This is a genomic window from Paenibacillus sp. UNC217MF (genome assembly GCF_000686865.1).
Taxonomy (GTDB): Bacteria; Bacillota; Bacilli; order Paenibacillales; family Paenibacillaceae; genus Paenibacillus_B; species Paenibacillus_B suaedae.
In genome coordinates this window covers 1-115,343 of the sequence record NZ_KK366027.1, presented here as the reverse complement: position 1 = coordinate 115,343, position 115,343 = coordinate 1, and the positions used below count along the sequence as shown (strand labels likewise).

Below are 115,343 nucleotides of genomic sequence, written 5' to 3'. Positions count from 1 at the left end.
GAATTCCAGTGCCAGCAAGGCCAGCATTTGGCGCCAAGTCCAAGGATCACTTTTCTTCCACATTTCGGTTGTCTTCAATCTTCATCCCTCAATCCCCTGTGTTATAATCCAACTATATTAGGTGACCTTACGTAACCTGCAAGCACTTTTTTCAGGAGGACTGACATGAATCGCTGGACAACAGGACAAGTATCGAAGATGAGAAATGTATCCGTACGAACATTGCGTTATTATGATCAGATTGGCCTGCTTACGCCGAGTCATAAGGCAGACAACGGTCGACGCTATTATTCGGAAGCAGATTTATTTACACTTGAGAAGATCACGCTCATGAAGTCATTGTCGCTCCCACTGGAGGATATTCAGAAATTGATAGACAAGCTGTCTTACCGTCACATCCTAACTGCCCATTATAATCAGCTTCAGGAGCAGTTAACATCGCTGCAGACGAGTATTTCCAATACAGCTACACTTATACATATGATTGATATAGAGGGAAATCTCTCTTGGGAGAAGGTATCGAGTCTTGTGCAGAACGCACCGGAGAATCCGAAGCAGTGGATGGATTACTTCGGAGAAGAAGAAAGCGAGTTTTTGCGCCAGACTCTTCCGAATCTAGGCAATAGCGACCCAATCACTCAACAGTATGTGTCCTTACTGCGGCGGATTGAATGGTGTATCCAGCAGTCTATCCCGCCAGAATCGGTTGAAGGCTGCAAAATTGCAATTGAGCTGAATGAGCTGTCGATGATCACATTTAAGGGTGATGAGGAGCTAATCGAGAAGTTCTGGGAAGTAAGAAAACGTCCTGCCAGTGAGACGGGGTTATTTCCGATATCAGATGAGGTATTGGAGTTCTTAGAAAGAAGCACGACCTATGCCTTGGAACAAGAAAAAGCAGGGGTAAAATAAATACGGTATTCGATAGCAGACCAGCTTGCTTGCCACTTATGGAGGAAGCTGGTTTTTTAGTTTTGTTGTCGGATAAATCCTCTGATAGATGGGTACTTCCAATATGAATTACATGATTCCCATTCCTTTCTTGTAATCTAGTTTTGTAAATAAGCGAAAATCCGATTATCGTCTCACAAGACCATTTGGTTCGATCGGCTTACTTAACCAATGTTCATCGGTTTGAACATGATTGCGGCGGACAAACTTAGCTGCACTTTCCTTGAATGCATCATAATGAAATGCTGACGCGAGACGAACAACATAGCCCTCCTGTTCCCCACCGCAGCGGGATTGCATCGTATAGCACTTCTTGATGGCTTCCTCATCCCATATTCCCCGATACAGCACTGGAACAACAGTAAGCTGAAGCTGTTCAGCCCATTCGAGGGTATCGTCCCAAGATAGGCATATGTTCTGCTCATTCCATACCGAGAACAGCATGAAATAACTCGGCAAGTCCGTATAAGATAGCGAATGCTTCGCATATACATTTTCACCGCATAATCGATAGCCTTCAGGGATCATGTATTGAATGCCGCCATGCTGCATTTTGACGATGTGCCGAGAAGGGTGATCCTTGCTGTCCAGGGAACGAGCGTGGATGCCATTGTTATACATCGTTGTATTCTCCCCGTCCATTTTTTCTGTAACAACAACCTCGCGGCCGATGAAATGATCCGTATTCCGCAAGATTTTATCGTCATTCGTATAGCTTCTGGACCAGGGAAGGTGCATCGTTTTCGGATATTTGATTTTCATGTCGTTTCACCTCCTTATTTCGCGAAAGTGTCGGCTTCCGCAAAAAAATACAATTGGGCCAACATCTCATCGCCTAACAAATGATAAATATGAGATGCTCCAGCATCCCCGCCGTGCAGGATGTCCATATGGAAGCTAACTAGATTGACAACCTGCAGGACAAATTCCTCGTCGTACCCCATTTGCTTCAGAACATGGCAGGCGATCGCTGCGGATACATGTTCATGACCATAATAGGAGTAATATCCCCGGCTTTGCTTCCACACCTTGCAGAATGGCTTGCCTGCATCATGAAACAGTGCAGCGAACTGCATTGCCAGCATGTTATCCCCTTCGTAGAATGCACGTACATATTCCAGCACCGCATAGGTATGCTCGGACAACGTTCTCGAATGATGCGGATTCTGTTGATCATATCCTACCATTACCCGAAAATGCGGAGAGCTGGACAAATAGTTGAACAATTCGTCGTGATCCGGATTATCCGCAAGCAGCTCTTCCAGCTCCGGGCGCGAAAGCATAGCATCAGCTGGAGCATGCACGATATGAAGTTGTTGAAAGCCTTCACCAAGGACCGGAAACTCAAAGTGCTTAGCAAACTTGGACATTACACTCTCGTCGATCCTACGCTTTCTAGATTGAGCCCGCTGCATGGCGATATCATAGGGCGTGCTGCACACATGACATTCCACCGGAACCTCCCTGAACCGCTTCAAGAACTTCAATCTTCGTTCTCGGCTGACATTGGTTGCGTCAAATACTACATTGCGCCCAGAAGCCAATGCTTGCTCAATCTGAGAGAACGCTTCATCAAATACGATATACGTATTCTTTTGCTTCGCCTCATCTCCGAACAGTTTCTGACGTATGGAGTCGGTTGCTACATGAACAGCCCTGTGCTGCTTGCACAACTCCTTCGCGTAATGGCTCTTCCCGCTACCCGGTATGCCGGCCAGCATGTGAATGGAACTCATCGATTTCTCACCTCCTTTCAAATCTCTTTTCATAATCGAAACCTCTATTCATACATAAATAGACATCTATCCAAAAACTAAGATCGAATTGTTTGATGTGACGTATGGCAGAGGCAGTCCAGCGTATGATCATTCACCATGCCAACCGCCTGCATGAAGGAATAGCAAATCGTGCTGCCTACGAATGAGAACCCGTCTTTCTTAAGTTGCTTGCTCATTCGATCACTAATATCGGTTGTAACGGGAACTTCCTTGATGGTCACCCAATGGTTTACAATGGGTTGGTTATCGACGAAGCTCCATATGTACGTGGAGAAGGAGCCGTGCACTTTCTGGAGCCGCAAAAAAGCGTGTGCGTTTTTAACGACACTGTGAATTTTCAATTTGTTGCGAACGATCCCTGCATCATCGAGCAAGGATTCCAGCTTCTCTTCCGTGTACTTCACGATTTTCTCTGCCTCGAATTGATCGAAGGCTTCACGGTAATGTTCTCTCTTCTGCAAGATTGTCCACCAACTGAGCCCCGCCTGCGCACCTTCCAAGCACAGCATTTCAAATAACTTTCGATCATCATATACGGGAACTCCCCACTCTTTGTCATGGTAGTCCACATATAAAGGCTCATTTTCTTTTACCCAAGCGCATCGTTTACACATCGTTGTAGACCAGTCCTTCTTCAATAAATCTTTCTTCAATAAGAGATTTTACATCATGATTTTATAGTGTGATGCTGACAACTTACAAACTCAGAAACTCACTCTGCGCAGATCATCAATATTATATTCTTATCTGGTTAGCAGGTTCGATCAGTAGAGCGTTTTATGCCATACTTCTTCCGTACTTCTACCTTACTTCAACTACCAACGCAGCGGTTCCTCATCTCGCCATAGAATCCAGCGGTCAATCTCTATGATATTCGCAGTACCGATGCTGTACTCACTCTTGACACCGCTCTGTAAATCAATGAGATGCAGCATTCCTCCATATGTGCCTACCGCTAATCGTGATTCATCTGGTGATGCGACAATACCGGATAAGGTGCTGCCGACAAAATATCGCCATATCTCATTACCTTCACTGTCTATTTTGCGCAAATATCCATAGGCATCACCCAATATATGACCATCTATCAATGCAGCAGCGGCGTATACACGCATCTCATCATTCATGATCGGCCACTCGTGTTCTGTCCCAGCATCAAGCTGCCCCAAGTCTGCAAGCGGGACTTGAATCGTTGCCCCATTATAGAAATGGCATGCATTATACCACACTTCGCTACTGTCCTTGGCGAACAGCGCATAATGCGGATAACTGGATTGCGGCTCGATCGTATACACCTTCCCACTCGCCGCATCTCGCAATAGATGTTCACTGCACTGGCTGCCATACGCAAGCCAGCGTCCATCTGGAGACACAGCGCCGTGCACCATATCGATGTGAGTATCCTTGTAATCATATTGCTGCATCTCCGTCAGTTCAGGATGAAGCAGCTCGACTTGGTCTTGGCTAAGCAAATAGATGCCGCAATCGGTTACGAGAAGAAGACGTGAGCCATTGTCGAATGGAATAGCCTCCTCAATATGGCTAGCCGGATGTTCTGAATCGGCAAGTGATTCACAATCATTCAAGATTGCCTTAATACGTTGCTGTATAACTTGCCAGGACCAAGCGGAAATCTCTTCGCCCTCCCCCAAGCTTGTAACGATTCCTCGTATTATACGTATTCCTTGTTCATTACTAAGCGCGAAATAGTTTCCGTCCGAGGAGCATCCAATATGATAGAAGTCAGGAAGCTCAGTAATTCGATCCTGTTGAATGAGATAGATGCTGCCGCCATAAGTACGAACAAGAACAGTACCATCATTCAGACAGACAATTGGTTTAATCGCTTGCTGCTTCTCCTCATAATCGGGTGTAATTGGCCAGGATGCTGGCGGAATCTCCTGTCGCAGCCGTTCGGTATCACCTGCTTGATTGGCAGCCCGTATCATGTCAACGATGTCTGCGGCCATGCCCGAACGCTGATCATCCCCTGGCTCTTGTTGTGCCTGTTCCCAGTTGCTTTCCATCCCGACGCGCACATATTCATTAATTTCCGAGGCATACCGCTTTCCTTCTGTGCGCCACTTCATCGCAATTTCTTCTCTTAGCCAGCTCATGACAACTCCTCCTCATACCCATTCATGTCTCTCGTGTCAGCCTTATCCAATAACCTCGACGACGTTGCCTTCTTGATCCTTAATTTCTGTTATCTCAATCTGAAAGACGATGCTCTGTGTAGACGCAAGTTCGATCATGCCCGCCTTCGGCTCCAGCCTCGTGCTTAGTTCAGCAACCGTACGATCATCTACGAACAACTGAATCGCATTTTCCGTCGTTTCGTGAGAAGTACGATCGCCCGATTTTATTACGATTGTAACCTCTGGGCCAACCAGTGTAAGTTCTTTGCGCTTCAAGATCCGCCCCTGCAGCAGCTTCCCTATTAAGGCCGCCTGCTTTGCACCGATGAGGAGTTTAGCCGGCTTTTTGCCTAACCATCCATTTTTGCCAGATTCCCATCCTAATTGCTGAACGAATAAGATACCGGTGTTCGAACCGTCATTCTGCATTCCTCGCTCTGCAGCTTCGGCCACTTCTGGCATGCGAAGAAGCGACTCCCGCTCCAGATCGGTAATGTAATAAGGCAGGTGCGTTTCGGATGCATTCAAAAGGCCTAATGTATTCCAAGTTTGCATCGCTTCAAGCTCATCATTCGTAATCCCTACCATCTGAATGAACTCTACCTTGCCATTCGGTGTATCGATTGCACGCAAATCGGGATCTTCAGCGAAGGCGAGCGCTGTTAATTGGGTATCTGCATCCAAGCATATCGGCCCGTTCGCATCCAGATAATCTCCCGATCGAAATACATTGCCGGAGTTGAATACGTATCTCCCCATATTTTGCAGCAGGTTAAGCGCCCACGCGGGAGGTTCCTCATCCTCAGCCTGCCTAACCAGTCTGAATGTAAGTTCAAACCCGTATCCGCTACATTCTTCATCGTCTAATTCTTTATCATAAAGTTCTGAAAAACCATAGGTTACAAAATGCCAATGCGGGTATGGAAAATCCGCCTTGTATGCACTTAATCCATCCAAGGGGTCATGTCCACCCAAAGCATATGAAATGATCGTGCCGTAATGCTTAGGCTCCTGCTCGCCATAAATTGCTGTGACTGCTTGATCAATCGCATCCCATCCGGCGGTGCTTGCTTCTTGGTTCATGTAGCGTTTCCTCCCCAAAGGCTCAATCTATGTAAATTGGTAATACGAACAAACAGCTTACAGCGGACACGCTCTGTTGCTGTAATTCTATCAATCTCCTATCTTGGTAATTATATCAATGATAGAAGCAAAAATGAAATCTTGAAACTATTTTTGATTTAATCGTATTAATAATTGATTGCATTTAGCTTCTTGTAATAAAATTAGTAAGCTTAGGCAACAATTTCAGTTATCTTATTCATCATTTAGGAGGAAGCAATGGATCCCGAATCGGAACGAGAAACGGTATTACAGTTAATTAAGAAAGGAAATAAGTCCTCTGCAATTGCAATGATAGGAAATGCCATTATTGCAGCTGCAAAAGGCGCAGGTGCTGCAATGAGCGGCAGTGGAGCGATGTTCGCATCTTCCATGCATTCTCTGGCGGACAGCGTGAATCAAGGCTTTGTATTCGTCGGCAGTATACTTGCGGAGAAGAAGCCCACTCGCCAATTCCCTACTGGATTCGGTCGAGTCATCAACCTCTTTTGTATGGTGGCTGTTATCGTTGTAACGATTATGGCCTACGAGACGATACGTGAGGGCCTGCATTTACTTCAGCACCCCGTACAAGCGAGCAGTGGGGCGTTCTGGATAAATATCGCGGCATTAGTATTCAATTTAGTTGTTGATGGAGCTATTTTGCTCAAAGCGATGAAGGAAATTACGAAGGAAGCAAGAGTTGAAACAAAAGGTATTGCATTCATCCCCGCTTCATTTAAGCATGTTAGTCGTTCTGCACCACCTACTCGCTTGGTATTCTATGAAGACCTGGTTGCTGTTACGGGTGCCTTATTGGCCATGAGCGCAGTTGTCGTCACTTCCTTGACAGCATTTAAGGCTTTGGATGGAATTGCGACGCTTCTAATCGGGATATTAATGATTGGCGTTGCTTTTCGAGTCGGGTATGACAATATGGTTGGACTTATCGGGGTCGCAGCTCCTCGCGATGTTGCGGAGAAGGTAGCTTTCCTTATTCTTGCTGACTCGGACGTTACGGATATTAATGATTTGCGAATTACGCAGGAAGGGCGCTATTATCACGTCGATGCGATGATCGAACTGCGCAAGGGCTTAACCTTAGCCGACGCTGATGATATTATTTTCCGCGTTCAAGACAAGCTGATGGCCGATCCAGATATTACAGACGTTATTTTGGGTGTTTTAGAGGATAACGGGGTTACGGACTGGACGCCTGAAGCGTTGAACGAATTCTCATAATCCATATACAAGAGCGGTACGATTCAAGAAGATTCTTGATCCGACCGCTCTTTTTTATACACAAGTGTATGAAGCATCATTCAACTATAAATAAGAGGTTATCAGAACGATAAACGATATCATATACATGCAGATCTTCCCTAGCGTGCAAGGTTAACTTGATTCAGTTTTACTTTCGGTACGCACAGCTTCTTCGATAATCTTTTCGAACGACATGCGTTGAATAAACGTAGCGTATTTCTCCTTCTTCTTGCCATTCGCTTGAAAGAAATCGATCATTCGGGTGACGCAAGGGATTAACTGCTCCGCTGTTACTCCGGAAATCGCCAATTGGCCGAGGGTTGGCTTGATTGTTTTCGGCTCTCCGCCAATGTATATATCGAATACATCCTTCATTTTCACAATCCCAATATCCTTCAGCAACGGTTCTCCTGTTCCGAGTGCACATCCAGAGTAGCCTACCCTGAGCGGGTACGGAACCTCGATTCCAGCTATCGCTTTATTCAGCTGCTTGGCAAGCTCCATATTCGTGTCTTCTGCTCCTCTGCAGAAATTACATGTAATCAAGCTCTTGGTGTAGAAGCCCGCTGGATAGATCTCTAACCCTACTTCCTTCAACCGCTGCTGTACCTCATCCATTCGTTCTTCTTCCATTTCGACATACAGCTGCTTGAAGGTAGTCAACTCGATCTTTGCCTGATTGCCTACGATAGAACCAAGCAGTGACAACTGTTTAGGCGTAAAAAGACTTCCTCCTTCTTCAAAACCCGGAGTTACTGCAAACTTCGCGAGATGCGTCATCCGATCCCTCCTCTATATACTTAGGGGGTATGTTCGTGTTTTGTTACTTATATAGTATACCCCCCTATAGTATATAGTCAATGGGTTACTCCCTGTACAGCCAATAAAAAAAGCGAGCATGCTTTGCCCGCTTTTTACTCATTATTTTATGGTATTCCTTGAAATGTATGGGCCAAGATCTTGCCATCTATCGCGTCACAATAGGCAATCCCTCTTCTTGCCACCTGACGATGCCGCCCTGCAGGTTGAAGACATTCGTAACGCCGTGCGCCTGAAGAATGCTGACTGCAATGGCGGAACGCATTCCGGTTCGGCATTGGACGAGCACGGGCATTTCAGTCGGAACCTCCCGAACGCGTTCCGGAAGCTTGCCAAGCAGTATATGTTTGGCATGTTGAATGTGGCCTTCCTCCCATTCTGCACTTGAGCGCACATCCACAACTGCGATCTCGCCGCCAACTACCTGGTCTGCGATGCTCGCAGGAGTAACGTCAGGATAAGATTCCAGCAATTCTTTGGAAGATGAACGGAGGGCGCTATCCACCCACATCTTCGTCGCTTCGATCAGGCCTTCAATTCGATCAATGCCGATGGATCGCAAATCTCGGGCAATATGGGGCAATTGCTCTTCTTCCCCCATCACATACAGCGGGTGCTCGTCATTCAGAAGCCATCCGGCCCATGAAGTAAAGGAACGGTTGTATGGCACATTAATCGTCCCCTTTACATGCGCGGCTCCAAATGCAGCACATGGGCGAGTATCCACGACGATTGCTCCTGCTTGAACGAAACTCGCGACTTCTTCCACACTCCCTTCGATCTGCTCTGGAGCAACAAGCTGGCCGAGTAATGCAGGGCCTATCCGGTTCATGTGCTTCATTCTCGGAAAATAAGTTGGCGGTTCGGGTTGCCCAGCCAGTAACGAGTTAACGAACTCATTTTCGTTCGTGAAGGACAGGGCCCAATTGAAGCGCTTCTCATAGCCTACCGTCGATGAAGGAACTGCGCCCAGCGCCTTGCCGCATGCGCTTCCCGCACCATGGGCAGGCCACACCTGCACGTATTCGGGAAGCTCCTTGAAGCGCTGTAAGGAGCGGAACATTTGCCTTGCTCCCTCCTCTGCCGTGCCTGCCAGCCCTACTGCCTTCTCCAGCAGATCAGGGCGTCCCACATCACCGACGAACACGAAGTCGCCCGTAAAAATGCCGATCGGAGAATCGGCCCCTCCGCCCCGATCCGTTAGCAGGAACGAAATACTCTCAGGCGTATGGCCAGGGGTATGAAGCACTTCGAATTCGAGATTGCCGATGTAGAATCGGTCTCCATCCTGCACAAGGCGATGATTGACCTCGTTCCCGCTCTCATCGCTCACATACGAATATATCCAATCCGGGCCGCCTTCGCCCGATAAGTAAAGTGTTGCTTCTTGCTCCACTCCGAATTCGCGCATTCCGGACACGAAATCAGCGTGGATATGGGTTTCGGCAGCAGCGATAATGTTCAAGCCTTCGGATTTAGCCGTTGTGATATATGGCGTTACATCGCGAGCCGGATCGATCACGATCGCTTCCCCCGTAGCTTGGCAGCCGACCAGGTAGGAAGCATGAGCTAACTTGTCATCATAAAAATAACGCAGCAGCATTAGGCAATACTCTCCCCTTTCTAAATAAAACAACCACGGGTACTTGATTAACTTCACACCCTGAAATTTTCGTAGACTTCCCTTACATTCGACCCTTCAGCATGCCGTGCCAGTACATTTTAGGCAGCAGATTTTTTTTCAGCATATACATGCTGTACCGTTCCTTCGACTGATCAAATGGGAATGTTTCCTGCGGGGACAGATCATAATCGAACTCCGCCAGAATAAGCCGATTATAGCCGGTAACGAGCGGACATGATGTATAGCCGTCATAACGTGCGGCAAGCGGTTGTCCAGCCAGCAAGCTGATGATATTTTGTACGGCGACGGGAGCCTGCTTGCGGATGGCTGCTCCCGTCTTGGAAGTCGGGAGATTGCTGCAATCTCCGAGCGTGAACACGTTCTTGAACCGGACATGCTGCAGCGTATGTTTGTCGACTTCGGCCCATCCTGCGGCTCCTGCAAGCGGGCTATTTCGAATGAAGTCGGGAGACGACATGGGCGGCACGACATGAATCATGTCGTATCGGAGTGTCTCCCGATCCTTCGTAACCACGTGCTCGAACACGGCTTCCTTCCTCACCGAATCAATCGAGATCAGATCAAGCTGATATTTGGTCGCAATGTCTTTTCGTTCGATCACCCGATTAAGTGCCGCAGCATATTTCGGAACGGCAAAGATAGACGCATTTCCCGAAGCGAAGATAATGTTCGTCTTATTTCTAATCCCTGCTTGACGGAATGCATCGTCGGCCAAATACATAATTTTCTGAGGCGCTCCCCCGCATTTGATTGGCGAGTTCGGCTGCGTGAAGATCGCATTGCCGCCACGGAACTGGCGAATGGACTTCCACGTGCTATCGACGTATCGATAATCATAGTTGCTGCACACCCCATCCCGTCCGATACACTCCTTCAGTCCCTTGATCCGCTCCCAGTCCACCTGAATTCCCGCCGCTACGACGAGGATCTCATACTGGATGATGGTGCCCGCCTTGGTAACGAATCGGTTGACCTCCGGATTGAATTCCTCAACCGCCTCCTGAATCCAGTCGGCTCCCTTCGGGATCAGCGATTGCTGGCTGCGTTCGGTCGTCTCCTTGCTGACGACGCCTCCGCCGACAAGCGTCCACAAGGGCTGATAATAATGTTTGGTTTGCGGATCAAGTAGCACGACTGAGCCGTGAAGCGCTTTCGATTCGCGTAGCAAGCGGGCCGCGACCGACAATCCAGCGCTGCCTGCCCCGACAATTGCAATGGTATAGTGAAGCTTTTTTGGCATTCAATGTCCTCCCCCGCTTACACGTGCTGCTAGCTGGTGCACATGGGTATTTTCGCGCATTCTTGCTTGCCCTCATTTCCAAAGGAGTTATTGTGGGATAGTGAATCCACTTAATGTACCGATGGTCAAAATATATGGCTGGAATCCTCATTCTATGATTGCATAACAAAAAAGCAATTCCGCTTCCATCTTGCGAGGCAGGAATTGCTTTTCATTCGATAAATTTTATTATCTTAGCTTTGCATGTGCTCTAGTAATAACGCTATGAATGGTTTTTGCTAATCGCTTCTGAAGCATGGATTTGGCTCGTTTGTTTGCTCGTCAACAAGAACAAATTCAGGCGCTTTGATCCGAATACGAGCAGCAGCATCGTTACCATCACCCCGAAGAAAAGCCACATGACGGCTTGAACCGGCCATATGTCCATCATTCTACCGACTGCAATCGGCAGAAGCGAACCACCTAGTCCATTTGCCGCCAGCAAAATACTCGTTGTCCGCTCAGTCATGCCGGGAAGGGCACTATTCGCATAAATCAGCATGATCGCGAACATGCCTGCCATTCCAAGCCCGAGGAGAAAACTAATGACGTACCCTCCCCAAGCCTGTGAAATGAAAGGCAGAATGAGCAATACAAGGACACTGAGCACTGTCGTGATCCATAAAAATCGATAGTACGTTATCTTTTCTGCAAGTACACCGCATAGCGCACGGCCGATAACCATCGCCGTCCAATATACCGTAACCGTCAATGTTGCATCAGAGGTCGCGACGCCCCATCTCTCGATAAACAGGGATGGGAAGAAGTGCACAACAGACACTTCGCTTCCTCCATAGAGCATGAAGAAGAAGGCGCATAGGACAAGGAAAGGAATGGACTTCGCTGAGTAAGATTCACGCCTGGCTTCGGAGCCATTACCTACTGTGCGCGTCAACATGGCATCGACATGACCGAATGACATCCGCTGCCAGGCGATTGCCGTGAGAAGTGCGCTTATGCCGAGCAGCAGGAAAGAGTATGTCCATATCCCACGTGCGATTAAGAAGCTTGCCACGAATGGTATCATCAAGGCGCCGAGGCCAAAAGTAACCTCCAGCTTGCTCATCGCGATGGCTTGCTTCTCTTTGACAGCGACAAGAATAATGGTACCGATCCCTGACTCCACAAGCCCCGCTCCTGCCCCCGCAAATCCGGCTATCAAAATAACGACTGGCCATGGCGGGAGGAAAAACAGCAGCAGCTCGGCGCTAATCATCAGCAATCCGATCATAACTCCTCGTTTCCGACTGAACCTTCGAGAAATAGCAGGCATACTGAGAACGCCGAGCAGCATGCCGACGAATTGAACGAAGACAAGTATTCCACCGTCCGTATAATTCAAGTCATAGTTCAGAAGCAGTTCAGGGAGCACTGCACCCATAATGACAAGTGTTACCCCAGTTACAATGTAGGATAGACAACCCATCCAAATTAGTCTGTTAATCATGGTGCACCTCTCTGTCAGCAATGATGATCTCAACGCCTATTTCATTTACATAACGCTGCCACTCCGCATCTGGCTCACGATCTGTGACGATAAAGTCTATATCTTCTAAGCCTGCAACACGATGGAACATCGTCTTGCCGAACTTGGAGTGGTCAGCAAGGACAATGACTTGGTCTGCGCTGCGAATCACCTGACGGATGAGATATGTCTCTTCTTCAAAGTCGGTCGTCAGTCCATTCATGGATAATCCACAAGTCCCGAGGAAGGCCTTGTCAAAATGATAGTCGCTTAGCATCTCAATCGCCCGCGATCCATAAATCATGCGTTGATCATTGTTTAATAGGCCGCCAAGCAGCTGAATGCGAGCTTCATTCCTTGCCGCCATCATACCAGCCATGTCGATGGAATTCGTAACGATGACATTCCCCTTGGTCTTCATATGTTCTCCCACACACCGTACCGTCGTGGATGAGTCCATGTATAAGTAATCTTCGTCGTGAAGGAGAGCAGCGGCAACCTGACCGATCATCTGCTTGGACGTCGTCTCCTTCTGTAACCGTTGGCCGTAATTGGGCATTTCCTTCGATATGGTAGGCAGGACGGCTCCACCTCGTGTGCGGACGATACATCCTTGTTCCTCAAGCTTGATAATGTCCCTGCGTGCCGTATCTCGTGATATAGACAGCAGGTCGCATACTTCTTCCACTTCAATGCGCTTGTTTCTCTTCAGGTGCTCTAATATAGCTGCCAAGCGTTCCTCTTGAAACATGGATTCTCCCCTGTTCTGTTAAGTAAAGTTAAGTGTTAATAAGTAAATCTAAGTATTAATCATGATTATAAGCCATAAATGGGAAGTGTCAATAGGAGAAGCGACACAGTTTACCTACATGAAAAAAGGAGTTCTGATCGATTCAGAACTCCCCTACTTCCGTTCTATTAGGATTTGAGCTGCCACAGAGCTGGAACGTTAGACGGTTCCCAACCGAGCAATGAAGTATGAGCTTGCCGGCATACATAAGTCTTTTCGCCATAAGTGACTTCGTCGTTTGCCTTATAGCTGACATTTGGAGCCCATGGCTGAGCCCCGCCTTGTGCATCTGTCGTTACTTGAACAATGGTTCCAGTGGAAACATTCCTTGCTGCATCCTTAGCAGTTACGGTAAATACGTAGTTTGTATTTGGCGTTAATTCTGTAATAGTTGCGGTTGTGTCCGACACATTGACAGCATTCGTTCCATAAGACACGGTATAGCCAGTCACACCGACATTGTCCGTCGAGGCCGACCAGCTGAGTATTACTGAAGTTGCGGATTTTCCTGTTACCTGTAAATTACCTGGGGCGGTTGGGGGTGTTGTATCTCCACCTGATCCCGCTGGAGCTGTCTTCACCGTTAGCGGTGCGCTTGCAGCGGATTGGTTCCCCTTCGCATCCTTTCCAGTAATCGTGAAGGTATAATCCGTATCTGGCGTCAATCCCGAGATGACAGCATTCGGATTCGAAACGCTCACAGATTGAGTCCCATAGGAGACGGTATATCCGGTAACCCCAACATTATCTGTGGAGGCCGTCCAGCTGAGGCTCACACTGGTGGATGTCTTAGCTGTAACGATTACGTTTGTTGGTACGGAAGGAGGTTCCGTATCGGGAATAGGCGGAGTTAATGCATCCAGATAAGCACGATGACTGTTTGAGAATTCAAAGTTATTGAACTTATCCCAGTTCACTGACCATGTCATCAACCCACGGAAGTTCGGATATCCAGTCAAACTGCCTCGTGTCTTGTAGCTGGACAACTGTACGCCTTTCATGAGCGCATCAAGTGCTTTATGCACTTCTGCGACCGTAGTGAACCCGCCCCCCGCATTCGCATTTGCAGGCAATCCGAGCATAACTTGATCCTGACGCAGTGCCGGGAAGAAGTTGTTTTGATTTTTGGCAACAGGGAATCCGGTCAAGAGCATGTCGGCCATTGCCACATGGAAGTCAGCATTCCCCATCGTGTGATACTGATCATCCAGTCCTGTAATCGGGCCTGAGTTGTAGTTCTGCACTTGTAGCCAATCCAGAATATCGCGGGTTGCATGGATGACGGGCAAATAAGCTCCTGCGCGGTTGTCGCAGCTAATACAGCTGCCGCCATAGAAGGTATAGCCTAATTGAACGAAGAAGGTTTCAGGAGCCATGGTCAGGTAGAAGTTATCGGTTCCAAAGTGGTTATTAATCGTACGGAGTGCTGCAATGAGGTTGACGATAACTGGAGTGGTGGGATTTTTGAAATCACTGTCGCCAGCGTTCAAATAGAGGGAATGTCCTTCGAAGTCCACATCAAGTCCGTTGAAGCCATATTTTTCAATGATCGCAATGACTGAATTGACGAAATTATCTCGGGCTCCGGCATCCGGCAGTTGCACCTGCCCATTCTGGCCCCCGATCGAGATGATGACTTTCTTGCCTTGGCTCTGTAAGTAAGCGACATCAGTCTTGAAGTCGGCATCCGTATAATTGTAAGGCGTGAAGCCGATTGTACCATTCGTGACGCCAGAGGTTGGTTCTGCGAAGGAGACGTTAATGACATCGAACTTAGGAGATACGTCACGGAGCTTGATGAACCCGGAGCCATTATCGAAGTTGTGCCAGTACCCTACAATCGTCTTACTGGATACGGCAGCTTGAGCTTGCGGCACCCAGAGTACCAGACCTTGTAGGAGCATCAATGCTAGAGCTGCATGTAAGACAACCATCCATTTGTGGCGGGATGTATTCCCTGTACGTAACATACGTAATCATCCTCCTTTAATCCATAATGATAGCGCTTGCGAAATGTTGATAACAGAATTGGTTATCCCTCCTACTTCATGACCAGACATATGAGACAACACCTGCATGAGCATCTGCACTGGCGTTCCGTGCAGCTCAGCCTTACACCATCATTATCAAGAAAAGAAGGACTGATCATAAGGGATAAATTCCAATAAAAGGGGGAGAAATACCTCTCTATATAAAAATGAGACAGGGCCAACTTCTTCCCCATGATTTCATGGTTCGCAGAGTCGGCCCTGACTATTTATTATTTGAATTGCGGAATTTCGATCGTCATCTCAAGGTTTTTCCAGTATGTTCGATCTCCAAAAACGTTCTTATTGGTTCGTTTCATTTCAAAGTTCTTGTTGCTAATTGTATAGTTGTAAGGCTTGATTGTGATGGATTTCGATTTCATCCCTACTGGCGCATACCAATCGTTGAGGTGATACTCGGTTGTTGGCAGAACAGGTGTATAGATAAGTTTGGATGGTCTTAGTACACGTCCCTGATCATCCACAATCTCATAGTACATTCTACTTGCATGATAATCCCCCGTTTGTTCCGCAGAGGCCGGAACTGGACCCTTGCTGTCCAATACGATACGAGTGGAAACAGGTGAGATATCAAGCTGCTTAACTGTATACGAGAACTTGCCGTCCGACTTGGTTGCATTCGGTTTCAAAATCATGGCTCTGTTCTCAACCTTCACAGGAATTTTTAATTCATACGTTTCCTTAACCTGTGTCACTTTTGTCCGCACAGTCAGTTCAAATTCATCCGGTAAGGTTGCGACATGTCTAAATTCCAGCATATACATCGGCTTATCATCCATCATATAGCTGCTGAGTTGGCCAGAGGATTTGATAGGCTCACCGTTGATTAGAACTTCCGGGCTTCGAATATACCCTCTCTCCTGTTTCTCATCAGGAGTGCCGAAGGATTCCGCCATACTTTTGTTTGTCTCGTAGAATTTATTATAGAGCGCAACTCTTTCCTCATTCGAATAGCCTTCTACATATGGAGAAGCCAGATACTGAGGCAAATCTTTGCCCTCACGTTCTATGCGGAATGACAAGCGAGTACCGTCAAATAATACTTCAGTTACCTTTAACGTAATTCCATCATGCGTATCGCTAACGTTTGGCGTGGATATAATCCCGCGCTCAATCGCCTTCTGAACTGCGTCTTCGCTCGCCTCATAGAATAGCAGTCCGATTACCGGCACTTTCTTCAAAGCTTCCGCCATCGTTGGGGATACATATCCAACTCCGACCATTCCTACTCCGAGAATGACTGCGGCAGAAGCAGCGAATAAGGTTCTTTTTAGTATACTCGGCTTACGATGGAATGGTAATGAGCTTGTCCATTCCATTTGTTCGATTCGATCCATGATTTTATCGGTTCGAATGGGAGGCGGTGAGGATTGACGAATCATTTGTTCGATCCCGTCCATCTCAGCGTATTCCGTGCGCTGCATATGTCCCATGGGCCTTCTCTCCTTTTTCACTAATTCGATCCATTAATTTTGCACGTAATCTTTCATACTTCTTGCGCAGCGTTGCTGATTTCAGGCCCATAATTTCACTAATCTCTTCAAATGTATACTGCTCCACAGCCTTCAAGAGCAAAATATGCCTCTCTTCTGCAGTAAGATAGGTTAGGAGATCGCTTACTACCGTTTCATGCTGGGAAAAGGCAATCTCTTGTTGTTCTGTCTCCTTCTCCACCTGCTTAATCAAATTAAGCCAACGGCTCTTCTTCTTCTTCAAATTTATCAGATGATGATAGGCGACTTTATATAACCATGCAGAGAAAGAAACCTGCCTATTATATTGATGTAAATTCTCGTAGGCACGGATAAATATTTCCTGAACAGCATCTTCCGTTTCCGCATGATTTTTTAAAATATAGTAGCAGTATGTATACATTTGGCGTTCGAAATTGTGTAGGATCGTTCGGTAAGCTTGTTTATCACCAGCTTGTACTCGCGTAACGATTTCTTCAACATTAATAGGCTGCACTACTGACTCCCCGGGGCTGGTAGATTGCAAGTGCTCAACTCCTTTCTTGTTGTCTTATTATATATAACAATCTGAACCGTTCATTTTGTGACACGTTCAATGAAATTTTTTATTCTATGCTCTGTAAAATAAGCGACCGTTTTATGTTAGCATAATACTACTGTGCATAGTAGATACAAATTCGAAGATGTGCGTAATAATCGCCTCAGACGACGACTTGTTACCGCATGGAAAAAGGGCAGCCCAGCCATGCCTACATGGTTCTGGAGCAACCCTTGTGTTGTATCTATTATCGATTGATCGGAATCGTAACTTGCAAATCCTTCAGATAGGTTCTCTTTCCTTCACTGCCCTTTTTCGCTCCGAAGATGCTCCAATCCTTGCTGTTTACCGTGTATGTATACGGCTTGATCGTAATAGATGTCGTCTTGTCGTCAATCGGATAGTAGAATTGATCAACATGGTATTTGGTTTCCGGTTTTTTATTAAAGAATCCGATCTCTTCTTGATTTATTTCCTTCCCTTTGTTATCCATAAGCTCATAGTAGACCTTGCTTGCATGGTATTTCCCAGATTGCTCGGCAGAAGCAGGCACTGGACCTTGACTGTCTAGAATGAGTCGGGTCGAGAATGGCGTCAGTTCGAGTTGCTTGACGGTATAGCTGAATTTCCCAGACGTTTTGGATGCTTCTGGCTTGATAACGAGCGGTTTGCTTTTCAACTCGATCGGAACCTTGAGCTCAAATGGTTCACTAACTTTTGTAACTTCAGCCCTAATGGTAAGCTCGAATTTCTCGGGCGCTTTGACTCCTTTTGCGACATAATAAAAATTATTCTGAGGACCAGAGAAACTGGCACTGTTCAATTTTATCGGCTCTCCATCAACTAATACCTTCGGGCTTAGAATGTAACCCTTTAGCTGATCCTGCTCAGGGACGGCATTTTTTTTGATAAATTCATTGTTCGGATTTTCTTTTAGATCCTCCATGCTGAAATATGGGGATACCGTACCGTCCAGATTTGCTCCTTCTCGCTTGACTAAGATGGATAATGTAGAACCGTCGTACTCCACTTCTTCCAGCTTCAAGGTAATCCCGTCATGCTTCACACTCAAATTAGGCTTGTACAGGTACCCCTGCTCGATAGCCGTCTTTTCATTGATGCCGTCTAGTTTCGGCGCTGCTGCTGCGGGCAAATTCGAACCGAGTGCCCCCGTCCCAAGCAGTGCTGCCACAGATATTGCGATTGCCGTTTTTTTGATTGACTTCATTTGTATCTGTCATCCCTTCTGTTGGAAATCATTTTTGTGTTATCGCTTGATTGGAATCGTGAGCTCCAAGCCTTTCAAATACGTTTTCTTATGAGTCATTTTCCCGTTGCTCCCCTTCTCCTCGAGGATAGCCCAGTTTTTGCTATTAATGGTATACGTATATGGCTTAATCGTGATGGAGGTCGCCTTGTCGTCCGTTGGATAGTAGAATTTATCAACATGGTACTTGGTTTCCGGCATTTTATGAAAGAATCCAATCATTTCAGGCCCTATCTCGTTGCCGTTGTTGTCGAATAACTCATAATAAACTGGACTTGCATGGTACTTCCCGGATTGCTCGGCTGAAGCAGGGGGCAAACCTTCGCTGTCCAGGATGAGCCGTGTAGAGAACGGCGATAGAATAATCTGCTTAACGGTATAGCTGAATTTTCCGGAAGTTTTGGATGCATTATTTGGCTTCACAACGAGCGGTTTGCTTTTCAACTTCACCGGCACTTTGAAATCATAAGTTTCCTTCACTTTCGTCACTCCGGCCTTAATCGAGAGCTCGAATTCGTCAGGGAGCTTCACCCCTTTTGCATAGTATTGATAGCTCTTATTTTCTCCAAAGGTCTCAGAGCTGCTTATGGTGATGGGTTTGCCATCGGCAAGCACCTCACACTCTGACTTGATGTAACCTTTGAGTTTCTCTTTCTCCGGGTTGATGGTAAAGGGAAAATCAAGATTCGCTCCTTCCGGACGCAATGCGAAGGATAATATCGTTCCATCGTAGCGAACATCGGTCAAAGTTAGGGTAATTCCATCATGCTTGACACTCAAATTAGGCTTGTATAGGTACCCCTGCTTGATAGCCGTCTTTTCATTGAAGCCATCTATCCTCAGTGCTGCTGTAGCTGGCATGCTGGAACTGAATGCTCCAATGCCAAGCAGTGCTGCAGTGGAAGTGACAATGATGGTTTTTTTGATCAAGCTGAACTTGTTTTTCGAATTAGGATTGCTCTCTACATGATTCATACGAATTCACCATTCCAATCTCTCTTGTTCTACTCTATATAACAATTTAAGTTGGCTCTTTTGTGACAGAAGGCATGATTATTTATAAGAACTGTGAAATCTGGCAACAAAAAAACGAGCCAGTTAGCTCGTTCTTTGTCCATATTCCTCTCTTAATAACCCGTAGAATGCCAAATCGTAATGCTGACCGAATCGATACACATGTTGTTTCAGTGTTCCCTCATAAGCGAGACCGATCTTCTCCATGATTCTCCACGATCCAGGATTAGAGGTGTATGCTTCAGCGAATATTTTATGAAGCCCTAGTTCTTCGAACCCATAAGATAGAATCGCTTGAGCTGCTTCGGTGCCATACCCTTTGCCCCAATAAGGCTTCCCAATCCAGTATGCTAATTCTCCTCGGTTATGCATTGCTGAGATGCTGATATTCATAATGCCGATTAAGTCTTCAGATGATTTCTCGCAGATTGCGAAAATAACCACCCTATCATTCTTCTCAGCTTCCAGCATGCTGTTGATAAATGGCTCGGCTGCACCGCTCGGATATGGATACGGAATATTCAACGTCGTCTTGGCGACGTCATAATCTCCAGCTAATTGTTCAATTCTCGCAGCATCGCTCAAATTCAGAGGTCTTAATGATAATCTATTCGTTTCAAGTTGTGGCATACTGATGTCCCCCATGTTCCTTCATGATTCATGATTTTAATAACAAGAAATTGTTCGAATTCTACCATATTGAACCGGAATATACTAGTCTCCACAAAAAAAACCATGGGGATATGAGTATCCTCATGGCAAATTGCATGGTCTGTGCTGCAAATAAACAGCGTTAGACAGCTCTACTAATTTCATTCCAATTAGACATGCTGAACAGCAAGTTTCTCTGCTTATATGAAAATAAGGATGTCGTCTCCCGGATCGCACTAGCTAAGGAGGTGGAAGTTGATTCGCTAAAGCGGGCACTCTCGCCCGCTTCCGTCATTACTTATGATAATGTGGTTCATTTGACAGCAATTGAAGGGAATAACGTTGTCCCAACTCTTTCCGCACCTCGATAGCCGAATCGAAAAATTCGCTCAGATGAGCCGAGGTCAGCTGAGCGGCTGTATTGCCTGATGAAAATACAGATCCCTGTTTAATAAGCAGCGTTTTGTTGAAGCAGGGCATGATCTCTTCAACATGATGCGTAACATAGATGAGTGTTGGCGCTTCAGGCTCGCGTGCAATTGCTTGAATCATGTGGAGCAGTTGATCACGCGCGAAGATATCGAGTCCCGTGCACGGTTCATCGAGGATCAGAAGCTTCGGGGAAGCCATTAACGCACGCCCGATGAGCACACGCTGCCGCTCGCCCTGGGATAATGTATCATAAGTGCGGCCTAGCAGTCGCTCGCAGCCGAGCAGCTTAATTAAGGTTAATGCCTTGTCCTCATCAGACTCTTCGATGTTATCGTATAGTCCGATTGAAGCGAACTTTCCGCTAAGAACGATCTTCTGAACTGTTTCGTGTCCATGGAGTCTCTGCTGCAGCGAGGTGCTTACCCAACCGATCTGCTTCCGCAATTCGCGAAGATCGAATGTGCCGAATTTCTTTCCGAGGACGGATACGCTGCCTGACGTCGGCCAGATATAGCCGTTAATCATATTCAGCAAGGTTGTCTTCCCCGAGCCATTAAGCCCGAGCAAGCACCAATGCTCTCCCTGCTTCACCTCCCAAGAGACCTGTTCCAGAATCATCTTGTTATCCCTATTCCAAGTTACATCGCGAACATCAATAACCATAACGTCTCTCCTCTCCCTTGTGTGTTCGGCAGTTATTTGCTGTTTCTGCGGCCGCCTTGCGGCTCCAGATTGGCAAGCGGCAAGCGAACGGCGGTATCGGCGTCTCTATTCGCAATCGCCTGCAGCAGCTGAGCATGCAGCTCCGACCGGTCTTCATAATGCTGCGTGTCGACGATGAGGTGGCTTAGTTCACCGCGAAGCGCGCTGCAGAAAGCACGGTACAGATCAATCAGCACAGGATTGTGGCTCGCCTCTGCAATCGAACAGTGGAATTCCACATCATAATCTACATAGGCAGCGTAATTGCCAACCTCCAGTGCCTTTTTTCGTTCTTCAAGAAGCTGCTTCATTCGCTCAAGATCCGTATCCGTGCGGCGCTCTGATGCCAAGCGTGCTGCCTGAGCATCCATCATGCTTCTCACTTCGGTAATGTGCACGGTCTCCGCTCTAAGCAGCCGCTGTTCCAACGAATCTGAATCAGAGGGGCGTGAACGAACATACGTCCCGTCCCCCTGTCGCACTTCCAGCACACCAGCATGCACCAGAATCTTGACTGCTTCGCGGATCGTCGAACGTCCTACGCCGAACATCTCCATCAGCTCCGGCTCAGTCGGCATACGATCGCCAGGACGATAGTGGTGGTTAAGCGCATCATGGAGTTGTTCTAGCACTTGATCCACCAGCTTGCGGCGAGGGACAGCAGTGAATTTAGGTGTATTCAAATTCATCAGATCATCTCCTGTTATAAAGGAGTATATTCCTTTTTTTACAAATGTCAATCCAATAGTTAGGTGTAACTCGAATCCTGCGTATGAGAAGCAAAAAACCGTGCATCGCACGGTTTTAGATAGTAAATTCGAATTTATGCATTCATATCCTGCATCGCAGGAATATTGATTTCTTTGACACAGGCTGCTTTGGATAGTCCGATTACGCATGTGACGAGTGATAAGATATCTTGCACTGGGATGCGGGTACTGTCATAGGCAGAGAGCGCCTTTTCTGCTCCCTCTTCATAAGGAATTTCAGCGGCGAGCTCGCCTGGATTAATGCAGGTAACGGCTATCTGATCTTGGCGAACATGCTCACGCAGCGCATTCGTTATTCCCCGCAGCCCGAACTTAGATGCAACGAACGAAACTTGTGAATTGTTCGTATGATCTAGCCCAGCCGTCGAACCAATGAAGATGATCTTGCCTGCTTCTGACTTGCGAATATTCGGAAGCAGCGACTGGATACACATTATTGTTGATGTAATGTTGACATGAATGATTCTAGCAATTTCCGCAGGATCATCATTGTCGAAACTGTAATCGTCTTCAAAACCGTCCTGTTCCCAAATGCCCACGTTGTATATGATTACATCAATCACATCCTCTGCAACTGCATTCGCTATACGAGAGGAAGCCTCATGCTGCGACAGATCAGCCTGAATCCAGATTCGCTTGACCCCATCTTTCAGATCTATGCTGGTTGGACGATTACGGGAGACAACCCACACTTGATCTCCTTGCTTGGGCAGACCTTTTACGAACGCATCACCTAGTCCCTTACTTGCACCGAAAATAATGTATTTTTTCATTATTCCATTCCCCTTTCAGGATTCGGATTATTTCGGATTAACCATCGGTTGTGAATCGGTTATTGCTACTCGCTGGGCGATTTGCGCTAACTGCTGAATTCCCTCTCGTATTTGGATCTCGTTCATAAGTGAGTAGCTTAGACGAATCCATGATTGCATGTCGTTCTGCGGATCACATATATGACCGGGGACAAAGGAAATGGATTGCTGGAAGCAGTTGTGTAAGAGTGCGCCACAGGAAATGTCGCTTGGCAGACGAAGCCATATGTTCAATCCGCCTTGCGGCGTTGTCCATCTCCAATCAATGGGGGCTGCCGATAGTTCCTCTTCCATTACGTCCCGTCTAATTTGCAGCGCGATCCGCAACTTCTCTAGGTGCTGCTGCATCCGTTCAGATTGATAATAATGAAGAAATATTTTTTGCGTGACGAGTGGTGTTCCGTTATCTGCAAGCGATTTGGCTGTAATCAGCGGATCGATCATCGATTTGCGAGCGAACACCGCGCATATGCGCAAACCAGGAGCAACGTACTTGCTGAAGCTTCGCAGATAGACAACCCATCCATAGGTATCGTACATGAATAAAGGCTGCGGCGGCCCCTCATCGAAATAAATATCATGAAATGCATCATCTTCCACAAGCATGCAACGATACCGCTCAGCCAATTCTACAAGCTGCTTGCGCTGGGACGGAGGAAGCGTATAACCCGTCGGATTATGGAACGTTGGGTTCATATAGAACATTCGTGGACGATGCTGCTTCATCAGCTTCTCTATCGCTTCCAAATCGTACCCCTCCGGCGTGAACTCCACCGGTATCAATCGGGCGCCATGCCCTCGGAAGATGTCAATCGCAGCGCTGTATGTTGGCCGCTCTACGAGAATGGCATCGAGCGGTCTAATTAGGATTCTGGCTAGGAGATCAATCGCCTGCTGTGCACCCGTTGTGATCAGAATTTCGTCAATAGTCAGATCGACTCGATATTGCCGCATGAAATATTGACACAGCACATCACGCAGTTCCTCATCCCCTTGCGGTGTGGAATAGCTTCCCATGAGCTTGGGGTACTTATCGAATACTTTCTTTACGTATTCGGACAGGAACAGATTAGGCAGTAAATTCGGATCGATTATAGCTTGAGAAAATTGATAGTTAGCCGCAACTCGGTGAATATCGGACAGATTGCTTGTTAACTGTATGGCTGTTGAGCTGTTCTTACTATTGAAATAATCCAGTTCAACTGCTGACTTCGATGGGCTTACGTAGTAGCCGGATTTCTCCTTGACATAGGCCACACCGTGCTGCTTCAACAATTTGTAGACTTTGAATACGGTCAATCGATTCACGCCGAGTTCAGCGGCAAGGGATCGCACCGAAGGGAGCTTATCATGAGCCCCCCACTCTCCTCGTTCAATATTCGTCAATATGTAATCGTATATTTGCTTGGATCGCATCGGCACGCCTCCTCTCCCATCTGAACTTATATTGTACTACACCCATCTTCAATCTGTTCTATTTGGAGCAATCTGTTCTAGTTAAGCACATGTACGACCATACCATAGGGAGTTACAGCAATCGTGATCCAGCCAGTAATGAACCAGGCATCTCAGACATGAATCCTAAAAACCTTCAATAATTATTCCGAACCAATACCTAGTCATTCTACCTCAAATCTGGTGCAGTTCATGCCGTGAAGTTGATGCGATTAATCCGCATTCACTTGGGTTGTAGCCATAGGTTTTCCGGAAGAGAGAAGCAAAATGGCTGACATTATGATACCCAACCATCATTGCCGTCTGGCTTACATTGGCTTCCCCTCGTTCCAGCACTCGTCTTGCTTCATTCATGCGCAGTTCCCGTACGTAACCAAATACAGTAGTCCCGAATAATGTCTTGAAACCTAGCTTCAACTTATAATCATTAAGTCCTGTTAAGCGCGCAAGCCCAAGCAGGCTGGGCGGCTGCTTCCACGTTCTTGTCAAGATATCCTTCGCTTCATACAGACATTGAATGTCTTCGGCAGTCAGCTTGGAAGTGGTCTGTTGCACTGGCTCCTCTTCTTCCAAGGCAGCTAAATGAAGCGCCAGCAGCTCAAGCGCCTTTCCTTCCAAATATAGCTTTTGGAGCGTGCCTTGGTAAGGGCACTGCTTCATCTGTTCTACAAGCAATGAGATCTGGGCTGAGCCAGCCGTTTGCTTACAGAAGACGGAGCTGCGAGTCAATCGTTCAAGCTCAGGAAGATCGTTGTCGAAATACCTGAGATCAATCCGGAGCTCCATATGCTGCATCCGTTCATTAGGGTGCAGCTGCGCAATCATGTTGGCCTCTTTGACATAGATGAGCGAGGACATCCCCGGGATCATTGCATATTCTTGCGATGACGCTGACCAGCTGCCGCTGCCTGAAGTCGTATATGAAATTTCAAGATGAGGATAATGGATATCGACGTCCATCGTTACCGGACGATGAAATTCTGCGTTGAAGAAGTTGATTTCTAGCCCTTTTCTTAAGAGAAACCGCTGTAGTTGCCCTGTTCCGCTAGGTGTAGGAATGGAATAGATGCGCTTCTGGTCATTTGGCCGAAGTGAAGGAGTGATATCTATGAAATCTCTGAATGTATCACTTAAGTCGCGGGAATCGATGTGCAGTTTCAAGACCTTCTCCTCCACTCCATGTCTATATAAGTTTCTGTATGGTACTGTATGGTACATGAACAAAGCAATCCTGTGTCGGTATATTCCCATGAAACCTAGCAGGCTTAGTTGTGACGCTCCTGTTGTGCCGTCCCCCAATGTTAGTCCAAATCGAGCATATCCATGTATTTATCTCCATATTAAAGCAAATGATTATCATTATCAATGAATGAAAATAAAAAACTCTTTTTAACATTTCACTTATCTTCTTGCTGTTCTTGTTATTTTTAGATGCTTATTAGTCTACGGTTAGAGTCTTATTTTATTTCTCGATAGCTGAATTGCTAATGGTCGGCTTATTCAGTACAGCAACCATAGTAATGCTCAATATAAGAACGAGTACACCCATGATTGCAAATGGAACATGCTTATCCAGCCGATACAGCATCGTGCTTAGAATAGGTGCAATTACCGCAGAAATTCCTTGTACGGCCGCAATAAGTCCTGCAACCCCTCCCTGTTGTTCACTGGATACCGCAAGCGATGCGCCTGTCATGAAGCCGGGCATCAACAATCCAGCCCCTACTCCGAACAGGGAGAATGCGATATAGTAGCTGAGCAAGCTATTTATAAACAGGAACAGTGCGATACTGCATAGAAGGAGCAGCGATCCGACGAGCAGCAGCTGCTTGGGATGCAGCTTCGATGATTTCATTTGAATGCCCTGCGTCAAAATCATTGCGATTCCTGTCAGCATTAATCCCATGGATACCATGCGGGCTGTTTCTTGCGTAGTGAGTGCAAGCTGGTCTTGAAAATAGAAGCCGCCAACTACCTGCAGCGTAATGATACTGAGCATGGTAATCATCCCGGCTAGTAAGTTAAGGGGAATCCCTCTCTGGAACGGACTCACTTTGGGCGGCTTGGTGTGATTCAACTGCTTATGAGTAGGAATTAACATGAGCACGACAAAGAATGCGATAATCGGTAGTAATGCCCCAATGTACAGCGGCCATATCAGCCCAATAAATGCGAATACAGCAGCTATTGCAGGGCCGAGCACAAGGCCAAGCCCATTTGCTGCCCCTATAAGGGCCATGCCTGAAGAACGCCCCTTCTCATCGGTTACATCAGCCATATACGCCTGTGCGGATGAAGGTACAGCTGGAATGAACATGCCAACCATAGCTCGTGCAGCGATTAGAAGTCCAAGGAGCAGCCCCCCTTCTATTGCTCCATATAATCCGGCATACATCGTTGCAGTGAAAATGACATAACTGACGAACATTCCGATGAAGCCCATTAAGATAACCGGCTTTCTCCCTTTGAGATCACTGAGTCGTCCCCATACAGGAGCCATAACGGCCATGGCGACAGAGCCTAATGAAATGATGATGCCTGAATGCACCTCACTTAATCCCAATTCACGAATGAGCGGCGGCATGACCGGCGCAATGATCATTAACGCAACCATCGAGACAAATACACTGAAAAATACGCTAAATCGAATTCTAGCCATCTTAAATGGCCCTCCTCTCCCATACCTCTTCTTCGGATGATTCCCTCTAAATGGTATAAGAAAAAGGATTGATCCTGCTACCGCAAAACGGATTGATTATGCCGGTAAACGGATTTTCCTTGATCCAGAGAGAGAAATAGTTGCGGTTGAGGAAGCCAACAATATTTTTTGTTGCTCCTGATCAATATGTAGGTTCAGAACGAATTAACACAATTCGATATTGAATTGCTGATAGATTCTGACATGTTACTTAATTTAGTAGAGTAGGCAGCTTACCTTTACAAGAATATAGCAGAAGAAATGTGAACCATTGATCGAACTTGAAATCGATTCATATGAACAAAGCAAAGAATCGGCAGCTTCCACACCTTTACATGAAAAGTGTATTGCTGCCGATTCAATCGTGATGTTAATTATTTCTTCCTAATGATCGTGATTACGTAATTGCTACACCAGCACTTGCATATCCTGCAACCGTAGTACCCAGTGTCAAACCTGTTGTTGTAACCGAGAAGACCATTAACAAGCGAGTCTCTGTTGTTACAGGTATAGCTAGTCCAGTCGTTACTCCATGGGAGATTGCACCAATTGCTAGTATTCCAGTAAGAGCTGGTGCTAATGTAACGATAGCTCCTGGAATTGGAGTGAATGTGTTGTTCGGCGTAGTCGATTGCCACAATTGGGCCTGTATCGTTGCAGTTGCTCCAATTAGGCTAAGGGCTATTGTCGTACTAAAGTAAGCAGAAATAGACGTAATTATGCCATTACGTGGCATCGAGAATGCCATGTTCAGAAGCAAACCTGCCGCTCCTGTCAGATCAATTGTTGCACCTAATGCACTTACGGTCGGCGCAGAGTTACCAAATCCAATTAGTCCGCCTGTTCCTACCAATCCGCCTGCGAGCGTGGTCAATAGTACAGGTACACCGGAAGCAAATGGGATAATGGCTCCTGTACCAGGAGCTCCAGTTACGCCAGTTACGCCAGTAGCACCTGTAGCTCCAGTAGCGCCGATAGCACCTGTTGCACCTGTAACACCAGCAGCTCCAGTAGCGCCTGTTGCACCTGTAACACCAGCGGCTCCAGTAGCGCCTGTTGCACCTGTAACACCAGCAGCTCCAGTAGCGCCTGTTGCACCTGTAGTACCAGTAACGCCAGTACTAGGGCCGGTAGGGCCTGTCGGCCCTGTTGGACCTACAGATATCGGTGTAGACAAGATGCTATCTAGTTTATTCTGCAGAAGAAATTCTTTTTTGGTTAAGTCTTGAATTGTATTTCTTACACTTTGGTTTACAAGCAAAATGTCACTAATTGTAGCAGGTGGAGAAGTAACACCTGGTAAAGTACCTAAAGCAAACTGAATTTTTTCACCTTCAGCATTAATAATGTGGCTTAATCCGAGCTCTTCCAAAGCAATAGAAGATAACAATAAATTGATTGCATCGTCTCTAGTTACAGAAATAATAGGAGTAATGTTGGGGATATTAGATTGTGACAAATGAACCCCTCCCGCAAGTTGTATTTTCAATTACCCTATAATTATATGAACATATGAAAGAAATGATTGGGTAAAAAACGCAAGGTAAAGACATAAAGTATGTTCCGTTTCTACGCGTCATAACAAATGTGTACTCCTATGATGACGAGGGGAAACCAACATCGTGTTTGCATCCAATGAAACAACAAGAAGCTGGATACTACTCATTAATACACTTGCTTTCATCGTATGGACATGTATACAACTCTTTCTTCTTCCCATTGTTAACCGTGCCGAAGTAATCTGTTCTATTTGTAGTAATCTGTCCTATCCCATAGCGTGTATGATCAATCCAAAAGGAGGAGAAACCATGGTTATCTTCAATTATGTGCTCGTTTGTCTCATCTTCAGCACAACCTTCCTGGCGGTGAAAATTGGTGTGGACGCCTCTGCCCCGCCTTTCCTGTCAGGGGGGCTTCGATTTTTCATTGCTGGAATCCTATTGTTCAGTTGGATGCTATGGAGGAAGAAAGCAAGCCTGTCCTTGTTATTGCACAAAGATTCGCTCCTTACAGGGATAGGTCTTACATTCGGAACTTTTGCTGCTCTATATTGGGGAGAACAATTTGTTGCTTCGGGGATCGCAGCGATTCTGTCAGCTACAGCGCCTATTCTAGTACTTGTGCTGCAGATGATCTTCATGCGCCACAAACCCACCATTCACGCTTTACTAGGTTGTGTCATAGGATTCCTAGGAGTTGTTCTTATGCTAGTACCTGGGATCTCAGTATCGGCAAGTATATGGGTTATTGTCGGCAGCATCGTTATAATCTTAGGTCAATTGTTCTATGCAGGGGGTGCAATTTACTCCAAACGGGTTGCGAAGCGCTTTGCAACTACGTCACCATTTGCACTTAATGCGGTTCAGATGATATATGGAGGAGCTCTACTGCTTACTCTATCCGCCTTTACGGAGGATTGGAACTTTGGGAGTATACTAACTGAACGCGCACTTGGCTCATTGCTTTATTTAATTGTGATTGGTTCGATGATTGGGCATAGTCTGTTCTATTGGCTTGTCGCCAAGACGACGCCAATATTTGCTTCTACTTGGCTGTACGTATCTCCGATGCTCGCGCTTGTAGTTGGCGTACTGTTCTATGGGGAGAGGATCACATGGGTATCGGCTGTTGGCGCAGTAATCATTATTGTCGGTACAGCCTTTATCAATTACGACAGCTTGAAACAATTGTTCCAGCGGCCTAAGAAAAGCCATACTGATCTCCAAGGAGTACAGTCTGGGTGAATCACAGCAATAAAATAAGCTCTCCCGAATGTGTTGCATCGAGAGAGCTCTTTCTCCATTTTCGTTCATATTCTCCAAAGAAAATGATACATTTTCGCAGAAAGCAAAGATCTATCATGTTATTTCGCCAAAACTTCCACAACAAACGTCTTCACAGCAATGAAATGACAAGCAGATTATACAGCACGAGTGGCATCCAAATGATTCGCTCCATACAGAGCTTATTTCTTGACCCAGGAATCCTTCAACAGTACGATCCGATGAAATTCGAGATGTGTGCCCTCCCTACCTTGCTCCCTGGCAAAATAACCATGTCTGATAAACTGGAATCGCTGTTCTGTTAGAGCTTGTGCTGCCCAAGGCTCCAACATAACGTTAGAGATACGAGTATGTGAGTCTCGGCAGATTCGGTCAGTCCAGATGATGTCGTTATCCTTCGGTACAGACTCTTCTAGCAAGAGGTTCTCGTACAAATGTACGACGGCCTCCACCGCATGAGCTGCTGACACCCAGTGAATGGTTCCCTTCACTTTCCTTCCAGTAAAGCCTGTGCCGCTCTTCGTGACCGGATCATAAGTGCATCGAAGTTCTGTAATTTCGTCGGTTGCTGGATCTTTGATAACTTCATCACACCGGATAAAATAAGCACCCTTCAATCGAACCTCGCCATTGGGACGTAGTCGGTGGAACTGGCCTGGTGGCTGCTCCAGAAAATCATCCCGCTCGATATAAATGGTTCTCGAAAAGGGAACATCCCGTTGGCCCAGCGGCTCATTATGAGGATTGTTCTCCAAGTGCAGCCATTCTACCTTATCCTCTGGATAGTTTGTTATGACAACCTTTAACGGGTGCAGTACTGCCATGATGCCGCATGTTCGGTCTTGAAGATCTTGTCTTGCGCAATGATCCAGCAGCGAGATATTCGCGGTGCTCTCGATCCGAATGCTGCCGATCTCTTCGATGAATGCGCGTATACTCTCTGACGTGTACCCTCTTCTACGAAGGCCCCGAATCGTTGGCAATCTTGGATCGTCCCAGCCCTCAACGAGTCTCTCCTCGACTAACTGACGCAAGTAACGCTTGCTTGTTACGACACCCGTAAGATTCAATCGTCCGAATTCGCGCTGCCTTGGAGGCTCTGGAACTTCGAGTTCGCGAAGAACCCACTCGTACAATGGACGATGGTCTTTGAATTCAATCGAGCATAACGAGTACGTGATGCCTTCGATGGAGTCTTGAATCGGATGTGCAAAATCATACATCGGGTATATACACCAGTTATCCTTTGTTCGATAGTGCGCAGCATGAATAATTCGATATAAAATCGGATCCCGCAAATTCATGTTCGGCGAGCTCATATCGATCTTGGCGCGAAGCACTTTAGATGCGGTAGGAAAGACTCCTTGTCTCATGTTGGTAAATAGCTCCAAGTTCTCTTGTATCGTGCGGCTGCGATAAGGGCTGTTTCGGCCAGGCTCTGTCAACGTCCCCCGATATTTCGCTACTTCGTCTGGCGTAAGATCGCAAACATAGGCCTTCCCTTTCTTAATCAAGGTCACAGCTGCTTGGTAAATTTGCTCCGAATAGTCCGATCCATAATAAATATAATCGGGGTCATATCCAAGCCATTTCATATCCTCAATGATGGAGTGAACGTAATGGATGTCCTCCTTCAGAGGATTCGTGTCGTCGAATCGCAGATGAAATGAGCCTCCATACTGCTTCGCAAGCATATAGCTTGTGTGAATGGCATAGGCGCTCCCAATGTGAAGATAGCCATTCGGCTCTGGGGGGAACCGCGTGCACATGCTTCGACTGAACGGCGAAGCTTCCTGTTCCTCATGTATGAGTCTGTATAAATAATGGTCAGTTGAATAGGCAGTATCTTGATTCATGGTGACGCCTCCTCATGAACTTGTGGGGTGAATCGAGTGTTAACACATATCTAAAAAACGCAATAAAAAAAACCTCACCTCCAAGACGTTAAGTCTTGGGGACGAAGTTATCGTGGTACCACCCCGGGTTCATTAATATGTCGCCATATTAATCTCATCAAGTACGGCATAAGAAGCATGCTTATACTCTAGCTCTGTAACGGGAGCTCCCGTCATGCCATCCCACGGTTGAACGGATCCGGCATGCTGCTCAGAGGCTTGGTTCGGGAAATGGCTCATTGCTCCTTCTCAGCTGCAGGAGCTCTCTGTATATGGGCATATTTCCTTACTCTTCTCATCATCGCGTTTCTATTATTGGGATAGATAATAACAAATCATTCCACCAATGTAAAGTCGGATGTTAGACAGGCTTCTTCTCCTTCACCGATGGATTGTACAATTCGTAGTTTCATATCAGAAAATGGATGCGAATACATAATGGGAACGGCGCATGACATAACATGACCGTTTTGCCTATTCCTTACTCCCCTCTTGTTGACATGATTCCTGTCTCGATTGTGCCCGCTTGTGTCGAATAGAAACAGCGAGCAGCAGAAGCGGGACTAAGATTCCGAACGTAGCAACGAACGGAATCCAGGTTGTCTTGTTATAATCGCTGTAGTGCACCGAGCTCGGATGAACAATTATGGAGAAGATGACTAATAGAAGACCTAACGGATATACAAGTATTCGGTAATCGTGCAGTCGCAATGTCTGTGACAGACCTACACACGAGACGTAAAAATACATCGACATTTTGAAGTAAATGGTAATGAACCACATGACAGCTACAACTACTTCGACATGCTGAAAAAAAGTCCCCACCATAATTCTTTTAGCCAGCGCATAGCTCGGATATAATTGCCGTGAAGTTGTCTCTGCTCCGAGAACCAGGATCGTACAGGCGATAATGATTGTCAACACAATACCGGCCAGAAGCACTCCGATATAGAACGCTTTTGTTGCTTTGCTCACTTCTGGAGTGGATGACGGATAGATCATTAAGAAGACGACAGCTGGAAACAAGTATATACTGCTGAACAATAATGTCGCACGGATCATCGGTTTCATACTCGACTCGAAGATAGGCTGAATCTTATGTATATCGATCTGTGGTGCAATGCATAACAGAAGAATGAGGAGCAAGAGTATGAAGTATGGAAATAGAATCTCTGCAGATCTTGCCAGCACCTCTAAGCCTAAGCGCACACCCATAACAACGATGAATGCGAATATGATATTCGTAGCGATCATAGGAGTATTGGGCAATATCTGAGTTGTCATGAAGAAGCCCATATAGTTTAGCAGCTCCGATGAAGTGATTAATGCAAAGAAAACGAAGAACCACGAAATAGCTGTTCCAAGCCATTTGCCTAAGCGCTTCTCAATCATTTCAACGAGTGTCATTCTCGGATGATGCTGTGCGACGATGCTATACAGCTTCACAAGAAGCATGCTTATTCCAATGCTAATAATTGAAGCAATCCATGCATCCTGCTTCACTTCTTCTGCCAAGCTTGAAGGGATAACTAAGATCGCCGTTCCAACGGAATATAAGAAGACGAGAATTGTAAACTGACGAACGCTGATATTATTCTGTTCCCCTTTTCCCATCATGATTGCTCCTCTCGTTCATCCCTTCAAGAATGTTGAAATCAGGCTTGTAATTGGTTTATAGATGGCTGCAACCATGTCAAGCGGACTTGGTACTTTAACATGAAATGCCAGAGCGATGCCAAGTACTGTGCCGAGTGTAAGCAGTGTACCGAATGCGACAGCTTCTTGTTTACTTCCGCTCTTCGACAATGCTGGGTATTCCATGATAATAATGGTGACTGCAATAATGAGGATCCCTAAACTAGCTAAAATATGTCGTAATCCTCCATTTCCTATATTGTGGATATTTGTGATCAATCTATTTCAATTATCGTCGTTGAGCATTTTTTTAAACGAATTGGGAAAAATTTTTCAATGCAAGGAGCTCATCATCATTGTAAGGAGCTCTTGTGCAATGTACGAAGCTGATCGCTCCTTAATATGTCCTTAACAGGCGGAACGGGCGGTGCAATGCCGAATGAGACTGCATCCGAATTTACGATGTATCCCGGCAACCGCTTGTTCATTATGATTTCGACAGGCTTACCGCAATTGCTGTACGGAGAATTAGGTTTTAAGCGCGTCTTACTTCGGATTAGAATTGACTATGCGGATGAAATGAAATAAAATACATCTATATTAAGTTGAATAGGCGATGGAGTTCGCCATAACCGCCGTCTAGGCTAATGACTCCTACCAGAGAATAACTTCCCTGGTAGGAGTCTGTTTTTTTGTCCAGAATGGTAATGACAGAAAGGATGATGAGATGTTGTGAAGAAATGGAGAGGGTTGCTCATACCTGTCTTACAGAAATCTACATACGCCGCTATTATGGCTTCTTTATTGAAGTGGATTGTACTTGGGAGTATCGTCGGGCTATTGACTGGTTCTGCCTCTGCGATATTTCTCATCAGCTTGGACTATGTTACGGGGACGAGAATCGAGCATCCTTGGTTGTTGTACCTGTTACCGCTGGGCGGTGCTGTGGTCAGTTACATGTATTTGAAATTCGGTAAGAACAGCGCGAAAGGCAATAATCTTATTATTGAACAGATTCATGATGGCAAAGAAGTGATTCCACTGCGTATGGCGCCCCTAGTCTTATTCGGTACGCTCGTTACGCATCTGTTCGGAGGCTCCGCAGGCCGCGAAGGTACGGCAGTCCAGATGGGCGGCAGCTTATCCGAATGGCTTGGCAAAATGCTGCGAGTCGATCAAACTGATCGTAGAATTCTTCTCATTTGCGGCATTAGCGGTGGGTTCGGTTCCATATTCGGCACCCCGCTTGCGGGTACAGTATTTGGACTTGAAGTGCTGGCCATCGGACTCATCCGTCACGAGGCCCTGGTTCCTGCATTCGTAGCGAGTTTTGTGGGGAATATTGTCACCTCGTCAGTATGGGGAGTATCACATGTCCATTACGTCGTCAATGAATTTCCTGAGTTATCGCTGCTTGTACTGGGAAAGGTTGTGCTGGCCTCCATCTTGTTCGGACTCACGAGCCGGCTGTTCAGTCAACTGACCCACTATTTGAAAAAAGGGTATGCCAAGCTATTCGCAAATCCGATGCTTAAAAGTGCGGTAGGCGGGCTAGTTATAATCGTATTCGTGTATTTTGTTGGATCACGCGATTATCTTGGCTTAGGTATTCCGCTTATTCAGAGCTCATTTACGGAGGACGTATCTCCATTTGCCTTTCTTGGGAAGCTCATTTTCACTTCCTTTACGTTGGGTGCAGGCTTTCAGGGCGGTGAGGTCACGCCGTTATTTGCCATCGGAGCCACATTAGGCAATGCATTGTCGGGCATTTTGCAGTTGTATGCCCCCTTCTTGGCTGCACTAGGATTTATTGCCGTATTTTGTGGAGCAACGAATACACCGATCGCCTGCTTCCTGATGGGAATTGAGTTGTTCGGTTCTGAGGGAGCGATTTATATGTTTATTGCCTGCTTGATCAGCTATTTATTTTCAGGTCATACCGGTATCTATACTTCACAACAAATTGGAGTATCTAAGGCGAAATTGATACGGATTGCAGCAGGAAGTACGATTGGCGCAGTCAAAACGGAGCAGCGGCAACAGGATCGTACTGAGTAATATGACGATAACCACGGAATGAGGCTGTCCAATTCGTTAGCTTACCTTCTGCGGGATCCTATCTAATAAGAGAAAGGTCGAGTTCAGGGTAATAAGGCGCCCTGCTCTCGACCTTTTTTCACTATCCGATTTAATTGTGGATTGCGTCACATTCAATGGAAAATAGGAGGACTTTCCCATCTTACTTGTGATGACTCAGGCTATCTCATTCCTACTTATTCGGATGAAGATACGGATATAGTCGAAGCAGCATCGGTCTCTGTTACGCTTAGACGGTTAGACTGGAACTCGGCCATGATGCATATCCGTGCTTGTGTAATTCAAGCAATGCTTCGAGACGGGCCTTATATCGATTGACGAGCACCTGAATATTGGATTGCTCATAGTCCCGTGTGTTGTACACGAACCGAACGACAAGCTGCCCTGCTACAATCATGGCAACCGCCTCTAATTGATACATTCGTCCATTGTCCAGTCCTATCGTATCACCTGGCGGCATCGCTGAGAACGTAAATTTTTCATTAGTCAGCTCGTTACCGAATTGACCCATATAATTGAAATTTATCTTTGCCTTCCTCTCCAAAATTGCTGTACCGCTTGCTGACTCATGCTTGGTCAAATACTTCAGTACCCCGTAATTCATTCCCTTGTTCGGAATGCTGCGCAGCATTTGCCGAGTCTGTTCGACAGCTGCGGGAAGGGAATCGGCTCGTGACATATCGAGAATGATTGGATACATCGTCATGAACCAGCCGATCGTACGCGACACCTCTATCTCTTCCCCGATTGCTTCTCTTCCATGGCCTTCAACATCCAAGCGAAATGTGCGTCCGCCACTCCAATCCGCAAGCGCCATTCCGAACGCAGTTAGCATGAGGTCATATGCTTCCGGGCTTGCTGACGTATTATTGCTCCGAAGCAGTGTGTCGGTTGCTTCCGAAGAGAATTCAATCGTAATCATGCCATTATCGCTCCATACACCAAGATCGGCAGCTTGCACATCGCTGCGTAATCCGAGTGGCAATGGATCCCCTGAATATTGTTCAAGCGCAAGCCAATAAGGAAGTTCCTGAATAACCTCATCCTGCTGAGCATAGGTGAGTAATCTCTCTGCCCACTGCTTCAGAGAAGTTGACTTTGGCCTAACTCGCAGTGGATGTCCGTTCACAAGCTGATCGTATCCATCAGCAAAATCTTCGAGGAGCACACGCCAAGCATATCCGTCTACAATCAGATGATGAATCGTGAGCAGCAGGTGATCCCCACCCTTCGTACGGAATAGACCAAGCTTGACAATTGGACCCTTGTAGAGATTCATACTCTGCTGCAGTTGAGTTGCAATCTGTTCCATTTCTCGCTCAGGATGGTCAGCATCTTCTAGATCGTATGATACGAAATGATAGAAGGGCCCTTCATCCGGCTGGCGGATGGTTTGAACGATCAACTTCCCTTCTGGGCGATAGGTCATTCGCAATGCATCATGGTGAAGAACAAGATGGTCAAATACATGTTCGATGTGCTCTTGCACAAATCTCGTCTTACTGAATAGGACGAATGACTGGTTCCAATGATGCGGGTTCGCGAACCGCTGCTCCCAGAACCACTGTTGAATAGGTGTAAATGGAACGACTCCAGTGATGATCTCGTTCTGGGGGCGCTTGTCTGTAAATCTCATGCGGGCGGCTGCCTCACCCAACGTTGGATATGAATGAAGTTCCTTTACTGTCAAGGTATACCCGAACTGATGCAATCGCCCCATAAATTGAAGCGCTTCGATGGAATCACCGCCGAGTTCCCAGAAGCTGTGGTGTAACCCGATTGGGTGCCTATTTAGCGTCTCTGCCCACAGCTCCGCTAGCAGCTGCTCACGTTCGGTAGCAGGCGCAATATACGGTTGATTGCCAGAAGACAGTTCGGTCATGTGAAGCAGTGCCTTACGGTCAATCTTGCCATTGTGTGTTAGCGGCATGCTGTTAATCTTCATGAAGTGTGCAGGAACCATATAGATAGGAAGCTGATTCAGCAGCTGAGTACGAATGTCTGAGATCACGAGTCCTTGATCCGATACAATATAGGCAGATAGCGTCGAGTCGGAAGCACCTTGCTTGATCATAAGCACGGCAGCTTCTTGAATGCCTGGCAAGCGCTGCAGCTGCGATTCAATTTCACCAATTTCAATTCGATAACCACGAATTTTCACTTGGTCGTCTGTACGACCAATGAATTCGAGTTCCCCGTTAGGAAGCCATCTGGCATAATCACCGGTCAAGTACATTCGCTTCCATCCATCCGAGTCGAAGAAGGGGTTCGCTATGAAGCGCTGCTCTGATTGCTCCGGTAGATTGAGATATCCGCGAGCAAGTCCTACTCCGGTGATACATAGCTGTCCTTGTGCCCCAATTGGCTGCAGCTGAAGATGCTCATTCACGATATATACGAAGCTATTCGCTAACGGTCTGCCAATGCTATAGGCTCCTCCCGCTTGCGCGTCTTTCTTGATTGACGTGACAACGCTGTTCTCGGAAGGGCCGTATTCAATTACAATTTCAGTGTCGGACTGAAGCTGCTTGCTTCTCTCTATCACCGCATCACTGACCCGCTCGCCTGCTAAGGTAACAATCCGAAGACTCGACATATCTTCTGTTGATAATCCTGTGAGTAAAGACCCATATAGGCTTGGTGTGGAAATAATATGATAGACCTTCTCTTGTATAATCAAGTTACGTAGGGCATAGAAGTCTTTCATCGCCTCCTCAACTGCCAGCACAACTGTCGCTCCCGTAATAAGCGGTGACCAGCACGTCGCCACAAAACCATCGAACGCGAAGGAAATCAACGGGAGCACGGTGTCTCCTACCCTTGTCTTGTATTCTTGGTTCCGATAATGCAGAGTGCTGCCGAATGATTGATGCTCGATCATCACCCCCTTCGGATTGCCGGTCGACCCGGAGGTATAGATGATATATGCAAGGCTGTTTGGAGCAGGGTGAGTGACTTGAATGTCATCTTTTGAAATGTCATTTAATAGCTGGCTTTCTTGCCTACTTTCTTGCTTGTCGCTGTCTGCGGTGCATTTATCTAGATCCAACCATTCATATGCTCTATCGATATGGAAACGCCTTTCTAGGCCTCGATGCGTAACGATGACTTTGACACTGCTGTCTGTAAGCATAAATGAGATTCGTTCATGAGGGAGTGCAGGGTCTAGCGGAATGTAGGCCGCTCCAGCTCTCCATATCCCGAGCATGCTGACAATGGTATCGATAGATCGCTCCATCAGGATGCCTACGACATCGTCCTGCCCGATACCTTTATTCCTTAGATGCGCACTCAATCGGTCAGCTCTGGTACTTAATTCTCGATAAGTGATGGATTTCTGGTCGCATCGAATGGCTATAGCTTCAGGGGTTCGTTCGCACTGCTCATTGAACGCTTGGACGACTAAGAGAGTGGGATTGGACTCTTGTGTTTTCGCTGCCTGAAAGGAAGTCATCAGCTCTGCACGCTGCTCAGGCGTGCAAATTTCGGTTGAGTCGATAGAGCGTTCAGGCTGTGCAAGCACTTCTTCGATTACATATACATACTGTTCAATCTGCCGCTGAATTTCTTCTGAACTGAACTTAGCTATCTGATAATCAAAGTGCAGGGACAATTCATTCGTCGCTGCGACTCGCTGTACCCGGAGCAGGAAGTCATTTTCCTCATAGCCACAATGGATGTGCTCCCATTCATATTGAACGTGCTCATTGCTGTTTACATTCGACGTATCCGTCTCTCGATATTCAATGGATGCGTGAAAGAGAGGCGAGCTGTCGCCTGTCTTAGAGCGAATGTCCTGTACAAGCTGATTGAATGGATATTTCTGATGCCTTGCCGCTGAGAATTGCTTTTTGTTCACTTGCTTAATGAAGGAGATCCTGTCTTGTTCCCCTTCTATCTGGAGACGGAGTGGCACGGTGCTGACGAACATACCTAACATGTTTTTCTCTGCTCTATTCGTTCGATTGCTTAATGTCGTGCCGATGACTTGATTTTGGTTACTATTCCACTTGTATAAATAAATGGCGAGTAGTGCGGTGAATAACGTAAATAGACTTACTTGATGCTTCTCGCAGAATTGATATACGTGCTGCTGCATGGATGCAGACAACGGATAAGATATACGATTGGATTTACAGGTAGGATCATGCAGTTGGAGTGGCGAGATTGTATGTACGCTGTCAGAGCGATGTGCTTCAAATTCCTGCAGCCAATATTGTCGGTCTTTCTCCCGGCGCTCAGATTGCTCGTATTCCAGCTCACTAGCGATGAACTGCAAGTAGGAAGGTCGATGTGACTCAGGCAAGGCTGCGCCTTGTACAAGGCAACTGTAATAGGCAAGAATATCATCAATGATAAGCTGCTGGGAGATTCCATCGTGAATGAAATGATGAAAACGCTGGTATAATACACAATCCGTAGCATTTATCCGCAACAGAATGAACTTAAATAGATCGGCATCCTTCCACGGCATTGGCATCTGAGCTCTCGCCTTCTCCCATGATTGTACGTCAATACCGACAGCATCAATGACTGGAACCTCATAGTTTTGATACTTGCTGATGTATTGTCTTGGTCCCTGTCCGTCCCTCTCTACGATACGAAGACGCAGAACTTCATTTCGTCTTAAGAGCTCATTTACAGCTTGCTGCAGGAAAGGAATCTCCAGATTGCCTTGTTTCGACTTCAGCCGCAACGATACTGAAATAATGCCTAAGCTTGTATTCGGCTGCATATTCTCCACGTACCAAATTCTAAGTTGAGGATGTGTAAGTGACCAATCATTCATCAGCCTCGCCCTTCCCTGTCAAATTCATCTACTAGCACATTGAAACATGTCATTGGAAAGAGGGTCAATCAAATATTTTCTAAAGAGAATTGTTCATTTGATAATTTCTTGTAAATACCAAGAATGCAGCTATAATTGTATAAATTTCGCAATAACGGAGAAACTATCCCCAGCGTAGTGTAAAACCTTATGGAGAAATAAATCGATGAATTTACATGCTTATGTACTTTTATGTCGGCTGTTGCTGTTAAGTATATCCATTCCATTTGTAATGGTCGCCCTTGTTCCAGATATGGTTGAAGCAAAACCTTTGAATACCGTTGAATCGAAGCGAGATGACTACTCGATCATCATCTTCCCCCACCTTCACCGCCTTGTTGTGCAACAGCATAACAAGACAATCAAGTCTTATCATATCGCAGTTGGTGATCCCGCTACCCCAACTCCCACGGGTGAATTCCGTATCATATTTAAGGGGGAGAACTGGGGTCCATCATTCGGACCTCGTTGGCTCGGCTTGAATGTCACATGGGGGAATTATGGTATCCATGGTACAAATAAGCCCTATTCCATTGGACGTCATGCGAGTCATGGTTGTATTCGTATGCGCAATAAAGATGTTATTGAATTGTATGAGATGATTCCGATCGGCACGAAAGTAACGATTATGGGACATGCACTGGGTGATTTGAGGCATAATCCACGCGATTTAGCGGAAGGTGATGTTGGCGGAGATGTGCAATTGATTCAGTCGAGGCTGCAAAGTGCAGGATATTACACAGGAAGGTGTGACGGCAAGTTCAGATCAAGCACGACGCAGGCCCTCAAGCGTTATCAACGCGATCACCATCTAGAGCCAAATGGCGTTGTTTCCTTCCCTATTTATGTACATCTTGGATTGGTAGAATGACCGTGGGTCTGCACTCTTCACATTAGCTGTTTTAGGATGCTTCCAAGATACTGCTTATGCACCCTGTCGTCATTCTGAGACGATAGGGTGCATGCTGTTTCTTTAACATGTCGGCGAATATCCGAATGTGCGGTTGCGAAATGCTTCTAAGTGAGTGAATCCCAAAAAAACAAGGGAAACTGTTCAATCAGCCTCCCTTAGTTCGTAGTCATAACCTTTGTTCGGATTTGAAAGATTGTATTTTGCTTCAAATCCTACAAGACAACTCTCCAATTATGACTGTACTCGGCTGTAATGGTTCCCCGCTTCCTAATATAATCCACGATTAATTCAGCCATATCTGTCGGCAGATCAAGCACAATTGGCTTATTGGCGAACATGACATAATTCCCCCCGCCCCCCGCTCGATAATTGTTCATGGCCACATCATATTCAGCGTTCATCTCAATTGACGCGCCACCAACGTTTAGCGTAGTAACGCGCTGTCCTATCGGTCGTGAGACTTGAATCTCATATTCAATGCCTGACCACATATCATAATTATAATGCTGGGGCTTCGGATATAAGAACGCTTCACTAACCTGTATCTGATTCCCTTGTTCCGATAATGCAAAATAAGAGGCAGATTGCTCCAAGGCGTCCTTAATATCTTGACCCGAGACGCGAATGACTCTTAGCGTATTCGGATACATATAGTTGGCCAGCACCTGTCGCATCGTAATCTCTCCAGAGAATCCTGGCGCACTATCATCGAAGAGAGCGGTATTCGATATTTCGGCACATCCGTATTCCATTTGAACCCGATTAATGAATGCGATCAACGGATGGTCTGCAAGCCGGACTTGCGACGGATCATCGACCAACATATTGCCTTCCATAGTACCAATCGGTTGATCCAGCCAGTGTTGAACCTTCTGTTCGATGTCATGGATCGCTTCCAAGATACGTTCGTCCGGGACTGTTCCCTCTACAGAAATGAACTGAGATTGACATTGTTCTAGTGCCCATTTCCCCTCAAGCTTGGTCATACCGATCTCCATGAATCCGATTCCTTGCCCATGGGAGCTCGGTTGCGCGATCCATACCCCGTTCACCTGCTCATCTACAATCATTCGGTGCTGATGACCGGTTAACAAGATGTCGATTCCGGGAACGTCCATGCAAATTCGATAGCCTTGATTTTCCCCTGTATCTGCCTCTGTCAATTCGCCAGTACGCATGTCCCGCTCGAATCCGCCGTGATAGGATACGACAACGAGATCAACCTGCTCTTCATTTCGAAGAATGTTCACCCAGCGCTTCGCCTCATCAACCGCGTCTTCGAAGCAAATTCCTGCAATATGCTGCGGCAATTCCCAGTTCGGAATATACGGGGTTGTTAAGCCCAGTATGCCGATCTTAAGTCCATTCGCATACTCCTTTACAATATAGGGCTTGCCAAAGTAAGGCTCTCCGTCTTCTTCCCGAAGTAGATTTGCGCTGAGCCATGGGAACTGAGACTCCTTAATCGCCTGCTTCAAATAGGGAAGCCCGTAGTTAAATTCATGGTTCCCGATGACGGCAGCATCCGCCTTGATCTGGTTCATGCAGGCGACCATTGGATTAGGCAGCTCTGATTGTATGCGAGCATGATAATAGGTTAGCGGTGTGCCTTGAAGCAGATCGCCATTGTCGATCAGTACAGATTCCTTATACTGATGGCGCAGAGTGTCAATAGCGGTCGCCATTCTGGCTAACCCTGCTCCAATATGCTGCTGATCCGCATAACGATAAGGCATAACGGTTCCGTGAATGTCACTTGTATGTATGATGGCTACTGTGCAGGAATCACTGTTTTCGTGAAGAGGTGCTGCTGTTTCATTGCTCATATGGATTCTCCTCATCTGTGTTGGAAGCATCTATCTTATCTTGGCTGGTGTCTTTCGAAAGAAAGGATAGAGAAGCCCTGGCAACCCCGCCGGGACTTCTCTATACGATCTAGCTAAGTCAGACAATTCATGACATTTATAGCTTAAGGTGCAATTGTAATTGGATTAGTCTGATATACATTGCTGCTATCCTTGCGGAGACGAATGCTGGCTGCCCCGCTCTTGCCTGATTGTGTTCGCACCTGGATTGTCTTCACGGCAGTACCAGTGCTATCCGCTGTAAGTGTGAAGCTATTATAGCCATATCCGGTAGGCCAACTGCCATTATCTTGCTGCACTTGACCGACTTGCTGCCCGCCCGTTAAGTATACGCCGATTTGAAGCGTAATGCTGCTGTTCGGCGTTAATCCGCCTGCTGTAATCGTTACATTGAATGGCGTGGCTGCAGTTACCGTTGCAGGATGTGTCATCGCAGGATTGCCAGATGGGTTCTGTCCCCCACTTGGAGCGCCATATGAGCCTTTCTTAAATGTGGAAGAATCCCACCATTTGTAGCCCGCTGCAGGTGCCGCCCACGGCTCAGGCTGCGGCTCTGTACTGAGCTGCGGTGTCTCGAACGGCAGCAATACAGTTGGTGTGTCAAGCTGCAGTCCTGGCACCTGTGTGAAGCTTGTGTATGACTCCTGCTCGGCAAGCCAGTCGATAAGGTTCATGAGCAGTGCGGCATCATCCTGCTCTTTGTAGCCATCATATGTTTTTTTCGTCTGTCCATTCTCTTCGCGCAAATATTTCGGTGTTGCATCTTCTACTGGAGAGGAATCACCAATGACAGCGGCTTTCCCTAACCCGACCTTCGAGATAGATACATAAGCCCCTTCTGCGACACCGCCTCCGTTATATACGCCTTGATCTACTGCATTTGGCCATTTCTGGCTGCTGCTTACCGCAGGCAAGTACACGATGCCTTTCGCAATTTGCGGATTTGTAATTGCAACCGTTGAACCCGCATGCATGGCAACACTGCTTACTTGATTCGTAATGCCGAATGCTTGCTGTGGATCGACAATCACGTTAGCATTAATGTCACCGAGTGCATTGTAGCGAATACGAACACCGAAGTTGTCGGACAGCCAATCGGAGCTTGCAACATCCTGCATAGCAGCTGAGTTGGCCTCCTCTGTGCTCATCCCTTGTGCTGGGTTGCTCCATGCTCCACGGCGGTAGCCGTTAAATGCTTCAGAAGCGTCCCAGCGGTTCTTGTTGCGATCCGCATTGTAATGGTCTGCGATGAAGAAGATGCTGCCCCCACTGTTGACATACTGCAACATTGCTGCTTGCTCGGATGTCTTATACGGAATGTTGGCCTCGCCAATAACAAACACTTGATAATCTTTCAGATCATCATAAGTGATTGGCGTAGACTTGCGCAATTCCTTAACCTCATAGCCTTTGTCTGCAATGCCGTTAGCGAAATCTGAGAAGCCGCCATCAATTACCCAGTCTGCTGCGCCAGCCGTTTGACCGTGAGTGTTATCGAACAATACTTTCTTGCCGTTCGGTGTACCCTTTGCCGTGATATACGGCGCCGGATCGGCTGACCCCTCCGCATAAGCGTTAGACCCTGCTCCCAAGGACAACGTGGGCAGTGCGATTAATGCAGCAAGTACAACTTTGAACCATTTGCGTTTCAACACAGTTAGCATATTCATTCTTCTTCGCCTCCTCATTTTGTGATGCGGGGGATTGCACCTCTCCGTTCAACATTATTATGGGGCTCGTATGTTAAGGGAAACTTATGTTCATGCGAAGATTATGTTAATCGATCAATTTTTATGAATTATATAGAAAATATTACAACTGGTATAAGTAAGAAATCAAAAGCGGCGAAATGCATCTACTACTACTGGAATAGGACGATATGTTCTTCGAGAAAGCTATCGAGCGTTCTCGGTGCTTGGCCGAGCAATCGAGCAACTGTATCAGTAGGATGCTCCGGAATGGCTGCAGACATGGCTTGAATCTCTACAACGTGATTCGCAAGCCATAGCGGCATATGATCTTGTTCCATTAAGGAACGGCGCTGTGTGTTCGAATCCATGTTGATATACGTAATAGGACGACCGAGCATTGCTGTGAATTTGGCCGCAATTTGTTCATAATTGAACACTTCTGAACCAGTGAGTGTATAGATGCGTCCTGCTTTCTTGTGATTCGTTAGTACTTCTGCGGCGACATCCGCAATATCTCGGCAATCGATGTAGTTGCATGCTGAGTTCCCCATTGAGCCGTAGAAGGCATTGTGCTTGCGAATCGGCCCAGTCAATCGAAGTAAGTTCTGCATAAAAGCATAGGGTCGCAGTACGGTATGCAATATACCTGAATCGTTGAGCAAGGTTTCAATTTCCAGATGCCATCTGGCAATCTCCACTGGAACAAGAGCGTTATACAGCGGGCTAGAAATCTTTACAATATGCTCAATGCCGGCCTCGATAGCCGTTCGGATGACCGAGCTCTCTAATTCCACTTGTCTTGGACTATTCGACATGGACAGAAAAAGTTGGCTCGCCCCTTGAAATGCAGAGCGCAATGCTGATGCGTCGGATGCATCTGCCTGGACAATCTCCACCTGTCTATGGTCACCCGCACCCAATTGAATCCGGAGTTTGTCCGGCTCTCTGCTGATGGCCCGTACGGGTACGTTTGCTTGAATCAGACTGTTTAGCAGTTCTCTGCCGATGGTTCCTGTTGCACCGATTACTACGATCATTTCTTACACGCTCCTGTTCGATGTATGTTTGTGTGTTGCCTTATACCAGCGGCATACTGTAGTTGTGCTCGCTATCGTGACAGATAGAGGAAAGTCTATCCACACCCGATCCAACCATGCAATCTCTTGTGAAAATGCATAAATCGACAGTTCTGTAACAACCAAAGCTATCAGCAGCCCTGTTGCTACTCCTAAAAAGGCGAATATCGTTGCAATGACAAGAAGATGCGACCTGTTCAACCATTGTGTATGTAATCCCCAATCTTGCAGCCAACGACCAATGATCCATGCTGTTACGGCAGATGTCCCTCCTATCGAAGTAAAGGCGGCAATGAACAGGATCTGGTCACCGATCACCACTCCTCCAATCCCGGCCATCAACGCCGGCGCAGCATAAGCTATCATAATATCGCGCCAGAGAACAGAAGGCTTAGATATCCTATTACTACCATCCTTGGTCTCACTTGCATCATTTGATCTGTTCAATGTTTGTCTTCACCCTTTCTGTTAAAAAAATTGCTCACTCCTACACCCCATATAATTAGGTTCCTAACTATATGGGTGGAAAGGAGGGCTAGTCAAGACTAGCCCCTTTCACGATCATCCACTGTCCCTGTTTAGACGATAGATTCCGCGGTAAGTGCTGAAATTCCTTCGGTAACCCTTCCGAGTAGGTCGAGAAATACGGTGCGCTCTTCAGCAGTAAGCAGTCCTACCATGGCTTCCAGCCTTGCAAAATGTTCCGGTGCCATCTCACGAAGCTTATTAGCTCCTTGATCTGTGAGAACAACTGACTTTTGCCTACCGTCTGATGCACTAGTACGCCGAGTGACGAGACCATCGCGTTCTAAGGTATCGATTAAGCCCGTGACAGTCGCACGAGTCACACCGAGGTTGTTGGCTAATTGCGATGGCAGCTCCTCTCCCCCATTGTCCTCCAAATCGGCTAACAAGCGATATCGACCTGTTGATAGTCCGAATCTGGAGAAATGAACTTCTGCCGCATGTCCTAGCTTCGCACCAGCCTCCATTAACCGAGCAGCAACAAGAATGGCTTGTGCGTCGACGTCGAGGTTGTAGCGATCAATCTGCCGCTTGGATTGAATGAGTGTAGGTGCGGTTTCATTGCTCTTAGTAAATAATGGTTGATTGGTCATACAAATAGTATGGCTCCTAACTATATAATTGTCAAGTCCTCATTATTTTAGAGCCGAATCAACTACTTGTAGATTCTTTAACAACGGTCGATCGGCTCTCAGTCTGATTTTATGAGGGGTCATCCACTATTAGAGTCGTACAAGCTTATCTGGGTTGCGTACGAAATAGATATTGCGAATGGCAGCCCCCTCCGAATGAAGCAGGATAACGGTGTCGGGTCGTCCATCGGTATGAACGATCACTCCCGCTTGCCCATTAATAGAGGTAATTTCATAATGCAACAGGTTCTCTTGTTGGACAGTCTTCTTCATAAGTCCGATGAGGAATTGTGCGACTCGTTCTGGCGTTGTAATTGGATGTGCAGCAGCCGACACCTTGCCGCCTCCATCAGACAGAACAACGATATCTTCATGCAGCATAGACACGACGGCATCCACGCTATTCGACCTCAGTGCTTGTAATAAACGCATTACCCATTCCTCACTAGCCAGCTCATGAGGGATAGGCTCCTCCTCCGAAATTCCCATCTTATTGCGGGCTCGGCTTAACAACTTGCGGCAATTCACCTCATTTTTATTCACAATTTGTGCAATTGCGGGATAGTCGAACCCGAGCGCTTCACGCAAGATGAAGATCGTGCGTTCCACAGGCGCTAATCGTTCAAGCAGCACAAGCATCGCGTAGGATAGCAAATCAGAACGTACAATTGAATCTATCGGATCCTCGTAGGTTGTCGCAACAGGCTCTGGCAGCCAAGTACCGAAATATTGCTCTCGTCGGCGCTGAGCCGATTTTAGCAAATCATAGCACTGATTCGTAACCATTTTGCACAAATATGCCTTCGGTTGTTCAAGCTCATTTCCGTTCAACTTATGGATTTTGACGAATACCTCTTGCACAACATCTTCTGCGTCAACAGTTGAACCAGTCAACTGATAGGCAAGTGTGAACAGCAGTGCTTTATATTGATGATAAAGTTCTGTCGTATCCATATTGTCCTTCTCCCTTGTAATCACAATTGATGCCATTATTTTATCAAACTAGCAGAATCCCAGGTGAACTTTCGTATCTTCCATCCGAGCTTGCCTGTCAGTACGAAATCTATTCCCCATTGCCGGCACCACACCAATCCACTTTCTGGACCTAGGCCAATACAAAATAACTCCATATAAGACTGGTGTAATGGCGCAGGACGATGGGCAATGTCTGCTGCTATGATTTTGGCTAGCCGATTTGCTTGTGGAATAGCTTCCTTGCATGTCATACGATCTGGACTACCATTCTTCGGATCAACGATATGCGCACAATCACCGATACTATATACTCCCGGGAGGCCATGAACTCGATAGCTTGCATCTACGATGACTTTCCCTTCTTCAGTTACGGGTAAACCAAGTGAACGAAGGACTGGATTAGGCTGAAGTCCCAGTGTCCAAATACATAAGCCAACTGGCAGCGGATCACAGCCATCAAGGTGCAGCATACCATCCCTTGCATGACTTGCTCGACTGTGGTGAATTACAGCAACACCTAACTCGTTCAGTGCAGCTTCCAACTTGGCAGCTACCTTCAAGGGGCCTTCGGTGAATAACCGCTCCTGCGCATTTATTAAAGAAACTCGAACGTCATTCGCAGCTAATCCGAGCTCAATAGCCTCCATCCGCATTGCGTAAGCTAATTCGGCAGCAGTCTCAATGCCACTAATTCCTGCTCCTACTACAGCAACCGACATGAGACGCTTGCGTTCGAGCTGATCTTGTATTCCTGCTGCCTTCTGTATATTGCTTCGCCATTGCTGTTGGATCTGCAATGCTGCATGTTCATGAGTAAGTGCAATTCCTCCTTGTTCTTCAACCGGTTTACGAATAGTACTCCCAAGAGCAACAATGAGAAAGTCATAGGAGATACGATGTAATTGGCCATCCCGGCCTTCGTATAGTACATGCTTGTTGGCTCCTTGTATGGAAGTAACACTCCCTTGAATGAATGTAACTCTGCTCGGCAATACATCCGACCATGGAACCGTAATGGTCGAGTCTGTGGCGGTAGGCTTGAAAAGGAGTACTTTACGCAAATGATGTGCTTGCTGGTCAATAAGAAAAATATGAAGGGAGGAGTCTTTCATGCCCTTCATACTACTTGACATCGCGTGTGCAGCATTTAATCCGGCATAGCCGCCTCCAATAATGATGCATGTCTGTTCTCTCATGTGCTTCTCTCCTTAAGATCGATTTGCACATAGAACGACATAGCACAGCTGTTTGTGACAGAAGAAAATGGATTTGTTTTGTTTCTATCGAATTTGGGATATAGCCGTGAGCATTATAGGGATTCGCGGATAGACTGATGCTGAGATGACTGATATATACAAGGAGGCACTTATGTAGTCCTGATGATAACCCCCTGTGTAAATTTCTAACATGATTTGGAACACAGGGGGCTCCCTATCTCACTATCATTCTGCAAATTTCTACTTGCGGTATCTTATAACGATAAGGAAAGCTGCGCTTATCCAATAGAAAAGTGCACTTAGAACAATCAATGTTAGTTGCCCTTCCTTAATAAGGGGTGAGATGAGGACAAACAGGATACAAGAAAACAATATGAGATCCCATCCTACCCACTTAATTGTGAATAAGGTTACGTTAGCATTCCGAAGCGCATGCAAATTCCAAAGAACGGCTACCGTTTCCATAAGAAGAATTCCAATCGCAGCTCCTCTGTACCCAAACCCTGGAATTGCAACAATAAAGAATTGAAGCAAGACGGATAGGCCGATTCCCAGTGCAAGTCCCGTTAATGGAGTCCGCTTGCGCTCTTGGGCCCACAGGATACTCGTGGTAAGTTCACGCAACCCAACAATAAGAGGGATTGCACATAGGTATCGAATAGGCTCAGCTGCAGCTTCCACGCCGAATAGGAGTATTGCCGCTTCCTTCGCATACAGGAAAATAAAAAGTCCGCTAATGATTCCCCATGTCCAGACAAATCGGAGAATTCGTTCGATATCTCGCCCGCTCTCCATGCCTGCTTCGTGTTTCGCTGCTATCTTCATCGTTACCGTATAAGAGACAGATGCCGTTATCATCGTCGGCATATAGACGATGACAGCAGCCATTCCTGTAATAATGCCATACATTGCGATTGAATCTGATATAGAATACCCTGCAGCCTGCAATCTGTTCGGAATAAGGATGGAGTCAATGAAGTCTGAAAGTGGTACAAGCATTCGCGTGCAACCGATAACGAAGGAGGATCTTAGAAAAAGGCCTAACCCTTCTTTGCTCAATGGGGAATATGTGATCATTATCGCCGCACGCCGTGTGGAAGATGCATATATCGTCAAAAACAAAAACGCAGCAATAGCTGCAATTGTCGTGCCATACAATCCGTAACCTATGGCTCGACCTACTCCTTGAGCCGCGTACAGGCTTACGAAAGTAATCAGTACCGTAATCCGCACTGCTTGCTCCGTTAATTCGGACAAGGAAATCGCTTCGTAGCTGCGGATTCCCTGCATATAACCGCGTGCTAATTGGAGAAGTGGTACAGCGATTAATGCCGGGGCTAGGGCTCGCAGCGCCCATGCAAGTTCAATATCTCCAATTAGCACAGCAATGTTGTTCGCATAGTATTGTGTCCAAAATGCGAGACCCATCCCAATCAATGCAGTATAAACGGATAAAAGCTGGAATACCCTCCAACCTCGATCAGTCTGCTTCGCTGTGAATAAGGCGAGCGTAGTAGGCAACCCTCCGGAAATAACCATCAAGGCCATGCCAAAGAAGGAATAGGCAATCTGGTATAACCCAATGCCTTCTGCACCGAGCATTCTTGTTATGGCTACTCTGCCTGCAAGGCCTATTCCTTTACCAATGACGAGAACTGCACTTCGAAGTGCAGTTTGCTTTACGAGTGATGACAACAACATTCGTTCACCTTCCGACCACTCCTTCTTGTCCTCATCATTGTATGATCGGAGTGGACGAGGTATGTGCCGAAGTGTTGACCAGTACTGCCAAGCTAATCACGGATATGGATGAGCCAGTACATCGTATATTTATCCCAGCCTAGGTCAAAAGGCACTCGGTAACGATCGGCAGTGTGTGAATTCACGAGTGGATAACCTTGAGCATCAAAGCCAACTACAATCGAAAAATGATCGATATCGCCATTAAGCTCGTACCCAATCAGGTCTCCCGCCTTAAGACCAGCCCAAGCGCCATTTGGATGCTGATTGCTGGTCTGGACAATTGTAGTGTAGGTTCCTTTTTTGATGACTTTGCCGTACCCGCTATATATGAGGAAGTTTTTGAAAGCATCGGTCTGTACCCATGCTTTACTGCCGCCTGAGCGATAGTGATGCCATCCACCCTTCATGCGCAATCCACCGCCTTCTTGATCGCCAATACATTGGGAAGCAAAATTGGTACAATCCCCTCCTTGCCCGGTATAATCCCGATATCTAGGATTGTAGCGATGATTGTTACCAGCCCCCCAAGCTATTCCTGCGTATTTATTCGCATAATCAATAGCCTTATCACGGTTGTAGCGAGTTGAAGTTGAATGTAGACCCGATGCTTGGTTTGTCTTGGCATTAACCCGATTAGACGCTGAATTGCGCGGTAACTCGGTTAATTTCGGGATTAGATCAGGATTCTCTTCCAGAGGGTCTAAATACCATTCTCGCAGTACCTTCCACGATCCATTCTTCCTTATCAGGGTAAGCGCATGCCGCGTACCTATCCCGAAGTGCTCGACTTGACTTGACGGTTGATTGTACGTATATCCGAGACGCAATGAATCTACAGCGGAGACAAATACCTGATCATTACGTTTTTTCGCCCGAATTACTCTTGGGCTGCTAGCAGCATCCGCCAATTGAAGTTGCCTATGCTTCACCCACATTTGTACATATTGTGCACGCATCTGTTCATGCTTCATCGCCCTCATGCTTGATGCGCGTTCAGGCATATAAAAATCGCGGAGCAGCCCATCTTCCTGACGAAGTAAATATTTGGCTCGATTCGCAAATAATTGCTGAATAAATGTTGTAAGCTCATTATCTACTGTTTGCTGTTCTGCGGAGAATGCGTATTGCGGTATGGAGGATACAGCAACACAAACGATAACGAATATAGGGATAACAAACCATCTATACATGTTAACGACAAACTCCTCCCTCTTTTTCCTTTTGTCACTTCGACCACATAAACTTCGCACCCTGCTCGTGAAATACATAAATACAGCACCCTTTTACTATGCCCTGCATCGAATAACTGATTCTGCTAAAAAATAATAAGCATGGTTTGTACGTTTTCGATGAACAATGATAAGCAAGGATATCATTGAAGCAAGCAAGAAAGCAGGTGCTGATGTGAAAGATGTAAATAAACGCTTGTCATGCCGGATTGCCCTTAGCCTTATAGTGGCATTCCTTAGCTTGCCGTTATTCCCTGTTGACGTACAATCCTTATCCGATCGGCAGCACGGAGAAAAAACGGCAATGATCATTATTGATGATTTCGGGAATAACGCCAAGGGTACTACAGAGATTATGGAGCTGCCCTATAAAGTAACTGTCGCTGTTATGCCCTTCATGCCAAGTACAGAAAGAGACGCGAAGCGTGCGCATGCTGCTGGTCATGATGTTATCGTTCATATGCCGATGGAAGCATTGTCAGGCAAGAAACATTGGCTTGGGCCTGGAGCAATAACAACGGATCTGAGTGATGCAGAAATTCAGAAACGGGTACATGCAGCTATCGATAATGTCCCCCACGCCATAGGCATGAACAATCATATGGGTTCTAAGGCTACAGTTGATGAGCGTGTTATGCGAAATGTGTTGAAAGTGTGCAAAGAACGTGGGCTTTTCTTCGTGGACAGCCATACTAATTTTCGCAGTATTGTTGGCAAGATCGCAAGCGAGGTGCAGGTTCCCAGCCTAGAGAATCACATCTTCCTGGATGATGTACATACGAAGGCGGCTGTTCATAAGCAGTTCATGCTAATGCGCGAGCATTTCCGCCGTCATGATGTATGTATCGCAATTGGGCATGTCGGTGCTGGTGGGAGAATTACAGCAGAGGTTCTTAAAGATCAGATGGTCAAAATGAACCAAGAAAATATCCAGTTCAAAAAAGTAGCCTCTGTATTAAAGAGTAATGCACCGCGGAAATAACAAGTGTGTTAACCCAAGAATAGGGCGATTTCCAACATGCAGAATAGACGAAGAGGATGTCCGAATGGACATCCTCCTCCTCTTTATCTCGTAAACTTAACCAATAATGCTGCGAATGAACATTTCCAACGCTGTCTTATCAGTAATGTTCTGATTGCAGGTATGGCTGTTCACGCACATATAATTACCAATGGCCTTGTAATAATCAGGCGTAGCATTCGCTGGTTTGGTTTTCGTTTCTGCTGTAAATAAGGCCACTTCTTCCTGTCGATTGCATAGGAAGCACGTACCCTTCTTCTTTGCTTGGGTGAATTTCCCCTCAATACCGACAAGTCGTCCGTCTAACTGATAGATCAGATACATGCGATTCGTTCCAATGTCCGTCCATCCAAGATACGTCGTATGCCGGAGATCCAGTCCCTCCATATTCGGAAGCTTCAGCTTCTTACTCTTCGGATAGAGCTTCTTCAGCTGCTTGTCAGTTACCTGTTCGAACTCAATCAGGTAAGGTTCAAGAGAAAGCAGAAATTGAGAGAATTCTTCCGTTTTGTCGAGTGTCGTAATCCGCTCAAGCAGACGAAGCTGCTGCTCTTCTGCACTCTGGAACGCCTCTGTAATCTTGGTGAACGCGCTGTATCGTACTGTATCAACAATCTTGTGATCCGCTACTGTCTGACAAGTATGTTGAAGCAAAGTCGCTTGCTTTTTAATCAAATTATATTGGTGGTTTCTAATAAATGGTGTTGTCATGCTTTACAGCTCCTTATTTTGAATAGTTAAAGAAATAAGGTGCAAAGCCCATTATTAGAAACGATATAAGCGATCTTGGGCGACAATCATTCCTTCGTATTGTCCAGCCCCATGCAAAGTATCGCCCCTAAATCAGGCTTTGCATGAGTCGTTGCTGATTCTGGCAAAGTTTTTTGCCATCCCTTGCCACCTCCCCTGTTACTTAATAGTATAAAGAAAACCGATAGTTGTTGCAACTCATCTCTTTCCGTCGAACAAAAAACAGGTAGCGCTACAGCATGGGCTCCCCATATCTCACAAGTACATGCCACAGCAATTTCAACTCCTAAAGTACTTCCTTATCGCTGCCACGATCCATCCATTTAGTCGGGTCGCTCCTTAATTCCATGACTGCATCGCCTATCACGCTGGCATCTACCCTGCCCTCACGAGCAATGCGCATTGCTAATGATGGCATTGCCGATCCTCTAAAGTCACTAGGCACCTCATGTGCCAACAACGAGAATCCCCTATGCCAGTAAAGCGCAATTGCATACTTACGGCATATTTCCTCCAGTGTCCTGCCGATGTGGGTATGTATGTAGGAGGGATCAGCGACTAGTATATCAACGTCATCCTGTAGTGAAAGGTCGCCATGAATCTGCGCTTCAATATATTCATCCAGATTGCGACTCGGTTCTCTGCAGCAAGGATTGGGAAATGAACATGCCAGCCTGCATCGTAATTGATTAATTAGTTTGCTTGGACTAAGATTTTTGTCCCCAATGGCACAGTTATTGTGATATGCATCTGTTAAGAGAGCCGCCAATATATCATCAAGCTCGTCATAGGTTCCCATTTCCAACGGATCTAGATGGGAATCCATATATGTGAAGGTACACCGCGTTGATACTTTGGGTGACAAGAGGAAATAACACGAGCCAAATCGAGGAGCGGGCCCGTCAGAATGAAGCATAAGGTTAAGCGCCCCATATTTGGGACGCTCGCTATTGCTCGTGCCTTCGCACTGATAGGCGCCGCCAAACAACTTTTTCTCCCAAAGATCGCGTTCACCTCCAGGATAAGCAGATACACTTCCATTGGATAGAAGCGTTTCAAATTGGCTTTTGTACAATCCTTGTACCAAAAGAGCTTCAGCAACACTTTTCATGTTCAGGTCAGGTCTGTCCGGGTGGAAGTGTAGGGCAACTCTAGCATATGACTTTATCATTCGTACAGCTTGGTCATATTCGGATTGTGAAATGGCGGCACCTTGTAATATGCTCGCTATCGTATGCTGTGCGTTCATTTTTCGGCCTCTCGCATAGGTAGCCACAAAATGCAGCGCGGCTCGCTGCGAATTCGATAATTCTGCAGCCATTCGCTCCCCTCCTTATTAAGTTCCATATCATCATCTCACAATACTAATTAATCCTATTACCTGGCACATGATATGCATCAAGTAAAGTCCTAAATTCGCTGCAACTTCAACCTGTGGATAAAATCCTTTTGTTTAATCCAAATTATCATTAACTACGTTAAGGGGAAATTAGACCATATGAAACTAAAAATGCTGATATTATTCGTATGGAGTATGTTAGATCCGTTATATTTTTCGTTAACCCGACTGACCTTTCCTGAGCAATCACGTTCGAATATCTTCAGGGTAAGATTACTCCGGTATCGAGGCAAGACAATCATACTGTCTGATGGGACACGCATCGAACATAGCGATCTATTGGTAAAAATACATCTTCATAATGTTCGTTTACTTACGGAAATTTTTTATATGGAGAATGGTGTAAAGAAGGGGCGAATTATTTATCGCACGGTAGAGCAGTCCTTGCCTGGGGTGTGTCGGCACATTCAAGCCCATCCAAAATTCCGTGAAATTAAGGCCATTATCGGTATTACGATGCTGCATCGAGGATGCACGCATTTGGGATTCGATATCGTACAGATCCATAATCCGTTATATCGTGCTTTTAAATGGATCGGCCAAATGCCTATTCATTTTTTGTCCGTATCCAATCCGCTTAAGACCTGTACAAAGCAAAATCCTAGATTTTTACTGATGTCTACAGACTTGTTAATGGATAAATACGGAAGTGTATGACAATAAAGAAAGGGAGAGTTTTGGGAATTTATATTATTTTGGATGGAGACGAGATAACATAATATGATGAAATGTCATATGACATTTCGTCACTATGCCGGATGACAAATGAACGAGTATATTCACCTTGAGCCATCTGTTAGGTGTGCTACACATTGGAGTAAAGGGTGATTGTATTTGCTCAAGAACAGTGTCATCATGTTGATTGTGATCGTTCTATCGGGAATGCTGGCTCGGCCTGCCTTTTCTTTAATAGAACCACCAAATCCAAGTAATAAGAATCGTTTAATGGTGCAGGACGTCATCATAGTGGATGTGAAGACAGGCAAGCTTAAACCAAATCAGTCGGTAGTCATTCAGGGCAACCAAATTACAGCAATAGCTGATACGACTGACGTTGATGTTCCTGACGATGCCCATGTGATCAAAGCTAATGGGAAATATCTTATCCCTGGTTTATGGGATATGCACGCCCACATGGAAAATTACATGGATAGTGCAGTCCCCCACTTGTTAGCAAACGGAGTGACAGGTGTTAGGGAGATGGGCTCCAGCCTCCACCATGTTCAAGAGACGCGCAGCATTAATAATCAGGAAAAGTTGACTCCGCGCATTGTACAATCCGGTAAAGTTATTAATCAATTTCCAAATAATGAGGTACCTTCGCATCACTATAATTTAAAAAATGAAGCAGCGGTTCGCAAAGCTGTACAACAGTTGAAAACATATCAGGTCGATCAAATTAAAATGTACTCCCTCATGCCTAAAGACCTGTATGCTGTGGCTATGGAGGAAGCGAGGAAGCTACAGCTTCCGGTAAGTGGCCATTTACCATTTACTGTACGCGCAGATGAAGCTTCTAACGACGGTATGAGAAGCTTCGAGCATTTGCATGGGATGCATATTGCTACAGCATCAAAAAAATCAGGTATTTTCAACAGCCTTGTTAAGGATACAGAAGCGGGTATTATTAACAAGGATCAGTTGTTGTATCTCGAATACGAAAATAAAGCTGCAAAGCATTATGATGCAAATGAAGCCGGAAAGTTGTTTGAGATCTTTAAACGGAACGAAACTTGGCAGGTTCCTACACTTGTAACGATGACGAGCTTAAATAAGCAGGTACCTGATGAAAGAGTGCGCTTCTTAGAACCTGCTGTTCAGAAGAAGTGGGCAGCATTAATAGAAAATTGGCACAAGGATAAAAGAGGGGCTGCTATCCATCAGGAGCTGGAACAGAACAATTTGCAATTAGTTCGCAAAATGAATGAAGCTGGGGTACCGATTATGGCTGGCACTGATTCTACTTACTTGATGCCAAATCTATATTACGGCTTTAGCCTGCATGAAGAACTTCAACTGCTAGTCAAAGCAGGACTAAGTCCGCTGCAAGCCCTTCAGGCTGCCACGATTAATCCGGCTCGCTATTTAGAAAATGAGGATAAGCAGGGCACGGTAGAGGTAGGAAAGCTAGCCGATCTCGTCCTGCTAGACGCGAATCCGCTCGCAGATATCCGCAACACAACCCAAATCCATGCGGTCATCATGAATGGGCATCTAATCGATCGGACAGAGATTCTCAAAAAGCTAAAAACATACCCGATTATTAAGGAGTTCTCTCGCAAGCAGAAGTAAACTGTGGTAAGAGATACGTCACGTACAACTATCGCTATGTTCAACTTGTAGAGCCTGAACCTACAAGGATTCAGGCTCTACAAGTTGTTTTTTGTGGATTCATTACCCAAACCAATTTACACTTTTACATGATTTAATCCCGGAGCGTTTGTTCCTGGATCCCAGAACACGGTGGCGTAATTCCGTTTTCACATCATCCTCCCGGATACTTCGGTTCCAGCTTCACATGAAGGACGTGCACGCCGTTTTCACTGCTTTCCTTCTGTTCTACTACATATCCTTCGCCATCGACGCGTACCTTCCATCCGAGAAGCGAAGTAATTTCCATCACTTCACGCAGCGATTTGTCCTTAAAGTCCGGAAGTAGCAGCTTCTCAGGGTCATCCGTAAGCAAATATATGCGCTGTCTGACAGCCATCGGATCACCCGGCTTTGGATATTGGCGTTTCACTGTATCTCCTGCGCCAATCGTATCGAATACCATACCTTGTTCTGCAAGCTGCTGCTTCGCATCGCGCACCTTCATGTTTTGCATATCGGGTGTCGGTACGGTCGGCCGCGAGCCGAGCTTGTTACCACTAAACTTCGGATTCGACTGCAAAGAGGAGGGTACCCCCATGTAGCGCAAGGATTGGGATACAATATCCTTAAACATATAAGGAGCGACGAAGCCGCCGCCTTGGTAAAAATCTTTGGGATCATCGACCACGACGAGCAGAACAATCCGCGGATCCTCTACGGGTGCGAAGCCGATAAACGATACGACCGCGCGGTCATTATTATACTCCCCGTTAATAACCTTGATCGCGGTACCCGTCTTGCCTGCGACGCGATATCCGTCGATATAGGCATGTCTACCTGTACCGATCTCTTGATCGGCAACCACCTGCTCTAAATATTCACTTACTTGTTTGGCTACATTTTGATCGATAACCTCGCGCACGATTTCCGGCTTGCGCTCCGACACCTCACCGCTTACGGTATCTTCGATTTTACGAATAAGATGCGGCTTCATCAGATTTCCGCCATTCGCCACTGCAGATACGGCCATAACCTGCTGGATCGGCGTCACCAGCACCTGCCCGTGGCCGTATGAAGCAGCGGCCACATCTGCCGCATATTCAAAGCGAATCAGTCCGCTGTTCTCACCAAGCATTTCAATCTCAGTCTTCTTGCCGAAGCCGAATTTCTCGATGTACGATTTCAATTTCTCTTCCTTCAATTTCTCGTAGCCTAGCTTGACGAATGCCACGTTGCTGGATCGCTTCAAACCCTCTAAATAAGTGATCGTTCCCCATGTCTGATTCACGTCGCCAATGGGTACTCCGCCGGCTATGATTTTGCCAGACACGAACTTTTCATCCGGATTGAAGATGCCCTCCTGTACGGCTGCCGACAGCGTCACGATTTTGAACGTCGACCCAGGCTCATAACGCGATTGGACTGCATGGTTATAAAAAGCGGATAGGTCCTTGGCTTTCCAATAGGAATTCGGATCAAAATCCGGCATATTGGCCAGTCCCAGGATGTCGCCCGTTTTCGGATCGGCCGCGATGACTGTCATGCTTTTGGGCGTATATTTGTTATACACCTCGCGCATCGAATTCACGATATATTGCTGGATCGTGCTATCTATCGTCAAGTAGATGTTGCTGCCGTCCCGGGAAGGCTGAAATACTTCCGATGCTGTGGGAAGCTTATTTCCTAACCGATCCTTCTCATATTGTAGGAAACCGACAGTGCCTCGAAGCTGTTCATCGTACATTTTCTCAATCCCGCCGATGGGATTGTTCTGCTTATCCATATATCCAAGAACGTGTGAGGCCAGCGCATTCTTCGCATAGAACCGCTTGACCTCGGGCAGCAGGTAAAGTCCGACGTCGCGCAATTTCGTCATATCTTTTAATTCCTCGATAAATTCGCGCAATTTCTTGGCTGTTTCGTCGTCCAACTTCCATCCTTCATTGCGCACCTCGACCTGAGGATAATATTCGTCTTTGCCGTCCTTTGTTCTCATTTTTCGTGTAAGCTCAAAGAGTTCATTCTCAGGCTTTTTCAGTACGGCATGCAACTTGTCTACGATGATGCGCTCCATATCAATCCGTTTCTCGATCAGATCCCCCTTCTTGCGGAGCTCCTGAATCACCTTGGGGCTTATCGCTACGGTATAAGTACGGGCATCCATGGCCAATACGTCGCCATTCTGATCATAGATCGTTCCCCTGATGGGAGTCAGCTCCTTCCTCACGGACCACGAATCTCTCGCTTGCTCCATCCAGAACGATTGATTGATAACCTGATACCAGAACAGCCGAATGAAAATGACCCCGAAAAAGATCGTAAAGATGGCTCCAATCAATAATGTGCGCAACTTTATTCGCTTGATCACCTTATCCCTCTTTCTAAAAGTAATTGCCATGATTATATAAACGTGGTACGTTTGCGAGTTAGCAAGCGCAGCTCGGGCTTTCTATCAAATTAGATGTTTCAACACAGGAAACAGTTTCATTTTTTTTATGAAATTGTGCGCTGTGATGAAATATATTGGGTTAATGCTCACTGATACGCTATTATCTTGTATAGCATCAATTTCGCTATTAAACTTACAAAAGCAGGTGTTTACCATGTCTGAGGTAGTAATCGATCCGAAAATATGTCCCTTGTGCGGCAATGAGAACCACTGCGCATACCAGGCAGGCCGCCCCCATCAGGAATGCTGGTGTATGACTCTATCGGTGCCGAAAGCATTGCTGGAAAAGATTCCGTCAGAAATGCGCAGAAAGGCATGTGTCTGCGAGCATTGTGTCCGTGCATTTCTCCAATCAACGCAAATGAATGAGTGACATCAACCTTACGAGTAAAATTTGAACAAATATGCATACTACTCATGTCTGGAACACAGTGGAACGCACGATGTTGCCTTCCCATCATTGACAGGGTCTGGAGGTAGTATGCTATGGATTTCTCATTCATTGGGGAAGCAGTCATTGTTCTCAGCTTTGGCTATTGTCTGCTTCGCGTTCTCGGTAAAAAAACGGTCGGAGAAATGACAGGCGTTGAGATCATTACGCTGCTCGCGATGGCCTCCATGATTGGACATGCTGTCAAAGGGGACGGTCTATTGCGAACATTGATAACCTTATGCATCTTTGTCAGTCTTCTCCTCACTATTCAATTCCTTGCCATTAAGTTCAATTGGGTCGAGAAGTGGTTCGTGGGGAAATCAACGGTAGTAATTGAGGATGGGGTTATTGTTGAGAAGAGTCTCAAAAAGCTGCGGCTAACCGTCGATCAGCTAGAAGCAAAATTAAGAACAAAGGGAATTACTTCGTTGTCGGAAGTGAAAACGGCGACAATCGAGATGAGCGGTCATATCGGTTACGAGTTAGCACGACATGCTAAGCCTGTGACGATCGGAGAATTAGAAAGGATCATGAAAGCATGGAACAAGACTGTTCCGAAGCAGCCCCAGAAAGAAGAGAATTTATTCGATGAAGTTAAGCAGGATGGACACCGGAAAAAGATTGCTCCCCATTTGGAATGAAGCCAACTGGATTTACGCTATATGCAACCTACTATGTAAGGTACTCTCATACGACTGATGAAAATAACAAAAGGCCGACCCATAGGGTCGACCTTTTTACAAGCTGTTTAATCGCTGATTGAGGTTGTATTGGCTTCAGTCTGTTCTAGTTTTGCTGCAGCTTTGTTTCTTCTTCTCTTGCGAATAATCAAGAAGATAACCAAGATTGGAACAGCAATGAGGAAGATATACAGCGAGACGTGCTTAACCATTCCTTCCGCAGATCTACCATATAAATAAAACAGCAGACCTACTGCATAGAACTTAACTGCTCTTCCGATTGCTGCATATCCGATAAGTCTCCATAGCGGAAAATTCATGCAGCCGGATAGTATCGTAAATACTTTGAACGGAATTGGAGTAAAAGAGCCGATAAGAATCGTAGTTTCCCCATTTTTCTTAAACATTTGATTGGCGCCGTCAATCCATGATTTTTTAAGGATTTTCTCCAAGACGGAGTGGCCTAACAGCTTACCGATCATGTAGCCTACTGGTGTACCGAGCAGACATGCGATATATCCTGCTGTTGCTAGCCATAAGGCATTGGATGGATCCAGTAAGCTTAATGGCACCTGCAAGAAGAAGGCTGGTACAGGAAAAATAACTGCATCTGCGAAAGCGTGGATGACTAGCCCCCAAATCCCGTAGTCCATTAGAAAATCAATGATGTTTTGAAACATAATCTACTCCTATCCGGAAAAATTCTTTCTATAAATTGATTGGTAAATCTCATTTTACCTTATTTCGTGTTGCGAATGATTACACTTTGGTAATGTTGACATTTGCTGTTTGGAAGCAGCTACTGAAGAAATGTACTCATTCCACTCTCAGGTATAGACGTTTTTTTGTTGCCGCGTCCCTTCACACGAAATGGTGGGATCTGCTACCAATACAATATTCGTTTCATTGGCCAATGCGCTAGGTAATATCCCCTGCTGTTGTTAGTACGGGGCTAAAGTCCTATCGTTTCAGGTAAAATAAGCATACTGATTTTTCATGCAACTTACCAATGTTATTTTTATTCCAACCATCAGCTGAATCTCGCCTTCCTCTCATTCCAAAGGTTTGCAATGACAATTATCCTACTACGTTTATATGTCTTTTTCTATTTTAACATGTCACTCAAGAATTTTGGCAGAAAATGACGAAGACCGCTCCATGGGCGTAAGCGGTCATTCAATTGTGTTTATAGATAATAATCGCTTGAAAAATGTCATTGATGCCGATTCCAAAGGGGCAAAACAAAGTGTGATTTTCATCACGCATTGTTATTGTTTCTGATATTGTTCGAAATAGTGAACCAAATTTTCCTGAGCTGTGTTTATATCACTGAAGCTGGCACAAAGGGATCCCAATCGATAGCGTCCGGTCTTCACAAAAAAATAAAACTTGTATAAATGAGAGGAGTATTATTCACATGAAATACGTAAAGAAGGCAGCCGTTGTCGCAACGGGTATCGCGTTGTTGTTTGGCACCGCAAATATGACGGAGGCATTTGCAAACCAAACAAACTCCGTACAGGAGTTGGAATCGAAAACGCCGGCGGTTGGTAAGGAAGCTGTTGAAGCGGCAAAAGCCGAACTCTCCCAGAAAGTAAATGGGGAGATTGGAAAGAATACAGGGGATACGTACCTCTTGTACGTAAGTGACCCAAGTCTCAATGGCGGATCTGCATTCTTGTATTATCTGGATATGTTCAAATTCACAAATTATGATGATTATTTAAACCAGGCAGGCAAACTGCAGGGTCCTGTGCTTCAAAAGCCGGAAGGTCTGCCTGAAGGTTATAAATTTGAGAATGGAAACATCCAACCCCCGATTGCAAAGCATCATAAGGAGTTTCAAAGAGAAGTGAAAGCGGAAGCTCAAGGAAAAGGCGTCTATTACAAAAAATTCGACTGGAACGAAATGGGCGAAATCAATCTTACATTCGTAAACGGAAAAGACAATTTAGAAATGCAAGTAGCGCACAGTCTTGGCAGAAAAACGGCAAACAACGGATACCGGTACATTAAATCAACTGAAGTCGATGCCGAACAAGGCAAGAAGATACCTGGCTTGGTTCGAAACAAGCTGATATGGTCAGATCAGGATCATATTTATAGCATCACAACCAATCCGGGCAACCCGCTCACCAAAGAAGATTTGATAAAGTTTGCTGAAACGGCTGTAAAGAAATAAGAAGGATTGTCCTAGCCTGGTGACGTAAGCAGGTATACAAGCAGGCGACCCAAGGAATAAATGCAGACAAACTTAACTCGGGTTCAAAAGAACGCCGGCCAGATCACATCATGGATCTGGCCGGCTTTTTTCGCATCCAATTGAAATGCATTGACTGCGTATATGTTATATGACACTACCCTAGCGCAGTTATATCTATATCGATAAATAGGTTCCTGTACAAGACGCTTCAGAGCTAACGATTTGCTCCGGTGTACCTGCCGCTATAACCTGACCTCCAGAGTTGCCTCCGCCTGGCCCCATATCAATGACCCAATCTGATGCCGCAATCAGATCGGTATTATGTTCGACCAAGATTACGGTATTTCCGGCATCTACAAGCTTATCCAATAATACATACAGCTTGTGTACATCGAGCGGATGCAAGCCTGAAGACGGTTCGTCCAACAGATACAGGGTGTGACCGTTAGCAGGTGCACTCAGTTCCCTAGCAAGCTTTAAGCGCTGCCCTTCCCCACCGGAAAGCGTTGTTACAGATTGTCCCCATTGGAGATAGCCAATACCAACATCACACAACAGCTTAAGCAGCTTCGCCATTTTTGGGTGGCCCTTAAATAGTGATAAACTCTCTTCAATACTGAGCTCTAAGATGTCAGCTATGGTGTAGTCTTCATACGTAACGGCCAGGACTTCCGGAATAAACCGCTTGCCATGACAAGCTGGACATTGCACACGCAGATGCGGGAGGAAGTGCATATCAACTTCAACGATTCCGAGTCCTTCGCACTGCTCACATCTTCCGCCCGGTGAATTGAAGGAAAAATATTTCTCGTTCAAGCCACGTGCCTTCGCTGCTGGAAGTGAGGCAAACACCTTGCGAAGCAAGGTATACAGGTCTGTATAAGTTGCCACACTCGAGCGCTGCATTCGTGATATGGGAGATTGATCTACAGTAATGATGCTGTTAACTTTATTCAGCCCTGTGACTTCCCGGCATCCTTCGACTCGGCCTCCAGTGCCGCTGGCATTTGCCAACAGATCGAATACGAGTGTCGACTTGCCAGAACCTGAGGCTCCAGATACCGAGATCAGACTGCCTAATGGGAATGACACGGATACCTGCTTCAAGTTATGAAGGGTTGCCTCATGAATGGAGATGACATCCCCATTGCCTTGTCGGCATTTGAATTGAAGACGTGATTGCGCTCTAACATAATGTCCAGTCACGGATGAAGTCTGTTCCATAAGTTGCTTAAGCGTACCTTGCCCAACAATCTCTCCTCCGAACCGACCTGACCCTGGACCGATATCGATGATGTGATCCGCCTGCTGCATCACACGTGTATCATGCTCGATCATAAGTACAGTATTACCCATATCGCGCAATTCCTTCATCACCTCGATCAGACCATCTGTATCCTTTGGATGAAGGCCGGTGGTCGGCTCATCAAGGACATACAGTACACCAGTTAACCCAGAGCCAAGGATCGATGCTAGCCGTAGTCGCTGCGCTTCTCCGCCTGATAATGTGATCATCTGTCTGTCGAGCGATAAGTAGCCAAGTCCTACAAGAATGACGCGCTTTATTTTACCAAGGAGTTCTTCGAGTACGGCTAGAAGGATCATATCGCCTTCCATTCGAGACTTCGCATGAACGGCAAGCAACCAATCATTCAGCTCTTCTAACGAGCATCTCGCCAGGCTAGGCAGGGTACGGCCTTCGACGGTAACTGTCCTGCTCTCGGGCTTCAGACGATCTCCCCTGCAATCGGGACATGATTGAGTCGTAAAATAAGCCGCCTCGCTTGACTGCCCATCCCGCTCCTTGTACTTCTGCCACATTGCAGTCAGTACACCTTTAAATCGGCCTTTGCCAACTGTTTTGGGCGGATCAATATTCGGGAAGTGACATGCAAATGCTTCGCTCTCCACCCCATGCTTCAATAATTCCCATTGTACAGGGCTAAAACTGTGCAGCGGCCCACTCATATCCAAGCCATAATGCTTCCCTGCCGCCTCAATAATGTTGGCTTGATAATCAGTTAGGGATTCGTACCAGAAGGTTACGGCTCCTTCACGAATCGTTTTCTCCTTGTTGAATACAGCCTCAACTTGAATATCGACTACGGTTCCTAAGCCACTGCATGTGGAACACGCACCGCTTGGTGTATTGAAAGAGAAATCCGCCTTCGTCAGTGGTGTATGTGGCTGTGAGCATGCTGGGCACTTTATTGACTCACCCGCAACGTCTACGGGAGAAGGAGTTATGCTCTCTCCACAGAACTTACATGTCCTAACTCCCTTTTTCTCATAAACTGTCCGCAAATACGTGTACATATCCGTAATCGTCCCAACAGTTGAGCGAGGATTGCGGTTCGTCACATGCTGTCCAATCGAGATTGACGGTGCAAGTCCAGTAATCGAATCGACATTAGGCTTGGCAATGGATTCGGCTGATATCCCACTAGACTCCACATACTGCCGCTGGCATTCCCGCTGCAATATGTCCATAGCAAGTGTTGATTTACCCGAGCCGGAAGGACCCGTAACCACGATAAGCTGATGCTTTGGAATGTCTAATGTCACATTTTTTAAATTATTTTCCCTTGCGCCTTGAATACGGATAACGTCTTTCATGCAGCACCCTCCATCGTTCTAAAGTGACGGTGAAATACGAGTTACATGATCCACTTTACAACATTCATGCAAGTGCTAAAGTTTTATAAAAAAATGTGTTGATAGACGCATATTTATCGTGCAATACTTTAGCACGGTGCTTTAAGGTTTTACTAGAAGATTTGATTTTATGGGAAACGATCTGATACAGTGAGGTCATTACTAGCTGAGGAGGAAAGACATGCAGTATTACAAACCTGTGGATATCGCAAGGGTACTTCATATCAGTACGAGTGCTCTGCGGCATTATGAATCATGGGGAGTGGTTCCTGCACCGGATCGGGAAGCGAATGGATACAGGTTGTACACCGACGTACATCTTGCTTATTTTCGATGTCTTCGTGCGATGTTCCCTGGCTTTGGGGTGGGGCTAACTTGTACAGTTCTCAAACATTTGCAGAAAGAAGAGGTGGACGAAGCCTTCTGGCTTGTCAATGAGGAACAGGCTAACTTGCATCAGGAGAAGGTTGTGGCGGATCAATTATTAACGGTATTGGAGCAGATTGACCTCCCGACTATAGGGAACAAGACCTTCAAGAGCCCAATGACTATCGGCGAAGCTGCTGAATATACAGGGGTTGCCGCATCCGCCATCCGGCACTGGGAGAAGGAAGGGTTAATCATCCCGGAACGCAATCCCGAGAACGGGTATCGGATGTTCAACGCGCTGCATATCCGCAAAATATTGCTGCTTCGCACCTTGCGCAGTACGTTATATTTTCTCAAAAGCATGAAAGAAATTGTAAATGCTCTTGACCATCACAGCATCGAGCAGGCCAAAAAAGTGACGGAAAATGCTATCCGCAGCCTCCATGATCGAAATCGCCAGCAATTCCGAGGAGTACATGAACTTGTTAAACTGTGCAAGGTGCTGCAGCTGATGTAAGTTATCTTAAAGTGACTGCAACTAAGTTGTCGCTTCTTCTGCATTCGTGTATACGTTACTGTACCTTTTTCACCATATGTTCATAATCTTCCCCTGCAATTGTTATGATCTTGCCATCTGCTGTATACCCTTGTGCTTCATACAATTGCTTCGCTCGCGTGTTCGCAACGTTCACTAACAGCGAGGCGATGCTGAACCCGAATTGAGCTGCTTCTAATTCGAACGCCTTCATGAGCTTCGTTCCGATCCCTAATCCACGCTGAGAAGAATCTACAGCCAATGAATCCAAGTAGTACTCTTCCCCTTCTGTTTCTTTGATAAGTTGAACAGGATTGCCTTGAAGAGTAGATAAACGTTCCTCCAATGGGCGATCCAATTCGACCAGCTTGTACCCCGCATAAGCCAATGCATAGCCGACAGGTACATCTTCTTGCAACCAGACCATACTGTTCTTCCAGCTCAAGCGGTTGTCGGGCTGCTTATAGAATTGCTCGAGTATGCGCATCGTCTCATCTCTGTTCGTAGTTCCAGATAGTTCATAGGCGATGGTGCCGATCGCCTCCATCATCAATGGGATAATGTACTTGCTGTCTTCTGGTGTAGCTTTGCGAATCATGAATGATACCTCCTGAAGAGTAATGACAGCTGATCATCCTCTAGTATTGCCCTCCTGAGGGATGAGAGTCATCTGTAATAGCTGTCATCTATTATTGTACACATGTCCAATGATGAATGGTCAATGATAAATAAGTTGAAATTATTTACATAATTGGTCAGGAGCAAATATGACCACTGTCAACCTGTTTGCGTAAATATTTTTTTCCTCGAAACAGTCTGGATTTCACCGTATTGATTTCAAGGGACAAGACATTCGATATTTCTGCAAGCGAATATTCCGATAAGTAACGCAGCCGGAACACATCTCGATATGCATCGGGCATATCATTCACGATGTTAATTACGTTGTGTTGAACTTCTTGTTCAAGAATTTGCTGTTCAGGTCCTTGAGCCTGATCCTGCAGGGTTTCGATTAATGCTTGTTCTTGATTGTCGTAGGCAATGTTCTCCGTAAAATGTACGGCAGGTTTACGACTACGCTGCCGTATGAGATCAATGCATAGATTTTTTACAATAAGCTTCATCCAGCTGCATATTTTGCAAGAGAAGTTGTACCGATGCAAATTTCGGAATATGCGAATATACGCCTCTTGTACAACATCCTCTGCGTCTTGTTGATTGCGGACATATCGATAAGCGTGCTGAACTAGCAAGCTACGATATTCGATATATAATTTCGTATATACGCGTTCATCTCCGGCGAGTACGAGTTGTTGAATCTGATCTATGCTGGTGTTCATTGTTCCTCCAAATATCCTTACCCCAACGCGCAAACGCAATATGTGTATACTTGCTTGGGTACGTTATCGTGCTCTATCGAACATACAATAACATAAACTTATGAAGATAATATGAAGTTCAGATGAAAAATAAATGATATTCCCCAAATCATTGTTACAAATTGTTGCTTTTCATGCTTGTTAGTGAAAACCTGTACGCCTGCACGAAAAAAAGCCGCATTACACTCCAATCCGTTGAAGTGTAACGCAGCTTCATTCATTTGCATATCATTTCATTATTCGATGTAGTCCTTCAAGCGTTTGCTGCGGCTCGGATGTCTTAACTTACGCAAAGCCTTCGCCTCGATTTGGCGAATCCGCTCACGCGTAACACCAAATACTTGGCCTACTTCTTCCAATGTCCGAGTACGACCATCATCGAGTCCGAAGCGCAAGCGAAGAACGTTCTCTTCACGTTCAGTGAGCGTATCAAGGACGTCACCAAGCTGTGTCTTCAAGGACTCATAAGCTGCTGATTCTACTGGAGATTGGGCGTCCTGATCCTCGATGAAGTCGCCAAGCTTGGTATCGTGCTCTTCCCCGATTGGTGTTTCCAGTGAGATTGGATCTTGAGAGATCTTCATAATCTCGCGAACCTTCTCTACACTCAATTCCATTTCCTTAGCAATCTCTTCTACCTCAGGCTCTCTTCCAAGCTCCTGCACCAGCTGTCTGGAGACACGAACAAGCTTATTGATCGTTTCAATCATATGAACAGGAATACGGATCGTTCTTGCCTGGTCAGCGATTGCGCGTGTAATTGCTTGTCGAATCCACCATGTGGCATAAGTACTGAATTTAAAGCCTTTTGTATAATCAAATTTATCTACAGCTTTAATCAGACCCATGTTGCCCTCTTGAATAAGATCTAAGAGTGACATGCCTCGCCCGGCATACCGTCTTGCAATGCTCACGACCAAGCGAAGGTTAGCTTCTGTAAGCATTTTCTTCGCTTCTTCATCGCCTTCTGCAATACGTTTAGCCAAAACTACTTCTTCTTCGGTGCTTAGAAGACCAACCCGGCCAATTCCCTTTAGATACATCCGCACAGAGTCATCTATCTTGACTCCTGGAGGTAGTAAATTAATATCTGCATCTGAATGAGTTTGCTCATTGTGTTCTTCGTTAGTCAAACTGTCGCCCCCCTAAAAGTATGCGTACGTATTCGAGCCGTTTTTTCCGGTATGTGAGTGAATTACTCATAATTGACAAAGAAAAAAGTCTATGATATGATTTATTTTAATTGCATGTAAAAATTAAGAGCACACACTATAGTAACATATACCTAGTAATTTTTCAATACTAATATTTGTATGTTGATCATACAATGAACCCCCCGGCATTCATGCCGGGGGGTTTTATGTTTCTCGTCTGTGAATTATGCTGCAAAGTGCTTATGATGGAGCTTTACGTTAATACGTGTCCGCCATCTACATGGATAACGGTACCGGTCACGAATGAATTCGTGAGTAGATACATCACGCTCTGCGCAGCATCTTCTGGAGTTCCTACACGCTGTACGGGAAGACGGCTTGCGATCGATTCATACAATTGCTGGCGTGCTTCTTCCGTCATCTTGCTTCGAGAAGGTGTATCCATGATTCCTGGTGATACAACGTTTACCCGAATTGGCGCAAGTTCCAACGCTAACGTCTTCCCCATATTGGATACAGCAGCATTGGCCGCGCCGAGAATAGATGAACCGATCATCGATTTATAGGCAACAACGCCGGAAAATAACACGATTGAGCCATTAGGAGACAGCTTTGGAGCGCCGTATTTGACTGCATAATATTGTCCCCAGAATTTATTCTCGAACAATTGTCTTGCCTGACTCGTATCCGTCTTCAGGAACGGGCCGCCAGACGTCTCTGCCGCACTTACGACAAGATGGTCAAATGATCCAATATTCTGAAAGAATTGCTCTACCTCATGTTCAATCGTGAGGTCAAGCTGTTGAACCGATGCTTTCATTCCAAGCTGTTCCTTGGCATGCTGCAGCTTGTTCTCGGAACGGCTTGCTATGACTACTTCAGCTCCATGAGCAATCGCTTGCTTAGCAGATTCAAGTCCGATGCCGGAGCTGCCACCGATAAATACAACCTTCTTATTGTGCAACATATTCATCTGTAAATACCTCCATTAAGTGCTGCTCAAGATTGGCAATATAGTGATCAATGTTCGGGTTCTTAATTACATCGTAGCAAGAAAAGCTTGGTAAAGGCTTCATACCGAGAAACTTGTGTATGCGATGAAGGTGACTTAGCACATTGTCCAAGCCCTCCCCTTCAAAGAATTGATCCTTTCTCTCAAATGCAGAGGATGGGGCGTTCCAAGTCGTGGAGAGCATGTATTTCTTGTCTGTCAGCAATCCACCTGCGCCATATTGTTCGGAACCAGTGAAGAATGTACCGTATGCATACACCTCATCCATATAGGTTTTCAGCAGACCTGGTACACTGAACCAATAGATTGGTGTCTGATAAATGACAACATCGGCCCAGTAAAATTTCTTCTGTTCTTCCTCGATGTTATAACCATTTTGGATAACTGTTGTATTGACATTATGGTGTGGACGTAACACACGAACCATGTTTTCCATTAAGGTGTTGTTCAGTTTCCCTTCAGAAGAACGGTATTGTTGATGACCGTTAATAATCAGAATATTTTTCATCAGATTCAGCTCCTTGAGTGTGAAGTATTGGCTGCAAGAACAGTATAATACTCAATAATTCCTTTAAGGAAGTACTGATATTTTATTCAGCTTATTTCCGTTAGGGAAGTATTGTGTTATGATGGGACGTAACATCTAAAAATTGTTGAGGAGGATCTTTCATGCTACATCCATCTGAACCTGTAACATTGACAAAAGGAACCCCTGGTCAAACCTGCCCCATCGCAAAAACGCTTGATATAATCGGTACGAAATGGACGTTTTTGATTATTCGTGACTTGTTGATCGAGGGAACAATGCGGTTTAGCGATTTATTGAAAGCAATGGATGGAATAAGTCCGAAGACACTCTCGCTTCGATTGAAGGAACTGGAGCAGCACGACATTGTGATGAGAAAAGTATACCCTGAGGTTCCTCCCCGCGTAGAGTATTCGCTAACAGAGAGAGGCAAACTACTGGAAGGGACATTCATTGAGCTGAAGAGATTCGGATTACAGTTATGAATGTAAATGAAGCCGGAGCAAGCACTGACTGCCTGACTCCGGCTATTGATGCAGAACTTCATTCGCGTCTGTTCACTTCAACGTGAGCTTCTTCTTCCATTTCCGTTCTTCACCAGCATCGTTGTGGAATACGAAGGTGACCTCACCATTCTCCCCCTTTAACTGTTCGTCATAGATAAATCCTGAAAATTGTCCATTTCCGCTAATATAGAAGCCATCCTCCCCATTTCCACCGTGTTCGATAGCTTGCTTTGTCGTATTGATAATGTTTGTCTTCTCTGATTTCCAACTCATCTCGGCTAGTGCATATCCTTTAGGGAGCTGCTCCACTTGAAAATAAAAGTGATGCTCGGATTGGCCTGGATTCGTCGTCTGATCGATGACGACCAAGATTGGATCTTTCTGCTTGACCTGCTCCTTCACGGCAGGCGTTGGTTGAACGTTCTTGCCTGAGTCTGCGGTTTCGGTTGTTCCGCATGCGGTCAGCAGTATAAACGATGCAAGACTAATAAGAAGCCAATGCGATTTAAACGTATTCATTATGGTCACCTACTTCACTTATTGATTGATCTACTGTGAAATAAAACAATACGCCATCCTTCGTGTTCTCTACCCCATACGAGCTGCCGTGCAGTTCAAGAATATGTCTGCATATCGCCAGCCCTAAGCCTGTTCCGCCAGATTTGCGATCCCTTGAGCACTCACCTCGGTAAAATTGCTCCCATACCCGTTGAAGCTGAATCCAATCATTTGAAACGCAATCGAGATACGCGCCTAGACATCATTATTCCGAGAGACATACATTGTCTTGACAATAGAATTATGACAATCGGAGCAGGCAAAATAATAATGAACTTCCACCCACGTATTTACTTATGTAGAACGACCATTGTTTTTGTCTATTGACGTTATGACGCGTTTCTGAGTTGTGTTCGCATAGGAGGTTATCGATACATGATGTCCAGTGAGGAACGTCTTTGTCGAAAGTTCGCAATGATCATTGGTGGCCAACCAGGATTTGCAGGTGGTAAATGCGTAGCTACGATATCTCGTCAGCAGATTCGGGCATTTATTTTAGGAAAGAAATTCGGCGTAACCTCTTCTTTTTCATTTGAATCCCTAAATAAGAGAACAGGCAGAGCTTTATGTTTAGGCAGAGTAGCCTTATTACAAAAAGAAACGAACCGCTTCCTATCCGCTATTCGCGAGCAAGGTATCCTCGTATCGTCTGTACACAGTGAATGGCTGTTTGAACGTCCACGCTTAGTCTATGTCAATATTGAGGCTGTTGAGAAACCATTGATCTTCGCAAGAAAGATCAGAAAAGCGTTGAATCTCAGCAAGCAGACTAGACTTGCACCAGCTAAGTAATGCAATTCCTTGTTGTAGGACGAGAGCCCAGTCCGCATGCTCATGGACTGGGCTCTCATAAGAGTACCTAACCTCGTGTATCTAAATTCTCGTGTATGGATGTCCAATTGTTCAGTATGTCCCGAAACACCTTCTGTACGATAAGCAGCTCATCTTCATTATAGGGATCTAGGATACCCAGAAATCGTTGTTCCAGTTCATGATGCACATCCTCATGCAGTACATTCAATTTCCTTCCCTTGGGATTTAAGCGGAAATAGACCTCTTTCTTGTTATCGCTTAGTTGGGTTCTTCGTATGATGTCCATAGATAAGAGCTTGGAGCATATTCGAGATACTGTCGCTTTAGATGTTCGTAATCGTTCCGCGAGCGCCGTCACATTAATAGGTTCATGCTCCCCAATACTGGATATAACGTGAAGTTCTGTGATATTCAGCTGCAGTCCCTCGTCGAATTCATCTCCTAGCTTTCTCATTTCATGAGCGATATGCTTCTGAATCAAATCCTCGTGCTGTTCCTGTTGATGAATAAGCTCAACAAATATGTTGTATATTGCGTGCTTGCCATAAGCTGAAGTTACCTGATCCATGCCCTTCCTCCAACTCGATCTAATGATTCTATTATACTCGATCAATCATCTGTAGAATAGCGAGGTGCATGCAATAGATCTGACTGGCAAGCTACGCTAGTTTTATGGTTCCGTGATTGGCATTCATCCTTTGTTGCAGCTTGGCAGCTCAAGGGCATCATGTTCAATAAAAAAGAGAGGGTATCCCCCTCTCTCAGACTCGACAAAATCCTGTCAAAAGTCTGACGCGACCCCTTAAGGGATCGCGTCTCAATCAATTAACTCTATAAATACTTTATCTCATTCACCATCTAGACAAGACGGAGCATCGCCTTCATATCTTCCTGCGCATCCCCGATAAGCTTCAGGCCGAACAGATCGGTCAGTACGTTCATCACGCGTTCCGAGATGAATTCCGGCGGCTTCGGCCCGATGCGAATATCACGGATGCCCAGACTGAACAAGCCAAGCAAAATCGCAACCGCCTTCTGCTCGAACCACGAGAGCACGATCGACACCGGCAGTTCATTGACACTACAGCCGAAGGCGTCTGCAAGCGCAGCTGCGATCTTGACCGTGGAGCCGGAATTATTGCACTGCCCCAGATCGATATAACGCGGAATGCCTGTATCCGCCACCGTACCGTAATCGACATCATTAAACCGGAATTTTCCGCACGAGGTCGTCAAAATAACAGTATCGTTCGGTAGTGATGTCGCGAGCTCCCGGTAATACTCGCCGCCCTTGCCTGGCGCATCGCAGCCCGCGATGACGAAGAAGCGCTTGATTTTGCCATCCTTAACGGCCTGAATAATTTCCGGCGCCAGCCCGAGCACCGTCTCGTGGTGATACCCCGTTGTCAATGTCTGCTCGCTCTCCACATCCGCCGCGGGCAGCACTAGCGCACGCTCAATCAGCGGCGAGAAATCGTCGTTCACGATCTTGGTCACACCTTCGAGTCCGGCCACGTCATAGGAGAAGAACCGATCGGCGTAGGTCCCCTTAATAGGCATTACACAGTTCGTCGTCGCAAGGATGGCGCCAGGATATTGCTCAAACAGACGGCGCTGGTCGTACCAGGCTTTGCCGATATTGCCTTTCAAGTGCGGATATTTCTTCAATGCCGGGTAACCATGCGCCGGAAGCATCTCGGAATGAGTGTAAATGTTGATTGCCTTGCCCTCCGTCTGCTTCAACAATTCCTCCAGCGCATACAAGTTGTGCCCTGTCACGACGATAGACTTGCCCTCTATCTTGTTCTGCGGGACAGTAACCGGAACCGGAACGCCGAAATGCTCCGTATGGGCCCGATCCAGCACATCCATAATGCGGATCGCCGCGCCCCCTACCTTCATCGCCATGTCCAGATGCTCCTGTAAGTTGAAATTCGAGTTAGTCAACGTCATATAAAGCGCTTCATGCGTAATCGCGTCAACCTCTTCATCGACATAACCCAACTGCCGCGCATGCGTCGCATACGCCGCGATGCCTTTCAACGCAAACACGATCGTATCTTGTAGACTAGCAATCGTCTCGTCCTTGCCGCACACTCCGACAACCATGCAGCCGCCCGACGGCGTCTGCTCGCATTGATGACAGAACATTGCGTTTCCCCCTGTCAAAATGATTTTCTATTTTCAACATACTACATGGGGAAGCACCCCCGAGTGCGTACGATCACATCAAATATTTCAAAATCATGAATATCGCGTCAATTTCACAATCTCGCCTCATGTCACAAAAAACAGCGCGTCCATAACGGATCACGCTGCCCATATGCGATAAGTGGGTATCCCTCTCTTTTATTGCTCTCGCTATTACAAATGTGATCCTCCGCTCGCGTCAATCAATTGTCCGGTTACCCAACGACTATCTTCTGAAGCTAGAAATGCGGCTATATCAGCTACATCTTCCGGTTCTCCCCATCTGTTGAAGGCCGACAGTCCAGCCGCATACCTCTGTCCTTCGGACTGGCTTAACGTGCCGGCGTTCATCTCTGTGTTAATGATCCCTGGCAGAATGGCGTTCACCGTAATTTGGCGTTTCCCAAGTTGCTTAGCGAGAGCGGATGTTAGTGTGTTGATCGCCCCCTTCGTCATGCTGTACGTAAAGACGACTGGCGACGCCGCTCGGGTGACAAAGGATGAAATATTAATGATGCGTCCGCCATCATTTAATCGCGGCAGCGCTTGTTGAATGACGAAAAAAGGCCCTTTGACATTGATGCTCATTACTTCATCGAACGATTCTTCCGTTGCCTCTTCCAGGCTCAATATTTGGCCGATTCCAGCGTTATTCACCAGAATATCGAAGCGATTATTCCCTGTATGCTTCTGCAGAGTGTCGTCTAGAGACCTATATAAATCATGAATCCCGCTCAATTGACTGATATCTGCGCCTATCTTAAAAGCCAAGCCACCCTGTTGTTGAATATGCCGTACCACTTCCTCAGCAAGTTCTTCTCTTCTCCCGAAATGCACCGCAACGAAGGCTCCTTCACGCGCAAGGCGCAGTGCAATGGCACGTCCGATTCCTCGACTAGCGCCGGTTACTACGGCGACTTTACCTTGTAAGCTGTTCATAGTTCATCTCCTTATGTATAGGGTCAACTATGTTATAGCACAAGGCATATTTTGAAATGTTGCTCTTACATATATTCTGACCTAATGTCCGCTCATTGTTTATTTTCTTTGTACAAGACAGCTTTGACTGCGAAGCGCGGCAAAATCAATTGTCTCTTCCATCTCGACGGCTGATTAAGCAGCCGATGCAGCCATTCCAGATTCAGCTTCTGCCACACAGCAGGGGCTCTCTTGACCTTCCCTGCAACGATATCCAGACTTCCCCCGACGCCAATTGCTACGCGGGAATGGAGCTGATGCTTGTATTTATGTATCCACCGTTCAGCGTAAGGTGCTCCGAGTGCCACGATTAATACATCCGGCTTCACGGCAGCAATATCGTTGACTATCTTGGCTTCGTCCTCTGAATGGAAGAATCCATGATGCCTTCCTACAATATGCACATGAGGATAAGACTCCTGGATAACCTCAGCGGCTCTCTTACTCACAGTTTCTTCTGCACCAAGCAAGTAGAAAGACCACTTTCGCTGATTCCCTTCGCTTAAGAGATTGAATAATAAGTCACAGCCCGTCACCCGTTCAGGAAGCGGATTGCCCTTCAAGCGAGATACCATGACGATGCCGATACCGTCAGCTGTGAGCAGCCCAGCATCGTCAATGATTGCTCGCAGGTTCTTATCCTGTTGGCAGGCCATCGTAATCTCAGGATTTAGCGTCACTACATGGAACAATTGTTGATTCTCCATGCCCTCAGTATGAATGACATCGCTAATGATATGCACAGTCTCTGTCATCGTTATTTTAGGGACAGGTATTCCCATAATTCGAGTTTCATTCGACACAAAGATGCCTCCTTTTCCAAGTATATCCATATAGTAGCACAACTTCTGTACGGAATGCCGCAACATATGGAATATGATGGTATGATCCAGTCTTTTTGCATGGCGTCAACTTTTTTCAATTGCCCCTATTTATCTGACTTCGTGAAAAAAGGTTTCTATAGACCCACTCGATTTTCATCTGCTATGGTTGACTATGTTGGCAAGAATAAGTTGATGATAATGGTAAGGGTGATGATCTTGAACGGACAAAAGGTTGCATTTTTATCAGTTCTTAGCAATACAACTGTTGTGATATTAAAGCTGGTCGTAGGAATTCTGACGGGATCGATTGCCGTTATTTCAGAGGCGATCCACTCTTCCTTGGACTTGGCAGCGTCTGTAATTGCGTTTTTCTCCGTACGCATATCGAATCGTTCAGCCGATCGCAATCATCCCTATGGACATGGTAAGGTTGAAAATATTTCCGGTACGATCGAAACACTGCTCATCTTCGTTGCAGGCATTTGGATTATATATGAGTGTGTTCATAAGTTATTGCGGCCAGCAGAAATTGAGATGCCGTATCTTGGAATCGCGGTTATGTTTATTGGTGCTGGGATTAACTTGGTCGTTGCGAGGAAGGTTGGCAAGACCGCAGATGAGCTGCATTCTGTGGCGATGAAATCGAACGCACTGCATTTGCTTACTGACGTGTATACGTCACTTGGCGTAGGTGTAAGCTTGCTGCTCGTAACGCTGACAGGGTGGACAATCTTAGATCCGATTATTGGGATCCTTCTTGCGGTGTACATTATGAAGGAAGCATTCACGCTTATGAAGGAATCATTTCCTCCCCTGATTGATGCTAGATTGTCCGAAGAGGAAGAGCAGCAGCTTCAGCAGCTGATACTCTTGCACAAAGATAAGTATATTGAGTTTCACGATTTTCGTACGAGACGCTCCGGCCCTGTTGAATACGTGGACTTTCATCTCGTGGTACCTTCTGGAATGGATATTGCAACCGCGCATCATCTGTGTGATGAAATCGAGCATACGATTCAGGGCAGTTTCGAGCGGGCAGAAGTACTGATTCATATTGAGCCTGAGCATGAACGGAGAGATAGACTTGCTCAGCAATAAATAGATAGACAGGTTTTTGTTTCATGCTTATTGGCGTATATCCATAAAATAAGTTATAGACTGACCTGAAAAATAGGAACAGCGACAGCTAAGGACAAGAAAATAAAGTCCTAGACTGTCGCCGTTCCATTGAACAGACGTGTCCCGTTAGAATGACAAATTTATGCTGGTTTTACCTCGTTTTAATGCGAGATAGTCGCTGGCTGCGCTGTTCAGTTAGCCAGTGCAGGGTTGTTGCCTGATTCCGCCTACTCAAAATACTTCGAGCGACCGAGCAGCCGTTAGGCTGCGATGCGTGAAAATGGTGTTATGCGATGGTCTGTTCTTCCTGAATCAACTACCAAGGCTCTATTCTTAAATCATTCCATTGCGCCTTCCATCGACTTACTTTCTTATCGTAGATCTCTTTAGTAATTTGTCGCTTATTTGGTCTTACAACTTTATTAAACAAATCATCCAATCCGTAAGGTGCATATACATCCCATTCATCGGAAGTTATTCTTATTCCTAAAGACGTAGCTGTCGTTGGCCATGTATCGATTGCTTCTTCCACTGACTGATAGGGCTTAATCTCATATCCAAACCGGCTCTTGTACCATAAATGAACTCTAGCTTCATTCTTTACATCGATCTTAAATGGATAATTAGGAAACATCCTTTCTAGCTGTGATTTTACTTGATCTTCCTTCTCTTCAGATAAATCACTATCATCAAAATAGACTAAATCCACATCCTTAATTCCATGATCGAGGGGCAAATCACTTAAATAATTCCATGTTGTCTGAGTAATACATCCCGCGCCAACATAGTAATTATTTATCTTCAGTTCTTGAACTCTATCAAGAAATTCATATATAGCTTTATGTTTTCGTACGATTTGAGCTAGTTTTTCTACTTGATGATTTAATACATGAATTTGAATCACATCTTTCTTAATGGTCTTTGGCTTGTTTGTTCTAACAGACTTTTGCATACCGTCTTATTCACGAACTTCGTAAATAATTCCTTATGTAGGGTATTCGCGAAAACTTTGGACTATCCTGCTGGTATAGCTTAATGAAGTATCGTCAGTCTACAACTTTATTTTCTTTCAGAGAAGAAAGGGAAATAATCGAATTACTGCTTTGAACACCGATCATATTACTCAGCGTATGAGATATGAAATATTCCAATTCCTGCATATCTGCAACGAGTACCTTTAACTAAGTAGTCGTATTGGCCGGCTACATGATGACATTCGAGTACAGGCTCGCACGCGACAACTGCTTGCCTAACCATAAATACATAAATTTTAATGCTAGACTGTTTATTCATCTAAATTTATTAATTGAATCAGATATAAGTTGGCAATGTAGCTTAACATTTTAGTTGAAAAGGTTCATATAAAAAAGAACAGATTGGAAAGCACATTCTTTCCAATCTGTTCTTATCCAATTCCTATTCGGATTTAATGATTGCTAGAGGTCTATCGAGACCTACACATATTGCTTCATCCAGCCAACAATCCGGTTCAGACGCTCTACACGAAGCTCTGGGTGCCCGTTGCGCGATAGATCATGATTCGCATCAGGGAATCGCACGAGCTGCGTTGTCTTGCCCAGACGCTTCAAGGCCACATATAGCTGCTCAGCCTGCTCGATTGGACAGCGCAAATCCTGCTCTCCGTGCAAAATAAGGAGCGGTGTCTGCACAGTGTCCACATAGGCGAGCGGTGAATGCTTCCAGAGCTTCTCCGGGTCTTCCCATGGCTGTGCACAGATCTGATACTCGGTAAAGAAATAACCGATATCGCTAACCCCATAGAATGAGAACCAGTTCGAGATCGAACGCTGTGTAACAGCTCCCTTGAAACGATTCGTATGGCCGACAACCCAGTTCGTCATGAATCCGCCATAGCTGCCGCCCGTAACGCCAAGTCTATCTTCATCGATGAAGTCGTAGCGGGCAATCGCCTGATCAACGGATTCCATAATGTCCTCGTAGTCCTTCCCGCCATAATCCCCACGGCAAGCATCCACGAACTTCTGGCCATAACCGAGGCTCCCGCGCGGATTTGAATAGAGAACCGCATAACCTTGAGCGGCAAGTAGTTGGAACTCATGCATGAAGGAATTCGCATACATCGTATGCGGGCCGCCATGAATTTCAACAATTGTCGGTACCTTATCGCCTGCTGACATTGCTGGTGGCTTCATGATCCAAGCTTGCACCTTCCAACCATCGGTTGTCTGGAACCAGAACGATTCCGGCTGGCTTAGCGTCAGTTCCGCTAGTAAACGTTCGTTCGGGGCTTCAATCAGCTGTTCTTGCCCTGTGCCCAAATTCTTGATGAATAGCTCTCCAGGCTGCAGCCTATCAGCCGAAATGAATACAATCTGCTCTCCGTCCTTCGTGATCGTAAATTGAGTTATCTCCCGATCACCGACCGTTACATATTCACAGCTACCTTCTAACGAGATCCGTGCGAGCTGTACATTGCCTTCAGCTGAGACAAGCGAGTATACAGCAGAACCATCTGATGTAAAGACGAGTGGCGAGGATCCAAGACCCTTCATATCGGTAACTGCTGCATTGCCTACGTACAGATCAAGGTCGGCAGTAACGCATTCAGGTGCTCCTCCTGCTGCTGGTACGGTGTATACCTTAAGCAGGGTGGCGTTCTCGTATTGTCGGTCATGTCCATAGAATGCAATCGATTGGCCGTCCGGCGAGAATGCAAGCTTCCCGATGACGAGACCAGATTCCGTTATACGGCGGCACACTCTATCCTCACAGTTTATGATATAAATGAATTGACTAAGAACCAGATCAGGGTCAACTTCTTTATCCTCAACACGATTCGTAGAAAAGGCCACTTCCTTCCCGTCTGGTGACCATACGGAATCATGGACATCATAATCTCCGGAAGTCAATTGAACGGATTGGCCTGTTTCGATATGATGAACAAATAAATGAGTGCGCTTGTCGTCCAGCAAGCCTCTTCCATCTGCCTTGCATCTTAACCGATCAACTACGATCACCTGCTTGGCTGACTTCTGACTGTCGTCCGCAAGCTGCTCCTTCTCTTCTTTCTTGGAAGAATCGATACTCGCTGTGTACAACAGTCGGGAACCATCCGGCGACCATGAGAATGCGCTTACTCCGAACTCCGCGCCTGTAATCGCCTCTGCTTCGCCGCCATCAGCTGCCATTGTCCAAATCTGCTGGTGCTTATCCTTCTTGCGAAGAAAGGCCAGCTTCTGGCCATCCGGCGACCAGACCGGAGCGCTATCCTGCTCTCCATGGGTAAATACCTTGCTCTTCGTTCCATCTGCTGACGAGATATGTATGCGCGAGCGATAACCGCTCTTCTCTTCATTGACCTGCTTCGCTACATAAGCAATCGTTCCGTCTGCAGGATTGACATCCGGATCAGACAACCAGACGAACTGGTACAAATCTTCTGCTGTGATGGTACGACGTTCCATTGCAACACCTCCCATGATTGATATACATAGTATGGCATTCTTTTCCGGAAAAAGACAAGTGCATTCGAGCTAACTTCCGCCTATTGCTCCCAATCTCGCAACAGGCTAATAAACTCGACGTGTCTCTCTTTCCTCAACTAAATCGATATTGCTCCGACATTCCGTAAGAAAGCGTCAAGACGCCGCCATCCTTCACCAAGTCCGCTCCCTGCTCCTTCGCTTGGCAAATTACGTTGTAAATAGAGCTGACACTTATATATTGCTTGTATATGTCATCATCAAATTCTCCTGTACGGAAGCCCTCAAACAATGCAGCAGAAATCATAAAATAGCTGGCAAATTGAGTCCGATACACACGGAAGGATTCATCTCCCCTATACAAAAGCATCTCTTCGTTGTAAGTAAGCGTATCAAAAGCATGCTCTGCACAGATCTCAGGCAAAAAGGCGTATAGCTCTTGGGCTAAATCAGCATCCTGCAATCTCTCAGCCAATAAATCCGGGAAACTGTCGTACTTCTCCTGCGTATCGCACTCCATGAAGAGGCGTACCGCTGTATGCGTGGCATCCTCAATTTGCTCCGGCTGATATGGATACGGTGTATATGTGTCCTCCGACTGCTGTAAGAAAATAAACTGCTTCTGAGATGCAAAGCCTTCCACCTGCCAATTGTTTGCGATATCCGCTACCATTTGCCCCAGTTCCGGGCTCGAAATATCATTTATGCGGCATTCACCAGTAATGTCATCTCCGTGCTTTGCGGCATAGATTTTGATATAGCACAGCTTCTGATCGCCGATTCTCTTCGCGATTTCGTCCTTAAGCATTTCCCAATATGGGGATTCTTCCATCTCAGGTGATGATTCTCCCAGGCCGACGATATTGCTCTTATACGCCTTCCAGTGATGCACGGTGTCTCCGTAAGTCGTATGCAGCGTCTCAGGATTTCTGTCCTGCTCCATGGAGGCGATTCCTTCCATGAGGGAGAAGGCAAAGCCGCCTATTGCGGTACCGAATGCATTTTTTAGATTACTGCCGATGCCCGCCGTCGTTTCGAAAATATCGCGATCCCATTTCGGTGAACTCACTTGAAACTGTAGCATGACGGTCTGATCCGTCCACTTCGCCACATGAGGACGTATTGTAAGTTCCCATTTCGGGATGATGATACAGTCCCCTTCTATCATTTCCTCAGCCTCAAAAATTCCTCTCATCCCTTGATGAAGCAAAAAATGTGCGGGGTCATCAATTTTTTCTTCTTCCCAATCCAGCGCGATTTCTTGTTCTCTCGTCATCTTGCAGCTCCTCCCTTTATGTCTGCTTGCTCATATGCTTTATCAAAGGATACCATATTTCAGGGCTGTCGAGTGACACACAAAAAGAAAACAGCAGCATCGCTGATGCTGCCTCTATCCGTTTCACCTGTTTAATTTTTTGCTGCAACTATTTTTCAAAGAAAATATCCTCTAGCGTAACTTGCTTCGGCTCCAATTTATAAAGACGCACTTTGTTGTCCACCAACGTTTGCACGATATCAGGGATGGCTTCCTCATCAGTGATTGTGCAAGTGATTTCCCTTTCTGAAACAGCGAGGTTCTCTGCGATATCGATGAGTTGCTTTTTTATATTTTCCCCCTGCTCGGAAGACAAAGGACTGATTTTGCAGAATAATTCGATATGCTGCTGATATTCCTTTCTTAAGTCTTCCATCGTGCCGTATTTGGTAATGACGCCCCGTTCCATAATGGCGATTCTACTGCATAACATCTCCACTTCGTGGAGATTATGGGAGGTTAAAAAAATCGTCTTGCCTTGGATATGAAGGTTTCGAATGATTTGCTGAATATCGACTGCCGATTCGGGATCTAGTCCAGAAGTAGGTTCATCAAGGAAAATAAGTTCCGGGTCGCCGAGTAACGCTTGCGCTATACCGAGCTTTTTTTTCATGCCAAACGAAAACCCTCTTACCTTGCTTTCTTCATGTCCTCGCAAACCCACGCTTCCCAAGAGCTCAACGAGTTCATCCCGTTTCAATTTTGTTCGTTTCAATTCAGAAAAATAAATCAGGTGCCCAAGTGCGGTCATGTCATAATAATAATTAGCCGCATCCGGCATAACGCCAATCTTGCTTTTGATTTCGTTAATCCGGGCATGATTCTCCCCCAGTATATGAATACTGCCTTCCGTCGGACGAACAATACCGGTCAGCATATTGATAGTCGTTGACTTCCCCGCTCCGTTTTTGCCAAGAAATCCGAACAATTCCCCACGCTTTACTTCAAATGTAACCCCCTTAACGACATATGTATCTTTATATTTCTTTTTCAGACCATGTACCTCGAGCGCATTCATTATAAGTCCTTCCTCCTGAAAATGAAAATGGACACATATACAAACAGGATGGAAATCACGAACGGAAAATAGGACTTCCAGTTCGATTCAATGAGATAAAAATAAGGAGTTGCATATTTAACGAGCTGAGATGCTTGATTTTCCGTAAAAACGCTCCACATTCCAGCGGCTGGTAACAGTAATCCACACAGCAAACTCGCGAAAATCGAATAACTACCTTTGGGAATGATTGTGGATAACAGCATGTTCACTCCGACGGCAAATGAAATAAACACGATTAGTCGAATATATTCTAAAACATAAAGCTGCCCGATACTTAGGAAAATGACTATGAATGAACAGGCCAGACATACTGCCCAAAACAATAAAATGCCGAGATATTTCCCGAAAACGATGGATGTCTTCGGTACTTTAGTCACGACAAATCGAATGGTTTGGCTCTCCACTTCCCGATTAATCGTATCGTGGGAAAGGGTTAAGACAAATAAAAAACCAAGCCCCGTTACAAGGAAACGAATACCTGATACATAGGGATTTGATTCCTCTCCGAACATCAAACCTGGATTATTTTTCACGAAATTCGATATCGAGAAAGCAACGACACAAAACAATAGCACTATCGCAACAGATTTAAAGCTTTTGAATAGCGTCAAAAATTCCCTCTTTGCAATTGCGTACATGCCGGTCAGGCCGCCCCCTTTTCTTTATTTGTCATGATGCTCAACCTGATCTGCGCCTTTCTTTTTTCTGTTCCCCATGAACGCCATAACCAAGCCAACGATCATAATAACGACAAAAATATACTGATAAGGCGTGCTTGAGCGAAACACGATGTAACCAATAAGGCCGATAAGTATAATTAGATGCGCCATGTTATCTCCTCCCTTTTATTTCTTTTTCTGTTTGCCTGCCATCCAAATGCAATAATAATGAACACGTCAATGATTATATGAAAGTTGTAAATGAGAACTAACGCTAACAGGCATAATGCACTGTATAACGCAACTAGTTTCAACCTATGTACTTTTGAAATAGGGGGACTTGCAATACGGAATCGGGTGCCGATCAAATAGCAGAAATTTAAGTAAAGAAGGCTTTTTGCCAATACAATGATTGAAATGTCCATAAGCATGTATCTGTAAATGAAGCCGATTGATCCGAATAAACAGACAAACAGCAGCCCGCAGCTCTGTACGATCCTTCTTTCCACAAATGTGGAAACCGGAAAAAAACGCAGCAGCGAGTGCTTTTCAAGTAGAAAATTCAATCGAATCTCACTGAAGAAGTAAATACTCATAATATAGGCCATTACCATGAAGTTTATCGAGCTGTTCGTGTCCTCTCGCAGCATATAGCTAAACGTAGAATATGCTACGGTCAATGATGCGATAAGAGCATACTTCGATAAAATTTGAATATTTCGTACGTAAGCCAATAATTGATATCCCATAAGCGATTTCCATTGCGAAGGCATGACATAGATGTGGGAGAGCTTAGACATTGAACGGCTTAACCGAATTACGGCAGCGGGGACAGACTTTTTTTGAGCTACTAGCAATTTGGACACAATGATGGGGCAAATGATGGCGGTCAACACAAATCCAGATATTATTATTATATCGAAATAATGGATGAAAATCACCTGTATGTGATACTGAAGTTGTTTTGCATTGCTGACGAGTAAGCTGATAACCAGCAAAAGAACCGGAAACGCAAAATGATAAAGAAATTTTTCTTTATAAAATATGTAAACATACTCAATCGTCTGAGCTATAAAGAGCATGATGAACAGCCTTGTAAACAAAATCAGCACGTCTACCCACGCAACCTGGCACAAAAGAAAAACAAGAATGAAAACTGCATATAACAGCATTTGATCAAGATTTAAAACTTTGCATACATAATTCATCCTAATAATAAGTGCTTTTCTTAGAGGTGTCGTCTTTAGAAACGAAAACAAGTGGCCCATGTTCCCTTTTTTCGGGTCTTCCATAAAAATTGCAATGACGTGCAAAAAGAAAAGTATGGAAGGAATGGATTTCAAAACAAGCTCTGTATCTGTTACATACAATAAGGCTACGAACGCCAATCCACCTGCAATTAGAGCGCTGATAATCGACAGCGCCCACGAAAACGAATACCCAAGTATTCTCGAATAAAGCTGCCGATATTCCTTCATTAACATAACGTCTCTGTCCTCACTCGCTATTTGGCTATCTGCATAATCTGATTGTTCTCTATCCGGTACACAACTGTAGATACTGCTTCGAGCAAGTCTTGCAAATGAGTCGTAAATAATACAGACCTATTATTCCTAGCACGTTCTTGAAATAGACTGATCACGGCTTCCACTGAAGATTGATCAAGTCCCTCAAATATCTCATCACATATCAATAATGCAGGATCATATAATAACGCGCCTAGAAGCAGGGCTTTCTTTTTCGTTCCAAAAGACAATTCCTTCATTAACCGTTCAAGATGGGATTCTATTCCTAACTGTACAGAAAGCTCACTGGCGTAAAGCAGCGTTTCTTTTTCTGGCAACTGATAAACAGCGATTATGAATCGATAATATTCCAGGGGAGTCAGCAAGTCGCATAGGTCATGACCGTCAGACGGGATATAGGCGGAGTGCAGCCTAATCTGTTCACGATTGTTCAAATGGTGACCGGCAATCGTAACTTCTCCGTCATCGAACGGTTCATAACCTAATATGCATTTTAAAAATATGGTCTTCCCCATCCCATTCTTGCCGACGAGAGCGCAAATTTCTCCCGAGTGGATTTGAAGGTTTACGTTTTCGAATAACGATTGCTTTTGAAATGCCTTGGATAAATTAGAAACTTCTAAAGTAGAATGTGGCATATTTGAATTCTTCCTCAATATAATGTAATATGTGGTGACGGCAGCAAATATAGGTTGTCGGCAAATCGGATTTCAATACCAGGCAAAAGGAAGCAACCGGCAAGTTATTCCTTCTGCGGCATACCCGCTTAGCATGTGATGATGAACAAGTATCGATGACGCCTCTTCTTTTCTTGAACCGGCGATGATTGGTGCGAATCGTAGCGTGCTAAGCGATTTCTTTATTACAGCCCCAAAATGCGTGCAATAGCTTCCAACACGGACTGGCCGAAACCGGACAAGTAGTTCACCAGAGCATCGAATCCGTTCATAATTGCCTCAACGATCGCCGATCCTGCAATGTACTCAATTGCTTTCTTCGCCCAACTGCTGAGACCATTCCATCTATCAATCAAAAACCGAGCAATTCTTCTAACCAGAGCACCCATTTAAAAATCCCTCCATTTTCATAGTTTCAACCTATATTTGCTGCCTACCTCAAATATAAGGGTTACTATCCCGAAAATGGAATTAGGTGGAAAACGAATTTTTTGCTTCGGTATCCCGCAACAGTCTCTTCGGTATTACAACTTTTACTGATGAATGTTTCTACTCTTCATCATCTCAATACATTCCCCTCTTGAACGGACGCCCAGCTTTTCATAGATTCGCCTCAAGTAATTCTCGACGGTTCTGGTACTTACAAAAAGCTGTTTTGCAATTTGCATATTCGTAAATTTGCGGAGGACAAAAGACAAGATACGTTGTTCATGCACGGTCAGTGCTGTCATGCGGTCATTGGGAGAGTATAGTTGGGTTATGCTGGAGATGGGGACAATCGTTTCCCCATGCATAACTGTACTTATCATTCTGGTAATCTGATTCTTTTTCGATTTCCTAGGAAGAATACCGCTTAAACCCAGCTCTGACATGTGATAAAATGAGATATGATCTGAAAGTACAACGATTTTCGATGTGGGTAGAGTTTTATTTATGGTCGAAATGATGTCCAATTGATTATCGAATTCTTCCATAGCCACTAGCGCCACATCTATATTGACATTTGGCAATTGGTCAAATGCCGATTTATCAAGATCCTCCAATAACTTTGCCTCTGTAAGACTGACTCCTTCCACAATTTCTTTTAATGCAGATGCTTTTAAAGGGTGATCGCAAACAATTAACACTTTACAAACATCCACTATAATTGCAACCTCCTTATATCCTATGAATGTAAACACATATAGTGCTATATTAGGAAAATATCTCCATAGATATGGTAGTCCACTATCCTTCTTCTGTCAACAATATCTCGCTGTACAATTTGTATCATTTCCGATTTATCGTTTCCTGTCATGCATAATTAAAACGACTTCCTCATAAAGAAGTCGTTTTAATTATGTCCTCGTAATACTCATCATCAGAACGGTATGCTGTCTTACATTGCTCCAGTACGTTCCCACTGGTGAAGAAAGCCTTTATCCAGCCAGCTACCGCCGTCCACGGTAATCACGTCACCCGTAATGAAGGAAGAGTAGCGGGAGACCAAGAAAGCTGCGACAGAAGAAATTTCCTCTTTCGTCCCTAATCGCTTCAGTGCAACGTTATCAATTACCGCTTCCTTCATTTGCTCATTGGCCATCAGCTTCTCAATTCCGCCGGTTCCTTCAATCGGGCCTGGTGCGAGACAGTTGATGCGGATTCCGTATTTCCCCCATTCTGAAGCAAGCGTGCGCGACATGGCAATAACTCCAGCCTTCGCGGAAGCGGAATGCACGACTCCTGGACCTCCTGTCCAAGCATAACTGGCAACAATATTAAGAATCGCGCCTCCATTACCAGCCGCAATCATTTGTTTTCCAACTGCCTGACTGCAGTACCATGTTCCGTTAAGTACGATATTCTCCACTGCGTTCCAGCCATTCACGGTCAAATCCTCGGCCCTGCACACGAAATTGCCTGCCGCATTATTCACGAGAATGTCAATGCCGCCCCATGTCTGTACCGTTTCATGCACCATGGCTTGCACCGTTTCGGGATCACGTACATCGCACTCATATGCCTTTGCCTTTCCTCCATGCGATGTGATTTCTTCTACGACTGGACGCAATCGTTCCATGCTCCTACCACAAATCATGACTGAAGCTCCAAGACGAGCAAAGTAGAATGCCATATCCTTCCCCATCCCGGATGATCCTCCCGTAATTATAGCCACTTTACCCTGCAAAAGATCTTGCTCCATTTCTGCGTTCCCCCTTATTTGCTTCATCGCACACAGGTTTCTGCTTCCATTCTGAGCAGATCGGAAATGAGGCATCACACTAGGGAGTTCGCAATCCTATCCGATCGTCACCTTGTTGATATTATGCAAGCGAATACAATACATAATTTTACATTTACCATACCACACGTATTTATATCTGTAAACGCTCTCCCACTTATTTCATTTGAACATCGGTTACATGTACAGTTATATTGCCTCTATACATATTCCCAGCGGGGGATCGAACCGTATTGGCTGCTTGAGCACTTGAATGATTATATGCAGCAATGACGTAGGCATCTGCATTATCCATGTACACGGTGTTATTCATGAATTGATTGTTGATTCCCCATCCGGTTACAACCTCATGGAGCTGGAAAGCATCTACGATCACATTGTTGTTGCCCTGATATCCCACATTATTGCGTATGATGGCATCATTGCCCTTCACATCGATAAAGCTGTCCGCATAGTTCGCCCCACTGATTCCCTCGCCGTAAAATGTGCAATTTTCCACAATAGTTCCGATTGTTCTTTCCTTAATATCAACATGTTCAGCAGTGACATGAGGGCCGAATCCAACATTGCGTATGGTGTTGTAGTGCGTCTCTTGATTGTAGCCAGCCCCTTCAGCAGAACCCACGTATACACCTTCCCCATATCCAGGAGACGTTCTTCCTGTGTGATGGATGCTTGAGTTCTGTATCGTGTTGTATGAGCTGCCATCTCGGAAATGCACACCCTCCATGCCTGTATTGTACACTTCTACATCGCTGATGAGCGAATAATTGGAATGATCCAGGATGATACCCTTCTGTGCATTCGTAAATTTGAGATTGCGTATCTCCCAATAATCGCCTCGTACCCGTAGGGCATATCCCGATGAGGTTGAAGTTCCGGATAGTACAGCAGGATTGCCAGAATCAGCACTGCGAATTACAATAGGCTGGCCAGATGATCCATTAATGTCTGAGGAAAAACTACCCGTATATGTTCCCGGCGCAAGCACGATAGAGCTCCCTGGACTAACACTCTTCAATGCCTTGGATAAACAGGATGCCGTATTGCAAGTTATCTCCTTCACATCAATTCTGATGCTTGCTGATAATGGTTCCCCAGCACTACTGCTCCAAGCAAAAGCTTGGGTTGGTACTGAGCTAATTACTAGTAACAAAATCAGACCATACATCCATCCTCGTTGTGATCGCAACGTACACAGATCAGCTATTCGCATCCCCATTCCTCCTCATCGTATTGATACTTAAATATACTTTTCTGACAGAGGGTTCATACGATACAATTTACAATTGCAGCAGTTATAGCTATCGTGGATGTTATTCAGCTGAAAATCGTGCCATTACGATCGTGTTATAATAATGACCGTCTGACAAGAGCTTATCCTTTTTTAAAATTCCTTCTACCTCAAAGCCAAGCTTTTTGTAAAGGCGAATCGCACTTTCATTCGTTTCCAGCACATTCAACGTAATTTTCTTAATCCCGTTGGCTTCTGCCCATGCAATCGACTGCTGCATCAGGTTTTTGCCAATGCCGTATCCCCAATATTCTTTCAATACACATACTCCAAATTCAACTTTATGTGAGAATCGTTTCAAATAAGTTCCCGCGCATCTCGAAAATCCGACGATACGATTCTGCATAACAGCAACGAGAAACAAATTTCTTGAGCTCTCGGAGTCCGATTTGATTATCTGTTCGAATCCGCTGACATCGATGAAGGCCTCTCCTTGTTCGCGATCCATATTTTCGGTCTCCCCGTCAATTTGCATTCTTACTATAGATAACGCTGTCGCGTCGCTGTTCACCGCAGATCGAATCGTATAACTAAGACCGTTGACGTTGAATTCTCTATCATCTATTATCATTTCATATAATCCTCCTTGAAACCAGGTTACCGGAAAGCTAGAACCAAGCGTACTTTCTAAACAAAACAAACAAGGATGAGTCTTTAAGCTAGGGAAATGACCCTTTCTGGACTCATCCTTTTATAAAATCTATTTCCTATCGCTTCTTAAATGGAGTACTTGCGTATTCTCCGCCAAATGATTACCTCGTCATACTATTTTGACAGCTTCAAATGCAAGATCGGATAAGGGCGTCCGCTACTATCCGTTTGCGATTCGTCTACGATCGAGAATCCATTTTTCAGATAATACATTTTTGCACGCTCATTATCTGTATTGACATCAACTGAATTTACCCCAAACTCCTTGATAAGCAATTGAATGATTTGTGTTCCGTACCCTTTTCCGAACTCGTCGGGATCTAAAAACAACATCTCCAAATGATTCTCATTGGTACCCGAAAAGCCGACGAAAGAGCCTTCAACAAACCAAAGACGCACATCAAGATGAGGAAAATACAAAGGGATTTCTTTACGAATTTCCAGCTTATCTTCAAGTTTCAAAAAATGATGGGTAGCGGTTACGGATCTATCCCACAAATTCAAAATGAGCTCATGATCATTTACTGTTGCTTTTCTGTTTTTCATAATAACAATCCTCCTATTTTTTCATCACGCTCCTTTCATACGATTTATTAACGATCTTAATTACACAGCTCCAATCCATGTAAGACATCATCATATTCTCCCTTTGCCGTTCTAATCGGTTATTACAAAAGAACCTGCCTGTTTTCAATCATTTTATGTATCAGTTCTGCCCCATCGCTTCCAGACTCTCTGGAAGAAGCTGACCGCCATCAACGATGATGGTTTGGCCCGTAATATAACCTGCCTCCCTCGAAGCCAAAAAAAGAGCGGCGTAGGCGATATCTTCGACGCTTCCAAGCCGCTTGAGCGGAACGGACGCTGTCATCGTGTTCAGATAATGATCCCCAAGACCTTCCAAGCCTTCCGTCATGATGTTACCAGGCATGACAGCGTTAATTGTAATATTGTAACGCGCTAGCTCGAGCGCCGCACTGCGCATGAATCCAAGCTGAGCGGCTTTGCTCGCGCCGTAGTGCGACCATCCGACATAACCGGTGGCCGGTCCCGTAATGGAAGAGGTAACAATAATCCGGCCATACTCCGCTTTCTTCAAAAAAGGCAGGCAGGCTTGAAGGGAAAACAGCGTCCCGCGTGCATTCGTGTTCATCACCTGATCCCAATGCTCTCCGGTCATCTCCTCAATCGTTGCATTCGGAAAAATACCAGCATTGGCACAAAGCACGTCAATCCCCCCGAAAGTACTTGCCGTTTCGCTCGCAACGCTCTTCATCGATTCCAAATCGGCGACATTGCCTTCGAAGGCATGAGCAACGCCTCCGTTCTCTCGGATTTCAGTTGCGGTTTCCTCCGCTTTCGTCAGGCTGCGTGCGACAACTGCGACTTTCGCACCCTTTGCGGCGAATGTTCTCGCAATTCCTTTACCGATTCCTTTGCTTGCTCCAGTCACAACGACCGTCTTATCCTTCAGTGGCGTCAGCATGTAAAAGCGCTCCTATCCCCTGTAATATGTGCTACAATATCCCAGTACTTAGATTCCTTATTATCGTACTACATATCCAATTGTGGAGACAACTTGAGTTATAAACGCTTGAACGCTCATAAAATCCTCTGAAGTTTGAGCCCTGCTTCTTATGCAGTAATTTGCAGAGGGATGGTATCCCGATGAACATGTACACTCATGACCAAGCCAATCGTAAGCATGTTCGTAAGCAAGGAGCTTCCACCGTAACTAATGAACGGCAATGATAGCCCGGTTAGAGGGACAAGTCCGATGTGCATGCCTATATTCACGAACACCTGGAAGACGATCATGCCTACTAATCCAATTACGAGATAGCCTCCAGCCAGGTTCATGCTCATATTTGCAATGAGGACAATTCGATAGATAAGCATGAAGTACAGCAGAAGCAAGATGGAAGACCCGATAAACCCGTACTTTTCCCCAATAACAACATAGATGGAATCCGAATACGCATACGGAATGAAGCCCCGATCCATGTAAAATCCTTCACTTCCGCTTAGTCCGCCTGTCCCTATGGCACTCATTGCATTTTTCACATGCCATGACTTATCAGGGTCGCTGGTTGGATCAAGAAAGGTCTGAATCCTCGACATCTGATGCGGCTTTACAAGTTTGGCCAGCAAATCATGATCCACGAAATAGAGCCAGCAGATCGTTCCAACCGCAATTGCGATCACGGAGAGGCAAATGATCATGTAAGTCGCCTTCACATTTCCCATCCACAACATACTTATCATCACGGCGATAAATACGAGTGCGGTGCCTAAGTCCGGCTGCTTCATGATGATTACTGTGGGCAAGAGAAATACTGCGGCAAGTGGCAGGATGTCCTGTACGAAGCGAAGCTGATCCCCTCCCCGCTTCTGCAGCAGATGAGCCGCCAGCAATACTGTAGCAATCTTCATCATCTCTGACGGCTGCAGTTGGAAGCTTCCAATACTAACCCAGCGAACTGCTCCATTAATATTCTCCCCCTTGAACATGACGAGCAAGAGCAGCACAATACCTAATCCATACCATACATAGGATAGCTTCCCAACTAATATATTGTAGTCAATTGTTGCTAGAATCAGCATCGGGACACAGAATACGCCGAACAAGATGAGATTGTTAATATGAATGCCATGCAGCTTCGTATTTATCGTTGCCTCATACACGGCTAACGTACCAATAGCTACGAGACATCCGACGATAACGAGAGTCAGCTTGTCAACCTTACTAAGTTTACGCAAAAATATGATCATAGGTCTATTCCTTATGAATTCCTTTCCGACCGCTGCCTTGCAGCTGCTGTCTTCGATAATTATCACGAGAAATGCTAAGAATAATGCCCGTACTTGCCATACATAGAATTAAGGAGGAGCCTCCATAACTGACAAAGGGAAGCGGAACTCCAGTAATGGGAAGTAGACCGGTCACTGCTCCTAAGTTAAGCATGAACTGAATAAAGATCATACTGACGATTCCGGTACCTAGCATAATCGCAAATGGATCATCACTCCTCAGCGCAGACATGAAGCCTCTGACAACTAGGACAAAGAAAACGAATACAACCAGACATGAGCCAAGAAAGCCGAATTCTTCTCCGATGACCGCAAATATAAAATCCGTATGCGCTTCAGGTAAATAGAACAGCTTCTGAATTCCGTGACCAAATCCGGTTCCTGTTACACCACCATGTGCTAATGCATATATGGATTGAATCAGTTGATAGCCTGAACCCTGTTGGTCATCATACGGATTTATAAATGAAGCAATCCGTTGCAAGCGATAGCTCTGACTGAATGCCAAGAAGAAGAGGACAGGGAGAGCTGCAAGAAATAATACGGCTAGTTGACGCATATGTACACCGCCCACAATCATGACGGTAAGACAGATGAAGAGCATCATAAGCACTGCTCCGAAATCGGGCTGCTTCATAATGAGCAAGGAAATGAAGCTGACGACAATGAGAATAGGCAGCAGGCCTTTCTTGAAGCTTCGAATGCGTTCTCCCTTGTTACTGATAAGTGATGATATGTACATAATGAGGGCAAGCTTCGTAAATTCCACGGGTTGAAACTGAAATCCGCCCACAACAATCCATCTCCTCGCCCCATTCATACTGCTTCCGGCTGCCATTACGACAATCAGCATCACTACTGATAGCAGCACGAGATAGGGGGCAGTCTTCTTCCAGACACGTATTGGAATATTCATCATCACGAACATACTAAGGAGTCCAATGCAAGCGAACTTGACCTGTCTCGACGTGTAATACCATGGATCCTCATGCTTCAAGCTGCTTAATGCGGAACTAGCACTAAAGATCATAGCCATTCCAAAACATGCGAGCAGCACGACCGAAAGGAGTAAGAGGAAATCAGGTCGTCCTCTTGTGATTGTAGGTTCCATCTCGTATGCCTCCGTTCTTGCACGGGAGAGAATGCAAACTAATGCTTAGATTTTGGCTCCATCAATTGTTCAGCTGTAATAGCAGGATCAAGCCAGTTCGAAATGAGTTCACGCGCATACGCAAGATCCTTCTCGTCCAACTTGTAATACCATATATCATGCATCATCATACCTTCCCCATCTAATGCATAGGTACTGAACTGTGGAATGCTTTCCTTCATGAAAATGGACTTGGCTAGGTCAATCAGATCAGTAGGGGCAATATCTGTTGAGAAGTGATCGCCAGCGATATCGAGTATTTCTGGAATATGGCTGAATTTATCAAGCTGTACCGCCCGTTCTGCAACCGCCTGCAAAAAGATCCGATTGCGCATCATGCGATTCATATCGGAATCCTCGCGGTAGCGTACAAAGTTGAGCGCCTCAAGTCCGTTATAGATTGGCTTGTTCGCTTCAATTCTGAATTTGTCATGATTCCAGTTTTTATTTACGATATCCTCTGTTATCGGTAACTTAATTCCACCTAACGCATCCACGACGTTCTTGAATCCGGTGAAATTGATCGCTGCATAATGGGTAACGGGATGCTCAAGCAGCTGCTCGACACTGTCGATGCTCATCTTCGCCCCGCCAAATGCATAAGCGTGGGCGATTTTGTCTTGCTTGTTTTTACCTACAATCTCGGTGTAGCTATCGCGTGGAACGGATATTAACAGGATCCGATTCTCCTTGCGCCTCACGATGGAGTAGATCATGGAATCGGATCGTCCTACCTCCTTATCCCGCTGATCGATGCCGAGAAGCAGAACTGAAAATGGCTCGTCATGCACTAATGGGTCTTTGATCGTTATCGGCTTATATGTCTCCTCCAGCTTCTTCTCCACTTGATTCGAGAGGAACATGTCAAAAGTCAGGAGGGCAAGTTCCTTGCGCAGTACATATCCCACTGTCAGAACGAACACGAATGACAGCGAGATTACGATCCACTTTTTCTTGATTTTCATAGCTTCTCCTTTCTCTTTCATTCCCTACTTCTCTTGTGACTTCCCAGAATGATCCTCTTCATGGATATCAATTAGCCCGCTGTATGTTTTTTTGTCCCATAGTTTTATATCTTTATCTCTCCAGGTGTACACATCCAGTCCATTTTCTCCGCCACCCATTGTCCAACCCAATATGATTTCCGGCAAGCCGTCCTTGTTGACATCAGCCATACCTGCATAATCCAGTCCGTATCCATAGCCCTTCGTATTCCAGACAATGTTCCACTGCTTATTCTCATATCTGAGTAAGGCTGCTTTACGCATTTTCTCATTACGAACATTCTCTTCGTATACGATAATTGCTTCATCGTGGCCATCCCCATCAAAGTCGCCGTACGATATTCCTGTATTCCCTCCCCCATGCTTCGGGATTAATAATCGGGAACCGTCTGGTAATGCTCGGCGAACAGCAGCTTCATGGATATGACTGGCGGGTATCGGAGACTGAATGAGGTCGATTGGCGCTGCCGGAACACCACAGCCAACTGTCCAGATAAGAACACCCCAAATCAATACCTGCCGCACAATCTGTTTTTTCATTTGCTCACGCCCACTTTCCTTGCCTGTCCGTATTCCATGTACTAGTGTATATTTTCAATTCTATGAAAGGGTTATGAAATCGTTAAATTTCTCTGCCAATCTCGTGATGAATAGGAAGATAGATTCGAACTTCGGTACCAATGCCCTGCTCACTCTTCATCTCAATTCTGCCTTGATGTAGACGAATAATCTCTTCACTAATAGACAATCCCAGACCACTACCCGTCGGACTATTCTTCCCTTTGTAAAATTTCTTCATGACCATGCCCAGTTCATGCTCTTGAATACCGGAGCCTGTATCTCTGACACAAATCACGACTTCATGTTCAGAGGCACGCGCATTCAAATCAATCTCTCCCTGTTCGTTCGTAAATTTAAACGCGTTATCTAATAGGTTAATGAGTACTTGTCTCAGACGGTTCTCGTCAGCAGAGATTATAGGGAGCATAGGATCTGATTGAATATGAAGCTTAATTCCTAAGCGGTCAGCTCTCGGTGAGAGCAATATACCGATCTGTTGAACTAGACGTGGTACATCAACAAGGCTGAATGCTAATTCCAGCCTGCCGGCATCCAGCTTAGAGAAATCCAATAATTCATCTACCAATAGGGATAGGCGATCGGTCTCGGATTCAATAATATCCAGTCCTTCCGTTACTAACTCATCTTCACGTGTTCCACCTGCTTTCAACGTGACAGCCCATCCCTTAATATTCGTTAACGGGGTTCGAATCTCGTGCGAGACAGAGGAGATAAATTCATTCTTAAGCTGCTCATTGCGGCTAATTCGGGAAGCCATTGCATTCATCGTGTCTGCTAGTGTGCCTAATTCATCCCGGTACATCTTTTTCGCGCGGATTGAGAAATTGCCATCTGCCATGACTTCCGCTGCTTTTTTTAATTCGCGGATAGGCCCCGTAATGGTTCGAGATAGAAAAATACTAAGTATAGCTACAATGGCAACAACAAGTACTCCAGCCAATATGAACAAGATGGAAATATAGCGGACAGCATCGATTGTACCGGTCAGTGAGCTAATAAAGCGGACAATTCCAACAGTCTTGCCTTCGGATTGGAGCGGATAGGATACCGAAACAATATGCTCATTGGTGTCATCGACAAAACCGCGCCAAGTGCCTACCTCTCCATCAGCAGCTTGCTGTACATCGGTGTAATGAATGATCTCTTTGCCTGCATTCGTACCATATGAATCTTGAATGATGTGTCCAGCAGCATCCATGATCTGCACCTGTGCAGAAGTATGTTGGGAGAAAGCTCGTACGAGCTTCTCCGATTGTTCCGTTACTTCTTCCTCAGCAAAATATTGCTGGAAAAAGGCGGCTGAGACCTCCGCCTGATTGATGAGCGCTCGTTCTACATTGTAGTGATAATAATAGTTCACTGACGTAATCAAGATGACTTCTAAGATGCATACCGTTGTTAATATAACAGCTAAATAGCTGCCTACTAATCTCTGCTGGATACCTATCATTATTCGCCTCTCTTCCAGCGGTAGCCCATCCCCCATACCGTCTCAATTCGTCTTGGATTCGAGCTATCGTCCTCAATCTTCTCCCGCAGCTTGCGAACGTGCACATCGACGGTCTTCGGGTCACCGACAAAATCCTCTCCCCAAGCTAAATTCAATAATTCATCGCGCGATAATGCCTTGTCGGGATGTTCAAGAAATGCCTTAATCATGCCATACTCCTTCGGAGTCATCTCGATCCTCATCCCGTGCTTACATACTTTATTCGCATCCTTATCTAAGGTAATTGGCCCTGACTCAATTATTCTACTGGAAACAAGTGAGGACTGATTTGAGCGCCGCAATACCGTGTTGATTCTTGCGACAAGTTCCAGCGGGTTGAACGGCTTCACGATATAATCATCTGCACCGAGCTCTAACCCTTTAATTTTGTCGAAATCCTGTCCCTTCGCTGTCAGGAAGATGATGACCACTTCGGAATCCACATCTCTGATTTGCCGGCATATCTCGAAGCCTTCCATATCAGGCAGCATTATATCGAGAATGACAGCATCTGGTCGATTCGTTGTAAATTGCATCATTGCCTCACTGCCCATCGCAGCTTCACTCACTTGAAAGCCGTTCCGCTCCAAATTAATCGAAATAAAACGCCGTATATGATGGTCATCCTCTACCACGAGCACGTGATTGCGGATGGCTCCCTTTACTTCCATTGTGTTTTCCAATTTGTTCATCTCAGCTTATCCTCCTTAGGTAACGATACGGACGTAATTGTTGATTGCTCTTACGCGATAGTATGGTGCCAAACATAGCAAAAAGCCCTCCCTACCAAATGGGAGAGCTAGTATTGAGAATAGTTGCTGCAGCTGAGCATAATTCAAATAAGCTTCATTCCCCCTGGTACAGTTTTGGCACTATACAACGTAAAGAAGCTTGCCGCTTCTTAGCCACATTATGAAAAGCCTTAATCCGGCAATCCCTGTTCTACCCATTGGCATCTCTCGATGTTTCCGGGCAGTGGCCTGTATTCGTATAGGAGCCTCACCTAACGAGGACATATTCATCTTCCTGCATCTTACCTTCAATGTCCGAAACTGTCAATGAAGCGATCGGACAAGCTTCCATATTGGATGGATCTCGATTTAGAACAGCCAAAGAATGAGGCTGCACTTGATTCGAAGGGAGTTTCGATCACATTTAAAAAATTTTCTTCTCATCATCCTCATAGTTAAAGCGTATACATTTTTCTGTGTTCTGACACTAGATGTAAAATTATGCTCATTTGAAGGAGGAATATGATTTTGACAGTAACGTGTACATGGAACGCAGGAATGCGCAAATGGTTGGTTACAGGTGGAATCATGCTCGCGATGTTCGTTGTCACGCTCTTGTTCTCGGGGACTGTATTGGCGCACGGTTACATTGACTCTCCCAGCAGCCGAGCTGATCTGTGCGCGAAGAAGGTGAACAAGAACTGCGGATTTATCATTTATGAACCGCAAAGCTTGGAAGCATATAAGGGGTTTCCAGCCGCAGGGCCGGCTGATGGCAAAATCGCCAGTGCTAACGGTGCATTTCCAGAGCTTGATCAACAATCGGCAACGCGCTGGAGCAAGGTGAACATTACCCCGGGAACGACTACGTTCCATTGGACGATTGAAGCTAACCACGCTACAACTAGCTGGAAATATTATATTACGAAGCAGGATTGGAATCCGAATGCGCCGCTTAGCCGCGCCTCCTTCGACTTGACTCCGTTCTGCAACGTGGATTATAAAGGCAAGCAGCCTCCGCATTCTTACTCCGACACGTGCAAGGTTCCAAGCCGGACGGGATACCAAGTAATCCTTGCCGTGTGGGAAATTGCAGACACCGCAAACGCGTTCTATAATGTCATCGATGTGGACTTTGGCGGCGGTTCCCCTGTCGATCCGACCCCGCCTACGGCACCATCGAATCTTGCCGTATCGAACGTTACGGCGTATACCGCCAAATTATCTTGGAATGCTTCCACCGACAACGTAGGCGTAACGGGGTATAACATTTATAAAGATTCCACACTCGTTGGATCAACGAATGGAAGCACTTTAGCATACGCGCTAACGGGACTAACGCCGAATACAACCTATACGTATACGGTGCGGGCCGTCGATGCCGCAGGCAATGAATCCACTAACAGTAACGCCGTATCCTTCAAGACGTCAGCACCGCAGCCGGATACGGAGCCGCCAACTGCCCCATCCCAATTAACCGCTTCGAATATTACTGCTACGAGTGTGAAGCTGTCTTGGACAGCATCAACGGACAATGTGGGCGTGGCTGGATACCGTGTTTATAGCGGATCGACCTTGGTGGCTACCACAAATGGGGTGACGCATACGGTGACCGAGCTTACGGCGAATACCGCTTACACATTCACGGTCATTGCTTATGATGCCGCCGGCAATGTGTCGCCGAGCAGCAATGCTGTAAGCGTCACAACAGCGCCTGCCCCAACGGCCACACCGTGGGCAGCCAATACCTCCTATGCGGCTGGCGCGCTCGTAACTTATAACGGTAAAACCTATGCGGCGCTTGTTGCTCATACGTCTCTTGTGGGATGGGAGCCGCCAAATGTTCCAGCTCTCTGGCTGTTGAAATCGTAATTTGCTATCTATTTTAAGGTAGCGTAGACAGGAGCCCCTGATTCGTCAGGGGCCTGTTATCGTATACCATTCTTCATGCTTCTCTGGATTGGTGAAGTACATATCCTCTGCCTCTAAGATGCTGCAGAATGGTCGGATGACTTGGGTCTGCTTCAATTTTTTCGCGAACTTTCTTGATGTAAATGTAGAGTACACCCTCGGAGGTATCCAACTGATCCGCAAGCTCCTGCGCTGATATTGGTTGTTCGTCTTGATGTACCAAATGATAGAGCAGCTTGAATTCCAGAGTCGATAAGACCTGTTCTTCTCCCTGCTTCTGTATGGAGTGATTTCCGATGTGAAATAGAGTGTGCTTATCACCCAGCATAACTGCTCCATCAATCTCTTTCGCTTGACTCCCCGTGATCGGCTCCTCCACGATGTCTACACCCAGCATTCCAGATATGGATTGTTCCCACATCATGATCTTCTTCAAGGTGTCCTTCTCATCTGGATTCACGATCATGATAGGCACCTTAGTCTCTGTCATCATGCGGGTGAAGCAAGTGTCATCCTCGATTTGATTCGAATCTAATAAGAATATGCTGCGGGTGGTTGCCTGGGCAATTGCTTCACGGAATTGGTGGCAGTCCTTAATATGAGTCAGCTTCATTCTGTCGTCGAATAGATGTCTGACATATGTAAAGAAAAATTGGTTGTTCGTATACACGGATAATTCCATATCGCTTCCCTCTCTTCGTCATTGCCTTGTTCGCATAGAAGCGTCCGGTTCTATTGTATATAGGGAGAGAAGCAATGTAAATTGTGAATCCAATATACAAATACAAGCCCTCCAACATGATTGGCAGGGCTTGTTCCTATATATAATCCGTTATCCTTCGAGAACGAGTTTGATTTGATTCCATGTTGACGCAGGAAGCTGAATGCCGCTCGCCGCTGCATTGTCATGAATCTGTTCTACTCGCTTCCCGCCAGGAATGACCGCATCCACGCCTGGCTGCTGCAGCAGCCAAGCAAGTGCGAGATTCGGCAGCGCAAGCTGCTGTTCACTTGCGATTGCCTTCAATTTTTCTACGCGGGCAAGATGCTGCGTGAACACATCGGGCTGGAACAGTTCTAAGTCCTTTCGCCAATCCCCATCATCCAGTGTCATATCAGGTTTGTATTTCCCACCCAATATTCCGAACGCAAGAGGCCCATAAGGAATAAACGAAATATCGTGCTCAAGACAGTACGGAAGTAGTTCCTGTTCTGCAGAACGATCGAGCATATGGTATGGGCTTTGCAATACACTGATTGCATTCGTTGCATTCGCTTCTTTCACTTGATCAACCCTCGCATTGGAAATACCGATTGCACGGATCTTTCCCTCCTCTTTCAGACGAGTAAGTTCGCCGATTGATTCACTTAGCGGAATGAGCTCATCGATAAAGTGAATATAATATATATCGATATAATCCGTCTGAAGCCGTTTCATGCTTGCTTCTACAGCACGTCTTAGATAGTGGGGATGATTATTGAAACGTATGCTGCCGTCTTCGAGCTTCTCGATTCCCCCCTTGGTTGCTAGTATGAGATTGTTCCGGCAATCTTGTACAACTTCCCCAATTAATTGTTCCGAACGCCCGAACCCATAGGCATCTGCTGTATCCAGTAACGTAATTCCCTGCTCAATGGCTTCTCGAACCGTTTGTTTCCCAATATCTTCATTTACATTGGTGTAATTGTTATGCCCACCTACTGCATTTGTTCCGAATCCAATCTCCGATATTTGGATGGAAGTTTTCTTTAATGTCGTGTATTTCATACGAATCTCTCCTTTTCTGAACTACTTCTTTATTACGATTACAGATAAGCTGCCTATAACGTTATCAATCTCAGCAACATCTGTCCTGATTCAGACGTTAAGCTTCGCCTTAATTTTTGTTAAGATATAGGATAGATATAGAAGTGGAACTCAGAGTGATATAGATATCATTCATCGTTTACAATCAGAATGATAATGGAGGGTTGCTTGTTGGAGACCAAAGAAATTATGCGAAATATTGAGGCATTCAAAAATTCCAAGGCGCTATGGAAAGAGTTCGAATATGAGGATTCTGACGCAAACTATTGGAAACGATATGCGGCAGCGATTGCGCTTCAGTATGATTGGAGAGAGGAGGATTATGATTTCATTCGATATTTGATGGAGAATGAAGTGGAGAGTCGTACCCATGATTCGTTCCAAGGATACGGGGATTCCCTGCTGCTCCTCTCTTATTTGCTGGCCAAATTCCGCAAGCTTGAAAATGTATGGATATTTGAGAAAGCTAAATCCGCAAATTTCGATACGTATTGTGGATATTTTGACGAATTTATCTTCTCAGCTGGAGTGGAACAAACGTGTACATACATAGAGGAAGTTGGTCTTACGGAATCGAACAGCTACCTTTACGAACGCAAGGATAATTTGAGATCCCTCTATACAGAGCAAGATATCGAATCATTTATGCAAAGAATGGCCCTATGGTTCCCAGACAGCATCGATAAAGAATCTACAGATAGTCTGTTGTCTCGGGCAATCGATTTTAAGGATGCTGAAGAGGCAGCACGACTGTTTGCCATTCTTGAACAGGACACTGAAGCTAGCACCACAACCTTATATTATCGTGCCAAAGAAATCGGAAATTATGAGAAGGCCATCTATTATAAACAAAAGGAACTAGATTCTATTAATGACCCAAGAGATAAGGCTTCTGCACTCCTTGATATTACTGAACTGCGCGTGATGAATAACGATTATGCTGAGGCTTATGAGACCGCGCAGCTATGGGAACAACTCCTATCCCAATTTGATAGTTGGCAGGAAACCGGACTGGGTAGATCGATGTGTGAAGCCTGGTTTGATATCTGTCTTGGCTTGAACAAAGAGCAGAAAATGACTACTGCGCTCCTCTGCTATGAAAATGGGAAGTGGATGATCAGCCGCACGAACGCTTGTTACTTAAACCTATTAAAAAAGGCATACGCATGCAGTGAAGTGCTCCAAAAAAAGAAAGATATGCGTTTCTATAAAATGAAATTAGTAAAGGAGAAAAAGAAGATAAACCGAAAAACAAGAAGATAATATACCTACTTATTCTATTCCATCTAATCGAAATGAGGTAATTTATGAATGGAGATTTCATATTGGAAAGGCAAGCGTATTCGGTTTCGTGCACCTGTTGCAGAGGATATCATCATTTTCGACAGTTTGGATGACAGCATACTGCAAAATATGGACTCGATTGCATTTCCACGGACACAAGCGCAATTGGAAGAATGGATCGAAGAAATCTCGCAGGGAGCTTCGGAAAATAGCCATGATTTCTACTGGATCGCCGAGGATGCCAATAAGGGAGACGTCGTCGGTACCATTGAGATTGATGGCACTGACTTCAAAAATGGAACCTTCGATTACGCAATATCTGTATTCCCTGCTTATCGGGGCAAGGGCTACGCCAGTGATATGATCCTAACCGTTTTGAAGCATTATTTCTTCGAGCTGAGATATCAAAAAGCAACCGTTTGCATTTATTCCTTCAACGAAGCTTCTATGAACCTGCATCGCAAGCTTGGTTTCATCCAGGAAGGCAGACTGCGCAGCATGATTTACACCAATGGGAAGTACCACGACGAGGTGTATTTCGGTATGACCAAAGAGGAATTTGAGGCATTATACATGAGATAAGGTATTGACAAATACATAACTCAGACGTTCTTAACAACGAGCTGTCGGGCGGTAGTAATCTACTTGCTTAACAGCTCTTTTGTTTTTTCAGTTTCACACATCTAGAATTTCTCCGTTCACAGTTGATATGCCATACATACGTTTTCTCCCCTATTCTCCATCGATACTCACTTAACACGATAATCATAACGATCATCCCCCCTCTTTTTCGTTCTAACCAGACAGTTTTAACCAGGGATTTAAAAAACGGGCTTCAAAAAAGATTGACTCCTGATGAGATCCAATATAAACTGAAGCAGTAATTTAGTAAATTAGTAATTTAGTAAATACAAAATTGAAAAGAGGGAGAAAATGAAAATACCTACTACGTTAAAACACAAGCCTGTTGTCGTGTCGAATAATTATGAGCAAGTTGATGGCCCCTTCGCCAGAAGCACTGATGTGAAAGGTCTTTCCCTGGGATTGGCTCAGTGGAATGGCAGCGGCAAGGTCGATATTTCCGCCAAGGTATGGAGACATACGGGAGAGAAATGGTCGCAGAATTCGGAGGAACTTCCCCTTCATCGTGTGCTTGACTTGTCCATTTTGATTTGCCTCTCTGTAGCTCATTTTCATGAAGCATACCGGTATGAGCATTTATATGACGCGCAGGAACCTGTCATCGACCGGATTGGCCTGCAAGGAGACGCCATGACCGTGGCAATTGATACGGAAAATGAGCTAATCAATGAGGACATTAAGCTGTTCAGTCAAGCGCTGAGTGACAATGATGAAATGATCAGCGAGCGCCTTCGCAATTTATCAAAAATCTTAAAGGATATTGGGTATTGACGATGTTGTCCAATCGATATGTTCGAACCGTGATTCTCTCCCGGGTGCTGCTGCAACTCGGAATTTGGATCCGGAATTATGCGGTTCTGCTGTATGTTACCGAATTAACGAACAATAATCCGATTTATGTATCGCTGATTTCAGTCGCGGAATTTGCTCCGATTTTCCTATTCGGACTCATTGGCGGAACCTTTGCCGACCGATGGAAGCCGAAGCGAACGATGGTATGGAGTGATCTGCTGTCTGCCTTGTCCGTTGTAGCTGTGTTGATTGCCGTTTTGAATAACGGATGGATTGCCCTCCTCATCGGATCATTTATTTCGGCCAGTCTGTCCCAGTTTTCCCAGCCTTCGGCCATGAAACTATTCAAGCGGCATGTGCCAGGTGAACAACTGCAAGGCGTGATGGCGATGTTTCAAACGCTTGTTGCCATCTTCACGGTATTGGGACCTATCATCGGCACGTTTTTATTTATTCAATTTGGAATTAACGTATCTCTAATTTTGACGGGTGTTTTCTTCCTGGGAGCTTCGTTCATATTGTACACACTCCCTCGCGATAAGGAAGAACCGAAATCGACCGATGCTCGCAGCTTCTTCAAGGAGCTTACGGCCGGGCTGCGCTATATTGGGGCGAATCAATCGTTACGCACACTTTGCATGACCTTCGCAGCTGTCGGAATAGCGTCAGGTCTGACTCAACCGCTTCAAATCTTCCTTGTCATCGAGAAATTGGGATTGAACAAACAAGATTTGCAGTGGTTTGTGATGGCCAACGGAGCAGCCATGTTCGTAGGCGGAATTGCCATTATGGGGATCGCCAAAAAAGTAAAGCCACAGTTGCTGCTTATGATCGGCTTGCTTGTCGCCGCCGTTTGTACGATGGGTATTGGTGCGTCTAGTCTGATTTGGCTGACTGTTGTTCTCTTAGTGATTAGCGGCTTGTTTTACCCTTGTATTCATGGCGGCATTCAGACGCTTATTGTACGCAATACGGAAAGTGCATTTATGGGCCGAGTATCCGGTGTGATCACGCCAGTTTTTATGGGCATGATGGTCATGGGCATGTTTTTATCCGGTTATTTGAAGGAAATGTTTTCACTTCTCACTGTATATCTGTTGAGCGGTGTTTTGATTATTGTGGGAACCCTTTTGCTCTCCCCACTCCTGATTGAAAAAAAACAAACGATAAACGAAAATCTGCATCATGATAGATAGGAGAATCATGAAATGAATGTACATGAAAACTATGTCTTGTCCCCTGCAAGACAACTGACGGATGAAGAGAACAGGCTGATTTGGAAAAAGCCTTCCTCCCATCAGGTCAGCGAAGAAGAACAGCGAATATGTAAAGAAGTAAAACGCAATTGGAATCGCGGGGAAATGAAAATTGCTAATATTCTGTTAGAAGGCGATGCCGGTTCCGGTAAAACTCAACTTGCCAAAGCATTGTCTGCGAATTTCAGATTGCCGTATACGAAAATAACCTGCTTTGCCGATATGGATAAATCAGATATTATCGGCGCTATATTGCCCGTCATTCCTTCTGAGCAATTTGAGAAGCTGGAGCCTGAGGAGCAACGCATTTGGCAAGCAATCTATGATAGCGATAGTTTGCATCACATTACTGAAGTGCTTATGAATGCGCTACAGATTACACAGGAACAGGCCGCCTTACAAATGAAGCAGATGCTAAATCGTGCAGCAGAATACACCGAGGGCGAAGCGGTTGAGTACCGATTTTACCCATCTGAAATCGTTAGAGCGTATCAAAAAGGATATCTTCTGGAAATTCAAGAACCAAACGTGATTCGAGATGCGGCGGTATTGATGGCGTTAAACTCTGCTCTGGAGCTGGATGGAAGCATGAACCTCCCTACCGAGATCATACACAGGCATTCGGACTTCATCGCAGTCATTACAACAAATCGCAGTTATGCAGGGGCAAGGCCATTAAATGAAGCACTGCGCGACAGGGTTCAACACTCGGAAAAGATGGATCTGCCCGGCAAAGAGGTCATGATAGAACGCGCGATATCCAAAACAAGCTATCAGGATGAAAAGGTGCTGAGCATGTTAGCAGATGTTATTATCATTTTGGATCGAACAGCTCGGGCAAATGCCATCAAAGGCGTGGCTGGAATGCGTTCCTTTTTCTACTGGGCAGATGCAGTTGCTGGAGGAGCCTCCGTCAAAGAATCCCTATATCATAAGGTCATCTATAAAATAACAACCGATGACGAAGAAATTAAGATTCTGGAAGAGGCACTTGAGAAGAATGGTGTGCTTGCTAGCTTAGAGGACGTTGCGAATCAGGTAAAAAAAAACAAAAATTCGGTGAACCAATAGAAATTAAGACATGGGGAAATATCGACTCGGATCTTGATTATGATGCTGACAGCCTTACCGAGGAAAAAGGCATAGCACTTAGAAAATCTGCGGATAGTGAGGATCGTTCATCACTAACATCTGCGGATTCTCACGGCGATATGAAAAGTACAGATACGGGTGAAGACGGCTCCCCCCAATATCATCAGGCCAATCCAGCGCCAATGACTGAGGATGAAAAAAAAAAAGAGCGAGATTTCCGAAAAAAACTGAATCGTGCCGCAAGGGAAATGGTGACTAATACGATTCATGAAAAGGTGAAGCTTATCGTTCACCGACCAGACTATACGCTAGAAGATCAGCACAATTACGATCGTCTCAGCAGAGGACTCATGCCAATCGTAAGGGAGATTGCCAGAAAAACACTCCCACTTCTGGAACACGAGGTGTCTTCCGAATATACAAGGAATCGTTACTATGGAAGTAAGTTTCAGGCAGATAGCGTGGCTTACAGGGATTATCGGTATTTTGCCAAAAAACGCCCTCCATCTGAGTCCCCTTCTCTAGTGGTTGGCCTCAGGATTGACGAATCCGCTTCAATGTCTGCGTTTGGCAGATTGGAGGCAGCAAAACAAGCAGTAATAGCAGTCTACGAATTTTGTCAGATTTGTCAGATACCTTTACTCATCTACGGTGATACGGCTGATGTTTCTAGGATGGAGCAAATGTCGGTCTTTGCTTACACTGACTTTGAGAAGCCAGATCCAAGCGATCGATTCAGGCTTATGAGCATCCAGGCCAGGAGTAATAATCGCGATGGAATGGCGCTTCGAATGATGGCGGAACGGTTAGCGGTGTCACCTCAACAAACCAAGCTGCTCATCAGCATTAGTGACGGACAGCCCAAAGCAATGGACGATTACACAGGAAATTATGCAATAAATGACATGCAGCAAACGATTGAGGAATATGAGCAAAAGGGAGTCCGGTTCCTTGCAGCTGCTATCGGTCAAGATAAGGACATAATCCAGACAATCTACGGGAATGACAGATTTTTGGATATTACGAATTTGCATGAGCTGCCCGCTAAATTAGTTCGGATTATCGCCCGGTATATATAATAATTCACATCACTCTTCATACTTGAAAAGGAGACAAACAACATGGATATGAATAAACGCAAGGAGCTTATTGAAGCTTACAAACAAATCAAGACTTACATGGGAGTTGTCCAGATCAAGAACAACACAAACGGTAAAATCTTCATTGACAGCTACCCCAATTTAAAAAATAAATGGTTCACGCTGCAAATGCAGCTGGACATGGGCAGATTTGCGAATGCTCAGCTGCAGAAAGATTGGAAGGAATTCGGATCTGATGCCTTCACCTATGAGGTGCTGGAGCAGAAGGAAGCCGATAAGGTGACTGACATCCGCTGGGAAGTGAAGCAAATCATAAAGCCATGGCTTGAAAAGTTGCAGCCCTATGGAGACAAAGGATATAACAAGCCACCTAAGGAATAAGTTGTTGGCGTTCATTGCAAGAATTGGCGGGGAGGCTTCCCCGCCCTTTCTCATATTACCCAGATTTCCTGGCAGATTGACTATCGTTGATATTCAAGATAAGATGAAACAGTCATTTAGTAAATTAGTAAATGAAAAGAGGGTCAAAACATGAAAATACCTACTACGTTAAAACATAAACCTGTTGTCGTGTCAGAAAATTATGAGCAGATTGATGGCCGACTCGCTCCCGATACAGATGCCAAAGGCCTCTCGTTAGGTTTGGCCCAATGGAACGATAGAGGAAAGATTGATATTTCTGCTAAGGTGTGGAGATACACAGGAGAGAAGTGGTCCAGACAGTCAGAAGAGCTCCCTCTTCATCGTGTACTTGATTTGTCTATTCTGATTTGTCGTTCATTGGAGCATTTTCGTGAAGCTTACCGATATGAGCATCTTTATGATCCCGAGCAGCCTATCATCGACCGAGTTGGCCTACAAGGAGATGCCATGACTGTGGCGGTATGTACGGACAATGAGCGAATTAATGAGGATATTAAGCTGTTCAGCCAAGCGCTGAGCAATGACGATGAAATGATAGGCGAACGTTTGCGTACGCTATCTAAAATCTTGAAAGATATGGGGTACTAAAGAAGTTTATCTGATGCATATATTTGCTGAATCAGCAGTGCCACAAACGATGTGAGGCTTGTTTGTTCGGCAGATACGAAGTCTACATGTTAAGAAAAAGGTGCCTAAAAAAGGCGCCTTTTTCTATAAACACACTTCCAGCTCGCCACAGGTCAAGAGTCTGCGATCATAAGAGATTAATTGGGTGTAAAGGCACCTGTTCCAGCGCTTGAACCATTGCCTACCACAGAAATCGTACCGGTGTCTGTGGTGCGATAGTTGCTGGTAGAGCCTGAATTATGAATTGGATCGCCTGTAAACAACGTGCCGTAATTGGCAGGACTTGCATAATAGTTAAGCGTATTATTTCCTCCTGAATACCAGATGTCGCTCCATTGGAATGGGAACCCGTACATGGCCGCGGCCCACCATGCCATTTTTAATTTATCTGTCGTATTATCTGTTGGTAATGCACTATTCGGCGCATTTGTGGCAATAACGGCCGTTTCAATACCTTTAATTCTTTTATATGTCAAACATTTATCAGCTTTTGCTGACCAATCAGAGATTGATAAATACGTATTGGAAGATATAAGCCAACTTTCAGCAAGATACCAGTCACCAACTCCGACATGGGTCGGCTGGTAAACTCCATTTTCGTTCAGATCTCCTCCAATTTGATCTGGATTCCAGGCGTTCATGAACACCTTGAGACCCTTCGCGTGTGCATAATCAGTGACATCATTCTGGATTGTTCTTGTTACAGAGTAGTCAAATCCTGCGCAGTCAAGGAACACACCATATACGCTCATACCACTCCATTTGTTGATTTTTTGCTTAATCGCTGTTGTATCAGGGTTCGGAGTACATCCTAAATTCACGTACCCAAAAACTTTCTTGCCGCCGAGTGCATTTAGATTGTTTATAATCGCGACTGTGTTCGCATGGTCGCCATGTGTCGTTTCTTCAAGCCCTGCTCCAAACACGATGATATCAAACAGAGCAAAGGTGTTCGTTGCAGTTGTTACATTTCCACCCGCACCGTTTACGACAGAAGGCCAACCATAATAAATAGCCAGCCGTTGCTGAGGAGTTATAGCTTCAGATGCTCCGGCAGACGGAATAAAACTTGCCAATCCAATGCAAAAAGCAAGCAGAATCAACCATTGATTTTTCTTCATGCCTCTCTACCTTTCTCTCTTCGTATTTGAAATTTATACAACGATATCACTTTCATCCGATGTAGCTGCACTCCCCCTTTTATTCTTGTGACTGACTAGCTGGCATCTCGAGATCATCGCTTACACCATCTGCATCCCAAAAAAGACCGCTACAATAATAGTAGCGGCTCATGGTCTTCATTAATACTTTTTATTTTTTTGGTAAACGTGAAATTTATCTCACTTGCAATATGATTTTCCCTGTATTGCGATTCTCTTCCATATGGATGTGCGCATCACTTACCTTCTCAAGCGGGAAGATGGTATCAATAATTGGTTTTATGCTGCTGTTATCGAAATAGGCCAGAACATTAGCTGCAAAATCCTGCGTAAGCCGCGCCTTGTATTCATCACTTCTCGGCGTTAACAGGGTACCTGTCAGCTGAACACATTTTGACATTAAGGCAAACAAATTCATTTGCTCTACCTTCACTCCACCAAGAACGCCGATGAGTACCCAACGACCTTCCTTCTTAATGCTGGCAAGATTCTTCGCCCAATAATCCGCCCCTACAAAGTCCAGAATTACATCTGCTCCCTGCCCATTCGTAGCCCGAAGCACCTCTTCGTCAAAGGATTGCTCCTTATAATTGATGAGCACATCAGCACCCAGTTCTCGACAGAAATCCAGCTTCTCCGCAGAACCAGCAGTTACAATTACGGTTGCCTTGCTGATCTGTTTCGCAAGTTGAATCGCCGCTGTGCCTACTCCGCTGGCACCTGCATGAATAAGCACAGTCTCGCCTTGTTGTAGCTTGCCAATCCAGTATAACGTCTGGTACGCAGTTAAGAATACTTCTGGAATTGCCGCCGCATCAGCAAATGAGAAGGAGTCGGGAATCGGGATCGCCCGATCCATTGGCATGACCGCATATTCGGCATATCCTCCCCCATTTACTAGACCCATTACTCGATCACCAACCGTATAGGTGCTCTCACCATTGACTTCGATGTCCGTTCCAGCAACTTCTACCCCTAGAATAGGGTTCGTCGCATATCCGGCCTTGCCTTCACGCATGACAATATCTGTTCGGTTCACTGCAGCAGCATGAATTTCGATTAGCAGCTCTCCTGCTTGCGGCTGTGGGCTCGGCAACTCTGTTATCTCCAGCTGGTCTGGTCCACCTGGTTTGTTTACGATTACACCCTTCATTGAGAGCCTCCTTGTTTATTATCTCTTCACGTTGTTTGATAGTTATGAAACTATCATATTTAAGACAACCCTTAAAGTCAAGATTATGGTATCGGAGTTCGTTTCTAGGGTATTTTCATGACATCCCGCCACTTTGTTCTTCTAACCATTGATTTAGAAGCTTGAGCTGTTTTTGATGGGCGTCATCTATAGTCCGAAAAGATTTATTGCTTGAGTCTGCATACCCATGAAGTAAAATCTCGCCTCCTTCAGACATGATATAGGACACCAAATCACCCTTTTCTCCATAGAAAGATAGCAAATAGGCTGGGTATTCGGGGAAATTGGATGCCGAGAAGTCATTTCGAACCCGAATATCTTGAAGTGTACTCATAATGAGCTCAATTTGTTTGTTATCAGTGATGTGAGCATAATTATTGCCTTCGTTATCCCCTGACATAAACTTCTTCAGAAAAATAGATTCGATCTTGGCTTCATTTACATAATCCATGACTAAATCATGTAGTGAATACGTAATTCGTGTCTGATACACATGATTACCTAGTACGCCTGAAATCAACAACAGGGCAACAATCATAATTGGCATTTTGTATCGTGACATTCCAACCGCCCCCACTATCGTTCTAGTTTTCGTATCTACGTAAATACTACCAGATTATAGAATTCAATAGAGCTACTCTTTTTTTGAAACAAGTTATAAATGTAAATGAAGTTATTGATCAGATGACGGGATCGCAGATATTTCCCACATGGTAACTGAGGAATGACAGTATGAACAGGTGCAATTGTGTGAACACTGATTCAGAAGCATTGATCCTATTAGCTAATTTGAGGTGTGAATACTTGAATAACCATTTTTCAATCCGTTTTCTATATCTATTTGTATTCATCACAGGAGCTTCCGTCATGGCGATCGAAATTGCGGCTTCCCGCTTCCTGGCGCCATACTTCGGTACTTCGATGATTGTGTGGGCGAACATTATTGGACTTATCCTTCTATCACTCTCTCTCGGATATTGGGTTGGTGGCAAATGGGCCGATCGTTGGCCGAGCGGCAAGTTGTTAATGATGCTGTCACTACTGTCCGGTGTCCTTGTGTCCTTATTGCCCTTATGGGGTAGCTTCATATTTCAGTTTCTTACCAATGGCATAATGAATACACCCGTCTGGATCATTTTCTGTTCGTTCTTCGCCGTTTTAATCGTATTTGCTCCCCCTGTATTTTTACTGGCGATGGTGAGTCCGTTTGCAATTCGGTTAGTATCCGATCAATCGAAGGACATTGGCCGTGTAGCTGGCAATCTGTATGCGTGCTCCACATTAGGGAGTTTATTGGGCACATTCGGCACTGCTATGATTACGATCCCATTGTTGGGAGCAAGAGAGTCAATTTATATTTGGTCTGCTGCTCTGATTGTAATTAGCGGTTGGGGACTGCGACATACGAAGCAGCGTTGGTTGGTTTTGCTTCTACTTGTTCCTGTGCTTTCCTATTTCTTCATCAATGACAACGTGTCTACTTCCGCAAATGAGAAAGTCCTCTGGTCCAAGGATACGTTCTACCAATATGTCAGAGTCGTCGAGGCTTCTAATGGAGATATTTCTTTAGTATACAACGAGGGCGGTGGTGTTCAATCGATCCGGAGGGCTAAGCCAGGATTGCATACTGGCGACTACTACAATGATTATTTAGTACTCCCCTATTTGACCAACTCGCCGGATCAGCTGCTTGTATTGGGTTCCGCTGGTGGTACGATTCCTCGGTTGTTGGCTGAGTATGTGAAGCCACAATTTCCAAATATGAATGTTACTGGTGTAGAACTAGATCCCGAGGTTATTGCGCTTAGTTATCAATTTATGGGGTCGAAGCCTGAAGATGCTCAGATTGTGAATCAGGATGCTCGTGTATTTATTAGTAATACGAATCGGAAATACGATATCATAGTTGTCGACTGCTACTCGCAGCAAATCTATATTCCTGCTCATTTATCGACTGTGCAATTTTTTGATACCCTTCGAATGCATCTGAATCCAGATGGGTTCACTGCTTTAAATGTGAACGTGACAACACCCGATTCTCCACTGCTCTTAGCGATGGCGAAGACAGTGAAGCAGGTATTTCCCAACACGTACATCGTGAAGTCGTCAGGGCAATACAACTACATGATCATCGGATCCATACGCCCGCTGCGAACAGATAATCTCAATCAAATACATCTGAATAGTCCCATTCACCCGCTTCTCGAACAATGGCAGAAAGGGCTAAAGGAAGTGAATGATGAGCTGCTTGCCAACGCACAAGTATTGACTGACAACCACGCTCCAACTGAAATGCTAACAGATTCGATGATTTTTGGGTCAATTCCAGATCGCCCTTAATCCTTGTATACGAATAAAGCCACTATACTGAACAATGAATGTTCAATTACAGTGGCTTCTATTGTTGCACCAACATATCTGCTATAGGATTCAATTTCTCTAAGTCGGAGATCAGTTCTCTCGTCTTTGCCTTTCTCGTGATGTTCCTGACGGGATACGCATGGCTTTATGAAGTTGTGGTGAAGAAAACCGTATATACTGCACTTTGAGTTATATTGGGAGAAGCAAAAAGTGATACCCCATTATTCCTTACGACTGTATTTCCAGGGATGACACTCGTCCATGAGATTGTTGCCGGTGCCGTTGAGACTGTAGGATTATACACGTAAACTGGCTGTGCACCAATATCTGTTGGACTGATCGAAAACACGATAGAGCCAGTTATGACAGCTGTGGTTGCAAGCGTTATCGTTGATATAATGTTGCCTGGAGATGGTGAGGTAGCGTTGTTAGCTACGTTAGCACATATCTGAAATAAATAGGAGCCTACTGATAAATTGTTTACATTGATGGAGCCTGAAAAACCAGATACATTACCTGCGCCGAGCACAACATATGGTATCTCATTGGACACAGCGCCTGGAGAACCAGAGATTCGTTGAAACCCTGAGTTCGCCCCGCCAAATAATATAGCTTTCGTGGAAACTGTGGATGATGGCCCCGTCGCTCCAGTTGCTCCGGTTGTACCGGTGGTTCCTGTAATACCAGTAGCCCCAGTTCTTCCTGTTGCTCCTGTCGTTCCGGTGATGCCTGTTACCCCGGTCGTTCCTGTCGCACCAGTCGAACCAGTTGCTCCGGTGACGCCTGTTACTCCAGTACTTCCCGTCGTACCTGTCGAGCCGGTTGCTCCAGTGATACCTGTTACTCCAGTACTTCCCGTCGTACCAACCGAGCCGGTTACTCCGGTGATGCCTGTTACTCCTGTCGTTCCCGTCGCACCAGTTGAACCAGTTGCTCCGGTTACACCTGTTGATCCGATCGTTCCCGTCGCACCAGTTGAACCAGTTGCTCCGGTTACACCTGTT

105 protein-coding genes, 3 pseudogenes, 2 riboswitches and 1 other annotated feature (1 of these 111 running past the window's edge) are annotated in these 115,343 nt (G+C 45.5%); of the genes and pseudogenes, 26 read left to right on the top strand and 82 right to left on the bottom strand.

The window, feature by feature from the left end:
* Window positions 1–78, bottom strand: the start of a protein-coding gene (locus tag BP95_RS0116640) for a CPBP family intramembrane glutamic endopeptidase (protein ID WP_021255973.1). The gene continues 624 nt to the left of window position 1, outside the view; only the first 78 of its 702 coding nucleotides appear in the window; the start codon lies at window positions 76–78; its stop codon lies beyond the left edge, outside the window.
* A gap of 87 nt (window positions 79–165) precedes the next feature.
* Between BP95_RS0116640 and BP95_RS0116635 the strand changes: the two genes are divergently transcribed.
* Complete coding sequence (locus tag BP95_RS0116635; protein ID WP_028532758.1) at window positions 166–912, top strand: MerR family transcriptional regulator; 747 nt, start codon at window positions 166–168, stop codon at window positions 910–912.
* Window positions 913–1,077: 165 nt separating this feature from the next.
* Here the strand turns inward: BP95_RS0116635 and BP95_RS0116630 are convergent, their stop codons facing one another.
* The 5 genes from BP95_RS0116630 to BP95_RS0116610 form a co-directional block, all read right to left on the bottom strand.
* Window positions 1,078–1,713: an RNA ligase family protein gene (locus BP95_RS0116630; protein ID WP_021255975.1), complete on the bottom strand. Its 636-nt coding sequence runs from the start codon at window positions 1,711–1,713 to the stop codon at window positions 1,078–1,080.
* Window positions 1,714–1,727: 14 nt separating this feature from the next.
* Complete coding sequence (locus BP95_RS0116625) at window positions 1,728–2,687, bottom strand: AAA family ATPase (RefSeq protein WP_021255976.1); 960 nt, start codon at window positions 2,685–2,687, stop codon at window positions 1,728–1,730.
* Between the two features lie 77 nt (window positions 2,688–2,764).
* Window positions 2,765–3,343 (bottom strand): DNA-3-methyladenine glycosylase I, encoded by a 579-nt coding sequence (locus tag BP95_RS0116620; RefSeq protein ID WP_021255977.1) that lies wholly within the window; start codon window positions 3,341–3,343, stop codon window positions 2,765–2,767.
* Window positions 3,344–3,544: 201 nt separating this feature from the next.
* Complete coding sequence (locus BP95_RS0116615) at window positions 3,545–4,846, bottom strand: WD40 repeat domain-containing protein (protein ID WP_021255978.1); 1,302 nt, start codon at window positions 4,844–4,846, stop codon at window positions 3,545–3,547.
* Between the two features lie 42 nt (window positions 4,847–4,888).
* A complete protein-coding gene (locus tag BP95_RS0116610; RefSeq protein ID WP_021255979.1) occupies window positions 4,889–5,950 on the bottom strand; it encodes a suppressor of fused domain protein in 1,062 nt (353 codons plus the stop codon).
* Between the two features lie 258 nt (window positions 5,951–6,208).
* Between BP95_RS0116610 and BP95_RS0116605 the strand changes: the two genes are divergently transcribed.
* On the top strand, window positions 6,209–7,210 hold the full coding sequence (locus BP95_RS0116605) for a cation diffusion facilitator family transporter (RefSeq protein WP_021255980.1): 1,002 nt from the start codon (window positions 6,209–6,211) through the stop codon (window positions 7,208–7,210).
* A gap of 153 nt (window positions 7,211–7,363) precedes the next feature.
* On the opposite strand, the gene BP95_RS30655 is transcribed toward BP95_RS0116605, so the two are convergent.
* The 18 genes from BP95_RS30655 to BP95_RS0116515 all read right to left on the bottom strand — a co-directional run bounded on the left by BP95_RS30655 (window position 7,364) and on the right by BP95_RS0116515 (window position 28,547).
* The gene (locus tag BP95_RS30655) at window positions 7,364–8,011 is read right to left on the bottom strand and encodes an NAD(P)/FAD-dependent oxidoreductase (RefSeq protein WP_021255981.1); all 648 of its coding nucleotides are present in this window, start codon (window positions 8,009–8,011) and stop codon (window positions 7,364–7,366) included.
* Window positions 8,012–8,198: 187 nt separating this feature from the next.
* The gene (locus BP95_RS0116595) at window positions 8,199–9,653 is read right to left on the bottom strand and encodes an MBL fold metallo-hydrolase (protein ID WP_021255982.1); all 1,455 of its coding nucleotides are present in this window, start codon (window positions 9,651–9,653) and stop codon (window positions 8,199–8,201) included.
* An 82-nt stretch (window positions 9,654–9,735) separates the two neighbouring features.
* Window positions 9,736–10,935: an FAD/NAD(P)-binding oxidoreductase gene (locus BP95_RS0116590; RefSeq protein WP_028532757.1), complete on the bottom strand. Its 1,200-nt coding sequence runs from the start codon at window positions 10,933–10,935 to the stop codon at window positions 9,736–9,738.
* Between the two features lie 262 nt (window positions 10,936–11,197).
* On the bottom strand, window positions 11,198–12,421 hold the full coding sequence (locus BP95_RS0116585) for an MFS transporter (RefSeq protein WP_021255984.1): 1,224 nt from the start codon (window positions 12,419–12,421) through the stop codon (window positions 11,198–11,200).
* Entirely contained in the window at window positions 12,414–13,190 is a 777-nt protein-coding gene (locus tag BP95_RS0116580; RefSeq protein WP_028532756.1) for a DeoR/GlpR family DNA-binding transcription regulator, read from the bottom strand. The genes BP95_RS0116585 and BP95_RS0116580 overlap by 8 nt, the downstream gene beginning before the upstream one ends.
* A gap of 167 nt (window positions 13,191–13,357) precedes the next feature.
* Complete coding sequence (locus BP95_RS0116575; protein ID WP_028532755.1) at window positions 13,358–15,199, bottom strand: fibronectin type III domain-containing protein; 1,842 nt, start codon at window positions 15,197–15,199, stop codon at window positions 13,358–13,360.
* A 290-nt stretch (window positions 15,200–15,489) separates the two neighbouring features.
* Complete coding sequence (locus tag BP95_RS0116570; RefSeq protein WP_021255987.1) at window positions 15,490–16,710, bottom strand: DUF4179 domain-containing protein; 1,221 nt, start codon at window positions 16,708–16,710, stop codon at window positions 15,490–15,492.
* Window positions 16,679–17,275 carry an RNA polymerase sigma factor gene (locus tag BP95_RS0116565; RefSeq protein WP_021255988.1) on the bottom strand — a complete coding sequence of 199 codons (597 nt, stop codon included), beginning with the start codon at window positions 17,273–17,275 and terminating at the stop codon, window positions 16,679–16,681. The genes BP95_RS0116570 and BP95_RS0116565 overlap by 32 nt, the downstream gene beginning before the upstream one ends.
* 259 nt (window positions 17,276–17,534) lie before the next feature.
* A complete protein-coding gene (locus BP95_RS30650; protein WP_021255989.1) occupies window positions 17,535–18,515 on the bottom strand; it encodes a DUF4179 domain-containing protein in 981 nt (326 codons plus the stop codon).
* Window positions 18,516–18,554: 39 nt separating this feature from the next.
* Window positions 18,555–19,529: a DUF4179 domain-containing protein gene (locus tag BP95_RS0116555; RefSeq protein WP_021255990.1), complete on the bottom strand. Its 975-nt coding sequence runs from the start codon at window positions 19,527–19,529 to the stop codon at window positions 18,555–18,557.
* A 123-nt stretch (window positions 19,530–19,652) separates the two neighbouring features.
* Complete coding sequence (locus tag BP95_RS0116550) at window positions 19,653–20,198, bottom strand: GNAT family N-acetyltransferase (protein ID WP_021255991.1); 546 nt, start codon at window positions 20,196–20,198, stop codon at window positions 19,653–19,655.
* A gap of 315 nt (window positions 20,199–20,513) precedes the next feature.
* A complete protein-coding gene (locus BP95_RS0116545; protein ID WP_021255992.1) occupies window positions 20,514–21,314 on the bottom strand; it encodes an ABC transporter ATP-binding protein in 801 nt (266 codons plus the stop codon).
* Between the two features lie 32 nt (window positions 21,315–21,346).
* Window positions 21,347–22,042 carry a FadR/GntR family transcriptional regulator gene (locus tag BP95_RS0116540; RefSeq protein ID WP_028532753.1) on the bottom strand — a complete coding sequence of 232 codons (696 nt, stop codon included), beginning with the start codon at window positions 22,040–22,042 and terminating at the stop codon, window positions 21,347–21,349.
* A gap of 134 nt (window positions 22,043–22,176) precedes the next feature.
* Complete coding sequence (locus BP95_RS0116535; protein ID WP_021255994.1) at window positions 22,177–22,896, bottom strand: SDR family NAD(P)-dependent oxidoreductase; 720 nt, start codon at window positions 22,894–22,896, stop codon at window positions 22,177–22,179.
* A 27-nt stretch (window positions 22,897–22,923) separates the two neighbouring features.
* Window positions 22,924–24,351 carry an aminotransferase-like domain-containing protein gene (locus BP95_RS30645; RefSeq protein WP_021255995.1) on the bottom strand — a complete coding sequence of 476 codons (1,428 nt, stop codon included), beginning with the start codon at window positions 24,349–24,351 and terminating at the stop codon, window positions 22,924–22,926.
* 213 nt (window positions 24,352–24,564) lie between these two features.
* Window positions 24,565–25,551: a helix-turn-helix transcriptional regulator gene (locus tag BP95_RS0116525; protein ID WP_028532752.1), complete on the bottom strand. Its 987-nt coding sequence runs from the start codon at window positions 25,549–25,551 to the stop codon at window positions 24,565–24,567.
* Between the two features lie 301 nt (window positions 25,552–25,852).
* The gene (locus tag BP95_RS0116520) at window positions 25,853–27,049 is read right to left on the bottom strand and encodes an MFS transporter (protein WP_021255997.1); all 1,197 of its coding nucleotides are present in this window, start codon (window positions 27,047–27,049) and stop codon (window positions 25,853–25,855) included.
* A gap of 436 nt (window positions 27,050–27,485) precedes the next feature.
* Window positions 27,486–28,547 carry an exosporium glycoprotein BclB-related protein gene (locus BP95_RS0116515; protein ID WP_021255998.1) on the bottom strand — a complete coding sequence of 354 codons (1,062 nt, stop codon included), beginning with the start codon at window positions 28,545–28,547 and terminating at the stop codon, window positions 27,486–27,488.
* Window positions 28,548–28,896: 349 nt separating this feature from the next.
* Between BP95_RS0116515 and BP95_RS0116510 the strand changes: the two genes are divergently transcribed.
* On the top strand, window positions 28,897–29,832 hold the full coding sequence (locus BP95_RS0116510; protein WP_028532751.1) for a DMT family transporter: 936 nt from the start codon (window positions 28,897–28,899) through the stop codon (window positions 29,830–29,832).
* 221 nt (window positions 29,833–30,053) lie between these two features.
* On the opposite strand, the gene BP95_RS0116505 is transcribed toward BP95_RS0116510, so the two are convergent.
* From BP95_RS0116505 to BP95_RS0116490, 3 genes are all read right to left on the bottom strand, one after another.
* A complete protein-coding gene (locus BP95_RS0116505) occupies window positions 30,054–31,727 on the bottom strand; it encodes a glutamine--tRNA ligase/YqeY domain fusion protein (RefSeq protein WP_021256000.1) in 1,674 nt (557 codons plus the stop codon).
* Between the two features lie 94 nt (window positions 31,728–31,821).
* Window positions 31,822–32,077, bottom strand: a binding site (T-box leader).
* Between the two features lie 163 nt (window positions 32,078–32,240).
* Window positions 32,241–33,383 carry a GerAB/ArcD/ProY family transporter gene (locus tag BP95_RS30640; protein WP_036667235.1) on the bottom strand — a complete coding sequence of 381 codons (1,143 nt, stop codon included), beginning with the start codon at window positions 33,381–33,383 and terminating at the stop codon, window positions 32,241–32,243.
* Between the two features lie 15 nt (window positions 33,384–33,398).
* Window positions 33,399–33,572 carry a hypothetical protein gene (locus BP95_RS0116490; RefSeq protein WP_231515130.1) on the bottom strand — a complete coding sequence of 58 codons (174 nt, stop codon included), beginning with the start codon at window positions 33,570–33,572 and terminating at the stop codon, window positions 33,399–33,401.
* 255 nt (window positions 33,573–33,827) lie between these two features.
* On the opposite strand from BP95_RS0116490, the pseudogene BP95_RS33155 reads away from it, so the two are divergent.
* Window positions 33,828–33,941: pseudogene (locus BP95_RS33155) on the top strand (ABC transporter substrate-binding protein); the annotation flags it as partial.
* Window positions 33,942–34,004: 63 nt separating this feature from the next.
* Window positions 34,005–34,065: riboswitch (Fluoride riboswitch) on the top strand.
* Between the two features lie 128 nt (window positions 34,066–34,193).
* A complete protein-coding gene (locus BP95_RS0116480) occupies window positions 34,194–35,459 on the top strand; it encodes a voltage-gated chloride channel family protein (RefSeq protein ID WP_051250003.1) in 1,266 nt (421 codons plus the stop codon).
* A 268-nt stretch (window positions 35,460–35,727) separates the two neighbouring features.
* On the opposite strand, the gene BP95_RS0116475 is transcribed toward BP95_RS0116480, so the two are convergent.
* The gene (locus BP95_RS0116475) at window positions 35,728–40,287 is read right to left on the bottom strand and encodes a non-ribosomal peptide synthetase (protein WP_021256005.1); all 4,560 of its coding nucleotides are present in this window, start codon (window positions 40,285–40,287) and stop codon (window positions 35,728–35,730) included.
* 205 nt (window positions 40,288–40,492) lie between these two features.
* Here BP95_RS0116475 and BP95_RS0116470 point away from each other — a divergent pair, with 205 nt between their 5' ends.
* Window positions 40,493–41,197, top strand: a complete 705-nt coding sequence (locus tag BP95_RS0116470) for a L,D-transpeptidase family protein (RefSeq protein WP_021256006.1) — start codon at window positions 40,493–40,495, stop codon at window positions 41,195–41,197.
* A gap of 254 nt (window positions 41,198–41,451) precedes the next feature.
* On the opposite strand, the gene BP95_RS0116465 is transcribed toward BP95_RS0116470, so the two are convergent.
* From BP95_RS0116465 to BP95_RS0116425, 9 genes are all read right to left on the bottom strand, one after another.
* On the bottom strand, window positions 41,452–43,065 hold the full coding sequence (locus BP95_RS0116465) for a bifunctional metallophosphatase/5'-nucleotidase (RefSeq protein WP_051614112.1): 1,614 nt from the start codon (window positions 43,063–43,065) through the stop codon (window positions 41,452–41,454).
* Between the two features lie 143 nt (window positions 43,066–43,208).
* Window positions 43,209–44,759, bottom strand: coding sequence for a DNA-binding protein (locus BP95_RS0116460; RefSeq protein ID WP_414813116.1), 1,551 nt, complete (start codon window positions 44,757–44,759; stop codon window positions 43,209–43,211).
* A 206-nt stretch (window positions 44,760–44,965) separates the two neighbouring features.
* Window positions 44,966–45,832 (bottom strand): NmrA family NAD(P)-binding protein, encoded by an 867-nt coding sequence (locus BP95_RS0116455; protein WP_021256009.1) that lies wholly within the window; start codon window positions 45,830–45,832, stop codon window positions 44,966–44,968.
* A gap of 3 nt (window positions 45,833–45,835) precedes the next feature.
* Entirely contained in the window at window positions 45,836–46,318 is a 483-nt protein-coding gene (locus tag BP95_RS0116450) for a hypothetical protein (protein WP_021256010.1), read from the bottom strand.
* Between the two features lie 131 nt (window positions 46,319–46,449).
* Window positions 46,450–46,989, bottom strand: coding sequence for a MarR family winged helix-turn-helix transcriptional regulator (locus tag BP95_RS0116445; RefSeq protein ID WP_021256011.1), 540 nt, complete (start codon window positions 46,987–46,989; stop codon window positions 46,450–46,452).
* A gap of 129 nt (window positions 46,990–47,118) precedes the next feature.
* On the bottom strand, window positions 47,119–47,982 hold the full coding sequence (sigJ, locus tag BP95_RS0116440) for an RNA polymerase sigma factor SigJ (RefSeq protein WP_021256012.1): 864 nt from the start codon (window positions 47,980–47,982) through the stop codon (window positions 47,119–47,121).
* A gap of 35 nt (window positions 47,983–48,017) precedes the next feature.
* Window positions 48,018–49,199: an NAD(P)/FAD-dependent oxidoreductase gene (locus tag BP95_RS0116435; RefSeq protein ID WP_021256013.1), complete on the bottom strand. Its 1,182-nt coding sequence runs from the start codon at window positions 49,197–49,199 to the stop codon at window positions 48,018–48,020.
* A 261-nt stretch (window positions 49,200–49,460) separates the two neighbouring features.
* Entirely contained in the window at window positions 49,461–50,921 is a 1,461-nt protein-coding gene (locus BP95_RS30635; RefSeq protein WP_021256014.1) for an oligosaccharide flippase family protein, read from the bottom strand.
* A 92-nt stretch (window positions 50,922–51,013) separates the two neighbouring features.
* Entirely contained in the window at window positions 51,014–52,153 is a 1,140-nt protein-coding gene (locus BP95_RS0116425) for an amidase domain-containing protein (protein WP_028532747.1), read from the bottom strand.
* 214 nt (window positions 52,154–52,367) lie between these two features.
* Between BP95_RS0116425 and BP95_RS0116420 the strand changes: the two genes are divergently transcribed.
* Window positions 52,368–53,174 (top strand): divergent polysaccharide deacetylase family protein, encoded by an 807-nt coding sequence (locus tag BP95_RS0116420; protein ID WP_028532746.1) that lies wholly within the window; start codon window positions 52,368–52,370, stop codon window positions 53,172–53,174.
* Window positions 53,175–53,270: 96 nt separating this feature from the next.
* On the opposite strand, the gene BP95_RS0116415 is transcribed toward BP95_RS0116420, so the two are convergent.
* Window positions 53,271–53,924 (bottom strand): FusB/FusC family EF-G-binding protein, encoded by a 654-nt coding sequence (locus BP95_RS0116415; protein WP_021256017.1) that lies wholly within the window; start codon window positions 53,922–53,924, stop codon window positions 53,271–53,273.
* 325 nt (window positions 53,925–54,249) lie between these two features.
* Entirely contained in the window at window positions 54,250–55,284 is a 1,035-nt protein-coding gene (locus BP95_RS30630) for a DUF3626 domain-containing protein (protein ID WP_051614110.1), read from the bottom strand.
* A 177-nt stretch (window positions 55,285–55,461) separates the two neighbouring features.
* Between BP95_RS30630 and BP95_RS0116405 the strand changes: the two genes are divergently transcribed.
* On the top strand, window positions 55,462–56,019 hold the full coding sequence (locus tag BP95_RS0116405) for a YkoP family protein (RefSeq protein ID WP_021256019.1): 558 nt from the start codon (window positions 55,462–55,464) through the stop codon (window positions 56,017–56,019).
* A gap of 177 nt (window positions 56,020–56,196) precedes the next feature.
* Window positions 56,197–57,654 (top strand): amidohydrolase family protein, encoded by a 1,458-nt coding sequence (locus tag BP95_RS0116400; RefSeq protein ID WP_155987296.1) that lies wholly within the window; start codon window positions 56,197–56,199, stop codon window positions 57,652–57,654.
* Window positions 57,655–57,847: 193 nt separating this feature from the next.
* Here the strand turns inward: BP95_RS0116400 and BP95_RS0116395 are convergent, their stop codons facing one another.
* Window positions 57,848–60,043, bottom strand: coding sequence for a penicillin-binding transpeptidase domain-containing protein (locus tag BP95_RS0116395; protein ID WP_028532744.1), 2,196 nt, complete (start codon window positions 60,041–60,043; stop codon window positions 57,848–57,850).
* A gap of 127 nt (window positions 60,044–60,170) precedes the next feature.
* Here BP95_RS0116395 and BP95_RS32605 point away from each other — a divergent pair, with 127 nt between their 5' ends.
* Both BP95_RS32605 and BP95_RS0116390 read left to right on the top strand, forming a co-directional pair.
* On the top strand, window positions 60,171–60,497 hold the full coding sequence (locus BP95_RS32605; protein WP_311279648.1) for a cysteine-rich CWC family protein: 327 nt from the start codon (window positions 60,171–60,173) through the stop codon (window positions 60,495–60,497).
* Window positions 60,498–60,610: 113 nt separating this feature from the next.
* The gene (locus BP95_RS0116390; RefSeq protein WP_028532743.1) at window positions 60,611–61,198 is read left to right on the top strand and encodes a DUF421 domain-containing protein; all 588 of its coding nucleotides are present in this window, start codon (window positions 60,611–60,613) and stop codon (window positions 61,196–61,198) included.
* Between the two features lie 107 nt (window positions 61,199–61,305).
* Here the strand turns inward: BP95_RS0116390 and BP95_RS0116385 are convergent, their stop codons facing one another.
* Window positions 61,306–61,917, bottom strand: a complete 612-nt coding sequence (locus BP95_RS0116385; RefSeq protein WP_021252385.1) for a YqaA family protein — start codon at window positions 61,915–61,917, stop codon at window positions 61,306–61,308.
* Window positions 61,918–62,654: 737 nt separating this feature from the next.
* On the opposite strand from BP95_RS0116385, the gene BP95_RS0116380 reads away from it, so the two are divergent.
* Window positions 62,655–63,419 carry a hypothetical protein gene (locus tag BP95_RS0116380; protein WP_028532742.1) on the top strand — a complete coding sequence of 255 codons (765 nt, stop codon included), beginning with the start codon at window positions 62,655–62,657 and terminating at the stop codon, window positions 63,417–63,419.
* A 195-nt stretch (window positions 63,420–63,614) separates the two neighbouring features.
* Here BP95_RS0116380 and uvrA read toward each other — a convergent pair whose 3' ends face one another.
* A complete protein-coding gene (gene uvrA / locus BP95_RS0116375; protein ID WP_021252387.1) occupies window positions 63,615–66,056 on the bottom strand; it encodes an excinuclease ABC subunit UvrA in 2,442 nt (813 codons plus the stop codon).
* 220 nt (window positions 66,057–66,276) lie between these two features.
* Between uvrA and BP95_RS0116370 the strand changes: the two genes are divergently transcribed.
* Window positions 66,277–66,981: a MerR family DNA-binding transcriptional regulator gene (locus BP95_RS0116370; RefSeq protein ID WP_021252388.1), complete on the top strand. Its 705-nt coding sequence runs from the start codon at window positions 66,277–66,279 to the stop codon at window positions 66,979–66,981.
* 55 nt (window positions 66,982–67,036) lie between these two features.
* Here BP95_RS0116370 and BP95_RS0116365 read toward each other — a convergent pair whose 3' ends face one another.
* From BP95_RS0116365 to BP95_RS0116345, 5 genes are all read right to left on the bottom strand, one after another.
* The gene (locus BP95_RS0116365; protein ID WP_021252389.1) at window positions 67,037–67,597 is read right to left on the bottom strand and encodes a GNAT family N-acetyltransferase; all 561 of its coding nucleotides are present in this window, start codon (window positions 67,595–67,597) and stop codon (window positions 67,037–67,039) included.
* 157 nt (window positions 67,598–67,754) lie between these two features.
* Window positions 67,755–68,339: an RNA polymerase sigma factor gene (locus tag BP95_RS0116360; protein ID WP_028532741.1), complete on the bottom strand. Its 585-nt coding sequence runs from the start codon at window positions 68,337–68,339 to the stop codon at window positions 67,755–67,757.
* Between the two features lie 275 nt (window positions 68,340–68,614).
* Window positions 68,615–69,511: an RNA polymerase sigma factor RpoD gene (gene rpoD / locus BP95_RS0116355; RefSeq protein WP_021252391.1), complete on the bottom strand. Its 897-nt coding sequence runs from the start codon at window positions 69,509–69,511 to the stop codon at window positions 68,615–68,617.
* A gap of 274 nt (window positions 69,512–69,785) precedes the next feature.
* Window positions 69,786–70,499 carry an SDR family oxidoreductase gene (locus tag BP95_RS0116350; RefSeq protein WP_028532740.1) on the bottom strand — a complete coding sequence of 238 codons (714 nt, stop codon included), beginning with the start codon at window positions 70,497–70,499 and terminating at the stop codon, window positions 69,786–69,788.
* The gene (locus BP95_RS0116345; RefSeq protein WP_021252393.1) at window positions 70,486–71,052 is read right to left on the bottom strand and encodes an NAD(P)H-dependent oxidoreductase; all 567 of its coding nucleotides are present in this window, start codon (window positions 71,050–71,052) and stop codon (window positions 70,486–70,488) included. The genes BP95_RS0116350 and BP95_RS0116345 overlap by 14 nt, the downstream gene beginning before the upstream one ends.
* 161 nt (window positions 71,053–71,213) lie before the next feature.
* On the opposite strand from BP95_RS0116345, the gene BP95_RS0116340 reads away from it, so the two are divergent.
* Window positions 71,214–71,555: a winged helix-turn-helix transcriptional regulator gene (locus tag BP95_RS0116340; protein ID WP_021252394.1), complete on the top strand. Its 342-nt coding sequence runs from the start codon at window positions 71,214–71,216 to the stop codon at window positions 71,553–71,555.
* Between the two features lie 72 nt (window positions 71,556–71,627).
* Here the strand turns inward: BP95_RS0116340 and BP95_RS0116335 are convergent, their stop codons facing one another.
* Both BP95_RS0116335 and BP95_RS32600 read right to left on the bottom strand, forming a co-directional pair.
* Window positions 71,628–72,095, bottom strand: a complete 468-nt coding sequence (locus tag BP95_RS0116335) for a hypothetical protein (RefSeq protein ID WP_021252395.1) — start codon at window positions 72,093–72,095, stop codon at window positions 71,628–71,630.
* Window positions 72,082–72,291, bottom strand: a pseudogene (locus BP95_RS32600) (ATP-binding protein); the annotation flags it as partial. The gene BP95_RS0116335 and the pseudogene BP95_RS32600, both read right to left, overlap by 14 nt.
* A gap of 218 nt (window positions 72,292–72,509) precedes the next feature.
* Here BP95_RS32600 and BP95_RS0116330 point away from each other — a divergent pair.
* Window positions 72,510–72,926 carry a DUF1259 domain-containing protein gene (locus BP95_RS0116330; protein WP_021252396.1) on the top strand — a complete coding sequence of 139 codons (417 nt, stop codon included), beginning with the start codon at window positions 72,510–72,512 and terminating at the stop codon, window positions 72,924–72,926.
* Between the two features lie 67 nt (window positions 72,927–72,993).
* Here BP95_RS0116330 and BP95_RS0116325 read toward each other — a convergent pair whose 3' ends face one another.
* The 4 genes from BP95_RS0116325 to BP95_RS0116310 all read right to left on the bottom strand — a co-directional run bounded on the left by BP95_RS0116325 (window position 72,994) and on the right by BP95_RS0116310 (window position 76,918).
* A complete protein-coding gene (locus BP95_RS0116325; RefSeq protein ID WP_021252397.1) occupies window positions 72,994–73,515 on the bottom strand; it encodes a MarR family transcriptional regulator in 522 nt (173 codons plus the stop codon).
* Window positions 73,516–73,805: 290 nt separating this feature from the next.
* Window positions 73,806–75,098 (bottom strand): hydroxylamine reductase, encoded by a 1,293-nt coding sequence (hcp, locus tag BP95_RS0116320; protein WP_021252398.1) that lies wholly within the window; start codon window positions 75,096–75,098, stop codon window positions 73,806–73,808.
* Window positions 75,099–75,311: 213 nt separating this feature from the next.
* Window positions 75,312–76,076: an SDR family oxidoreductase gene (locus tag BP95_RS0116315; protein ID WP_021252399.1), complete on the bottom strand. Its 765-nt coding sequence runs from the start codon at window positions 76,074–76,076 to the stop codon at window positions 75,312–75,314.
* A gap of 92 nt (window positions 76,077–76,168) precedes the next feature.
* A complete protein-coding gene (locus BP95_RS0116310; protein ID WP_021252400.1) occupies window positions 76,169–76,918 on the bottom strand; it encodes a WecB/TagA/CpsF family glycosyltransferase in 750 nt (249 codons plus the stop codon).
* 231 nt (window positions 76,919–77,149) lie between these two features.
* Between BP95_RS0116310 and BP95_RS0116305 the strand changes: the two genes are divergently transcribed.
* Window positions 77,150–78,037: a cation diffusion facilitator family transporter gene (locus BP95_RS0116305; protein ID WP_036590240.1), complete on the top strand. Its 888-nt coding sequence runs from the start codon at window positions 77,150–77,152 to the stop codon at window positions 78,035–78,037.
* Window positions 78,038–78,374: 337 nt separating this feature from the next.
* On the opposite strand, the gene BP95_RS0116300 is transcribed toward BP95_RS0116305, so the two are convergent.
* The 23 genes from BP95_RS0116300 to BP95_RS0116200 form a co-directional block, all read right to left on the bottom strand.
* Window positions 78,375–79,010 (bottom strand): nucleotidyltransferase family protein, encoded by a 636-nt coding sequence (locus tag BP95_RS0116300; RefSeq protein ID WP_021252402.1) that lies wholly within the window; start codon window positions 79,008–79,010, stop codon window positions 78,375–78,377.
* Between the two features lie 94 nt (window positions 79,011–79,104).
* A complete protein-coding gene (locus BP95_RS33975; RefSeq protein ID WP_231515129.1) occupies window positions 79,105–79,218 on the bottom strand; it encodes a hypothetical protein in 114 nt (37 codons plus the stop codon).
* Window positions 79,178–79,315, bottom strand: a complete 138-nt coding sequence (locus tag BP95_RS34425; protein ID WP_331281226.1) for an Lrp/AsnC ligand binding domain-containing protein — start codon at window positions 79,313–79,315, stop codon at window positions 79,178–79,180. Before BP95_RS34425 ends, BP95_RS33975 begins: the two co-directional genes overlap by 41 nt.
* Before the next feature lie 197 nt (window positions 79,316–79,512).
* The gene (locus BP95_RS0116295) at window positions 79,513–81,504 is read right to left on the bottom strand and encodes a S9 family peptidase (protein ID WP_021252403.1); all 1,992 of its coding nucleotides are present in this window, start codon (window positions 81,502–81,504) and stop codon (window positions 79,513–79,515) included.
* 133 nt (window positions 81,505–81,637) lie between these two features.
* Window positions 81,638–82,798 (bottom strand): DUF6348 family protein, encoded by a 1,161-nt coding sequence (locus BP95_RS0116290; protein ID WP_021252404.1) that lies wholly within the window; start codon window positions 82,796–82,798, stop codon window positions 81,638–81,640.
* A 148-nt stretch (window positions 82,799–82,946) separates the two neighbouring features.
* Complete coding sequence (locus BP95_RS0116285) at window positions 82,947–83,855, bottom strand: ABC transporter ATP-binding protein (RefSeq protein WP_028532737.1); 909 nt, start codon at window positions 83,853–83,855, stop codon at window positions 82,947–82,949.
* Entirely contained in the window at window positions 83,855–84,430 is a 576-nt protein-coding gene (locus BP95_RS0116280) for an ABC-2 transporter permease (RefSeq protein WP_155987294.1), read from the bottom strand. The genes BP95_RS0116285 and BP95_RS0116280 overlap by 1 nt, the downstream gene beginning before the upstream one ends.
* Before the next feature lie 129 nt (window positions 84,431–84,559).
* Window positions 84,560–84,727: a hypothetical protein gene (locus BP95_RS33145; protein ID WP_021252407.1), complete on the bottom strand. Its 168-nt coding sequence runs from the start codon at window positions 84,725–84,727 to the stop codon at window positions 84,560–84,562.
* Entirely contained in the window at window positions 84,715–86,040 is a 1,326-nt protein-coding gene (locus tag BP95_RS0116270; protein ID WP_021252408.1) for a hypothetical protein, read from the bottom strand. Before BP95_RS0116270 ends, BP95_RS33145 begins: the two co-directional genes overlap by 13 nt.
* A gap of 20 nt (window positions 86,041–86,060) precedes the next feature.
* Window positions 86,061–86,720 carry an ATP-binding cassette domain-containing protein gene (locus BP95_RS0116265; RefSeq protein WP_021252409.1) on the bottom strand — a complete coding sequence of 220 codons (660 nt, stop codon included), beginning with the start codon at window positions 86,718–86,720 and terminating at the stop codon, window positions 86,061–86,063.
* Between the two features lie 224 nt (window positions 86,721–86,944).
* A complete protein-coding gene (locus BP95_RS0116260; protein ID WP_021252410.1) occupies window positions 86,945–87,148 on the bottom strand; it encodes a hypothetical protein in 204 nt (67 codons plus the stop codon).
* Between the two features lie 144 nt (window positions 87,149–87,292).
* Window positions 87,293–87,901, bottom strand: a complete 609-nt coding sequence (locus BP95_RS0116255) for a helix-turn-helix transcriptional regulator (protein ID WP_021252411.1) — start codon at window positions 87,899–87,901, stop codon at window positions 87,293–87,295.
* Between the two features lie 236 nt (window positions 87,902–88,137).
* Complete coding sequence (gene fadH, locus BP95_RS0116250) at window positions 88,138–88,941, bottom strand: 2,4-dienoyl-CoA reductase (RefSeq protein WP_021252412.1); 804 nt, start codon at window positions 88,939–88,941, stop codon at window positions 88,138–88,140.
* Between the two features lie 196 nt (window positions 88,942–89,137).
* A complete protein-coding gene (locus BP95_RS0116245; RefSeq protein ID WP_021252413.1) occupies window positions 89,138–90,196 on the bottom strand; it encodes a right-handed parallel beta-helix repeat-containing protein in 1,059 nt (352 codons plus the stop codon).
* Window positions 90,197–90,296: 100 nt separating this feature from the next.
* The gene (locus BP95_RS0116240) at window positions 90,297–90,845 is read right to left on the bottom strand and encodes a GNAT family N-acetyltransferase (RefSeq protein ID WP_021252414.1); all 549 of its coding nucleotides are present in this window, start codon (window positions 90,843–90,845) and stop codon (window positions 90,297–90,299) included.
* A 194-nt stretch (window positions 90,846–91,039) separates the two neighbouring features.
* Entirely contained in the window at window positions 91,040–91,471 is a 432-nt protein-coding gene (locus tag BP95_RS0116235; protein ID WP_021252415.1) for a GNAT family N-acetyltransferase, read from the bottom strand.
* A gap of 160 nt (window positions 91,472–91,631) precedes the next feature.
* The gene (fabG, locus tag BP95_RS0116230; protein WP_028532735.1) at window positions 91,632–92,411 is read right to left on the bottom strand and encodes a 3-oxoacyl-ACP reductase FabG; all 780 of its coding nucleotides are present in this window, start codon (window positions 92,409–92,411) and stop codon (window positions 91,632–91,634) included.
* 149 nt (window positions 92,412–92,560) lie between these two features.
* Entirely contained in the window at window positions 92,561–93,697 is a 1,137-nt protein-coding gene (locus BP95_RS0116225; RefSeq protein ID WP_021252417.1) for an FtsW/RodA/SpoVE family cell cycle protein, read from the bottom strand.
* Between the two features lie 4 nt (window positions 93,698–93,701).
* Window positions 93,702–94,847: a putative lipid II flippase FtsW gene (gene ftsW, locus BP95_RS0116220; protein ID WP_028532733.1), complete on the bottom strand. Its 1,146-nt coding sequence runs from the start codon at window positions 94,845–94,847 to the stop codon at window positions 93,702–93,704.
* Window positions 94,848–94,885: 38 nt separating this feature from the next.
* On the bottom strand, window positions 94,886–95,851 hold the full coding sequence (locus BP95_RS0116215) for an LCP family protein (protein ID WP_028532732.1): 966 nt from the start codon (window positions 95,849–95,851) through the stop codon (window positions 94,886–94,888).
* Window positions 95,852–95,875: 24 nt separating this feature from the next.
* Window positions 95,876–96,430, bottom strand: coding sequence for an FG-GAP repeat domain-containing protein (locus BP95_RS0116210; RefSeq protein ID WP_021252420.1), 555 nt, complete (start codon window positions 96,428–96,430; stop codon window positions 95,876–95,878).
* A gap of 82 nt (window positions 96,431–96,512) precedes the next feature.
* Window positions 96,513–97,922: a sensor histidine kinase gene (locus BP95_RS0116205; RefSeq protein WP_036667228.1), complete on the bottom strand. Its 1,410-nt coding sequence runs from the start codon at window positions 97,920–97,922 to the stop codon at window positions 96,513–96,515.
* Window positions 97,922–98,653, bottom strand: coding sequence for a response regulator transcription factor (locus BP95_RS0116200; protein WP_021252422.1), 732 nt, complete (start codon window positions 98,651–98,653; stop codon window positions 97,922–97,924). The genes BP95_RS0116205 and BP95_RS0116200 overlap by 1 nt, the downstream gene beginning before the upstream one ends.
* A 153-nt stretch (window positions 98,654–98,806) precedes the next feature.
* A riboswitch (M-box (ykoK) riboswitch) is annotated at window positions 98,807–98,979 on the bottom strand.
* Window positions 98,980–99,214: 235 nt separating this feature from the next.
* Here BP95_RS0116200 and BP95_RS0116190 point away from each other — a divergent pair.
* Entirely contained in the window at window positions 99,215–100,564 is a 1,350-nt protein-coding gene (locus BP95_RS0116190; protein ID WP_442952333.1) for a lytic polysaccharide monooxygenase, read from the top strand.
* 73 nt (window positions 100,565–100,637) lie between these two features.
* On the opposite strand, the gene BP95_RS32005 is transcribed toward BP95_RS0116190, so the two are convergent.
* Both BP95_RS32005 and BP95_RS0116180 read right to left on the bottom strand, forming a co-directional pair.
* Window positions 100,638–101,285 carry a winged helix-turn-helix domain-containing protein gene (locus BP95_RS32005; RefSeq protein ID WP_021252424.1) on the bottom strand — a complete coding sequence of 216 codons (648 nt, stop codon included), beginning with the start codon at window positions 101,283–101,285 and terminating at the stop codon, window positions 100,638–100,640.
* Window positions 101,286–101,435: 150 nt separating this feature from the next.
* A complete protein-coding gene (locus BP95_RS0116180; RefSeq protein ID WP_021252425.1) occupies window positions 101,436–102,371 on the bottom strand; it encodes an aldo/keto reductase in 936 nt (311 codons plus the stop codon).
* A 210-nt stretch (window positions 102,372–102,581) separates the two neighbouring features.
* Here BP95_RS0116180 and BP95_RS0116175 point away from each other — a divergent pair, with 210 nt between their 5' ends.
* The 8 genes from BP95_RS0116175 (at window position 102,582) to BP95_RS0116135 (ending at window position 109,587) form a co-directional block, all read left to right on the top strand.
* Window positions 102,582–103,673, top strand: coding sequence for a hypothetical protein (locus tag BP95_RS0116175; protein ID WP_021252426.1), 1,092 nt, complete (start codon window positions 102,582–102,584; stop codon window positions 103,671–103,673).
* Between the two features lie 48 nt (window positions 103,674–103,721).
* Window positions 103,722–104,276: a GNAT family N-acetyltransferase gene (locus BP95_RS0116170; protein ID WP_021252427.1), complete on the top strand. Its 555-nt coding sequence runs from the start codon at window positions 103,722–103,724 to the stop codon at window positions 104,274–104,276.
* Window positions 104,277–104,627: 351 nt separating this feature from the next.
* Complete coding sequence (locus tag BP95_RS0116165; protein ID WP_028532728.1) at window positions 104,628–105,107, top strand: DUF6530 family protein; 480 nt, start codon at window positions 104,628–104,630, stop codon at window positions 105,105–105,107.
* Window positions 105,108–105,109: 2 nt separating this feature from the next.
* The gene (locus BP95_RS0116160; RefSeq protein ID WP_028532727.1) at window positions 105,110–106,324 is read left to right on the top strand and encodes an MFS transporter; all 1,215 of its coding nucleotides are present in this window, start codon (window positions 105,110–105,112) and stop codon (window positions 106,322–106,324) included.
* 12 nt (window positions 106,325–106,336) lie between these two features.
* Entirely contained in the window at window positions 106,337–107,455 is a 1,119-nt protein-coding gene (locus BP95_RS0116155) for an AAA family ATPase (RefSeq protein ID WP_028532726.1), read from the top strand.
* A 140-nt stretch (window positions 107,456–107,595) separates the two neighbouring features.
* On the top strand, window positions 107,596–108,555 hold the full coding sequence (locus BP95_RS0116150) for a vWA domain-containing protein (protein ID WP_231515128.1): 960 nt from the start codon (window positions 107,596–107,598) through the stop codon (window positions 108,553–108,555).
* A 42-nt stretch (window positions 108,556–108,597) separates the two neighbouring features.
* Window positions 108,598–108,957 carry a GIY-YIG nuclease family protein gene (locus BP95_RS0116145; protein WP_028532724.1) on the top strand — a complete coding sequence of 120 codons (360 nt, stop codon included), beginning with the start codon at window positions 108,598–108,600 and terminating at the stop codon, window positions 108,955–108,957.
* Window positions 108,958–109,107: 150 nt separating this feature from the next.
* Complete coding sequence (locus tag BP95_RS0116135) at window positions 109,108–109,587, top strand: DUF6530 family protein (protein WP_021252431.1); 480 nt, start codon at window positions 109,108–109,110, stop codon at window positions 109,585–109,587.
* A gap of 176 nt (window positions 109,588–109,763) precedes the next feature.
* Here BP95_RS0116135 and BP95_RS0116130 read toward each other — a convergent pair whose 3' ends face one another.
* The 3 genes from BP95_RS0116130 to BP95_RS0116120 form a co-directional block, all read right to left on the bottom strand.
* Window positions 109,764–110,747 carry a hypothetical protein gene (locus tag BP95_RS0116130; RefSeq protein ID WP_028532723.1) on the bottom strand — a complete coding sequence of 328 codons (984 nt, stop codon included), beginning with the start codon at window positions 110,745–110,747 and terminating at the stop codon, window positions 109,764–109,766.
* Between the two features lie 214 nt (window positions 110,748–110,961).
* A complete protein-coding gene (locus BP95_RS0116125) occupies window positions 110,962–111,939 on the bottom strand; it encodes an NAD(P)H-quinone oxidoreductase (protein WP_028532722.1) in 978 nt (325 codons plus the stop codon).
* A gap of 115 nt (window positions 111,940–112,054) precedes the next feature.
* On the bottom strand, window positions 112,055–112,540 hold the full coding sequence (locus BP95_RS0116120; protein ID WP_021252434.1) for a hypothetical protein: 486 nt from the start codon (window positions 112,538–112,540) through the stop codon (window positions 112,055–112,057).
* Between the two features lie 305 nt (window positions 112,541–112,845).
* Between BP95_RS0116120 and BP95_RS0116115 the strand changes: the two genes are divergently transcribed.
* Complete coding sequence (locus BP95_RS0116115; RefSeq protein WP_028532721.1) at window positions 112,846–114,318, top strand: fused MFS/spermidine synthase; 1,473 nt, start codon at window positions 112,846–112,848, stop codon at window positions 114,316–114,318.
* Window positions 114,319–114,484: 166 nt separating this feature from the next.
* Here BP95_RS0116115 and BP95_RS34275 read toward each other — a convergent pair.
* Window positions 114,485–115,343, bottom strand: a pseudogene (locus BP95_RS34275) (collagen-like triple helix repeat-containing protein); the annotation flags it as partial.

Coding starts and splice junctions, on each gene's coding strand:
- BP95_RS0116635 (WP_028532758.1), top strand. CDS start 166: ATGAATCGCTGGACAACAGGACAAGTATCGAAGATGAGAAATGTATCC.
- BP95_RS0116630 (WP_021255975.1), bottom strand. CDS start 1,713: ATGAAAATCAAATATCCGAAAACGATGCACCTTCCCTGGTCCAGAAGC.
- BP95_RS0116625 (WP_021255976.1), bottom strand. CDS start 2,687: ATGAGTTCCATTCACATGCTGGCCGGCATACCGGGTAGCGGGAAGAGC.
- BP95_RS0116620 (WP_021255977.1), bottom strand. CDS start 3,343: ATGTGTAAACGATGCGCTTGGGTAAAAGAAAATGAGCCTTTATATGTG.
- BP95_RS0116615 (WP_021255978.1), bottom strand. CDS start 4,846: ATGAGCTGGCTAAGAGAAGAAATTGCGATGAAGTGGCGCACAGAAGGA.
- BP95_RS0116610 (WP_021255979.1), bottom strand. CDS start 5,950: ATGAACCAAGAAGCAAGCACCGCCGGATGGGATGCGATTGATCAAGCA.
- BP95_RS0116605 (WP_021255980.1), top strand. CDS start 6,209: ATGGATCCCGAATCGGAACGAGAAACGGTATTACAGTTAATTAAGAAA.
- BP95_RS30655 (WP_021255981.1), bottom strand. CDS start 8,011: ATGACGCATCTCGCGAAGTTTGCAGTAACTCCGGGTTTTGAAGAAGGA.
- BP95_RS0116595 (WP_021255982.1), bottom strand. CDS start 9,653: ATGCTGCTGCGTTATTTTTATGATGACAAGTTAGCTCATGCTTCCTAC.
- BP95_RS0116590 (WP_028532757.1), bottom strand. CDS start 10,935: ATGCCAAAAAAGCTTCACTATACCATTGCAATTGTCGGGGCAGGCAGC.
- BP95_RS0116585 (WP_021255984.1), bottom strand. CDS start 12,421: ATGATTAACAGACTAATTTGGATGGGTTGTCTATCCTACATTGTAACT.
- BP95_RS0116580 (WP_028532756.1), bottom strand. CDS start 13,190: ATGTTTCAAGAGGAACGCTTGGCAGCTATATTAGAGCACCTGAAGAGA.
- BP95_RS0116575 (WP_028532755.1), bottom strand. CDS start 15,199: ATGTTACGTACAGGGAATACATCCCGCCACAAATGGATGGTTGTCTTA.
- BP95_RS0116570 (WP_021255987.1), bottom strand. CDS start 16,710: ATGGGACATATGCAGCGCACGGAATACGCTGAGATGGACGGGATCGAA.
- BP95_RS30650 (WP_021255989.1), bottom strand. CDS start 18,515: ATGAAGTCAATCAAAAAAACGGCAATCGCAATATCTGTGGCAGCACTG.
- BP95_RS0116555 (WP_021255990.1), bottom strand. CDS start 19,529: ATGAATCATGTAGAGAGCAATCCTAATTCGAAAAACAAGTTCAGCTTG.
- BP95_RS0116550 (WP_021255991.1), bottom strand. CDS start 20,198: ATGCCACAACTTGAAACGAATAGATTATCATTAAGACCTCTGAATTTG.
- BP95_RS0116545 (WP_021255992.1), bottom strand. CDS start 21,314: ATGGTTATTGATGTTCGCGATGTAACTTGGAATAGGGATAACAAGATG.
- BP95_RS0116540 (WP_028532753.1), bottom strand. CDS start 22,042: ATGAATTTGAATACACCTAAATTCACTGCTGTCCCTCGCCGCAAGCTG.
- BP95_RS0116535 (WP_021255994.1), bottom strand. CDS start 22,896: ATGAAAAAATACATTATTTTCGGTGCAAGTAAGGGACTAGGTGATGCG.
- BP95_RS30645 (WP_021255995.1), bottom strand. CDS start 24,351: ATGCGATCCAAGCAAATATACGATTACATATTGACGAATATTGAACGA.
- BP95_RS0116520 (WP_021255997.1), bottom strand. CDS start 27,049: ATGGCTAGAATTCGATTTAGCGTATTTTTCAGTGTATTTGTCTCGATG.
- BP95_RS0116510 (WP_028532751.1), top strand. CDS start 28,897: ATGGTTATCTTCAATTATGTGCTCGTTTGTCTCATCTTCAGCACAACC.
- BP95_RS0116505 (WP_021256000.1), bottom strand. CDS start 31,727: ATGAATCAAGATACTGCCTATTCAACTGACCATTATTTATACAGACTC.
- BP95_RS30640 (WP_036667235.1), bottom strand. CDS start 33,383: ATGATGGGAAAAGGGGAACAGAATAATATCAGCGTTCGTCAGTTTACA.
- BP95_RS0116480 (WP_051250003.1), top strand. CDS start 34,194: ATGGCTTCTTTATTGAAGTGGATTGTACTTGGGAGTATCGTCGGGCTA.
- BP95_RS0116475 (WP_021256005.1), bottom strand. CDS start 40,287: ATGAATGATTGGTCACTTACACATCCTCAACTTAGAATTTGGTACGTG.
- BP95_RS0116470 (WP_021256006.1), top strand. CDS start 40,493: ATGAATTTACATGCTTATGTACTTTTATGTCGGCTGTTGCTGTTAAGT.
- BP95_RS0116465 (WP_051614112.1), bottom strand. CDS start 43,065: ATGAGCAATGAAACAGCAGCACCTCTTCACGAAAACAGTGATTCCTGC.
- BP95_RS0116455 (WP_021256009.1), bottom strand. CDS start 45,832: ATGATCGTAGTAATCGGTGCAACAGGAACCATCGGCAGAGAACTGCTA.
- BP95_RS0116445 (WP_021256011.1), bottom strand. CDS start 46,989: ATGACCAATCAACCATTATTTACTAAGAGCAATGAAACCGCACCTACA.
- sigJ (WP_021256012.1), bottom strand. CDS start 47,982: ATGGATACGACAGAACTTTATCATCAATATAAAGCACTGCTGTTCACA.
- BP95_RS0116435 (WP_021256013.1), bottom strand. CDS start 49,199: ATGAGAGAACAGACATGCATCATTATTGGAGGCGGCTATGCCGGATTA.
- BP95_RS30635 (WP_021256014.1), bottom strand. CDS start 50,921: ATGTTGTTGTCATCACTCGTAAAGCAAACTGCACTTCGAAGTGCAGTT.
- BP95_RS0116425 (WP_028532747.1), bottom strand. CDS start 52,153: ATGTATAGATGGTTTGTTATCCCTATATTCGTTATCGTTTGTGTTGCT.
- BP95_RS0116415 (WP_021256017.1), bottom strand. CDS start 53,924: ATGACAACACCATTTATTAGAAACCACCAATATAATTTGATTAAAAAG.
- BP95_RS30630 (WP_051614110.1), bottom strand. CDS start 55,284: ATGGCTGCAGAATTATCGAATTCGCAGCGAGCCGCGCTGCATTTTGTG.
- BP95_RS0116405 (WP_021256019.1), top strand. CDS start 55,462: ATGAAACTAAAAATGCTGATATTATTCGTATGGAGTATGTTAGATCCG.
- BP95_RS32605 (WP_311279648.1), top strand. CDS start 60,171: ATGAAATTGTGCGCTGTGATGAAATATATTGGGTTAATGCTCACTGAT.
- BP95_RS0116390 (WP_028532743.1), top strand. CDS start 60,611: ATGGATTTCTCATTCATTGGGGAAGCAGTCATTGTTCTCAGCTTTGGC.
- BP95_RS0116385 (WP_021252385.1), bottom strand. CDS start 61,917: ATGTTTCAAAACATCATTGATTTTCTAATGGACTACGGGATTTGGGGG.
- BP95_RS0116380 (WP_028532742.1), top strand. CDS start 62,655: ATGAAATACGTAAAGAAGGCAGCCGTTGTCGCAACGGGTATCGCGTTG.
- uvrA (WP_021252387.1), bottom strand. CDS start 66,056: ATGAAAGACGTTATCCGTATTCAAGGCGCAAGGGAAAATAATTTAAAA.
- BP95_RS0116370 (WP_021252388.1), top strand. CDS start 66,277: ATGCAGTATTACAAACCTGTGGATATCGCAAGGGTACTTCATATCAGT.
- BP95_RS0116365 (WP_021252389.1), bottom strand. CDS start 67,597: ATGATTCGCAAAGCTACACCAGAAGACAGCAAGTACATTATCCCATTG.
- BP95_RS0116360 (WP_028532741.1), bottom strand. CDS start 68,339: ATGAACACCAGCATAGATCAGATTCAACAACTCGTACTCGCCGGAGAT.
- BP95_RS0116350 (WP_028532740.1), bottom strand. CDS start 70,499: ATGTTGCACAATAAGAAGGTTGTATTTATCGGTGGCAGCTCCGGCATC.
- BP95_RS0116345 (WP_021252393.1), bottom strand. CDS start 71,052: ATGAAAAATATTCTGATTATTAACGGTCATCAACAATACCGTTCTTCT.
- BP95_RS0116340 (WP_021252394.1), top strand. CDS start 71,214: ATGCTACATCCATCTGAACCTGTAACATTGACAAAAGGAACCCCTGGT.
- BP95_RS0116335 (WP_021252395.1), bottom strand. CDS start 72,095: ATGAATACGTTTAAATCGCATTGGCTTCTTATTAGTCTTGCATCGTTT.
- BP95_RS0116330 (WP_021252396.1), top strand. CDS start 72,510: ATGATGTCCAGTGAGGAACGTCTTTGTCGAAAGTTCGCAATGATCATT.
- BP95_RS0116325 (WP_021252397.1), bottom strand. CDS start 73,515: ATGGATCAGGTAACTTCAGCTTATGGCAAGCACGCAATATACAACATA.
- hcp (WP_021252398.1), bottom strand. CDS start 75,098: ATGTTCTGTCATCAATGCGAGCAGACGCCGTCGGGCGGCTGCATGGTT.
- BP95_RS0116315 (WP_021252399.1), bottom strand. CDS start 76,076: ATGAACAGCTTACAAGGTAAAGTCGCCGTAGTAACCGGCGCTAGTCGA.
- BP95_RS0116305 (WP_036590240.1), top strand. CDS start 77,150: ATGATCTTGAACGGACAAAAGGTTGCATTTTTATCAGTTCTTAGCAAT.
- BP95_RS0116300 (WP_021252402.1), bottom strand. CDS start 79,010: ATGCAAAAGTCTGTTAGAACAAACAAGCCAAAGACCATTAAGAAAGAT.
- BP95_RS33975 (WP_231515129.1), bottom strand. CDS start 79,218: ATGCAGGAATTGGAATATTTCATATCTCATACGCTGAGTAATATGATC.
- BP95_RS34425 (WP_331281226.1), bottom strand. CDS start 79,315: ATGGTTAGGCAAGCAGTTGTCGCGTGCGAGCCTGTACTCGAATGTCAT.
- BP95_RS0116295 (WP_021252403.1), bottom strand. CDS start 81,504: ATGGAACGTCGTACCATCACAGCAGAAGATTTGTACCAGTTCGTCTGG.
- BP95_RS0116290 (WP_021252404.1), bottom strand. CDS start 82,798: ATGACGAGAGAACAAGAAATCGCGCTGGATTGGGAAGAAGAAAAAATT.
- BP95_RS0116285 (WP_028532737.1), bottom strand. CDS start 83,855: ATGAATGCGCTCGAGGTACATGGTCTGAAAAAGAAATATAAAGATACA.
- BP95_RS33145 (WP_021252407.1), bottom strand. CDS start 84,727: ATGGCGCATCTAATTATACTTATCGGCCTTATTGGTTACATCGTGTTT.
- BP95_RS0116270 (WP_021252408.1), bottom strand. CDS start 86,040: ATGTTAATGAAGGAATATCGGCAGCTTTATTCGAGAATACTTGGGTAT.
- BP95_RS0116265 (WP_021252409.1), bottom strand. CDS start 86,720: ATGCCACATTCTACTTTAGAAGTTTCTAATTTATCCAAGGCATTTCAA.
- BP95_RS0116260 (WP_021252410.1), bottom strand. CDS start 87,148: ATGGGTGCTCTGGTTAGAAGAATTGCTCGGTTTTTGATTGATAGATGG.
- fadH (WP_021252412.1), bottom strand. CDS start 88,941: ATGGAGCAAGATCTTTTGCAGGGTAAAGTGGCTATAATTACGGGAGGA.
- BP95_RS0116245 (WP_021252413.1), bottom strand. CDS start 90,196: ATGCGAATAGCTGATCTGTGTACGTTGCGATCACAACGAGGATGGATG.
- BP95_RS0116240 (WP_021252414.1), bottom strand. CDS start 90,845: ATGATAATAGATGATAGAGAATTCAACGTCAACGGTCTTAGTTATACG.
- BP95_RS0116235 (WP_021252415.1), bottom strand. CDS start 91,471: ATGAAAAACAGAAAAGCAACAGTAAATGATCATGAGCTCATTTTGAAT.
- fabG (WP_028532735.1), bottom strand. CDS start 92,411: ATGCTGACGCCACTGAAGGATAAGACGGTCGTTGTGACTGGAGCAAGC.
- BP95_RS0116225 (WP_021252417.1), bottom strand. CDS start 93,697: ATGATCATATTTTTGCGTAAACTTAGTAAGGTTGACAAGCTGACTCTC.
- ftsW (WP_028532733.1), bottom strand. CDS start 94,847: ATGGAACCTACAATCACAAGAGGACGACCTGATTTCCTCTTACTCCTT.
- BP95_RS0116215 (WP_028532732.1), bottom strand. CDS start 95,851: ATGAAAATCAAGAAAAAGTGGATCGTAATCTCGCTGTCATTCGTGTTC.
- BP95_RS0116210 (WP_021252420.1), bottom strand. CDS start 96,430: ATGAAAAAACAGATTGTGCGGCAGGTATTGATTTGGGGTGTTCTTATC.
- BP95_RS0116205 (WP_036667228.1), bottom strand. CDS start 97,922: ATGATAGGTATCCAGCAGAGATTAGTAGGCAGCTATTTAGCTGTTATA.
- BP95_RS0116200 (WP_021252422.1), bottom strand. CDS start 98,653: ATGAACAAATTGGAAAACACAATGGAAGTAAAGGGAGCCATCCGCAAT.
- BP95_RS0116190 (WP_442952333.1), top strand. CDS start 99,215: ATGATTTTGACAGTAACGTGTACATGGAACGCAGGAATGCGCAAATGG.
- BP95_RS32005 (WP_021252424.1), bottom strand. CDS start 101,285: ATGGAATTATCCGTGTATACGAACAACCAATTTTTCTTTACATATGTC.
- BP95_RS0116180 (WP_021252425.1), bottom strand. CDS start 102,371: ATGAAATACACGACATTAAAGAAAACTTCCATCCAAATATCGGAGATT.
- BP95_RS0116170 (WP_021252427.1), top strand. CDS start 103,722: ATGGAGATTTCATATTGGAAAGGCAAGCGTATTCGGTTTCGTGCACCT.
- BP95_RS0116165 (WP_028532728.1), top strand. CDS start 104,628: ATGAAAATACCTACTACGTTAAAACACAAGCCTGTTGTCGTGTCGAAT.
- BP95_RS0116160 (WP_028532727.1), top strand. CDS start 105,110: ATGTTGTCCAATCGATATGTTCGAACCGTGATTCTCTCCCGGGTGCTG.
- BP95_RS0116155 (WP_028532726.1), top strand. CDS start 106,337: ATGAATGTACATGAAAACTATGTCTTGTCCCCTGCAAGACAACTGACG.
- BP95_RS0116150 (WP_231515128.1), top strand. CDS start 107,596: ATGAAAAGTACAGATACGGGTGAAGACGGCTCCCCCCAATATCATCAG.
- BP95_RS0116145 (WP_028532724.1), top strand. CDS start 108,598: ATGGATATGAATAAACGCAAGGAGCTTATTGAAGCTTACAAACAAATC.
- BP95_RS0116135 (WP_021252431.1), top strand. CDS start 109,108: ATGAAAATACCTACTACGTTAAAACATAAACCTGTTGTCGTGTCAGAA.
- BP95_RS0116130 (WP_028532723.1), bottom strand. CDS start 110,747: ATGAAGAAAAATCAATGGTTGATTCTGCTTGCTTTTTGCATTGGATTG.
- BP95_RS0116125 (WP_028532722.1), bottom strand. CDS start 111,939: ATGAAGGGTGTAATCGTAAACAAACCAGGTGGACCAGACCAGCTGGAG.
- BP95_RS0116120 (WP_021252434.1), bottom strand. CDS start 112,540: ATGTCACGATACAAAATGCCAATTATGATTGTTGCCCTGTTGTTGATT.
- BP95_RS0116115 (WP_028532721.1), top strand. CDS start 112,846: ATGGCGATCGAAATTGCGGCTTCCCGCTTCCTGGCGCCATACTTCGGT.